Source organism: Nocardia sp. NPDC059229 (assembly GCF_042754165.1).
Taxonomy (GTDB): Bacteria; Actinomycetota; Actinomycetes; order Mycobacteriales; family Mycobacteriaceae; genus Nocardia.
The window spans coordinates 57,672-148,560 of record NZ_JBHZAK010000020.1 but is presented as its reverse complement, the minus strand read 5'-3'; the positions used below and the strand labels follow the sequence as shown (position 1 = coordinate 148,560).

Here is a 90,889-nt window from a genome sequence, read left to right as displayed (position 1 = left end):
AACCTACCCACACCGAAGGTGTCATTGTCCGGATCCGCGGTCTCCATCTCGATCGGCTTACCGTTCGACATCATCGGCTTCGCCGCACCAAGGGCCACGCCGCCATCGGCCTCACGCTTGAAATAGATATTGAAGAACGCGGCGAACCGGTGCCACGCCACACCCCAGTCGATATTGCGGCTGACCACCACGACCCACACCAGCGCCGTCATCAGCTTGCAGAACGCGAAGACCGAGACCGCCGCAGCGCTCGCGGGCAGCAGCTTGGCGATATTCATGCTGACGAAGTCGCTGGCGGCATGGTGCTCACCGGTGTAGGCCTGCACCAGTGCCTTCACACCGACCATGCTGATGCCCTCGGCGAGCACGATGAGCTCGACGAAGTAGGCCGCCAGGAAGTTGGAGCCGGAGAACCGCGAGAGCCGTGCGGGCCGCCGCGGGTGGTTGGCCTGCCGAATGATGATGAGCGCCAACGCACCGACGATGGTGCCCAGGCCCAACAGCTCGTCGAGCAGGTGGTAGACGAGGGTGTCACCGATCCACGGCCACGTGAAGGTGGGGCTGAAGATCTGCCCCTGCGCCTGGAAGACGGTGACGAACCCGAGCAGGAAGCCGACCATGACCAGCCAGTGCGCCCAGCCGACAGTCCGGAACTTCACCATGCGGGTGTGCGCCGCGAATTCCTTGATCAGGGTGGCGATTCGGGGCAGGAACGGCCCGAACCGGTCCGGTGCCGGCTGCCCCAGCCGGATGGTGCGCACGATATTGCGCACCGCCAAGACGAACCCGGCCCACGCGGGCACACCGACCAGTATGGAGATGATGCCCAGCGTTATTTGCAGGGGGCTCATGCAGTGGCCTTTCATTCACGAAGCGACGCTGTGTCGCTCGGCGCTCGTCGCATCATAACTTGCGCTAAGTTACCCACGGGTAACTTAGCGCTATCCATGTTACCCGCGGGTAGGGTATCAGCATTCTCGGCGAATCGAGGCGCCCCACGCACGCCGGATGTGGTGTGCCGCAAATTCATTCGATGCGACCGCGCTCATCTCAGCGGAACCGGCTCGTCGGCACGATGGGGCGCAGCGGATTCCGGGAGCGCCGGGCATAGGCGGCCGGGTCGATGCCGCGCAGTCGGCAGATCTCGGCGAGCCCGCCGGTCAGCAGCAGGTCGGCATCCGCCAGCGCGCGCACGGTTTCCGCGCCGAGCACCACCATGAGCTGCCGGATCTGCGTGATCCACGCGGTGATCGCCGTGATCAGCGCATCGACGCCCTCGGACTCGAGGATCGTCAGGAAGTGCCCGGATACCCCCACCGCGCGGGCGCCGAGCGCCAGGGCGCGAACGACATCGAGCGGAGTGCGCACCCCGCCGGAGGCGAGCAGCGCGACCCCGTTCGTCAAAGCCGCCTCGGCTCCGTCGACCAGGCAGGCCGGGGTGGACAGGCCCCAGTCGGCGAGCAGGTCGAAGTCGGCTCCTCGGCGCCGGGCATTCTCGATCAGCGCGAAATTCGTTCCGCCATTGCCGGATACGTCGACGATCCGCACGCCGAGCTCGGCCAGCCGCGTGACCGTGTCGGCGCTGATCCCGAACCCGACCTCCTTCACGATCACCGGTATGCCCAGCGTCTCGGTGAGGCGAGCGATATGGCGCGGCCAGGCCGAGAAGTCCCGATCGCCCTCCGGCATCACGATCTCCTGGATCGCATTGACGTGCACCTGCAGTGCGTCGGCACCCAACAGCTCCACCGCACGCATCGCCATCTCCGGTGTGGCATTGGCGTTGACGTTGGCGATGACATAGCCGTCCGGATTCTCGCCGCGCAGCACGCGGTAGGTCTCGGCCACCGAACCGTCTGCCAGGTACGCGCTCATCGAACCCGACGCGATCGCCAAACCGGTCTCCCGTGCGGCGATGGCCAGCCCACGGTTCACCTCGCCGGTGCGGGCGCTGCCGCCGGTCATCGCGTTGATGTACAGCGGCACCGGCCACGTCGTGCCGCCCACCTCGGTGGCGAGCGAGACGGCGTGCTCCGCGGTGCCCCGCAGGGCGTGGTGGACGAAGGCGACCTCATCGAACGGAGGCGGACGATGCCCGGCCATCGATTCGCGATGCTGCGCGACGGCCAGGCGGACATGATCGTCCTTGCGGCTGGCATAGCTCATCTGATGCTCTCTTTCCTCTCGGGTACCCGGAGATTCAGCGGTTCGATGCCGGCGGCTCGCCAGCGCTGCCGCAGGGTCGGCGCGCGGGCGGGATCGATCAGGGCGATTCCGCAGTCGCCGCCGCCCGCGCCGGAGCTCTTCGCCGCGGCACCGAGTTCCTCGGCCAGAGAGCGCAATCGAGACAGTTCGGGACTCTCGATGGCGGTGCCGGATACCGCGGCCAGCTCACGGAGCAAGCGACCGGCGGTGCTCAGCGCGAGCTCGGCAGCTCGATCGTCGCCGGAGCGGCACGCCGTCGCGAACTGCTCGACGCACTGATCGCTGGCGGTGACGAACCGCCGATAGGCCGAACCATGGTGCCGGACGGCCCGTTTCATGGCCGCTACCAGTACGCTCGAATCCGCCGGTCGCCCAACCCATCCCACTTCCAGCGACAGCGCGCGAGGGGGCGGCAGCGACCGTACCGTCAGGTGTTCCCACGGCCGCCGGATCAGCGCCCCGAGTTCGGTGTCCGGCCGCGCCAGCGCCGCGGTCAGGGCCGCGCGATCCGGAGTCCGGTAGTACATCCAGCCGCCATGCGCCGAGGCCGCGACATCACCTCCGGAGCAGTGCGGATCCACCGAGAACACCGACAGCAGAGCCAGTTTCGTCTCGGTGTCGGGATCCAGCGGCAACCCGTAGGCCCGGGCGACAGCCCGTACCACCGCGACGGTCACCGCTCCGGAGGACCCCAGCCCGTATTTGCGTCCGGTGGCGGAATCATCCAGCTGGGAGTCGATTTCGAGGGTGAAGCCCATCGGCTGCCGACCCGATCCGGCCGCGTAACGGTCGACGATGGCCAGGGCCGCCAGCACATGGGACAGCCCGGCCGCATCGGCTGACTTCGCCGAGACCTGCTCGAAACCCGTTTCCCGGCAGACGAATTCGACGCGACGCCTGGGGGCGCGGCTGGTCGTGACCGTCCGGAGAGCAGGACCGACCGAGCTCACCGGGGTAAGGCGCACGCGCACGTAGCGATCGATGCCGACCAGCACCGCGGCGCTGCCCGGCTCCAGGACCGCGTATTCGCCGACGATGTACAGCTTGCCCGGAACGGCAACGGTGATCATCGTTCTCCGCTGTCGGAGAGGACGGCACCGGGCCCGGCGGTGGTGACCACGATCCGCTCCACTCCCCCGGCCACCTCGGCGACGGCCGCCGCGACGACAGCGCTGTCGCGGGAATCGCACAGCACCTTCACATTCGGACCGGCGTCCATCGTGGCCCAGGCGCCGATGCCCGCGGCACGCAACTCCAGCACCAGGTCCAGCACGCGCAGGGTGCCGGGTGCGAAATACCGTACGGCCGGTCGAGCGCCAAGCATGGTGGCATGCATACCGAGGGCGTTGGCCTCGGCGATCTCCCCGACGGTGCCCAGATCGCCCTCGCGCAGCGCCGCCCGCATGCGGTCCAGGTCCCGGGCCGACTCCGCCACCCACGGCGGATAGAACGGCGACGTGGCCATGGTCCGCCGCATGGCTTCCCTACTGGGAACCGCCTTTTCGCGGGTATCGACCAGGGCCACCACCAGCGCCGGGTCCAGCAGCGGCGCGTCGATCGGCTCGGCGAAGCTGCTCAGGTCACCGGCCGCGCCGGCACCCACGCCACGCCACCACACCGCGAAGCCACCGAAGACCGAGCGCGCCGCACTGCCGGACCCGCGGCGCGCCAGCCGGGACAGCGCGGCTCGATCCAGATCCAGTCCGTAGGCGGTTGCGGCGGCCAGCGCCAGTGCGGCGAAACCCGCTGCCGAGGAGGCCAATCCGGCTCCGGTCGGCACCGTGTTCACGGTGTCCACCACCGCGTACCGCCGGTCGCCGGACCGCTCGCGCACCAGCTCGAGAAACCGCGAGACCGGCGCGGCGAACGCCTCGGGCGCCGGGGCTCCGGCGAAGGTCACCCGGTCGGCGGTCGGGTCCGGCCCCACCGTGACCCTGGTCGTGGTCGGGAATTCCCGCAGGGTCAGCGACAGGCTGGTGGTCATGGGCAGGTGCAGGACCTCGTCCCGCTTGCCCCAGTACTTGATCAGGGCGATATTCGGATGCGCGATCGCCGCAACGGAATTCATACTTCCACCGGATTCAACGGAACCTCGAGACAGCGCTGGGCACCCGCCGCGAGCAGCGCCGCGCGGACGGCGGGGGCGTCGGTGGTCAGTGCGATGACGCAGCCCCCGAGTCCGCCGCCGGAGAGTTTGGCGCCCAGAGCTCCCCCGGCCAGCGCGGCGGCCACCAGCTCGTCGACGGCCGGGCAGCTGACGCCCAATCGCACCAGAATCCGCTGTGCGCCGGTCATGGCATCGCCCAGCTCGGCGAACCGCCCGAGCCGCAGATCCTCGGCGGCACCGTGGGTGAGCTGCCCGGCCCGCTCGAGCAGATCCTCACCTGCCGCGCCGAGGGCCTGCAGTCGCCGGCGCACGGTCGCCACCGCCTCTCGGGTGCTGCCCGCCACACCGGTGTCGCCGACCACCAGGACCGCTCGATCCGCGCTGTCCGCCACCGGAAGTGGCCGCGTCATCCCGTGCTGGAACCAGAGCGGCCCGGCCGAGCCGATCACCGTGCGCGCGTCGACACCGCTGGCGTTCCCGTGCGCCAGCGCCTCCGATTCCTGAATCAGCGTGAAAAGTGTTTCGTCGGAAAGCTTTCGATCCCACAGATCGGCGACCGCCCTGATGATGGCCGCCGATATCGCCGCGCTCGAACCCAGACCCCGCTCGCTGGGGATATCGCTGTCGATGGTGATGGCCAGGCCGTCATCGGGAACCCGGAGATGGTGGCAGACCGCCGCTACCGCCAGCCGCGACACCGCGGGATCGCCCGGCCCCGCAGTCCGTCCCCGACCTGCCGCGTTCGTCGACTCCACGGTGGCCGGGCCCCTGGATCGGCGCGCGGTGGCGGTCACCCCCACGAGCGGCACCGGCAGCGAGATCGCCGGGCGACCGTAGAGCACCACATGCTCACCGAGCAGGATCAGTTTGGCGACGGCCCGGCCATGACCGAGGGTGGGATCGGCCGACCGTTCAGCACCCATCCTCATGCCTGAATCAGGTGACATGCCTCGTACATTCGCGAATGCTCGGCAACGGCCCGCAAACGGAATGGTCCGGCCCCGTCGACCGCCAATACCGTCGACGAACCGTCCTCGGGCAACTCGAAATCCCTTATCTCACGATATCTTTCGTAGGAGATCGGCTCCCGTCGTGCGATGGCGGACTGGTTGGCCGAAGTTCGCAGTCGCCGCCGATATCTCGGCACCATCGACAATCCGAAAAACTCCGCGACACAACCCGATCCGTAGCTCAGCATTCCGACGGAGCGCCCGCTGAGGTCCTCGGCGTGGTCGAGCAACGACATGAGGCCCACGTACAGCGAGGCCGTATAGCTGTTGCCGACAAGGCGATTGTAGATAGTGGTGTGTGCGAGGTCCGCGTCCAGCCGCGCGTTATCGGTGTCGATACCGTGGATTTCCAGCAACCGCGCGTGCGCCTTGTAGGCCATTCTGGTGAACGGCTGGTGATAGCAGAACGCCGCGAAATCCTGGATCGACCGGCCGCCGCGGGCTTCGTAGTCCTTCCAAACCTGTTCCACCGCTTCGAGATACAGCGAGACCGACAGCTTGCCGTCCACCATCGGTGTCGAGCGGTAGTTGGGCCGCCAGAAGTCCTGCACATTGGCGGTGTGCAGACCCGACACGGGCTCGAGGACCGCGACAGCCGGGTCCGCTGACACCAGCATGGCGACGGCGGCCGCGCCCTGCGTGGCCTCACCGGCGGAACCGAGATCGTATTTCGCGATATCGCTGGCGAGCACCAATACCTTGTGGCCGGGGTCGCGGTGCACGAGTCCGGCCGCGAAGTGCAGCGCCGACGTGCCCCCGTAACACGCTTGCTTCAATTCCACCGCCCGCGTCGAGGACGGTAATCCCAGCAGGTCCTGCACATAGATCGCAGCCGCTTTGGACTGGTCGATCCCGGTTTCGGTGGCGAGCAGGACGGTGCGGATATCCCCGGCATCGTGCTCGGCCAGGATCTGCTTCGCCGCGGCGGCGGCCATGGTGACGATGTCCTCGTCCGTCGCCGGGACGGTCTGCGTACTCTGCCCCAGGCCGATGGTGTACTTGCCGGGGTCGACACCGTGCCGCTCCGCCAACTCCTCGAGGTCCAGCGCGTAATGCCCGGTCGCCAACGCGATATCGTGAATTCCAATAGGAAACACCACGTCAATTCTCTCTATCCGATGGTGGGCGTTCGAAATTCAGATGCGTCCGCATCAGTTCACCGGCGTTCGTCTGGGCTGCCAGCAGCGACAGCTCGCCGCACAGCACCGCCGCCGCTGTCACCACGGCGAGCCGGCGGGCATTCTCCCCAGCCGCCCGGTCCGCACCGCAGCCCAACCTGGCGAGATTCGCCGCGGCGAAATCCAGTCCCTTTCCGTTTCCGACCGTTCCGACAATGATGTTCGGCAGCGTGCACGAGAAATAGAGATCACCATCGCGGTCCTCGGCGTGCGTGATGCCCTGCGAGCCCTCGACGATATTGGCCGCGTCCTGGCCGGTGGCCAGGTAGATCGCCAGCAACATGTTCGCGTAATGCGCGTTCGCGGAACGGATTCCGCCCGCCAGACTCGTTCCGATCAGGTTCTTGCGGACATTGAGAGCCGCTACCCGCCGCGCGGTCGTGTGCAGATCGTTCGCCACCACGGCACGCGGGATCAGCAGTTCGGTCACCACATTCTTGCCGCGGCCGAGAATGCCGTTCACCGCGGACGCCTTCTTGTCCGTGCAGAAGTTCCCCGACACGGATTCGTAACGCAGACCGGGGAATACGCGCACCAGGTACGCGAGGAGGGCATCGGCGGCCAGGGTCGCCATATTGTGGCCGGAAGCGTCGCCGGTAGCGAATTCGAACCGCACGAACAGCAGATTTCCGGCGATCTGGTGCCGGACATCCAGGAGTTCGGCATAGCGGCTGCAGTCGGCGACGATCCGGCGCATCTCCCCCATGGAATCCCCGAGCCGGCGGACCGCCGCCAGTGCCGTACCGGCGTCGTCGGCCTCGAGCAGGACCGACCGGGTCATCCGCTCGTCGACGAGCGTGCACACGACGCCGCGGTCGCAACGCCTGGTGACCTTGGCGCCGCGCGCCACCGACGGCCACAGCGGTGACTCGTAGGTGGCCAGCGGGACCTCGATCGGTTCGTCCACCACATTGCCAGTGATCTTGATCGGGCCCACCCAGCGCAACGGGACGACCGCCGCGTCCTTTTCACGCTCGGTACCGGTCATGGACATCGAATCTCCCCGAGCATATTTGTGTGATTGCGATTTACATATACGGAAACCGAAGTCGGCCACGGTATTACCGCACATGTCGATCTTCGGGACAAGGGCCGATCGCGCGCCGTCGATCCCACCGAGTGACGTATCCGACTGTGAGCGGGCACAGTGCACCCAACCACACCCCGCGAGGCCGTCTGCCCTGCGGCGATGGCTCGAATCATGCTGTGCAACTGCGGCTTTCACGCGGTTGCACACCCCGGGGAGGGGCGGACGACCTGTGGATCGACACACTCTCACGGCACCTGGGACGGTGGGCGATCACAACAACCATGCCGACCGGTCGAGTCCTCTTGCCGGAAGGATGAGCCTGCGGTAATTTTCGAATTCTGACCCTGTAAGACCAAGGGGCACTACATATTTGGAGCACTCCTCGAAATTGAACCGCGTCAGAACAACCTTAGAGATTGCATCGCTGGTTACTATCGGCTCCCCGAGATCCGAGGGTGAGGATCATTCGCACATCGAAAGGTTGGTCGAGGCCGAGTGGCCTTTGCCGCCCATTCTCGTTCATCGGCCCACAATGCGGGTCATCGATGGATTTCACCGCACATTCGCCGCGCGACTGAAGGGATTCACACATATTGATGCATATCTGGTGGACGGTTCCGAGGAACTCGCATTCATCGTCGGGGTACGCGAAAACACGACCCACGGCCTGCCGCTGTCCCTGAGCGATCGGCGCGCTGCCGCGGAACGCATCATGCGGACGCATCCACACTGGTCGGATCGTTCGATCGCGACCACCGCGGGCCTGTCCGCGAAGACCGTGGCAGCGATCCGCGGCCGGATCGACGACGATTCGCGATCGAGCCATCGCCTGGGAAGTGATGGCCGCCTACGACCCGTCGACACCAAATCGGCCCGGCGCACCGCCGCCGAGCTGATCCTGGCCCGCCCGGACGCGTCCCTGCGCAGCATCGCTCAAGAAGTCGGCTTGTCCCCGTCCACCGTTCGCGATGTACGCGCCCGGCTCGAACGCGGGGAGGATCCGCTCGTTCATTCGAACGAAAACAGAACTCCCCGTACCCCACCGGAGTCGGAGAGCAAACTTTCCGACACCCCCGATCGGCCGACACCCCCTTCGCCTCCCGAGAAGCCGGCGGATCTCGGCGCCCTGCTGGCCCTGCTGGCCCGGGACCCGGCGCTGCGCATGAGCGCCAGCGGCCGCGACCTCCTGCGCTGGATGCATCAGCACGCGGTGAAGAGCACCGATATCGAGAAAATAGCCGACGCCATGCTCCCGCATACCCGGGACCACATCATCGAATTCGCGTATCAATGCGCGGTCAATTGGTCGAATATCGCCCAGGATCTGCAAAATCGCTCGGGCGCGACGCAGAACAACTAATTACTGGAGTAGTCGACATGTCAAAGATTGCAGTCCTCACGAGCGGCTTGCAGTACGATATCGTCGGAAAGAATCCGGAACGCCGGGCGGCGATCGCCGCGGCGACCGCACATGTGGCGGGATTCTTGTCCGATCTGCGGAAACGCGGCTATCCCGTCTTTCACCTGCAGCTCATCAACGAACCCGACGATCCCCTCGCCGAGCGGTACGACGGCCGCGTCCCCGCGCTGCGCGGCACGGCGGGCGCCGAGGTGATCCGGGACTTCCTCGAGCCGGACGATATCGTTCAGGAGCGAAGCAAGGACAGCGGATTCTACGAGACCGATCTGCACGAGCGGCTCCAGGCAATCGGGGTCGAGACCCTGATTCTCATCGGTCTGCAAACCCAGATCTGCATTCAGACGACGGCGGCCGACGCATTCTTCCGCGGATACATTGTCGGCGTGCCGAGCGACTGCGTATTCTCCGCCGTCGAAGCCGACCGGCAGCGCGCACTCGAATGGCTCGAGGGCTACTGCGCCACGGTCGCCGATTCCGAGGAGATTCTGCGGACGATCGATGAGAACGGCGGTCTCCCCCGGAAGGAGACCAAGACACCGTGACTCTCGCAACCCAGCAGATCCAACTCGACCACGGCACCGGCGCGACACTGTCCGGCGAACTCGTGGCATTCATCGCGGAGACCTTGGGCGACGTCTATGTGGGCGAGATGGAGGACAGTGCCGTCCTCGCGGTGGAGGGCAGCCGTATCGCGATGACCACGGACAGCTTCGTGGTCGACCCGCTGTTCTTCGGCAATGGCGACATCGGAAAGATCGCGGTGTGCGGGACCGTCAATGATCTGGCGGTCTCGGGAGCGGCTCCGCGGTATCTGACGCTCGGAATGATCCTCGAGACGGGACTGCCGTTCGACCGCCTGTCCCGGGTGCTGACCTCGATCAGGGACACTGCTCGCGAAGCCGGCGTGCAGATCGTGTGCGGCGATACGAAGGTCGTGCGCGCCGGGGAAGCGGATCAGTTGTACCTCAACACAAGTGGGGTCGGTTTCTTCGCCCGGGAGCCGCTGCGGATGGACGCCGTGCGCCCCGGGGATGCGGTCATCCTGTCCGGTCCCCTCGGTAATCACACCGTGCATCTGCTGTCGATCAGGGAGGGTCTCGGCTTCGAAAGCCGGGTCCTCAGCGATTGCGCACCCCTCAACACCATGATCGACGGCGTGTTCGCCGCGGTGCCGGCCGGATCGATTCGCTCGATGCGCGATGTCACCCGCGGCGGACTCGCGGCGGTGCTGCACGAGTACGCGGGCAAGTTGGACAAGACAATCCGGATCGAGGCTCCGGCATTGCCCATTCAGCACGAGACCGCGATGGCGGCGGACATGCTGGGGATCAATCCACTGCACTGTGCCAACGAGGGCTGCGTGGCGATCTTCATCGATCCCGAGGCGACCGATCAGGTGCTCGCCGCGCTCCACGCGCACGAGTACGGCCGGCACGCCGTGGCGATCGGCGAAGTGACCGCCCTCGATGGCGCGGCGGTCGTTCTCCGGGATTCCGCCGGCCGCGAATCCACACTGCAACCTCTCCGCGGCGCCGAGCTGCCCCGGCTGTGTTGAACCGATGTCATGACCGAATTTGCGACCTGGAAAATCAGGGTTACCGGCGTTGTTCAGGGCGTGGGCTATCGCCCGTTCGTCTACAAGCTCGCCCGTGAGCGGGACTTGGCCGGATGGGTTCGCAACGATCCCGAGGGCGTGCTCATCGAGGCGAGCGGCCACGAGTCCGTGCTGCGACGCTTCAGCGAGGAATTGGCGAGCAAGGCTCCGGAGTTGGCCCGCGTCGATGGGGTGGTAGCCCTCAGCAGATCGGTGGGGCGGTCGGCGGCCACCGATTTCGAGATCGTGCACAGTGCGCACAGCGGAGCGAAAGTCGCTCTAGTGCCCGCGGATACGCATGTGTGTGCCGACTGTCTGGCCGAGTTGCGCGATCCGGCCGATCGCCGTTACCGGTACCCGTTCATCAACTGCACGAACTGCGGTCCACGATATTCGATCATTCGCGCACTTCCGTACGACCGATCGCAGACCACGATGCGCTCGTTCACCATGTGCGAGAGGTGCGACCGGGAGTATCGGGATCCGATGAGCCGGCGCTTTCACGCACAGCCCAATGCCTGTGCGGACTGCGGACCTCGTCTGTTCCTCGCCGACCGGCAGGGAGCGGTTCTCGAAGGCGAGGACGCATTGCGCCGGTGCGCACGGGAATTGACGGCGGGGCGGGTTGCGGCCGTCAAGAGTGTCGGGGGCTTCCACCTCGCCGTGGATGCGCGCCGCGCCGAGTCGGTGGCCTTGCTCCGCGGGCGCAAACGCCGGGATTCGAAACCCTTCGCCGTCATGGTTCGGGATCTGGCCACCGCCCATCGGATCGTGGAACTGTCCGCGGCGGAGGAAGCACTGCTGCGGTCGCCCGCGCGGCCGATCCTGTTGGCGCGCAAGCGTTCCGGCGCGCTCCCGGAAGGCGTCGCCCCGAGGAATCCGAATCTGGGCCTGATGCTGCCCTCGGCACCGCATCATCACCTGCTGCTGGACGAATCCGGCCTGGACGCGGTGATCATGACGAGTGGAAACATCTCGGGCTATCCGATAGTCCATCGCAACGAGGATGCGCTCCAGCAGCTTTTCGAGATCGCCGATGTGATCCTCTACCACGACCGTGAAATCGAGATCAGGGTCGACGATTCCGTGGTCCGGTTGTCCGCCCACCCCGAGTTGGACGGGCCCCTGATGACGTTCCTGCGCAGAGGACGCGGGTATGCGCCGTATCCGGTGGACGTCGGCCGTCCGCTGGCTCCGCTGGTCGCCTATGGCGCCGAACTCAAGACGACGGTGGCCCTCTCCGCTGGCTCCCGGGTCTTCCTCAGCCAGCACATCGGCGACCTGAAGAACGACGAAACCTTTGCCGCTCATCGCAAGACGGCGGCACACCTGGCGTCGCTCTATGATCTGGAGCCCGCGGCGGGTGTCTACGACATGCACCCGCAGTTCCGCTCCAGCAGTGTGCACGAGGGCATCGGCGAACCGGGCGATCCCGTGTTCGTCCAGCATCATCACGCTCATATGGCCGCGTGCATGGCGGAGAATCGGCTCACCGGACCGGCCATCGGTGTGGTGTTCGACGGAGCCGGCTACGGCACCGACGGCACCATCTGGGGCGGGGAATTCCTGGTGGGCGGCTTCGAAAGATTCGAGCGGGCAACGCATTTGCGGCGTTTGGCGCTGATCGGCGGTGACCGAGCGGTGCACGAACCGATTCGAACCGGGGTATCGGTCGCCCTGGACGCATTCGGCGATATCGACACGGCCGTCAAGGCGTTCCCGGCGATCGGCCGGCTCGAGCCGGATCGCCGGCACGTGTATTCGACGATGCGAGCGCAGGGAATCAATTCGCCCGAGGTATCGAGCATGGGCCGGCTCTTCGACGGAGTCGCCGCCCTCCTGGATATCTGCTGCTACGCCGAGTACGAGGCCCAGGGCCCGATCGAGTTGGAGGGCCTGCTCGAGCGCGACCTCGCCATGGCCGACGGATACGAGTTCGACTACACCACAACCGAAGTCGACTTCGGACCGGTGATCCGCGCGATCGCCGCGGACCTCGCCGCCGGCCTACCGCTCCCGCAGATCAGCCGTCGGTTCCATTCCGGCGTGGTCACCATGGTCCGACGGCAATGCCGCGAGATCTCCCGTGCCACCGGCATCCGGCAGGTCGTCCTCTCCGGCGGCGTATTCCTCAACGAATTCCTCCTGGTCAACTCCCTCACGATCCTCGAGCGCGACGGATTCGACGTTCACAGCCACCGCCACGTCCCCCCGAACGACGGAGGCATAGCCCTCGGCCAGCTGCTTGTCGCGGACCGCCGGCGCACCCTCGGGAACGGACGGGTCGGGTGAAGGCCGGCGCGTCGGTGGTGGACTCGCGCCGGCCGCGCTGATCGCCGCCCTGCACCGACCGCGCTGCCCTACGCTGACCGGCATGGAAGCAGCCGACGTCCTCGACCTGTACCGGGCCTGCGCCCGGGCCGGCATCACCATCTGGATCGACGGCGGCTGGTGCGTGGACGCGCTACTGGGCGAGCAGACCCGCCCGCACAGCGACCTGGATATCGCGGTGCGCCGCGGCCGGGCCGACCGAGTGCGCGAAATCCTCACGGGGATGGGCTATCTCGCCGATCGCGGGCCGGACCACACGGCGTGGAACTACGTCATGTCCAAGGGCCCGGACACCTCGGTCGACATTCACGTGTTCGACCACGACGCCGACGGTCGTGTCACCTACGGCATCGAATATCCCGCCGATTCCCTGACGGGCACCGGCACCATCGACGGCGAAAAGGTCGACTGCATCTCCGCCCCATGGATGTTCACCTTCAAAACCGCCTACCCGCCCGCCCCCGAAGACCGCGCCGATGTCCAGGCCCTCGCCGCCAAATTCGGCTTCGCCATCCCCGACTCGCACCGATAGCCGGAACTACCAGCGGACCATGGGCATCGGGCGCGTCGGATGGGTCAGCGCATAGCGAGCGGCTTGCCGGGCCAGGAATGCGTGGAAGCCGACATAGGGCAACTGTGCGACAACAGCTTTCACCTCGGCCCTGGTCACCGGTCGATGAAGCAGCCCGTGTGTCACATCGATGCGGTCGGCGATGCGGAAGGTCTCGGCCAACCGATCGTCGACGCCGCGAAGCCGATGATGCTCGAGCACCATCCGACGTGCAGCCTCGATATCGTCGATCCCGAATTCAGCAGCATGACGGCCCACCAGATCCGCCGACGCATCCAAATAGTCCCAGCTTCCCACCGTCCAGATCCCCAGATCGTGCACCGCCCACGCCAGCGCCGCACTATCCGGCACCGCCTCCCCCAGCAACAACTGCTGATAGTTCAGACAGCGCAGCACATGATTCCGGTATACCGGCAAGGAATCACCGATCTCCCGCCGATGCCGATCGAGCACGGCATCCACGATCGGATGAGAATCCCGGATCTGCATCCCATGATCATCTCGCACCGACCCACGATTCGGTGGGCATGCTCGCCAACCCAGCGGTCGGCCAGGCGATGTCGTCGACGGCGAGCCAGGAGGTTACGGCGACGGCGGTGGGGGTGATGCCGGAGAAGGCGACTATGTCGCGGTGGAGGTGGGATTGGTCGGCGTAGCCGGATTCGGCGGCGACGCGGGCCGGGTCGGTGCCGGCGGCCAGGCGGTGGACGGCGTGGTCGAAGCGGATCAGGGTGGCGGCACGTTTGGGGGGCAGGCCGAGTTGGGTCTGGAATCGGGACCACAGGCGTTTGCGGGTCCAGCCGAGTTCGTCGGCGAGGGCGTCGACCCGGACCAGGCCGTGACCGGAGCGGATGCGGCGCCAGGCCCAGACCACCTCCGGGTCGGCCGATGGCGCGTCCGCGTAGCGGCGGGCGAGCAGGGCCTCGATCAGTGCGAAACGTTGGTCCCACGACGGGGTTTCGGCCAGTTGTTCGCGGATCAGCGCGGACTCGCGACCCCACAGGGCGTCCAAAGGCACCAGGGCGTCGGACAATTCGGCGAGGGAGAGGCCCAGGAGCGGACCCGCGATCAGAGGAGACAGGCGCACCTGCACGCATTCGATCTGCGCACCGCGCACGCGCCGGGTGCCGGTACCGAGCCCGCCGACCAGGCTGCCCCCGCACCGGCCCGCGGCGTCGTCGACGGTGACCGAGCCGGGGCCGAACTCCAGCAGCAGCGTGATGTCGGGATGCGGCAGCGCCAGCTGATCAACAGGATTCACCCCAAGATCGCGGAACCCGGCCATGCGGATACCGGGGAGCCGGCCGGGCCGCGAGGGGCAGACGACATCCCAGACAGGTTCGGGTGCGGTGACGCGCACACCTTCATGGTGGAGGCCGGGGAACATTTGTTCAAGCCGGGAGGTTGCGGCGACGGCGAGAGTGAGTGCGTGAATTCTTCAGCTGTACTCACTGACCATTCGCAGGCAGCGCAGGCCCGGCGCCGCGCCCGGAAACGCGGCCCGCGCCACCCGATAGCCGCGGCTGTCGCCGGCGCGATGCTCGTGCTAGGCAGCGCAGCGGTGACGGCACCGCAGAGCGCCGCGGCCACCGGCGATTCGACACTGACCGTCGACGGCCAGGACATCCATGTCAGCCAGGACGGTCCCGCCGGTGATCCGGCCCTGGTACTGATCCACGGCCTCGGCGCCTCCGCCCACTGGTGGGACCGGCTGACTCCACTGCTGTCCGGCTATCACGTCATTCGCGTCGACCTGCTCGGCCACGGCGGATCCGCCAAACCCGTCGGTGACGAGTATTCGATTCCGCAGCAAGGACATCGGGTCGCCGGTGTGCTGGACCAGCTCGGCATCCGGCACGCGCTCGTCGTCGGCCACTCCACCGGCGGCGCGGTCGCCACCTCGGTCGCCGAACAACGCCCCGACCTGGTGACCGGCCTGGCCCTGATCGACGCCGGCCCCGCCATGAGCGACGACACCTCCGAAAGCCCGGCCTCCCAACTGCTCACCACCCCCGGCGTCGGCGACCTCCTCTGGCAGGTTCGCACCGACGACCTCCTGCGTCAGGCCCTGCACAGCGCCTTCGCCACCGACACCTACCCGATACCCCAGCAGTTCGTCGACGACCTGCGCGGCATGACCTACCACGCTCTCATCGCGACCACCGCGGCCAGCACCGACTACATCACCCGGCGCACCCTCCCGGACCGCCTCACCGACCTCGGCAAACCCCTCCTGGTGATCTTCGGTGACCAGGACCGCCGGTGGCGCCCCGACACCGCCACGGACGAATACCGCAGCGTCCCCGGTGCGACGGTGACCACCATCCCCGACGCAGGACACTCACCCTTCGTCGAAAACCCCGCGCGCACCGCCGCAATCCTGTTGCCCTTCACCAGGATTCACACCTCGTGAGCGGCGCCGAACCCGTCACGAGAGGAGCACGCGGCGCCGGGATCGAGCGCGGGCCTATGGTGGTCACAAGGAAAGGCAGGTAGCTGAGCCGACGGAGGCGGTCGTGGCAACCCAGGACAGGAAGCGAGCAGCACACCGCGCCCTGGTGGACCGGGTGCTGAACGGGACGGGCACGGCGCCGGAAGACCTGCGCGCCCGCGCCTTTCACAATGCCGATCTTCCGCCCCCGTTGCGCGAGCTCATCGACAAGGTCGCCACCAGGCCGACGCAGACCGCCGACGCGGACTTCGCCGCCGCCGAGACCGCGGGCTACAGCCAGGATCAGCTCTTCGAGCTGGTTGTCTGCGCGGCGGTCGGCCAGTCGGCCCGGCTGTACGAGGCCGGGCTCGCCGCCCTGGCAGCCGCAGAGGAGGACGCCTGATGCGCCCCGACGTTCTCAATGCCGGCTACCGCCCGGCGACCAAGCTCCTGTTCGGCCTCATCAGACTGTTCTCCCGCCAGCCCGTGCCCGATGCCGCCAAGCTGGTCTTCTACCGCCCCGACTTCTATGGCGCCCAGGCGAAAACCTTCACGCACGAGGCCATGCGCGGCCCCTCGGCCTGGTCGGTCGCCGACCGGGAACTGATGGCCGCCTATATCTCCAAGGTCAACGAATGCGACTTCTGCATCGGCGCGCACACCGCCACCGCCGCCCAGGCCTACGCGGATGACGACCGTGTCCGATCGGTGCTGGCCGATGTGGATTCGGCGCCGATCGAGGATGGTCTGCGGGCAACCCTTCGGATGCTCGGCACACTCACGCGCGAGGGCGCGGTGACCAGCGCGGACATGCGCAACGTGCTGTCGGCCGGCGTCACATCGCAACAGATCGAGGACGCCCTGGCGGTCTGCGCGGCATTCAATACGACCAACCGTCTCGCCGATGCCTTCGACTTCGCACTCCTCACCCCGGCGGCCTTCCAAGCGGGTGCCGAGTACCTGCTCAAACGTGGATACCGCTAGACGATCACCGGTCCTGGGAACGATCGCGGTGTTTGGCGGTGCGCTTGTAGCGGCGGCCGCTCGGGATCGGTTGGGACGCATTGGATCTGCGGAGTTCGTGACGCTGACGCCACGCGGTGAGGTCGGGGCGTTCCGCCGGTGCCGAGCCGGCACGATCGGCAGGTGCGGGCTTCATGGGGTCCCCCTGGGTGATTCGGATCCGTGGACGCGAACACGGTAGGGGGTACAACGCCCGCGCTCCAGCGAATATTGCCGGAGCCCGGTCAGCGGGTGGCGCCGGAATCCGGCAGCGAACCGGGAGCGTCGAAGGGCACCACGGGTTCTCGCACGCCCATGGCCTGCTGCGGGCCGCCGGGGTACGGACCGTAGGTGATGGCGGAACCGTACTGGGGCCCGGCGAGCACGGCCGGATCTGGGCGGCTGCCGCCGAACGGGAGGAATTGGCCGCTACCGAGATCGTCGGAGGTGCTGAGGGCGGTCAGCAGGAGCGCCACCACGGCCGCGGCCAGCGGCTGGGCGATCAGCGCGGCCCAACCCTCCACGGCGGGAGCGAAATCCACGATGGTGTGGAGGGCGGGATGTCGAGGGCGGGTGTGCAACTGCTCGGCGACGGCCTCCCCCACCACCTTCATCAGGAAGGCGCCGCCCAGCGAGCCGAGCAGAATGCCCGACAGCAGCACGGGCCCCCGCGCCCGGCGCCAGCGCCAGGCCGCGGCCGTGCCGAGGACACCGAGCACGATGCCGATCAGCACGAAAATGGCGAGGGCATCGAAACGATGCACGCTCTCGCCGGTGAGGGCGGTGCCGCGGTCGGGTTCGACCACCAGCAGCTGCTCGGCGGGAGCGAGGAACGCCCACACCACCCCGGCCAGGGCGCTCACCGCGACGAGGACGGTGCACACCACCGCCGCCGCGCGCACTTCCCGCATCAGTACGTCGACGCGTAGTCCGCCCGGCTCGGCGGTGAGTGTGGTTGCCACTAGCGGTGTTCCAGGCTCGTGGAGTCGAGAACACCGTGGCGGGAGCATTTCGCCCACCAGCCGTCGGGGCTGACTTGCACGATCATGCGGCGGCCGCACTGTTCGCAGAAGCGCGGGGGCTCGAGGCCCAGAGCGGCGGCCGCGGGAACCGGATCATCCAGACCCGGCACGATCCGCTTACCCGTGAAAGGGTTGTAGCGCTCCTCGATGTCCACGATCACCTCGATGGATCCTTCGTGTCTCAATAGCAGTGCACGGTAATGCGGGCCGGAGAGACCGTACCGCCACGGTACCGGTTTTCCATAGCCCGCTCGTCTCAGAGGGTTTCGTTGAGCGCCTTGATCGGCATCTTGAGCTCGCCGAGCAGATCGATGTCGGCCTCGGCGGGACGGCCCAGGGTGGTCAGGTAGTTGCCGACGATGACCGCGTTGATGCCACCGAGGATGCCCTGCTTGGCGCCCAGGTCGCCGAGGGTGATCTCACGGCCGCCCGCGAAACGCAGGATGGTGCGCGGGAGGGCCAGGCGGAAGGCCGCGACGGCGCGCAGGGCGTCGGCCGCGGGCAGCACCTCGAGGTCACCGAAGGGAGTGCCCGGGCGCGGGTTGAGGAAGTTCAGCGGAACCTCGTCGGGCTCCAGTTCGGCCAGCTGCGCGGCGAATTCGGCGCGCTGCTCAAGGGATTCACCCATGCCGAGGATGCCGCCGGAGCAGACCTCCATGCCCGCCTCGCGCACCATGCGCAGGGTGTCCCAGCGCTCGTCGTAGGTGTGGGTGGTGACCACGTTCGGGAAGTGCGAGCGCGCGGTCTCGAGGTTGTGGTTGTAGCGGTGCACGCCCATGGCGGCCAGCTGATCCACCTGCTCCTGGTTGAGCATGCCGAGCGAGCAGGCGACCTGGATGTCGACCTCGTTGCGAATGGCCTCGACGCCCGCGGCGACCTGCGCCATCAGCCGCTCGTCCGGACCGCGTACCGCGGCCACGATGCAGAACTCGGTGGCGCCGGTCTTGGCGGTCTGCTTGGCGGCCTCCACCAGCGACGGGATGTCCAGCCACGCCGCGCGCACCGGGGACTGGAAAAGTCCGGACTGCGAACAGAAGTGGCAGTCCTCCGGGCAGCCGCCGGTCTTGAGCGAGATGATGCCCTCGACCTCGACCTCGGGCCCGCACCACTTCATGCGCACGTCGTGCGCCAGGCCGAGCAGCTCCTCGAGCCGGTCGTCGCCGAGGCGCAGCACCTCGAGGGTCTGGTCCTGGGTCAGGCCGACGCCGCGCTCGAGCACCTGCTCGCGGGCGATGGCGAGAATGTCATCGCCTGCTGTGGTCACAGCATCGGTGGTGACGGCTGCCTGAGTCATGTCCGCGCGAATCCCTTCGTCCGACCGGTGTGGCCGAGCAACTTGAACGGTGTTCAGGGTAGGCTAGCAGTCCGGAACGTGAGCCGGAACACGAGAGGGTCGGGTTTTTCAGTGCAACTCCATCGCACGGACGTGGTCGACGGGGCCATCGCCATTCTCGACCAGTACGGTCTGGCGGATCTGACCATGCGCCGGCTGGCCGGCTCGCTGCACGTCCAGCCCGGTGCGCTGTACTGGCACTTCCCCAACAAGCAGGCGCTGCTCGGTGCGATCGCCGACCGGATTCTCGCGCCCATGGACGAACCGGTCCGGGCCGACGAATGGTCCAAGCAGATGACCGAATTGGCGCACCGGCTGCGCGAATGCCTGCTGGCCTATCGCGACGGCGCCGAATTGGTCTCGGCCACATACGCTTCCCGCCTCACCACCAGCAAGGGCCGGGAACGCCTGGCCAGCGCCGCGATTCGCGCGGGCATGACGCGCGAGGAAGCCGAGCTCGCCGCCTACACGCTGCTGTACTACGTGCTCGGCCAGACAGTGGACGAGCAGTCGCGCATCCAGATGGATTCCGCGGGCGCGCTGACCGAGGAGAACTCGCCGCTCTACGACATGCCCGACGCCACCGCCCGTTTCGACTTCGGCCTGCAGCTTTTCGTCAGCGGCGTCCGCCACCTGCTGGGCAGCCGTATCCGCTGATTCGCCCGGCCGCTGACGACGCGGTGCGCTGATTCGCCGATCGGGTCAGCGCCCGGCCGAGACCACCGCCGCCTCGTCGGCCTGCACCTGCCGCACGAACGGCACCACCTGCTGCTCGATGACCGTGTTGTACTCCTGGGGCCGTTCGATCGGGTTGGCGTGCCCGGTGGTTCGCGTGGTCACCACCAGCAGCGTCCCGTTCACGCCGCCCACCTGGTCGATCAGCACCTTGTGCGAGTACTCCACATCCACGATCGGATCGTCGTACGGGTTGTGCGGCCGGATGAACACGATGGCCGGACGGGGTTTGCCCGCAGCGGGTTTGGACAGCGCCCGCAGATCGTCGACCGCGCCGCCGGCCACGATGGCCTTGAACTGGGCCTCGATCAGGCCGTTGCTGGCGGCATCGGTGTTCAGGATCTTGTCGCGCAGAACGTTCCTCACCGCTGCGCGGAACTCGTCGCCACGGATCACATAGCGTCCGCCGACGAAACTCTCATGGCGCGCATACGTTTCCACGATCAGCCGCAGCAGCCGGCTCTCCCGCGCACCGGGCACCCAGCCCATCCAGCGCAGCATTTCCTCGCCCTGGTCGCGGCTCTCGGGGCGGACCGCGTTCAGATCCACCGGCGTGCAGTCCAGGATCACCGCCCGCACCCGCTTCCTGCTGTCCTGGTGCAGGTGCTTGGCGATCTCCAGCGCGATGACCCCGCCCATGCTGTGCCCGGTCAGCACCACGTTCGGCACCTTGGCCGCGTCGGTGACCTTCACGATCAGATCCGAGATGACCTTGGTGTCGATACCGGCATTGTCGTAGCGCACCGCCCACACCGATCCCAGCCGCCGCAGCGACGGCAGCGCCCGGGCGGTGTCACCGGCGTCGAGGACACCCAACCCGACCAGATCGAAGACGGCGGTATCGCCGGCCTGCGCATCCGACGGGCCCGCGATGGGCAGCACGGCGGGTTCGGTGCGCGCCAGCCGAGCCTGCTCCGGCAGCACGTCCAGGCCCATGTATTCGGCGAAGGCGCCCAGCGCCACCAGCGGCACCAGGCTCAGCCGCAAGAACAGCAGCCGGGTCCGCCGCCAGCGGACCCAGCCGACGCCCGAGCGGGTCGCGCGCCGGCGCGCGCGACGCCGCCGGTCGTCGTAGTCGGCGACGCCGGACGGATTCGGAAAACCCGGCAGCGCCATACCAATCAACTGTACGAATTTCCGGCTGGTCATCCAGGCTTGTTCTGCCGGCCATCTCCTGGTAGCGCACAGGTCATCTCGGCGGGCAGCGCTCATCGCCGCGCAATGCCGAGGAATCGACGGCGACTTCGCGGCCGGTGCCAGTGGATTTCGCGGGCGGTGTCAGTCCTCGGCGGCCTGCTCGGCATGCTCGGCGAGTTTGGCCAGGGCCGCGCGGAAGCCGATCTCGTTCTCGTCGGGCGACAGACCCGGCGGCAGGTTCTCGTGGTACGCGGTCACGCGGGTCCCGCCCGGGACGTCGTCGAGGGTGTAGGTCACCGTCATCTCGCCACGCAGATCCGGGTCGTCCGTTTCGAATTCGAGGGTCTGCACCACCTCGCGATCGGGCACCACCCGGGCGAACACACCGTGGAACGTGTCGGTGTGCGGGGCCGTCTTCCCCGCCCGGGTGTGCAGGTCGTAGGTCAGCGAGATCCGGATCCGCCCGCCGACGCGGGGATCGAACTCATGGATGCGACTGGTCATGCCGTCGGGAACCATCCAGGTGCGCACCGAATGCGCATCCAGGAGCGCCCGGAAGACATTCGGACGCGGGGCACCGACGAACTTCTCGACTCGAGTGGAAGGCACCGCGCCACCCTACGCCCGATGTGATGAAGATCACGACAACTCCGCCGAGCTGCCCGGCACGTCCTCGGGCGCGACCGGCAGCGCGAGCGTGGCCAGGGTGCCGCCGCCCGGCGCCGGAGCCAGGGTCACCGAACCGGAATGGACGGTCGCCACCCATCGCACCAGTGACAGGCCGATGCCGTGATGCCCGCGCGGCCCGACCGCGCCACGCCGGAAGGGGTCGGTGAGCGCTGGATCCAGGCCGGGCCCGTGATCGCGCACCAGCACCTGCCCCGCCGCCACCCGCACCTCCACGGGCGTGCCGCCGTGCACCAGGGCATTGTCGATGAGATTGCGGACCGCCAGGGCCAGCAGATCCGGATCCGCCCGCACCGCAGTGGGTTCCGCGGTGAGGGTGACGTCGCCGCCGCATTCCGCGACCACGCCCTCCACCAGCTGGTCCAGGTGCAGGCGCTGCCGATCCAGTTCGCCCACACCGGTTTCGGCGCGGGTACGCGCCAGCAGCCCGGCCACCATGCGGCCCATGCGGTCGGTGAGCGCGCGGGCGTCGGTGACCGCGCGCCGGGTGTCGGCCGGATCACGCAGCGCCGCATCCAGATAGAGCCGCAAAGTGGCCAGGGGCGTGCGTAATTCGTGCGAGGCCTCGGACAGGAAGCGCTCCTGCTGGTCGAGCATGCGTACCGCCGGGCGCATGCTCACCCCGGACAGCAGGTGCCCGGCCAGGGCGGCCAGCGCCACCAGGGTCAGCCCGCCGCCCCACAGGGCCACGACCAGGCTGCGGTGGTCGCTCTCCCCCGGCGCCGGGTCGCCGCCCGCGAAAACGACGGCGCCGACGGTGGAGTCGTTGTCCCAGGCCGGGGCCGCCGCCAGCCGTACCGGATTGCCGTCGCGGTCGACGCGGCTGTGCCACTGGGTGTCCTCGGCATCGGCGGCCCGCTGCGCGAGTCCGGTCAGGTCCGCAGGCAGTCCGGATCGCCTGTGCACGAACAGTTCCTGCCAGCCGCCGTTCTGGTCGCGGACCAGAATCGCGACGGCGCTGGGGCCGCTGGCCAGATCGTCGTCGCCGCGCACGGTCTCCAGATCGATGCCGCCGTCCTCGTTCCAGTACACCTCGCGCGCCAACCCGGTCACCACCCGGTCGACGCCCGCATCCAGGGCCTTCTCCCGCGAATGCCCATCGATGGAGGCCGCGAGGGACGCGAGCACAACCAGGCAGACGGCGGTCAGCGCGGTGAACAGCCCGGTCAGCAGCCACCGCGTGCGCCGCAGCCGGCCCGGCGTGGTCGGTTGCGACGTGGGCCTGCTTCGCCGCCGGCGGGCGAGCCGGCCGCGCGAATCGTGGTCGGCCGCACCAGGATCGGCGTTCGCCGGTCGCGCGCCCGCGTCACCGGGGCGGCTGTGGGCCGTCGTGCGCCGCCGGAACTTCACGGCGTGATGGTGAAACCGGCGCCGCGGACGGTTTCGATGAGGGGCGGGGCGCCCAGCTTGCGGCGCAGCTGGGCTACCACGACGTCGACCACGTTCGACGCGGGTTCCGCCATTTCGTCCCAGCAGCATTCGATGAGTTCGGCGCGGGTCACGACGGTTCCAGCGCGGACCGCGAGGAGCTCCAGGACACCGAACTCCTTGGGAGTCAAGGTGAGCAGTGTGCCCGCGCGGTGGACGCGGCGGCGCGGCCGGTCCACCACGAGGGTGCCGACAACCGTGCGGGTGGGTGCGGGCAGCTCCCGGCGGCGGCACAGCGCGCCCACGCGGGCGGCCAGTTCATCCATGGCGAACGGCTTCACGACGTAGTCGTCGGCGCCGTGAGCGAAGCCGTCGAGCCGGTCGGCGAGGGCGTCGCGGGCGGTGAGCATGACGACCGGGGTGCGCTGCCCGGAGTCCCGATGGGCACGCACCAGGTCGAGGCCGTCGCCGTCGGGCAGGCCGCGGTCGACGACCAGGCAGTCGTAGGCGTTGACGGCGATCTTCAGGTCGGCGTCGGTGCAATCGCGGGCCAGGTCCACCGCGAAACCGGCCGCGCGCAGCCCGGCCGCGACCTCGTCGCCCAGATTCCAGTCGTCCTCACACACGAGTACCCGCACCTGCGCAATTACAGCATCAGTACCGGTCACCCGGCCACGACCCCGGACAGCGGACGCGGGGAACCGGGCAGGACGTCCCCGGCCGGGACGCCGAACCAGCTCTCGGCGAGGGTGGCGTAGAACTCGGTCATATCGACCGTGGCGCGCAGATTGCCGTCCGCGTCGAGGGCGCGCAGTGACGGTGTTTCCCCGAAGACGCCGGGATTCGTCGGCCCGAGCAGCAGGGCCGTCCCGGCCGCGCCGTGGTCGAGGCCGTCCGAGTCGTTCACCGGGACGCGGCGGCCGAATTCGCTGTACGCGGCGACGAGCACGCGATCGGCGATTCCGCGGGCGGCCAGGTCCCGGCGGAAGGCGGCCAGCGCCGTGTCGAGCTCCCGCATCAGGGTCTCGTAGCGGCGCGGGTGCTTCGCATGGGTGTCGAAGTCCGCGCCCATGGGGACGTGCACGATGCGCAGGCCATGGTTGTCGTCGGCGAGCAGCCGTGCGGCCAAACGCAATTGGACACCCAGGTCACTGCCCGGATAGCCGTCCGCGGCCGCCGGGAGGGTGGCCGCCATATCCGAGAACCGCAGTGCGGACGCGCTGCCCGCCCGGGCGGTGGCGAAGAGCGGTGTGTCGGCGCGGTCGGGGTGCGCCATGGCCCGCTGGGCTGCCAGCCAGGCGGCGCGGACGTTCTCGTCCTCGAAAACCGGGAACAGGCCGTCGTTTCCGGCATCCACGGACAGAGTGGTGACCCGTTCGCAGGCGAGCGCCGGTGTGGCGCCGACACCCAGCGACACGCCCACCGCGGGTGCGGCCGGGTCGCCGAGGTGGTCGCAGAGCCGCCCGAGGAATCCGGTGTCCGGGCGGGCGGTGCCCTCGGGATCGCCGGTCTGCCAGCGGTGCAGCATCTCGAAATGCGACAGATCGGGTTTGGCGGTGCCCACGCCCGGAATCACCGAGACGCCCGCGGCGGCCAGTTCTCTCAGCTGTGGATGCAGGCCGAGCGCGCCGTCGATGGCGTGCACGTGCTCGGCGGCGATGGCGGTGCCGCGCCGCAGGTCGCGGTAGCGCGAGTCGGCGTAGGGCACGGCCATCGACAATCCGTCACTGCCCCCGGCCATTTCGATCACCACCAGCCGCCGCTTGTCGAGCGCCGCAGCCCGTATCGGCGCGGGCGGATGCCAGACCTCCGGCGCACCTGACGAGCCGAGCAGCCGATGACCCGCCACCCCGCCGACCGCGGCCACCGCCCCGGCGCCGATACCTGCTCGCAGCACGGTGCGCCGATTCAACGAGACCATGGAATGTCCTTCCGGTTCATGCCACCGTGAATTCCGGCGAGGTGATGACCAGGGCCAGCAGGGCCGTCGCAGCCTGTTCCGGGTACCGGCGCAGTTCGAACGCCAGATCGCGGGCGGCGGTGCGGGTTCCGGGGCTCGGGTCGAAGATCGAGGCGCGAGTGAACGCGGCCGCGACGGGGTCGCCGGCCCCCGCGATCTCGGTCAGAGCGGGCGCGTTCACCGCAAGCGCCGCTCGCGCGACGGCCGTACCCGGCGCAATCCACCGATTCCCCGGCGGCCAGCCCGCCACATTCGGCGGATAGAACGGCGATTGACCGAGCGCGGTCATCGTCTCGAAAGCGGTTGCCGCATTGTCGATCCCGCACACGGCCAGCGCGGCGGTGACCCATTCGACCGGATAGCGCGGGCGCGCGTACCTCGCCTCCGCGAACGACGGATCGTGCAGGATCGCCGCCACCAGGGGCCGAATCTCCAAGCGCGCCTGCGTGAATATCGCGGCCAGCTCGGTCAGCCGCTGTTCCGAGGCGACCCGACCGACCAGGAAGTGGTGCAGTTTCGCGGCGATGAACCGCGCGCTCTCGGGCCGATCGCACAGCACGTCGACGGCATCGCGGGCGGTGGTCACCAGGCATCCCAGCAGCTCCACGGTCCGCTGGTTCCCGGATTCCGGATCGAATGCCACCGACCCGTGGTCGTCGACACTCCATCCGGACAAGGCGACCGCCGCGGCCTCCACATCCCGCTGCGTGTACTTCCCCCGCCCAAGGGTGAACAACTCCATGAGCTCTCGCCCATGATTCTCATTGGGCGCCTGCGCCACCGACCCGGCCCCATCCAGCCACTGCAGCATGGCCCCGTCCACCGTCACCGCCTGCGCCAGCTCCCGGAAATTCCCCAGCGCGAATTTCCGGAACAACAAGTGCTGCCGCCACATCAGGTCCCAGGTATCGACCTTGTCGTGACTCGACGTGAAATGCCCGTGCCAGAACCACACCATCTTCTCGTGCACCCCGGCCGCCGGGTCCGCCATCGCCCGCAGCCACGAACCAACCGGCCCATTCGAAGCGGCATCGGCCTCCTCGTCGAACACCGGCGTCGCAGGCACCACCGGAGCGGCGGCCAGCACACTCTCGATGACACCCCCGGCACCACCCCGGTCTACGAGGGCCTCTACCTGCCCCGGAAACGGCCCGAAGGTGGTGCGCCGCAACACATGCGCGACCGCCGCCAACTCATCCATGCCCCCAGCATGCGGAACCGCCCGTTAGAAATTCATGAGGCAACCCACCCGCCACTTGTCATCAGCATCGGGCCTGCGGTACGTCGCGTCACCGGCGCCGGCTGGCAGACGGCGAGGATTGCGGCTCTACGAGGCACTGGCCCACCCCACCGATCGCTAGGCACGGGTGAGGAGGTGGCTCGCGGTCCAGGTCGGGTCGAACCAGGTGGGGGCGGCGGCGGTGAAATCGGGGGCGGGCCGGGAGCCGGCGCCGGAGGGGATGGAGCCGATGAGGTCGACGCCGGTTACGGCGGGGAGGTCGGTGCGGTTGCACTCGGAGGCGAGATCGGGGGTGGCGGGCCAGGATCCGATGACGAGGCCTGCGCAGGGGACGCCGGCGGCGGTCAGGGCTCGGATGGTCAGTTCGCTGTGGTTGAGGGTGCCGAGGCCGGGGGTCGCTACCAGGAGCACCGGGGCACTGAGTTTTTGGGCCAGGTCGAGGAGGGTGAAGTCGCCGATGCGGACGAGCAGGCCGCCGGCGCCCTCGACCAGGACGAGGTCCGCGTCCGCGCAGGACTCGATGCCGGCGATGGTCTCGGACAGGGTCAGCAGCGGCTGGCCGCAGCGCCGGGCGGCGGTGTCGGGAGCCAGGGGCTCCGGGTAGCGGGCCAGTTCGAGGGTGCGGGTGACCCCGCTCAACCGGGTGATTTCGGCGAGGTCGCCGGGTTCGCCGGGGGCTACGCCGGTTTGCGCGGGTTTGCAGACGGCGACGTTCAGACCTGCGGCGCGAGCGGTCGCCGCCAGGGCCGCGGTGACAATGGTCTTGCCGACGTCGGTGGAGGTGCCGGTGATGAACAGGAGGCGGCTCATGCCGGGACCACCTGCCGCCCACGGGCTTCGGCGAGGACCTCGCCGAGAACGGTTGCGATGGTGGCCAACTCGGCCTCGGTGAGATCGGCGCGGGCGGTCAGGCGCAGGCGAGAGGTGCCCTCGGGGACCGACGGCGGCCGGAAGCAGCCGACGCTGAGACCGCGGGCGCGGCAGGCCTGGGCGGCGTCATAGGCGACCTGGGCATCGCCGAGGATGACCGGGACGACGGCCGAATCCGGTTGGCCGACACCGGCGATGCGGGCCAGATCGGCGGCGCGGTCGAGCACCCGCTGGGCCATCTCGGGGTCGCGGCGCAGCAGCCGCAGGGCCGCGCGGGCCGCGCCGACGGCGGCGGGCGCCAGGCCGGTGTCGAAGATGAAGGTGCGGGCGGCGTCGATGAGGTGGGCGCGCACCCGTTCGCTGGCCAGCACCGCGCCGCCCTGGGCGGCAAAGGCTTTCGAGAGGGTCGCGGTGATCACCAGGTCGGGCTCGCCGGCCAGCCCGCACTCCTGCACCAGGCCGCGGCCGCCGTTGCCGCGCACCCCCAGGCCGTGCGCCTCGTCCACGATGAGCACCGCGCCATTGGCCCGGGTCACCCGGTGCAGTTCGGTCAGCGGCGCGAGATCCCCGTCGGCGCTGAACACCGAGTCCGTCAAGACCAGTGCACGTTCCTCGGTACGCTCGGACAGCAGGCGGTCCACGGCCGCCGGGTCGCAGTGCGGTGCGATCTCCACCCGCGCCCGCGACAGCCGGCAGGCGTCGACCAGCGAGGCGTGGCTGCCCGCGTCCGAAACCACCAGTGCGCCACGGCCGGCCAGCGCGGTGACCGCGCCCAGGTTCGCGGCATAGCCGGAGGCGAACACCAATCCGGCCTCCGCGCCGACGAATTCGGCGAGTTCGGTCTCGAGCTGTTCGTGCTCGGCGGTGGTCCCGGTGACCAGGCGCGAACCGGTCGCGCCGGCGCCCCAGTACCGCACCGAGGCGACGGCGCCCTCGATCACCTCGGGGTGGCGGACCAGCCCGAGGTAGTCGTTGGAGGCCAGGTCGATGCTCACCGTGTCGGAGGTGCGGGGGCGCAGTTCACGGCGAAGCCCGGCGTCCACGCGCTCGGCGGCGCGCGTGTCGAGCCAGCTCAGGGGATCGGCAGTCACAGCTCGGAAGCATACTTGAACACCGTTCAGGGGGCCATGGGTGTCGGTACACGGCGCTATGCTGGGAAGTCGTAAGGAGGCTGCGCGATGCCACGATGGGCAATAGTGGTCGAGCAGACGACCGGCTTCGGCGACAGCAAGACCTGGAGTCCGAAGATCCTCACAGAGGTGGTGGGAACCCGCGAACAAGCCCTCGCGAAAGTCCCGGACCTCGTCTCGAAATTCCAACCCGATCATCCGAAGTTGATCAGCCGCCGCACCATCCTGCGCGACGGCGACACCTTCATGCTGATCGCCCGTGGCTGGTCCGACGACTATCACTGCGTATTCAAGGTCTGGGAAGTCCTGTCGGACAGTGACAATTCAGACAAGGTACGCGAAAGACGGGCCAACCGTTGACGGCTCGCACCGCGCGACCCGACACGACACCACACCGGTAGCCGAGACCGCGTCGGCCTACCGGACCAACCGGCCCAGCAGGGCCGAGGCGGTGGCGACGCCGAGGGTGGCGGCCCCGGCCAGTACACCGAAGTCCAGCCAGAGGTCGGCCTGTGTGCCGATCAGCAGGCCGCGCAGCGCGTCCACCTCGTAACTGAGCGGGTTGACGTGGCTGACGACCCGCAACCACGTCGGCATGAGGTCCACGGGGTAGAGCGCGTTGGAGGCGAAGAACAGCGGCATGGTGATGGCCTGGCCGATGCCCATCAGCCGATCCCGGGCGCGCACCAGCCCGGCGATGGTCATGGACAGGCAGGCGAAGAAGGCGGTGCCGAGGAAGACCACGGGAACGGTGGCGAGCACGCGCAGCGGGTTGCCGGTGAGGGCCACGCCCATGAGCAGCGCCACGATCACGATCACCAGGATCTGGGCGATGGCGCGAACGCCTGCGGCGAAACACTTTCCGGCGATCAGCGCGGCCCGCGGGGTCGGGGTGACGAGCAGTTTGGTGAGAATGCCCGCATCCCGGTCCCAGATGATCTGGATGCCATAGAAAATCGCGATGAACAGCGCCGACTGGGCGATCACGCCGGGAGCGAGGAAGTCCAGGTACGGCACCGAACCGGTGGGCAGGGCGTGCAGGCGGGAGAAGGTGGTCCCGAAGATCACCATCCACAGCACGGGCTGGATTGCGCGGGTGAGGACTTCGCTCTGGTCGTGGCGCAGCTTCTGGATCTCCACCAGCGCGAAGGTGCCCATGCGGGAGGCCAGCCGGGGCAGGCGCGCCCAGCCGCGCGGCGCCAGGACCGGCGTGAACGCCGTATCAGCCCGCGCGCCGGGCGGTCCGGCGAGTGCTTCGGACATTGCGCATGTTCCCTTCGGTCACATCGTCGAGGCTCTCCCCCGCGTGATGCCGGAAGACATCCTCGAGGGTCGCCCCGGGGCCGATCCCGGCCTTCAGGTCGGCGGGCGAACCGGTCGCGCGCAGCACGCCCTTGTGCAGCAGCGCGATTCGATCGCAGAGCGCGTCGGCCTCGGCCATGTAGTGGGTGGTGAGCAGCACGGTGGTGCCGTAGCCGGCGCGCATCTCGGCGACCCGCTCCCAGACGCTGTCGCGCGCAATGGGATCCAGCCCCACCGTGGGCTCGTCCAGCACCAGCAGGGCGGGGCGGTTCACCAGAGCCTGGGCCAGTTCGAGGCGGCGGATCATGCCGCCGGAGTAGCCGCCCGCCGGCCGGTCGGCCACGTCCAGCAGGTTCATGGCGTCGAGCACCTCGTCCACCCGCTCGGCCCGCTCGGCGCGCGGCACGTCGAAAAGCCGGGCGAACCAGGCCACATTCTGCCGCCCGGTCAGCCCGGCCTCGATCGAGAGCTGTTGCGGCACATAGCCGAGGTTGTAGCGGACGTCCGCGGCGTGGGTCGTGACATCGAGCCCGAACACCCTGACAGTGCCGGACTGGATGGGCATGAGCGTGGTGAGCAGCTGAATGGTGCTGGACTTGCCCGCGCCATTGGGGCCGAGCAGGCCGAACACCTCGCCGCGTTCGATGGTGAGGGCGAGATCGTCGACCACGGTGCTGGTTCCGTAGCGGTGGGTCAGGCCGGCGCATTCGACGGCGGGCACGCTGGTCATCGGTCGCCTCCGCGGGAGTGCTCGCGTTCGTGCAGCAGATCGGTCAGGCGCGTCATGGCCGCCAGACCGCTGCGCAGTTGCGCGCGTTCGGTTTCGCTGAGCTGATCGAGCGCCTCGGCAACCACGGCGTGCCGCTGCCGCCGCGTCTCGTCGGCGATCCGCTGCGCGTCCGGGGTCAGCGACAGTCGCATCGTCCGCCGGTCCCGCGGATCCGGCTCACGCACCACGAGCCCCGCCTTGACCAACTCGGTCACCAGCGTCGACACGCTGTTCGCCGCCGAACCCAGCTCTCCGGCAGCCTCTTTCACCGAGATCCCCGGCCGCCGCCCCACCAGCCGCAGAAACTCCGACTGCGCCCCGGACAGCCCCGGCTCATCGAACGACCGCCCGGCCAGCCGGCCAACTTGCCGCCGCAGCCGACCCATGGAGCCGAACAGCAGCGTCATCAGCTCGGCATAGGCGTCGCTGTCGGCGTTCTCGCGGGGAGTTTCGGACACGCTCCCACAATAGCTCTGTTTCAGAGGTATTTCGACCGGAGCGCGAACCCGGTGGTCAGACGGCTGCGGCGGCGTACATGGCGGCGGTTATGCGGTGGACGTCGTCGTGGGTGCTGATGAAGGGCGGCATGCAGTAGATGAGGTTGCGGAAGGGGCGTAGCCAGACGCCGGATTCGACTGCGGCGTGGGTGGTTTTGCGCATGTCCACCGGGCGGTTCAGTTCGATGACGCCGATCGCGCCGAGGGTGCGGACGTCGGCGACGGCGGGGAGGTCGCGGGCGGGGGCCAGGCCCTCGGCGAGGCCGGTGTGGATGTCGCGGACCTCGCGCTGCCAGTCGCGCGAGAGCAGCAGTTCGATCGAGGCCACCGCGACCGCGCAGGCGAGGGGGTTGCCCATGAAGGTCGGGCCGTGCATGAGGCCGCCATGCGAGCGGCTGATGGTTTCGGCGATCTCGGTGGTGCACAGTGCGGCGGCCAGGCTCATGTAGCCGCCGGTGATGGCCTTGCCCACGCACATGACGTCGGGCCGGACACCCGCTTGCTCGGCGGCGAAAAGTGTTCCGGTGCGGCCGAATCCGGTGGCGATCTCGTCGAACACCAGCAGGACGTCGTGCTCGTCGCACAGTCGGCGCAGATCGGCCAGGTAGCGCGGATCGTGGAAGCGCATGCCGCCCGCGCCCTGCACCACGGGTTCCACGATGACCGCGGCCAATTCGTGCGCGTGCGCGGCGAGGGTTCGCTCCAGCTCCGAGACATACTGCGGCTCATAGGCTTCCGGCGGCGGGCCCGCGAAGACCTGCGGGACCAGGACATCGGTCCACAGCGAGTGCATGCCGCCCTCGGGATCGCAGACGCTCATGGGGGTGAAGGTGTCGCCGTGGTAGCCGCCGCGCCAGGTCATCAGCCGGTGCTTCTCCGGCCGCCCCAGCGCCCGCTGGTACTGCAGGCACATCTTCACCGCGACCTCCACCGACACCGAGCCGGAGTCGCAGAGGAAGACCTTGTCCAGACCCTCGGGCGTGAGCTCGACCAGCAGCCGCGACAGCCGCACCGCCGGCTCGTGGGTGAGCCCGCCGAACATGACGTGACTCATCTTCCGCGACTGGGCGAGCAGGGCGGCGTCCAGCACCGGGTGCTGATACCCGTGCACGGCGGCCCACCAGGAGCTCATGCCGTCCACCAGTTCCCGGCCGTCGGCCAGGGTGAGCCGGGTGCCGGACGCGGAGGCGACCACCAGCGGCGCGGTGGTGGCCGGGAAACCACCGTAGGGATGCCACACGTGGGCGGCGTCGATCGCGGTGATCTCGCCGGAGCGCTGCGCCCCGACGGGCTGGGTCGGTGCCACGAGAAGTCCTTCGAGGAGCGGGCTTGAACGGCGTTCAAGTTACCACGAACCCCGCCACCCACCGGCACCCCGGCGTATTCTTTGACTCGGTCAAAGGATTGGAGCCAGCATGGCCGTCGAGACGACCGATCGCCCGGTCGAGGCACAGCACATCGCCGCCGTCCGCGCCTTCAACCGGCGCTACACCCGCATCATCGGCGTCCTGCAGGGCGAGATGCTGGGCACCGAGTACTCGCTCACCGAGGGCAGAATCCTGTTCGAGCTGGCCCATTTCGGGGCCACCGAGGTGGTGGACCTGCGACTGGCCCTGGATCTGGACCCGGGATACCTGAGCCGCATCCTGGCCCGGTTCGAAGAGCGCGGCCTGGTCGCCCGCCGCCGATCCGACGCCGACGGCCGGCGGCAGGTGGTGGCGCTGACCGAGGCGGGCCGGGCGGCCTTCACAGTGCTGAACCAGCGCACCCAGGACCAGATCGGGGATCTGCTGGTCCCGCACTCTCCGATGGTGCGCACCCGGTTGGTCGGGGCCATGCGGACCATCGAGCAGATCCTCGACACCGACTCCGAGCCCGATCCCGCCGGTGTGATCCTGCGCGAACCCCGGCCCGGCGACCACGGCTGGGTGATCACCCGCAATGCCGTGCTCTACGCCGAGGAGTACGGCTGGAACGCCGAATACGAGGCGCTGGCCGCCACCATCGTCGCGAACTGGCTGAGTTCCCATGACCCGCAACGGGAACGGGCCTGGATCGCCGAATACGAGGGCAGCCCGGTCGGCTGCGTCTACTGCATGCGCGAGGACGACACCACCGCCCGGCTGCGACTGCTACTGGTGGAACCGTCCGCCCGCGGGCTCGGCGTGGGCAGCGCACTGGTCGACGAATGCCTGCGCTTCGCCACCGCGGCGGGATACACCGAGATGGTGCTGTGGACCAACAGCGTGCTGGACTCCGCGCGCCACATCTACCAGCGCGCCGGATTCGAACTGGTGGAATCGAATCCGCACCACAGCTTCGGCGTCGATCTGGTCGGGCAGACCTGGCGGCGGGGACTCGGCGGGGAGGACGATCCGGCCCGCTAGGGTCTGGATCATGCCTCCCGCGACTCCCGGCACCACCGCGCTCGGTGTCTGGCCGGGGACCGCCTATCCGCTGGGCGCGACCTACGACGGCGCCGGAACGAACTTCTCGGTGTTCTCCGAGGTGGCCCGGCGGGTGGAGCTGTGCCTGATCGACGCGGACCACCGCGAGACCCGGGTGCCGCTCGACGAGGTGGACGGCTATGTCTGGCACGCCTATCTGCCCGGCGTCGGGCCCGGGCAACGATACGGTTTCCGGGTGCACGGCGGCTTCGATCCGGAGCGGGGGCTGCGCTGCGATCCCAGCAAGCTGCTGCTGGACCCGTACGGCAAGGCGTTCGAGGGCGACTTCGGGACCGCCACCGCGCCCTACAACTTCGGGCAGAACTCGCTCGGGCACACCATGACCGGGGTGGTCATCAACCCGTATTTCGACTGGGCCCACGATCGCGCGCCGAAACGGCCGTACCACGAGACCGTCATCTACGAGGCGCACGTGAAGGGCATGACCGTCACGCATCCGGAGGTACCGCCGGAACTGCGCGGCACCTTCGCGGGCATGGCGCATCCGGCGATCCTCGAACACCTGCGGGGGCTGGGCGTGACGGCCGTGGAACTCATGCCGGTACACCAGTACCTCGACGACCGCATTCTGCTGGACCGGGGACTGCGGAATTACTGGGGCTACAACAGCTTCGGCTATTTCGCGCCGCATCGCGGCTATGCCGCGGGCTCCTCCCCCGCCGCCGCGGTCACCGAATTCAAGACCATGGTGCGCGCCTTCCACGCCGCCGGTATCGAGGTGATCCTCGACGTGGTCTACAACCACACCGCCGAGGGCAATGAATTCGGGCCGACCATCAGCTTCCGCGGCATCGACAATGCCGCGTATTACCGCCTGGTGGACGATGATCCGCAGCATTACATGGATTACACGGGCACCGGAAACAGCTTCAACATGCGCCACCCGCACGCCCTGCAGCTGATCATGGATTCGCTGCGCTATTGGATCCTCGAGATGCGCGTGGACGGATTCCGCTTCGACCTGGCGGCCACCCTGGCCCGCGAATTGCACGATGTAGACCGGCTTTCCACCTTCTTCGACCTGGTGCACCAGGATCCGGTGGTGAGCCAGGTGAAGCTCATCGCCGAACCCTGGGATGTCGGCGAGGGCGGATATCAGGTCGGCAATTTCCCGGTGGCCTGGACCGAATGGAACGGCAAATACCGTGACACCGTGCGGGATTACTGGCGCGGGCAGCCGGCAACACTGGGCGAGTTCGCCTCCCGGCTCACCGGGTCCTCGGATCTGTACGAGGCCACCGGCCGCCGGCCCAGCGCCAGCATCAATTTCGTGACCGCGCACGACGGATTCACGCTGGCGGATCTGGTGTCCTACAACGAGAAACACAACGACGCCAATGGCGAGGGCAATCACGACGGCGAGAACTACAACCGCTCCTGGAACTGCGGCGTCGAGGGCCCGACCGAGGATCCGGAGATCATGGCCCTGCGCGCGCGGCAATCCCGTAATCTGCTCGCCACCCTGCTGCTCTCCCAGGGCACCCCGATGCTGTTGCACGGCGACGAATTCGGCCGCACCCAGCGCGGCAACAACAATGTCTATTGTCAGGATTCACCGCTGTCGTGGATGGACTGGACGTTCATGGACACCAATGCCGATCTCCTCGAATTCACCAGGCGCGCGGTCGCGCTGCGCGCCGCGCACCCGGTGTTCCGGCGGCGCCGCTTCTTCGATCCGGCGCCCGATCCCGACGACCTCGGCGATATCGCCTGGTTCACCCCCGGCGGCACGGCCATGACCGACGCCGACTGGGAGACCGGCTTCGCCCGCTCGCTGGCGGTGTTCCTCAACGGCGACGGCATCAACGAGCCGGGCCCGCGCGGGGAACGCATCGCCGACGACTCGTTCCTGCTGTGCTTCAACGCTCACGACCAAGCCCTGGATTTCGCCCTCCCCGACGCCCGGCACGGTAATGCCTGGTCGGTCGCCCTGGACTGCGCCACGCCCACCGGCCGCTCCGCCGCCGACACCGTCCTCCCCGCTGCGGCAACGGTGCAAGTGCCCGCACGCTGTCTACTCGTGCTGCGCCGTACGGCATGATCGATACCGCCATGACCAGCTCGCCCGAACACCTCACCGGACCTATCGCCCGGCAGACGCCCGTGCGCAGCACCTACCGCCTGCAGCTCCGGCCCGACGCGCTCACCTTCACCGACGCGCGCGCCATCGCCGAATACCTGCAGCAACTGGGCATTTCGCATCTGTACCTGTCGCCCGTCATGACCGCGACGCGCGGCTCCACCCACGGCTACGACGTCATCGATCCGACCACGGTGTCGGCCGCGCTGGGCGGGCCGACCGGGCTCAAGGCCCTGGCCGACGAGGTGCGCAGCCGCGGTATGGGACTCATCGTCGACCTGGTGCCCAACCATGTGGCGGTGGCCGATCCGCGGCAGAACCAGTGGTGGTGGGATGTGCTGCGGCAGGGCAAGAAGTCCAAGTACGCCACCTGGTTCGATATCGACTGGACGCCGGGCAATGGCGCAGGCGGGCGCATCGCGCTGCCGGTGCTGGCCGGGGAGAACGATCCGGCGGCGCTGACCGTGGACCGGTCCGGGCCCGAACCCATGCTGGCACTGCACGATCTGCGCTTCCCCATCGCGCCCGGCACCGACGGCGAGAACGCGCTGCGCATTCACGACAAGCAGCACTACCGCCTGGTCAACTGGAAGTCGGGGCTGTGTGGATACCGCCGCTACTTCACCGTGGGCGGGCTGGCCGCCATCCGGCAGGAGGAGCCGGCGGTCTTCGAGGCCACCCATCGGGAGCTGGCCGCCTGGTGCGAGCACGACCTCATCGACGGTGTGCGCGTGGATCATCCCGACGGACTGGCCCAGCCCGCCGAGTACCTGCGGCGGCTGCGCCAGCTCATCGGACCGCAGCGGCTGCTGCTGGTCGAGAAGGTGCTCTCCAATCGTGAGCCCCTCGACGCCACCCTGCCCATCGACGGCACCACCGGCTACGACTCCCTCGCCGATATCGGCGGCGTGCTCATCGACCCGGACGGCGAGAAACAGCTCACCGACCTGTCGCGGCAGTTCACCGGGCACGGCAGCGACCGGGCCTGGTTCACCGAGCAGGAACACCGGATTCGCCGCGCCGTCGCCGAGACAATGCTGGTGCCCGAGGTGCGGCGGCTGGTGGCCGCGGTCAAGCGCGACGCCCGCGCCGACGCCTTCGACACCATGGCGCTCACCAATGCCGCCATCGAGGTGCTGTCGTTCATGCCGGTCTACCGCACCGACTACGCGCCGCTGGCGGGCATGGTCGGGGCCGTCGTCGCCGAGGTGGCGCGGCGCAATGCCGAACTGACCGCGCCGCTGCAGGTGCTGGTGACCGCGCTGGCCACCGGCGGCGAGGCCGCCACCCGCTTCCACCAGGTGGGCGGGGCGATGAGCGCGAAAGCCGTGGAGGACACCATGTTCTACCGCGCCGCGCGGCTGGTGTCGCTGCAGGAGATGGGCGCGGACCCGGCCCGCTTCGGCTGCTCGCCCATCGAGTTCCACCTCGCCAATGCCGAACGCGCGCAACGCTGGCCGGCCGGCATGACCGCGCTGTCCACCCACGACACCAAGCGCGGCGAGGACGTGCGCGCCCGCATCGGCATGCTCTCGCAGGTGCCCGACATCTGGGCGCGCTCGGTGAGCACCTGGGAGGAGATCGCACCCGGACCCGACGGCACAACCACACTGTTCCTGCTGCAGAACATGTTCGGGGTGTGGCCCGCCGACGGCCGCCCCGCCGCGGCCGTGCCCGGGCTACGCGAGCGGCTACATCAGTTCGCGGAGAAGGCGGTTCGCGAGGCCGGCACCCAATCCTCCTGGGAGGAACCGGATGTCGAGTTCGAGACGGCGGTGCACCGCTGGATCGACACCGTCATCGACGGACCGGTCGGCGCCGAACTGGGTGAGTTCGTGGCCGATCTGGCCGGCCACGCCTGGACCGACGCGCTGGCGCAGAAGCTGCTGCAACTGTGCGGCCCCGGCATCCCGGACATCTACCAGGGCTGCGAGCTGTGGGAGGACTCGCTCGTCGATCCCGACAACCGCCGCCCGGTGGACTTCACCCACCGTTCCCTGCTGCTGCAATCCCTCACCGGCACACCGGATCTCGACCCGACCGGTGCGGTCAAGATGTGGATCGTGGCCTACGCGCTGTGGCTGCGCCGCGAACGCCCCGACTGCTTCGTCGGCGGCGCCTACATCCCGCTGTTCGCGGCGGGCGACCGCGCCCAGCACCTGCTCTCCTACGCCCGCGGCCGCACCGGGGAGACCCCCGAGGTGATCGTGGCCGTCACCCGGCACAGCATCCGGCTGGACGAGGCGGGCGGCTGGGCCGACACCGTGCTGGATCTGCCACAGGGGCACTGGACCGACCGGCTCACCGGCCACACCTTCTCCGGGCGCGCGCGACTGGAGAAGCTGTTCGCCCGGCTGCCGGTCGCCCTGCTGGTCCGCTGAGCGGCCGGCCGATCAGGCGGCGGATTCTTCCGGACCGCCGCCCGCGCCGTCGCCGGCGGCGGGCCGCACCTGGTCGACGGGCTCGATGAGATCCGGCGGCACCGGACCGCCCCGATGCTCGCACCAGCGGTGAATATTGGCCGGGCGGTAGCCCTTCCGGTCCGGGACGCTGGCGGCCAGGAAGCTGTCCTGGTCCTCGGGCTGCAGCAGCTTGCGCCAGGAATCCCAGTAGAAGCGCGGGCTGCGCCAGCCGGTCGCCAGGCGGGCGTAGTTCAGCACCCGGAAGCCCGGGCTGAGCGAATCGTGCAGGTGCGTGGCGTCGAACGGGCAGCTGCTGAGCAGGGTGTCGAGGCGATCGTGATCGAAGGCCAGTCCCTCGGCCTCGGCCTCGGCGATCATCCAGCGCAGGGTGATGTCGGACAGCCCGCAGTCGGCGTAGCCGCCGCCGATATCGCTGTGCACGCCCTCGAACCAGACCTGCTTCACCCGGTCTGGACGGTCGTAGAGCTCGCGCTGATCGGCGGGAATCTCCCACAGGCAGGGCGCGAAGGCACGCCGCCGCTCGTCGATGGCCAGCGCCTGCCGCGCGCACAGCACGATGCGCGAGAGCCGCACATCATGGAAGCTGTGCAGCCATGAGGTGATACCCGGGACGCCCATCGCGCCCACGGTGTCGAAGACGCCGAGGAAATTGATGACCGGCCTCTCGGGGTGGCAGTTCGCGGCGCGGAAGGCCGTCCACTCCGGCGGATCCGGATCGTCGGGGTTCTTCTTGCGGGTCTTGTAGATCTCCAACGCCTTCGGGTACTTACCCCCGATGATGGCCTCGTAGGTCAGGATTCCGAGCCGGTTGATCATCCCCGCGAGGCTGCGGGCGGTGTACGCGCCGCGGCTGAAGCCGAAGATGTAGATCTCGTCCCCGGGCACCCAGTTCAGGGCCAGCTGCCAGTAGGCGGCCGACAGATTGGCCTCCAGGCCCAGACCGAACGCGCCGCCCAGCACCTTGTCGGACATGAAGCCGCGCGAGCCCGGACCCGAGACGTAGTTGATGCGCTGACCGACGGACTTCCCCTCCTTGTCCGTCCCGGTCAGCTTGACCGCTTCCGCGATCTTCACGATGTTCGACACCGTCGAGCTCGACTCGGCCTTCCAGGTGCCGTCACAACACACGACCAGCCTTTTCATGAACGTCAGCCTCCCGCCCTGACCGTTCGGTTTCACGCGTAGTGAACTACCCGATCATCGCGCCCGGGCCACGCGGTCGTTAACCCCGGCGCGTGCCCCCACAAGTACCCCTCCCGCGGCGTTAACGTCCCGCGCTCGCCGGGCGATCGCTCACGATTCGTTCACGATCCCTGTGGCACCGTGGCGGCATGTCCGACGATGGAGTGAGCGCCCGCAGCGTATGTGTCCTGGTGTGCGAGGACGACGAGCGGCTGGGCGAGCGGGTCGCGGACGGACTGCGGGCGGCCGGATTCATCGTCGATCTGACCCGCAATCTCACCGACGCCGCCGAGCAGTGCGGGGTGCGGATCTACGACTGCCTCATCGTGGACCGCGGGCTACCCGACGGCGACGGACTGGAACTGGTACGGCGGCAACGGGAATCGGGTGATCGCACCCCCGCACTGCTGATCACCGCCCGCGACAGCCCCGCCGATCGCCGCGAGGGCTACGCGAGCGGCGCGGACGACTATCTGGCCAAGCCGTTCTCGCTGGGCGAGCTCGCCGCGCGGGTGCGGGCCCTGTGCTCGCCCCGGCGCTCGCCGCACTCGCCCGTACTCACCATCGGGGATCTGGTGGTGGACCGAATACGCCGGCGGGTGCGCCGCAGCGGAATCCTGCTGACCATGACCACCCGCGAATTCTGCGTGCTGGAACTGCTGGCCGCGCGCGCCGGAACCCTCGTCACCCCGGCCGAGATCGCCGCCTTCTGCAGCGATTCCACCTCGACCGCGGGCGTGGACGAGGTGATCACCCGGCTGGACCGCAAGCTCGGCCGGCCGCGGATCATTCACAGCTCGGCGGCGGGATACCTCCTGCACGCCTGAAAGCCCCACCAGGGCAACCGGACCCGTGTGATCCGAACGAGGGGTCGGATCACACGGGTCACCGGTCAGGTCAGGTACCGGTAGGCGGGCGAGTTCGGATCCAGCCGCTCACACTGGATCGGCGCCTTGTCCATCCGCTCGAGCAACGGTTCCAGGCCCTCCGGGGTGCCCAGTTCGATACCGACCAGGGCGGCGCCGGTTTCGCGGTTGTTGCGCTTGACGTACTCGAACACGGTGATGTCGTCATCGGGCCCGAGTACCTCGTCCAGGAAGCGGCGCAGCGCGCCGGGCTCCTGCGGGAAGTCCACCAGGAAATAGTGCTTCAGGCCCTGATGCACCAGCGAACGCTCGATGACCTCGCCGTAGCGGGAGACATCGTTGTTGCCGCCCGAGAGCAGCACCACCACCGTCGAACCCGGCTCGATCTCGACCTCGCGCAGCACCGCTGTCGCGAGCGCGCCCGCCGGCTCGGCGACGATGCCCTCGTTCTGGTACAGCTCCAGCATGGCGGTGCAGATGGCGCCCTCGTCCACGTGCATCATGCGGAAAGAGCCTGCGCCCGAACCGGTTTCGGTGCTGGTCAGCAGGGGCAGCGAGGCGTGCGAGCGGACCTGGCCGCCGAAGCGCACCACCGCCTGGTAGCCGACCGCGCCGACCCGGCGCACGGCGGCGCCGTCCACGAACGGGTCGATCTCGGGCAGCGTCACCGGGCCGCCGGCCACCAGCGCGGCCGTCATGGACGCCGCGCCCGTCGGCTCCACCGCGAGAATCGCGGTGTTCGGCGACCGCTCCCGCAGATAGGTGGCGATACCCGCCAGGCAGCCACCGCCGCCCACCGGCACCACCACCAGATCGGGCTCGCGGCCGAGCTGTTCGAGGAATTCGGCGGCGATGGTGCCCTGCCCGGCGGCGGTGCGCGGATCGTCGAAGGGCGGGACCATGGTCGCCCCGGTGCGCTTCACATCGTCGGCGGCGGCCGCGGCGGCCGCGTCGTAGGTGTCGCCGACGGCGATGAGTTCCACGAATTCGCCGCCGTGGACGCGGATTCGGTCGCGCTTCTGCTTCGGGGTGGTGGTGGGCACGTAGATGCGGCCCGTGACGCCCATGGCCTTACAGGCGAAAGCCACGCCCTGCGCGTGGTTTCCGGCGCTGGCGGTGACCACGCCCGCGGCCTTCTCGGCAGCGGTCAGCTGCACCATGAGGTTGTAGGCGCCGCGCAGCTTGTAGGAGCGGACGGCGGTGAGGTCCTCCCGCTTGAGGTAGACCTCGGCCCCGGTCAGCGCCGACAGCCGCGGAATCCGTTGCAGCGGCGTCGGCTCGATAATGTCCGAAATTCGCTTCGCGGCCGCATCGATCTCGTCCGCTGTCAACTCGGGCAGCGAACCGGACACTCTCTCGGCGATAACAAGCGGATCAGACACCCGAACATGCTAGCTGGGAGCATGCGGCGGGCCTGCGGCAGCGCCACGAAAAGGTCCCGGTCATGTCGGACCGGGACCTTCTCTCACCGACCGCCGTGCTTCCCGGTGATACGGCGGGCGGCGCTCAGGGGCGCGGGGTGAGGACGAACAGCGGGATCTGGCGGTCGGTCTTCTTCTGGTATTCGGCGTAGTCGGGCCACACCTCGACGGCCCGCTTCCACCAGAGGGTCTTCTCGTCGCCGGTGACCTCGCGGGCGTCGTAGTCCTTGACCACGTCCCGGTCGCGCAGTTCCACATGCGGATCGGCCTTGACGTTCCAGTACCAGACCGGGTGCTTGGGCGCGCCGCCCAGGGAGGCGACCACCGCGTACTCGCCGTCGTGCTCGATCCGCATGAGCGGGGTCTTGCGGAGCTTGCCCGACTTGTTGCCGCGGGTGGTCAGCAGGATGATCGGCACACCTTGCAGGAGGTTGGCCTCCGCGCCCCCGGAGTTCTCGTACTGCTCGGCCTGCTCTCGCGACCAGTCGGACGGGCTGGGTTCGTACTCTCCGATAAGTGGCATGAACCGGGTAACCATCCACGATCATGTGTTGTTCCCGACAGAGGTTTCGGTTGCCCGAACTTTGGATCACCGTCTACCCTTACCGTATGGCAGTGGTTCACCCTACGGACACCGAGCGGCTTCGCTCGCACGCTTCCGTGGACATCGCCGGGACGGCGTGGCCGGTCTACAAGCTGGAAGCCTTGTTCGCCGGTGTGGTGGTCTGCCTGACACTCGCCCTGATCACCGGGTCGGTGCAGGCCGCGGTGCTCGGCGCGACGGTGATCGCGACGCTGCGCTGGATCATCGGCGGGGCGCGCAGCCTCCGCTGATCCGGACCTTCCGGCTCACGGACCCATCAGTCCACGTTCGGCATCTTCACCGTCGGTAATCGCCACGAGTCCGTCAATCGCATCGTCGGCGACTTCCACCTGTCTGTGACAACACGTGTGCCCTCGCCGAGGCGAGAGGCACACGGTGCGACGGGGGTATCGGAATCAGACCGCGCCCAGGCAGCCCGGGCCAAGGAGAGCCTTCAGGTCACCCATGAGCGCCGAGGAGGGTGAGACCCGCAGGTTGTCGGCCACCTTCAGCATGGTGGTGCGATCCCGGGAGCCGACGTGCTTGATGTGCACGTTCGCGGTGCCCGGATGCCGGGACAGAACCCGCTTGAGCTCGCCGATCTTATCGGGGGTGCACAGCCGGGTGGGGATGACCACCGACAGCGGCTTGTCCACGCCGATGGACGAAAGGTCCGGCACCACAAGGTCGTTGGCGATCAGGGAGACGCGGTCGTCGCGGGCGCTGACGCGGGCCTTGACCAGGACGATGGCGTCCTCGGTGACGTCCATGCCGTAGACGGAGTAGGACTGCGGGAAGAACAGCACCTCGATGCCACCGGTGAGGTCCTCGAGCTGGGCCGAGGCCCAGGGCAGGCCGTTCTTGTTCACGCGGCGCGTGACATTGGCGAAGATGCCGCCGATGGTGACCTGCGCGCCGTCCTTGATGTCGCCCTCGAGAATGGCGGGGATCTGGGTGTCGGACTGGGCCGCGAGCACGTGCTCGACGCCGTTGAGCGGGTGCCCGGACACGTAGAGGCCCAGCATCTCCCGCTCCAGGGCGAGTTTGTGCTTGGTCTCCCATTCCTCGTCGGGGACCTTCACATTGAAGACGCTGGCGATGGACTCGTCGGCGTCGTCGAGGCCGCCGAAGAGGTCGAACTGGCCGATGGCCTCGGCCTTCTTGGTCGACATGACCGCGTCGATGGCATCGGAGTGCACCAGCAGCAGGCCCTTGCGCGGATGCCCGAGCGAGTCGAAAGCGCCTGCCTTGATGAGGGATTCGGTGACCTTCTTGGTGCAGGCGATGGCGTCGATCTTGTTCAGGTAGTCGGAGAAGTCGGTGAACTTCGACTTCTCCTTGCGCGCGGCGATGATCGAGGCCACCACGTTCGCGCCGACATTGCGCACCGCGCCCATGCCGAAGCGAATGTCGTTACCCACGGAGGCGAATTCGAGTTCGGACTCGTTGACGTCGGGCGGCAGCACCTGGATGCCCAGGCGGCGGCAGTCGGCCAGATAGACGGCGGCCTTGTCCTTGTCGTCACCGACGGAGGTGAGCAGACCGGCCATGTACTCGGCGGGATAGTTGGCCTTCAGGTACGCGGTCCAGAACGACACCAGGCCGTAGCCGGCGGCGTGCGACTTGTTGAACGCGTAACCGGCGAACGGGAGAATCGTGTCCCACAGCGCCTTGATGGCCGGCTTGGTGAAACCGTTCTCCAGCATGCCCTTTTCGAAGCCCTCGAATTCGGCCTCGAGGACTTCGGCCTTCTTCTTACCCATGGCGCGGCGCAGAATGTCGGCTCGGCCGAGGGAGTACCCGGCCACCTTCTGCGCGATCTGCATGATCTGCTCCTGATACACGATCAGGCCGTAGGTATCGCGCAGGATGTCCTCGAGGGGCTCTTCGAGCTCCGGGTGGATGGGCTTGACCTCTTGCCGCCCGTTCTTGCGGTCGGCGTAGTCGTTGTGCGCGTTCATGCCCATGGGGCCGGGGCGGTACAGCGCGAGCACGGCGACGATGTCCTCGAAGCCGGTGGGGATCATGCGGCGCAGCAGATCTCGCATGGCGCCACCGTCGAGCTGGAACACGCCGAGGGTGTCACCGCGCGCGAGCAGTTCGTAGGTGGCCGGGTCTTCCAGGGGCAGCGTGTCGAGGTCGAGTTCGATGCCGCGGTTGGCCTTGATATTGACCAGCGCGTCACCGATGACGGTGAGGTTGCGCAGGCCCAGGAAGTCCATCTTCAGCAGGCCGATGGCCTCGCACGACGGGTAGTCCCAGCCGGTGATGATGGCGCCGTCCTGCGCGCGCTTCCACACCGGGATCGCGTCGGTGAGCGGTTCGCTGGACATAATCACGGCACAGGCGTGCACGCCGGCGTTGCGGATCAGGCCTTCGAGACCACGTGCGGTCTCGTAGATCTTGTTGACATCCGGGTTGGTGTTGATGAGCTCGCGGACCTCGGCGGCCTCTTTGTACCGCTCGTGCTCGGGATCCATGATGCCCGAGAGCGGAATGTCCTTGGCCATGATCGGCGGCGGCAGCGCCTTGGAGATCTGGTCGGCGATGGCGAAGCCCGGCTGACCGAACTGCACGCGGGCCGAGTCCTTCAGCGCCGCTTTGGTTTTAATCGTACCGAAGGTGATCACCTGGGCGACCCGGTCGCTGCCCCACTTGTCGGTGGCGTAGCGGACCATTTCACCGCGGCGGCGATCGTCGAAGTCGATATCGATATCGGGCATCGAGACGCGTTCGGGGTTCAGGAAGCGCTCGAACAGCAGACCGTGCGGAATCGGGTCGATGTTCGTGATGCCCATGGCGTAGGCGACCAGCGAGCCGGCCGCCGAACCACGGCCCGGGCCGACATTGATGCCGACCGAGCGGGCGTAGGTGATGAGGTCACCGACGACGAGGAAGTAAGCGGGGAAGCCCATTTCGTTGATGACGCCGAGCTCGTACTTGGCGCGCGAGATGTACTCCTCCGGCGGCCCGCTCGGGAAGCGCCGGTCCAGGCCGACCATCACCTCGTGCTCGAGCCAGGTGGCCTGGGTGTGGCCCTCGGGCACCGGGAAGATCGGCATCCGGTCGCGGTGGGCCCAGACGTCGTCGTAGGACTGGACGCGCTCGCCGATCAGCACCGTGTTGTCGCACGCGCCGGGGACTTCCGCGTCCCAGATGGCGCGCATCTCCTCGGCGGACTTCAGGTAGTAGCCGGAGCCGTCGAACTTGAAGCGGGTCGGGTCCGAGAGCGTCTTGCCGGTCTGAATACACAGCAGCGCTTCGTGATTGGACGCGTCGTGCTCGTGCACGTAGTGGCAGTCGTTGGTGGCCAGCGGCGGAATGCCCAGCTTCTTGCCGACCTCGAGCAGGCCCTCGCGCACCCGGCGTTCGATGGACAGCCCGTGGTCCATGATCTCCAGGAAGAAGTTCTCCGGCCCGAAGATCTCCTGCCACTTGGCGGCGGCTTCGAGGGCCTCGCGTTCGTGGCCCAGGCGCAGCCGGGTCTGCACCTCACCCGAGGGGCAGCCGGTGGTGGCGATGATGCCCTCGGCGTGCTCGGCGATGATGTCGGCGTCCATGCGCGCCCACTTGCCGAGCTGACCTTCGATGGAGGCCAGACTCGACAGCTTGAACAGGTTGCGCAGACCCGTCGCGTTCTCGGCGACCATGGTCATGTGGGTGTAGGAACCCGAACCCGAGACGTCATCGCTCTTCTGCGACGGGTCGCCCCACAGCACGCGCTTGGTGTTGAACCGGGACTCCGGCGCGATGTACGCCTCGATGCCGATGATCGGCTTGATGCCCTGCTTCTTGGCGGAGTTGTAGAACTCCGACGCGCCGTACATATTGCCGTGGTCGGACATGCCGACGGCGGTCATCCCGAGCCGTGTCGCCTCTTTGAACAAGGGCGTGATCTTCGCCGCGCCGTCGAGCATCGAGTACTCGGTGTGGTTGTGGAGATGGACGAATGATCCCGACGAGGCTGACACCCGGACATACTATGCGGCCCCACCGACGAGTTCCGACGGCACGCGGTGGCGATCACTCGAATCGGCGTGGCGGACTCTGCGTGTCGTGTGCGACGTCACGCGGAGCGGCCCGCGACTATGCGACCGAAGCGGCCGCGGGCAGGGCGGGGGTAGTGGTGCGGCGCGCCGCATTGGCGCCCCGCACCACCAGCGGCAGCACCCATGCCGACGCGAGTTGGTCCAGGCTCATCGACCCGATGCCGAGCCGATTGTGGACGAAGCCGACCGACAGTCCCAGGCGGGGTTCGGCCCAGCCGAACGATCCGCCCAGACCGATGTGCCCGAAGCCCGCGTGGGCTCCCGGAACGGGCAGCGAGTGATAGCCCATGTGCCACATCATCGGGATGTAGAACAGCGCACGGTCGAGCCTGTAGCTCTCCACCTGCCGCATGGCCCTGATGGTTTCGGGCGAGAGGAAGCGGCGGCCCTGGTGCATGCCCTTGTTGGCGAGCGGGTCGTACACGGTGGCCAGGCCGGTCGCCGTGCAGACGCCGTTGCCCGCACCCAGTTCGGTGCGCAGGATGGGCGGATCGTCGCCTTCCAGCAGCTGGTCCAGGCCGGGCAGGAACAGCGCGCGGGCGACCGCGCCGAGTGGACCGGGCAGCGAGTAGGCCCGGCCCAGTACCAGCGAGGCATAGTTGGTGCCGACCGCCGACAGCTTGTTGCCGTGCAGCAGTGCGGCGCTGGTGCGCGACCCGGGCGGCGGGTTGCCCAGGTGGATGCCCTCGGTGCCCAGCGGTTCGGCGACCTCGGTGCGGAACAGCTCGGCCATGCCGCGCCCGGTGACCGCACGGGCCAGGCCCGCCAGCAGCCAGCCGAAGGTGAGGGCGTGATAGGTCGGGATGCCCAGCAGATGATCGGGTTTGGCGGCGGCCAGGTGGTCTTCCATCATGCGGTGGTCGAGCACGTCGTCCAGGCCGCGGGCGATCTCGGGCAGCCCGTACAGCCCAGCCCGGTGGGACAGCACCTGCCGTACCGTGATCCGCCCCTTGCCGTTGGCGGCGAATTCCGGCCAGTAGCGGGCGACCGGGGCGTCGTAGTCGATGAGGCCGCGATCGGCGAGCCGGTGGATGACCGTGGCTGCAATGCCTTTGGTGGCGGAGAAGACGATGGCGCCGGTGTCGGCATCCCAGGGCCGGCGCGGCCCGGCCTCCCCGATCCAGATCTCGACCAGCGGTTCCCCGCGCAGGTGCACCGTGAGCGCGCCCCCGGCGCCCGGGCGACCGCCGACCATCCGCGCGAAAGTGCGCACCAACGGACCGAATTCAGCGGCCGCGTAGCCGCCCACCGTGGCCGGCAGGTCCAGGAGACCCGGCGGGGAAGCGTCATTGCTCACGAATTCCACGGTACGAGCGCCGGGTGACACCGGCAATGACGAAACGGAGAGAGTTACTCCCGTTGGCCCAGTGGTTATTCCGGGTGTCCGGGTAGTGACACCGGCGTTATCGGAGCGAGCCTTTCCGAGATCAGGGCGAGTTCCCGGGAGTGCTGGCGGGGGCTGCGTAGGCTGTCGCCATGCGAAGGGCGTGGTGGTTGGTTCCGGCGGTACTACTCGTGATCGCCCTGGCGCTGACCGGGTGTTCGTCGTCGAAGCAGGAGGTCGCGCCCGCCGGCCTGACCGGGGACTGGCACGGGAGCATCGAGATTCCCGACCATCCGCTGGCCGTCGGGATCAGCTTCACCGGCGGGGACCAGGCCACCATCGACATTCCCGCCCAGGGTGTCGAGGCCGCGCCGCTGAGCGGGGTGACGAACGATGCCGACGGCGTGGCCTGGACCATCACCAAGATTCCGGGCAATCCGTCGTTCCAGGGCAAGTACGACAAGGGCTCCGACAGCATCCAGGGGCAGTTCAGCCAATCCGGCCAGACGTTTCCGCTGAACCTGACGCGCGGCAAGGTCGAGGGCCCGCCGCGCCCGCAGGAGCCGAAGCCGCCGTTCCCGTACAAGTCCGAGGATGTCAGCTTCCCCAGCGGGGACATCACCATCGCCGGGACGCTGACCGAGCCGAACACCGGCGGGCCGTTCCCGACGGTCGTGCTGATCAATGGCAGCGGGGCCAACGATCGCAATGAGGAGCTGCTGGGTCACAAGCCGTTCCTGCTGCTGGCCGACACCCTGACCCGCGCGGGTTACGCGGTGCTGCGCACCGACAAGCGCGGCGTCGGCAAGACCGGCGGGCACCTGGACACCTCGAGCTATCAGGATCTGACCGACGACATCGGCGCCGGAATGGCCTTCCTGCACGGGCGGCCGGAGATCGACGCCAAGCGGATCGGCCTGCTCGGGCACAGCGAGGGCGGGTATCTCGCGCCGCTGTACACCATGCGGCCGGACAGCGGAGTGGCGTTCGTGATCATGATGGCGGGGCCGGCGGTGCCGGGCTCGGATGTGCTGGTGGAACAGAATCGGCTGATCCTCACCGCGCAGGGCGCCACCGCGGAGCAGATCGATCAGCAGGTGGCGTTCAACTCCACCCTGTCGACCCTGCTGCGCTCCGGGGATCTGGAGGCCGCCAAAACCTATGTGCGACAGCACAATGACAGCCTGCCCGCCGACAAGAAGCTGTCCGACGCGCAGATCGACGAGCTGGTGACGCCGTACATGGCGGCGCTGGTCGGCTACGACCCGGCCCCGGCGCTGTCGGCGCTGCGGGTGCCGGTGCTGGCCTTCTACGGCAGCAAGGATCTCCAGGTGCCCGCGGCCCAGAACGAGGGCCCGGCGCGCACGCTGCTGGCCGCCGATCCGGATGCGACCGTGCATGTCTTCGACGGGCTCGATCACCTGATGCAGCCCGCCGACAAGGGCACGCCCGACGAGTACGCCAAGATCGAGACGACCATCGATCCGCAGGTGCTGACCTTCGTGACGGATTGGCTGACGCAGCGATTCCCCACCGCGCACTGACCGACTCGTGCACATTGCCAGAAGTGGTGGCGTACGTGCGATCCGGTTGCCAGAGTGGTGTCGTGGGAATCTACGAAGACCGGGTACTGCCCAGGCTGGTCGACCTGTGCTGTGGTTCGAAGCAGATGAACTCCGAGCGGCAGCGGGTCTGCGCCGGACTGCACGGGCGCGTCGTCGAGATCGGGTTCGGATCCGGGCGCAATGTGCCGTTCTATCCCGATTCGGTGCAGTCGGTGAGCGCGGTCGAACCCGCCGACCTCGGGTGGCGCATGGCCGCCGGGCGGCTGGCCGCGGCGACGGTTCCGGTGGAACGGGCCGGCCTGGACGGGCAGGCTCTGCCGTTCGAGGACGACAGCTTCGATTCCGCGCTGTCGACGTGGACGCTGTGCACCATCCCGGATGTCGAGGCCGCGCTCGCCGAGGTGCGCCGGGTGCTGGCGCCCGGCGGCACTTTTCATTTCGTCGAGCACGGTCTCGCACCGGATGCCGGTGTCCAGAAGTGGCAGCACCGGTTCAACCCGGTGCAGAAGGCATTGGCCGGCGGCTGCCACCTCGACCGCGATATTCGCGGGTTGATCGAGGCCGCGGGATTCGAGATCCGCGACATCGATCGGTATTACCAGCAGGGGCCGAAGCCCTGGGTTGCCTTCTCGTTGGGCACCGCGGTAGCCGGGTGAGGAGTTACCGCGGTGACCCGCGTGAGAACTATTGCGGCCAGCCGCCGTACGGGACGGTGATCAACTCCATGTAGTGGCCGACGGGGTCGAGGAAATAGATCCCCCGGCCGCCGTCATTGTGGTTGATCTCGTTGACGCCCTGCTGACGCGGATCGGCCCAGTAGGTCATGCCGTACCGCTTGATCTTGTCGTAGGCGGCGTCGAATTCATCCTCGGAGACCAGGAAGGCGTAATGCTGCGGTTGCGGCTCGCCCTCGAAACCCGGTGGCAGATTGGCGAAGTCGAAGGTGACGCCATTACCGACGGTAATCGGAATGAACGGACCGTACGGCTTGCCCACCTCCAACCCGAAAATGTCCGCCCAGAATTCGGCGGAAACCCGATTGTCCGTGCACGCGACAATGGTGTGGTTGAACTGGATAGTGATAGGAATTCTCCTGCGTTCGTGACGATCCCGACCCTGGACCGGTACAAGTCGGCCGACAGGAGCATCGCCACGCCCTCGACGGTAACCACCCGCCGCCGATTCCGCCAAGCGCCCTGTGCGAACCGTCACAGCCCGCAGCGGCCCCAGAAAATGGGGCGGCTCAGGGCCGGCGGGGGGCGGAGTACTCCTGTTCCGGGCGGCCGGTGCTGCCGTAGCGCAGTTGCATGCGTAGGTCGCCGACGCCGACCAGGCTCGCGAGGTAGCGCTGGGCGGTGGCGCGGGAGATGCCGATGGCGGCCGAGACCTGGGCTGCCGACATCGGAGCGTCGGCATTGCGGACCGCTTGCAGGACAAGGTCTTTCGTCGGTGAAGCGACGGTCGGTGCCCCGGGTGCGGCGGCACCGGCAGGGGCCGCGGCCGGGCGCAGCGCCGCCAGGGCGGCGTCCACGTCGGCCGCGGTGACCTCCGGGGCGGCGAGCAGCCGCCGATATCGCGCGTACCCCGCCAGCCGGGCCGCGAGCACGGCATGGTCGAACGGCTTCACCAGGTAGCCGAGCGCCCCGGCCGACAGGGCGGCGCGCACGGTCTCCGATTCCGTTGCGGCGGTGAGCATCATGGCGTCGGACGGCATCTCGCGAACCAGGTCGATGCCGGAACCGTCGGGCAGGTAGACGTCCACCAGGGCCAGATCGACGGGGCTCTCGGCCATGGCGGCGCGCGCGGCGGCGAGCGTGTTCACGGTCGCCGACACCGCGAATCCCGGTAGTGCCGAGACGATTCCGGCATGCAGATTGGCCACCCGGAAGTCGTCGTCGACCACCAGCACGGTCAGCTCTTCTCGGCCCACGCCGCCTCCTCGTCCGTCAGCACGCCCGGCATCCGGGCAATGAACTCCGCTCCGCCCAACGGCGTCTCACCGGCGTCACAACGACCCCCGGTTACACCCACGCCTCCCGCGTCGGCCAAACGCACATCCCCGCCTCGAGCCCGTGCCACCTGTCGCGACAGCGCCAAGCCCAGCCCCCGCCCACCCGGGCCACCGCCCGATTTCGTCGAAACCCCCTCGGCGAAGACCGAATCCACCAGCCCGGGCGCGATGCCCGCTCCATTGTCGGCGACCGCGATATGCAGTGTCCTGCCCTCCTGCACCAACTCCACCTCGACCACCGGCCCCTCCCCCTCGCCGACCGTGCTGTCTCGAAACTCCACAGCACCATCCAAGTCGGCAGCTGAGGCCACGGCCCCAGCAGAATCTGCCGACACGCCGCCACCAGGGCGATCGGTGCGCCAACCGTCCGGATTCCGCTCGGACACAGCCGAACCCGCACCACCGCCGGCCGCAGCGGCGTCGATGGCATTGTCGAGAAGATTTCCGAGGACGGTGGTGACATCGACGGGGGCCGCGAGGTTCGCGTCGACCCAGGTGTTGGGGCCGAGGCGGAGGTGGACGCCCTGTTCGCGGGCGTGGGCGGCCTTGGCGGAGAGGAAAGCCTGCAGGTAGGGGTCGCGGATGGTGTCGATGCCGGGGAGGGCCGCGCCGAGAGGGCCGGAGCCGAGGAGCTCTTCGATGTAGTGGGTGGCCTCGTCGGGGCGGCCGGTGTGGAGGAGGCCACTGAGCAGGTGGAGGCGGTTGGCGAATTCGTGGCGCTGGGCGCGCAGGACGGTGCTCATGGTGGAGACGGCATCCAGTTGGCGGGTCAGGGATTCCACGTCGGTGCGGTCGCGGACGGAGAGGACCGCGCCGAGAGGGCGGGAGTCGCGGGTGACGGCGCGGGCGGTGACGACCACGATGCGATCGCCGACCGCGGCCTGGACCGGTTGGCCGTCGGCGGCGCGGAAGGCTTGCAGGACACGGGGTGTCAGGCCGATGGCGCCGATATCGCTGCCCGGTTCGGGGTCGATGCCGAGCAGGCGGCGGACCTCGTCGTTGACGACGGTGATCCGCCACCCGGCGTCGGCGGCGACCACGCCCTCGCCGATGCCGTGCAGGACCGCGTCCTGCTCACGCACCAGGTCCGCCAGATCAGAAGGTTCAAGCCCCAGGGTCAGACCGTGCCAGCGACGGGCCAGCAACACCGATCCCGCAATGCCCGCCAGGAGCGCGCCGCCGATCAGCAGCCCGGCTCGGCGCAAGTCCCGGAGCAGCTGATCGTGGACTGCGGCCGTGGAAATCCCGACGCTGACCTCCCCCACCACCCGGCTGCCTGCCGGGCTCGAGGGTGGTGCGGTATCCGGTTGCAGGACGGGAACTTTCGCGCGCACGGATTCACCGAGCGTCCCGTGTTCCCGGATCACGACCTCCCCGCCGGCCAGTGCCCGGGAGGGGTCGGTGCTGACCATTTCGCCGAGCCGGTCGTGGTCGGGGTGGGCCAGGCGGATGCCCGCGTCATCGGTGATCACCACGAAGAGCGCGCCGGTGCGCAGGCGGGCGCTGTCGGCGATCTGCTCGAGGTCGCCGCCCGCGAGCTCCGATTTCAGGGCGGGACCGGCCTGCAGTGGGCTGTCGGCGTACCGCGCGACGGCGGCACGGACCTGCGGGTCGGAGGCAACGGTGCGAGCGATGGCCAGGGCGCGCTGGCCGTACTCGCCGGAGAGGCGGTCGCCGCTGACGTAGGCGAAGACGCCGAAGGCCAGCCCGACGGTCAGGCCCACCACGGCGATCTGCAACAGCAGGATCTGGGTCCGGAGCCGGACGGAGCGGGGGCCGAGCGAAAACACGGGCGACAGTGTAGACAACCCCTCGCAACCGCCTGAGCAGAATGCGCAAAACGACCGAATCGCCGCTTGTGTGACTTGCGCGCACAACCGGATGGAGTGTGACCCGGCCCACGTAGCTTCTGTCCAACGCCGCAGCGGCGGCATCGGAAACAGGAGCACTGATGAGCACAACGACCACTGAGCCCGGGCCGGGTCCCGCGCCTTTGATCGAATTGCGGGGCGCGACCAAGCGGTTCCCCGGCAACAACGGCGGCATCCACACCGCGGTGCGCGACCTGAACTTCACCGTCGCGGCCGGCGAATTCGTCGCCGTCGTCGGCCCCACCGGCTGCGGCAAGTCCACCACGCTGTCGCTGGTGTCCGGCCTGGAACCGGCCTCGGCGGGCCGGACCCTGGTGCGCGGCAAGGATGTTCGCGGCATCCCGGACGGCGTCGGCTACATGTTCCAGCAGGACGCCGTGCTGCCGTGGAAGTCGGTCATCGACAATGTGGCGCTGGGCCCGAAGCTCCGGGGCGTGTCCAAGGCCGAAGCCCGTGAGCGCGCTGCCCGCTGGGTGCGCACGGTCGGGCTGGCCGGGTTCGAGAACTACTACCCGCATCAGCTCTCCGGCGGCATGCGCAAGCGGGTGGCGCTGGCGCAGACGCTGGTCAACGATCCCGAGATCATCCTCATGGACGAGCCGTTCAGCGCGCTCGACGTGCAGACCCGCCAGCTCATGCAGGACGAACTGCTGCGCGTATGGTCCGGCACCGACTCGGATGGCCGGGAAAAGGGCCGGGCGGCGGTCATCTTCGTGACCCACGATCTGGAAGAGGCCATCGCCCTGGCGGATCGGGTCGTCGTCATGACCGCGAGCCCCGCCACCGTGTGCGGCGACTTCGAGGTCACTCTGGACCGGCCGCGCAATGTCGAGGAGGTCCGCCTCACCGAGGAATTCCGCGACCTCTACAAGGAAATCTGGGAAACGCTGCGCGATCAGGTCGAGGCCGCCCGCACGAAGGGAGCGGCCCGTGTCGCTTGATGTCATGCCGCAGACCGCTATCGCCGCAACGGAATTCGAGGTGGAGACCGAGGAGCAGATCCTGGCGCGGGTGCGGTCGCGGGCGCGCAGGAACAAGATCCGGACGTGGGGGCTGCGCGCGCTCATCGTGGCCCTGTGGCTGGGCGCGTGGGAGCTCACCGCCACCTACTGGATCGACCCGTTCTTCTACTCCAAGCCCTCGCTGATCTGGGACCGGCTGGTCGAATGGTTCACCGAGGGAACGCAATTCGGCTCCATCTGGCTGCAGCTGTACACGACGGTGCAGGAGGCGGTGCTGGGCTTCGCCATCGGCACCATCGCGGGCGTCGTGCTGGGTGTGCTGCTGGGCCGCTCCCGCTACTGGGCCGACGTGCTGGCCCCGTTCATCAAGGCGCTCAACGCGGTGCCGCGCATCGTGCTGGCATCGCTGTTCATCATCTGGTTCGGCCTGGGCCTGCAGTCCAAGGTGGCGACGGTCGTGGTGCTGGTGTTCTTCGCGGTGTTCTTCAACGCCTTCACCGGTGCGCGTGAGGTGGACGGCAATGTCATCAACAATGCCCGCATCCTGGGCGCGAGCCGCCGTCAGGTGCTGAGCTCCATCGTGCTGCCCAGCGCGACCACCTGGATCCTGTCCTCGCTGCACACCGCCTTCGGTTTCGCGCTGATCGGCGCGGTGGTCGGTGAGTATGCCGGCGCCGGCAAGGGCCTCGGCCTGCTGATCAGCAATGCGCAGGGCACCTTCGACGCGGCGGGCATCTACGCGGGCATGATCATCATCACCGTCGTCGCGCTGGTGGCGGAGTGGCTGATCGGGCTGGCGGAGAACCGGCTGCTGAAATGGCGTCCCTCGCAGGCCGCCTCGGGCCACGGGATCTGAGCCATGAAGTACCGCAAGCACATTGCCGTGGTCCTGCTGGCGATCAGTGCGCTGCTGCTGGTGACCGGCTGCCGCGATTCGCGCCGCATTCCGACCGAGAACGGGCGGCCGCAGATCACCATCATGGTGGGCGGGCTGGAGAAGGTCATCTACCTGCCGGCCATGCTCACCGAGAAACTGGGCTTCTTCGAGGCCAATGACATCGACGTGCACCTGCTGGGCGAGCAGTCCGGCGCGACCGCCGAGACCGCGCTGCTCACCGGCGACGTCCAGGCCGTCGTCGGTTTCTACGACCACACCATCGATCTGCAGGCCAAGGACCAGTGCCTGAAGACGGTCGTGCAGTTCGCCGACGTGCCCGGCGAGGTCGAGCTGGTGTCGAAGCAGGACGCCGAGGCCATCAAGTCCCCGGCGGACTTCAAGGGCCGCAATCTGGGCGTGACGTCGCTGGGCTCGTCCACCGACTTCCTCACCCAGGCGCTGGCCGGGCAAGCCGGTCTGCGGACCTCCGACTACACCCGGGTGAAAGTCGGTGCGGGACAGACCTTCATCGCGGGCATGAACCACAACGGCATCGACGCGGGCATGACCACCGACCCGACCGTCGCCAAGATGGTCACCTCCGGTGACGCCCGGGTGCTGGTCGACATGCGCAACGAGCAGGGCACCCGCGCGGCGCTCGGCGGCCTCTACCCCGCCGCCTCGCTCTACATGCGCTGCGAGACCGTGGCCGGCCACCCGGACATCGTGCAGAAGCTGGCGAACTCGTTCGTCCAGACCCTGCAGTGGATCAAGACCCACTCCCCCGAGGAGATCGCCGCCAAGATGCCCGGCCAGTACGCGGGCGGCGATCCGAAGCTCTACGTCAAGTCCATCGCCGACTCGATCAGCATGTTCAACGGCGACGGCCTGATGAAACCCGAAGGCGCGCAGAATGTCCTGCGCATTCTCGGCCAGTACTCGCGCAATGTCGCACCGGTGTGGGAGCGCATCGACCTCGACGCGACCTACACCAACGAGTTCGTGGAGAAGGCCCAGGGCGCTCGCAAACCCTGACCGGCCCACGTGGAACCGCACATCGAATGAGGGGTGTGCGGTTTCGCGCTATTCCGGGACGGCGACCACGGCGCGGCGGGAGCGGCGCAGGGCGTCGACGGTGAAGATGGCCAGCGCCAGCCAGATCAGCGCGAACCCCGCCCAGCGGGACGCCGGCATGGGCTCGTGCCCCGCCGCCACACCCCAGGCCAGCTGCAGCCCGGGCGTGAGGTACTGCAGAATTCCCATGGTGGACAACGGCACTCGCGGGGCCGCCAGCGCGAACAACACCAGTGGCACGAGGGTGACCGGACCGGTCAGCATGAGCAATCCCGTATGCGGAAGTGAGGAACCGAAGGTCGCGTTGCCGGTCACCGCGATCACGATCACCGCGATCAGCGCGAACGGTGCGGCCGCCAATCCCTCTGCCGCCAAGCCGGGTAGCGCGTCGAGCCGAATCACCTTCTTGACCAGCCCATAGGTGGCGAAGGAACAGGCCAGGATCAACGCGATCCACGGCGGCCGGCCGTAATCGATGGTCAGCACGATCACCGCCGTGGCCCCCAGGCCCAGCGCGACCCACTGCGGAGCCCGCAGCCGCTCCCGGAAGATGATGACCCCGAATGCCACCGTCACCAGCGGATTGATGAAATACCCCAGCGCACACTCCACCACGTGATGCGAGATCACGCCGTAGACGTACACGCCCCAGTTCATCGAGATCGCCGCCGACGCCACGGCCGCCAGCCGCCAGGTCCGCGCATCGATCCGCCGCAGCTCCCCCAGCCGCCCGGCGAGCGTCATCACCAGCAGCGAGACGACCAGCGTCCAGAGAATCCGCTCGACCAGGACCTCCCCCGCGCTCGCGAAGGACAGCAGTCCGAAGAAGGCCGGGAACAGTCCCCAGATGAAATACGCCCCGATGCCGAAGGCGATGCCCGCGTCCCGGGCGCCCTCGTGTCCCGTCGGCCGATCCCGCCGAGTCGTTTCGACCGCTGCGTCTGAGTTCCCAGGTCCTTCCGCCACCCAAATACGTTAGCCCGCGCAACAAACGTCACGACAGCGAATACATAGGATGATCCTCACACGGCTATCCCGGCGCGTGACGGGCAGCTACGGGCCGGTTTCTTTGGTCGCCCTTTACTGTGGAGGGCATGTCGATGACTGCGCAGGCAGCTAGTCCACCCAGCCCACCCGCGCTGGGGCTCACCTCCGCCGAGGTGGAGCAGCGGCGGCGGGACGGGCTGACCAACGACGTGCCGGAGCGGGCCAGCCGGTCCGTCAAGGACATCGTCAGGGCGAATGTGTTCACCCGGATCAATGCGATCCTCGGTGTGCTGTTCGTCCTGGTGCTGGCCACCGGCTCGCTCATCGACGGCATGTTCGGGCTGCTGATCATCGCCAACAGCGCGGTCGGCATCATCCAGGAGGTCCGGGCCAAGAACACCCTGGACAAGCTGGCCATCGTCGGGCAGGCCAAGCCCGTGGTGCGCCGCGAGGGCATCGCCGGCGCCGTCGTGCCGCAGGAGATCGTGCTCGACGACATCATCGAGCTCGGGCCCGGCGACCAGATCGTCGTCGACGGCGAGGTGATCGAGACCGAACTGCTCGAGGTCGACGAGTCGCTACTCACCGGTGAGGCCGACCCCATCGACAAAACCCTTGGCGCGCAGATCATGTCGGGCAGCTTCGTGGTGTCCGGCAGCGGTGCCTACCGGGCCACCAAGGTCGGCAAGGACGCCTACGCCGCAAAACTCGCCGACGAGGCCAGCAAGTTCACCCTGGTCAAGTCGGAGCTGCGCAGCGGCATCGACACCATTCTGAAAGTCATTACCTACCTGCTGATTCCGGCGGGCCTGCTGTCCATCTACAACCAGCTGTTCTCCTCCAAGGAATCCTGGCGGCCCGCCGTCAACGGCATGGTGGCCGCGCTGGTGCCCATGGTGCCCGAGGGCCTGGTGCTGATGACCTCCATCGCCTTCGCGGTCGGCGTGGTCCGGCTCGGCGCGCGCAAGTGCCTGGTGCAGGAGCTGCCCGCCATCGAGGGGCTGGCCCGGGTGGACGTGGTGTGCGCGGACAAGACCGGCACCCTCACCGAGAACGGCATGCGGCTCGCGGAAGTCCGTCCGGTGAACGACATTCCGGAGGCGACGCTGCGCGAGGTACTCGCCGCGCTGGCCGCCGACGACCCGCGGCCCAATGCCAGCGTGCTGGCCATCAAGGAGGCGCTGCCGGGCGCGCCCGGCTGGGACTCCACCGGGGTCGCGCCGTTCTCCTCCGCCAAGAAGTGGAGCGGCATGTCCTACGGCGAGCACGGCAACTGGCTGATGGGTGCGCCGGACGTGCTGCTGGACCCGGCCTCCGAGATCGCCGACACCGCACAGGATATCGGGGCCAAGGGGCTGCGCGTCCTGCTGCTGGCCCGCAGCGACCGGCCGGTGGACGCGCCCGACGCGCCCGGGGAGGTCACCCCGGCGGCGCTGGTGGTGCTCGAGCAGAAAGTGCGCCCCGACGCCAAGGGGACGCTGGAATACTTCGCCTCCCAGCATGTTTCGACCAAGGTCATCTCCGGAGACAATGCGGTGTCGGTCGGCGCGGTGGCATCCTCGCTGGGGTTGCCCGGGGGCAACGACCCGGTCGATGCTCGCAAACTTCCGACCGATCAGAACGAGCTGGCGGACCTGCTGGAGCACAAGACCGTGTTCGGCCGCGTCCGCCCGGATCAGAAGCGCGCCATGGTCGGTGCGCTGCAGTCGCGCGGCCACACCGTCGCCATGACCGGCGACGGCGTCAACGACGTCCTCGCCCTCAAGGACGCCGATATCGGCGTCGCCATGGGCTCGGGCAGCCCGGCCACCCGCGCGGTGGCGCAGATCGTGCTGCTGGACAACAAGTTCGCAACCCTGCCCTATGTCGTGGGCGAGGGCCGCCGGGTGATCGGCAATATCGAGCGGGTCTCCAACCTGTTCCTCACCAAGACCGTCTACTCGGTGGTGCTGGCGTTCCTGGTCGGCATCGCGGGCATCGGGTCGCAGATCTTCAGCTACAAGGCCATCGGCTACCCGTTCCTGCCCCGCCACGTGACGATCGCCGCCTGGTTCACCATCGGCATCCCGGCCTTCATCCTCTCGCTGGCCCCCAACAACGAGCGCGCCCGCACCGGATTCGTCGACCGCGTCATGCGATTGGCGGTCCCGTCGGGTGTTGTGATCGGCGTGATGACCTTCATCTCGTACCTGATCGCCTACAAGGGGCCCGACGTCAGCGAGACCGCGAAGATCCAGGCCGGCACCACCGCCCTGATCACACTGCTGATCATCGCGGTCTGGGTGCTGGCCATCGTCGCCCGCCCGTGGAACTGGTGGAAGATCCTGCTGGTGGCGGGTTCCATCGCCGGATACCTGATCCTGTTCGCGGTGCCGTTCACCCGCCACTTCTTCAAACTGGACCCGTCCAACATCGCGCTGACGACATTGGCCATCGTGTGCGGCGGAATCGGCATCGTCCTGGTCGAGGTTGCCTGGTGGCTCAGCGCCAAGTACCTCGGCGAATCGCCCCACACGCCGGTACCGGCGGACGAAGACGCCTGATCCAGAAGCCGTTTCGAGCCGGGGCCTGTCGCGACCCCGGCTCGAATCATGTTCAGCGCGGTGTCGTTCTTCGGCAGCAGGCCGCTTCCGACGATGTGCGAGCCGAGGCCCGCCACGCAGCCCGGGAAAGCGTTGGGGCGGTTCCGGATTGCGGCGACCCGCGCGGCCTGGACCTGCGGTGACGGTCGAATTGGTCGCATGATTTGGCTCGCCGTGGGTGGTGCCGTCCTGGGCAGTAATTGAATTCGCAGGTACCTTGAGCGCCATGGAGGTCTTGCTGCATCAGCTCGACGCATTCGCCGACGCGCCGTTCTCGGGCAATCCCGCCGCGGTCATGCCGCTGCTGTCCTGGCTGCCGGACGAACTGCTGCAGCGGCTGGCCGAGGAGAACAATCTCGCCGAGACGGCCTTCTACACCTCGGCGCTGCCGGCGGAAGCGGGTGCGCCGCCGGACAACTCGCCCGCCTTCCATCTGCGGTGGTTCACGCCGACGGTGGAAGTGGACCTGTGCGGGCACGCCACCATGGCCGCGGCCGCGCAGATCCTGGACGACATGCATCCGGGGGCGGATCGGGTCCACTTCTATACGCGCAGCGGGTGGTTGCGGGTGGATCGGGACCGGGACGATCTGGTGCTCGACCTGCCGTCGGTGTCATCGGTGGAAATCGATGTGCACGACGGACTTCCGCATCAGCTGGCGCAGGCGCTGGGGGTGCGGCCGCTGCGCGCGTTCGAAGGGACCGATGTGGTGCTGGTCGTCACCGCCGAACACGAAGTGCGCGAATCCCGTCCGAACTTCTCGGCCTTTCCCGAATTGAACCGCGCCGCCATTCTCACCGCGACCGGCGACGAGGTCGACTTCGTGTCCCGGGTCTTCGCACCCGGCCAGGGCATTCCCGAGGACCCGGTCACCGGGTCGGCGCACGCCCAGCTCACCCCGCTGTGGAGTCGCGAACTCGGACGCACCAGCCTCACCGCCCGCCAGCTGTCCCGGCGCGGCGGGGCCCTGCGCTGCGTCCTCACCGGCGACCGGGTGCGGCTCACCGGCCGCTGCCGCCGCTATCTCGACGGCGTAGTCCGCCTGCCGGACTGAGCAATTCAGCGCTCGGTCACCTGCCGGGTGAGGGCGTTCAGGTCCGTGGTGCGGTAGCCCGGGTAGCCGTGCAGCAGGTCCAGCCATTCGGCGGGGACGGCCGAGGCGCCCCAGCGAGCGCCGAGCAGGCCGCCCGCGATGGCCGCCGTGGTGTCGGTGTCGCCGCCCGCGCGCACCGCGAGTTCCAGTGCGGCGGGCAGGGTTTCGGCGTGGGTGATGGCCCACCAGGCCGTCTGCAGGGCGTGCACCACCCAGCCGTTCTTGGGGAAGTCGACGGGGCTGCCGGTTTCGGCCTTGTCCAGCAACGGTTCCCAGAAGCCGGTGTCCACCTGGGACAGCGCCTCACGCAGGCCGTCGTAGGTGCCGAACAGGATGGCGTGGCGGATGGCCAGGGTCCAGAGCTTGCACGCCTGCATGGCCTGCATGTCGTAGTGGGTCAGTGAACTGACGAGTTTGGCTGCCTTGCCGCACTTCTCGGCATCGTCGAGATAGGCGAGAGCGACCGGGGCGGTACGCATGAGCGAACCATTGCCCGCCGTCAGGCCGGTCAGATCGTGGGCGCGCATCTGCATGGCGCGCCCGGTCCGGTCACGCCACTCCAGCACCTCACGGGTCTGATTGCCGATGTCCTTGGGTCCGGAATCCCACCACGCCACGAATTCGGCCGCGACCGCGTCCAGCCCCTCCGGGCTGCAGAGGTCCCCGACCCGCGCGGCCGCCCGCGCCACCGCGACCGCCATGGCCGTGTCGTCGGTCCACTCACCCGGCGCCCACCCGAACGCGCCACCGCCTCGCATTCGGATATCGGCGGCCGGACCGGGCACGGTGAACTCGTAGCCCGCCCCCAGCGCGTCTCCGGCCGCGGTCCCCAGCAGTACCCCGGCGGCCCGGTCGGCCTGCTCCGGCGTCAATTCCATGTGCGCTCGCCTCTTCCGCTCCGATGCGTCCACATCGATCTATCACGACGTTACCCACCGCGTGGGCACGCCGAACCGGGGCAGCCGCCGTCTTTACGGGTTCTGCACTAGGCTCGGGGACACTCCCGTGCAGCATCGCCGCCGCAGTTGTTCCGTGCACTCCCGCTCCGTAACTCGGATGGAAGATCCGGAGGTTCTGCCGATGAACCAGGTCGCCGACCCCACCCTGACCGCGGCACACCCGTCGGCCACGCCACTCGCCCCCGTTCCCGGCTCCGGCCACATCTTCGAGGTCACCCGCCGCCTGGGCACCGTCGACATGGACGAGAACCAGTACCTGCGCATCGACGGCACCGCCCGCCACCTGCAGGACGCCGGCGTCGATCACCTCGCGCACATCGGCGCCCTCGAATCGCATCCGCACTGGATCGTGCGCCGCACCGTCATCGACGTACTGCGCCCCGTCACCTGGCCCACCCAGCTGCGCATCCGCCGCTGGTGCTCGGGCATCTCCCCGCGCTGGTGCACCATGCGGGTCCGCATCGACTCCGACACCGGCGGCCTGATCGAGACCGAAGGCTTCTGGATCCACATGAACAAGGAGACGATGAGCCCCTCCCGGGTGGCCGACGAATTCTTCGAGCTCATGAGCACCACCACCGGCGAGCACCGGCTGCGCTGGCGGCAATGGCTCGACGAACCCCAGCCACCCACGCCCGCAACCCGTTTCCCCCTGCGCCGCACCGACACCGACCACTTCCAGCACATCACCAACACGGCCTACTGGCACGCGGTCCACGAATTCACCGCCGACGCAACGGATCTCGTTCAGGGACCGCACCGTTTCATCCTCGAATACAACAAGCCCATCCGCTACGGCGAAACCTTGGACATCCATACCGCCCGCACGCCGGACGCCCTCACCCTCTGGTTCTCCGTCGACCACGGCATCCGGGCCATCGCTCAACTCCGCCCCGTCGCATCCTGATCGCCCCGGGCCGATGATTGCGACGGTCTCGGCCCGTCTCGACTCGTATCAGCCCACCGAGGAGGAACGATGCTCGCAGATCCGGTATCGGCAGAGGACCTGAACATCTACGGCAAGGCCGAGTTGCCCTGGGACCGCGTCCAGAAGGCGATCGACGCATGGATCGGGCTGCCCGAGACCCCCCAATTCCTCGGCACCGTCAGCCCATCCGGCAAGCCGAGCTCAGCAGGGATCGGCGGCATCGAAGCCGACGGCCACATCTACTTCACCAGCGGGCCCGCCAGCAAGAAGTCACACAACCTGGCCACCAACCCGTTCTGCACACTATCCATCCGATTCCCGGACGTCGACCTCGTACTGTCCGGAGCAGCGCACCGGATCATCGACCCCACCGAACTCGATCGCGTCACCGCCGTCTACCGCGCCGGCGGTTGGCCCGCAGAACGATCCGGCGACGCGATCACCGCACCCTACAGCGCCCAGAGCGCCGGACCCGCCCCTTGGCACCTCTACCGCCTCACCATCCACACCGCAGTAGGCGTGGCCCTGACCGACCCCCACGGCGCCACCCGCTGGCACTTCGCCCACTGACCTCCATCAACCCGTCAGGGCGAGCCCAGGATTCGACAATCCGACCCATCGCATAGCCCCACCCCTTCACCCAGACCGCCGGTCCCGGCCGCAGGCCAACATTGAATTCGGACGGTTTGACGCTCAGCAGTGGCGTCCGACTCCTCCGAACGTGACCGCCGCAGCCACAAGCCCGAAAGACAAAGAGCCAAAAGACAAAAGACGCAGTAATGATGGGGGTGAACCCCGCGACGGTCGTCCTGACTCGAAAAAATGCAGGAAAAGGGAGGGGTCCTATGTTCGTTGTCAAGTCGCGGGTCGGGCGTTCTGGCTGGTGAGGGTGTTGGACGAAGCTGGTTGCCGGTAGCGTGATTTGGGTGTCGACGAAGGCTGAACGGCAGGCTGCCCGCGGCGTGGTGGCTGCGTATCACGAGGCGCAGCTCGGTGTGCTGATCGAGCATGTCGGCCGGGCGGTGGACCGTTTTCGGACTGGTGAGCGGGATGCGTTCGAGGTCGACGCGGTGATCCATCAGTTCCATCGGGCGGCCCGGCAGTTGTGGTCGTTCTGCGCCCTGTCCGGCAGGCAGATGGAATCGACCGCGCACTTGATTCAGTGCATGGCTGATGACGACGACCCCATCGATTGGTGGCAGCGCGGCGCGTCGGCCAACGCCCGCAGTGCAGAGGATCCGGACGCCTGATCCGGCCGGTGGCGTGGCAGTTCAGGCGGCTGCGGGGTTGCGGTAGGGCTGTTGGGTTTTCAGTACGGCGCAGAGAACGTCGCAGCGGCGACGGGCCAGGCAGATGAGGGCGGCGTTGTGCCATTTGCCTTCGGGGCAGAGTGCGGGCGCGGGTCCTGACTCCGACGCCGGACATCGAGGTCGGGACCTTGGCGAGAGGGTGCGCATCGAGCGTCCTCTCGATGTCGGTCGCGATGATTTGTCGTTGCAGCAGAACCGATTTCAGTGGATCGGCAAGTTTCGGGAGCACGACCTCGGCAGCCTTGCTGCCCGGGCAGCGCGGCCAGGATCACCCCGACCAGGCGGGCGCCCATGCGGGGTGCATGCTTGATTGCGATGGCGGCAAGTTTGCGTTTTCCTGCAGCGCGGATGTCCTTCGGGGCGCACTTCCCCGTCCCTGCGCACGCCAGCAGAACACGAGCAGCCGGGAATCACGCCACCCGTGCACCCCACCTCCGGCAACTGGAATCGATGGCAGTGGCGACCCATTGCCCGACGTGATGCCGATCGTTCACCCGCGCCGTGCCGGTCGGGTCAAGACGTTTCGGGGCAATCCAACCGGTACGGCCCCGATACGGGGAATCCTTGCCCATGACAACGGTTTTCCAACCCTCGGGACTGTCGTTGACGAGCGCGTGGCAGTGATCGCACACCAAGGTCAGATTGGTCAGATCCGTGGGGCCGCCCTTGGCCCAGTCGGTGATGTGGTGCACCGCGCACATCGACGCTGGCGCATCGCATCCCGGGCGAGTACAGCCCCTGTCGCGGGCGATCAACGCCAACCGCTGGGCCGGGGTGGCCAGGCGTTCGCAGCGACCCAGGTACAACGGCAACCCGTCGGCGTCGAGGACCGCCAGCACCGGCCGGGTACCCTCGGCCAGCTTGAGGGCCTCGTTGATGCTCACGTGGCCACCGGAAGCGGTGGTCGCGACCCCGGAACCACGCTCGAGATCGGCGACGGACATGGTCAGGATGGCCTGCACCGGCAAACCCCGGTGCGAACCGAGCTTGGCGGGGTCGACACCGGGCTGCAGCAGCGCGAACAGCGCGTCGTGGGTGCGCTGCCCGGCATCACGGCGGTCGCGGCGGGCGGCGGCCTCGAGGACCTTCGAATCGATGACACCGGCGGTGGCGGTGGGGCTTTCGGGGTCTTCGAGGTTGCACATGCCCGGACGCGCCAGCTTCGCGAACACCACATCGAGCAGGGCCCGCAGTTCGGGGGTGATCCAGCCTTCGATCCAGGACATGCCATCGATGCCGGGGCGGCACAGCATGATTCCGCGCTTGCGGCGGCGGTCGGCGTCGGAGACGACCTTGCCATCGGGGTCGACACGGGCGAGGATGTCGCGACCGATCTTGGGCAGGTCATCGGGCCAACCAGTGCGGGAATGGCCGACCAGGATGTGTTCGGCCTCCGTACGAGCCTCGGCCGGGATGTCGGCGGGCAGGTGGTTCATGACGTCGATGATGTTGCGGACATGATCACGCGAGATACCGCCCGCCTCAAAAGCTTCGGCGGTTTCAGCGAGGGCAGCTGGGCGCAGGTGTCCGGTGGGTTCGAAGAATTCTCCGCACTGGCGGGTGATCTTCGCCCGCACCGATGCGTCGTACCTCGACAATCCCAACGTCTGCCGCAGGAACGGCACCACGTCCTTCGCCCCGCTGCCTTCGGGCAGTGAGCGGTTGCAGGCCTCGATGATCAGGCGTGAATCCAGCGCCGACAGTTGACGTTTGCAGGTTTCCAGGCGCTGCATCAACTCCACGACATCACTGTCGGAGAACGGGTTCAGGTTTCCGTGCAGGACGGAATTCGACAGGGTTTCGACGGCGGCTGCCAGGTCGGCGATGCCGCACGTGTCGAGTGTTTCTCCCTTCGAATCCATGTGCTAATTCTACCGCTCGCATGATCGCGAGTGAAGCCGAATTTCAGTGTGATACAACAGTTTTCATACATTGAACCATTTCAAATTCGAGCCCAGCAGGGTACGAGGCATGGAGGAATTCGATGTCGCCCTTGCCGTTCGAGCTGCGGAAGCCGCGTCCAGAGTAATCCGGGATCAGTTCCGTGGCCCTGTCACCCGCTATGACAAAGGACGATAACTTCGCCACCCAGGCCGATCTCGCCGCCGAGCTGACCATTCTCGACATTCTTCGGGCCGCCCGTCCCGGCGACCGTTTCCTCGCCGGGGAGTCAGGCACCACCGGGGACCCCTCGGACCGCACCTGGTTGATCGATCCGCTGTGCGGCACACGGAATTTCGCTGCGGGAACACCGCTTGTCGCGGTGAATAGCGCGCTCCGCGCTGCTCCCCGATCCGCGAGCGGCCTGGTCGAAATCGACGCCGACAACCCGTCGCCCTACACGGACTGGTTCTCACCGGCCGGCTCATGGCCGACGAAACCTTCATGGCCGCCTGCTATCCCCGCGTTCTGTCCACCTCACCGGCCCTGGTCCGGGTGGCAGCGGAAGCGGATCAACGACCGCGGCCCGGTCACCCTGGCCGAGCTGCCCGGAGGAGTTCAGGCCTGGTCGGTCACCAGCCAGGAGATACTACGGACACTGCTGCTCGATCCATGCATATCCAAGGATGCCCGCCAACACTTGCCTGCTTTCATCAAGGCGGCTGACGTTCGGCAAAGAGAGTGTCGATTCATGCTGATACGCAGCAACTTTGCCGAAAATGGTTGATACACAACGGTATTGACAGCTACGTTTGTCAGGGCCTGACAGGTCAATGGGGGCTCAACGCAAGCCCCGGCCTGCCGGTCTACGGTCAGAATGGAGTTCGCCATGGACAACCACACCGACCCCATCGTCATCGATCCCGAAGGTCCCGATATTCAGGGTGAGATCGCCCGCATCCGCGAGCGGGGACCGATCACCAAGGTCGTGCTCCCGGGTGGAGTGCCCGCCTGGTCGGTGACCGACGCGGCCATGCTCAAGGAGATTCTCTCCAGCTCAGAGGTTTCCAAGGACCCACGCCAGCACTGGCCGGCGTTCCGGAACGGCGAGATCGGCAAGGATTTCCCGCTCCTCAACTGGGTGAATACGCGTTCAATGTTCACCGCTTACGGCGCGGAACACCGTCGGCTCCGCAAGTTCGTGGCACCGGCGTTCACCGACAGGCGCACCGCAGCGCTGAAGCCCCGCATCCAGGCGATCGCCGATGAACTGGTGACGGGTCTGGATGCCGCGCCGCAGAGCGACCCTGTCGACATTCGCGAGCATTTCGCTTACCCGCTGCCTCTGCGTGTGATCAACGAGCTGGTGGGAGTTCCCGAGCGCCTGATCGGGCCACTACGGAAATGCGTGGACGGCATCTTCGACATCGCTTTGAGCGAAGAGGAAGCCGTAGCCAACTACAAGGCAATGATCGGGCTCCTGCACGAACTCGTCGCGTATCGTCGCGAGAATCCCGCTGAGGACATGACCAGCACCCTCATCGCCTACGCGGACGATCCCGCAAAGGATTTCAGCGTCGAGGAACTCGTCGGGACGCTCTATCTGACGATCAACGCCGGGCACGAGACGACGGTGGACCTGATCGACCAGTCGATATACCTGTTGCTCACCAACCCGGACCACCTGGCTGCTGCGCTCGCCGGCAGTCTGCCCTGGGCGGATGTGATCGAGGAAGCGCTGCGGTTCGAGCCATCGATCGCGCACGCCCCGCTGCGCTATGCGGTGAGGGATTTCGTCCTCGGCGACGTGACGATCACCGAAGGCGATCCGATACTCTCGTGCCCCGCCGGCGCCAACCGGGACCCCAAGATCTACGGCGACAGCGCGGACAAGTTCGACCCGAACCGGACGAACAAAGACCACATGGCGTTCGGATACGGCGCCCACCGCTGCCCGGGCGCACCGCTGGCACGGCTCGAGGCACAGGTGGCCCTTCCCACGCTCTTCCAGCGGTTCCCGCACATGAAACTCGCCGTCTCCCCCTGCGAACTCGGCACGGTACCCGGTTTCATCGCCAACGGGCACAACCACCTGCCGGTATTCCTCAAATAGGCAACGGTATTCGGGGAGGAATCAAGACGGCATAGGCCGCGGCGTGGGGCGGGTGCAGACGCTCCGGGTAACTCTGGAGGTCTCCGGTCGCAGCACCGGCCCTCGCCGCGACGAACTGCTACTGATCGGCCGCGGATACCCCTGGACGCACCGCTTGGACTCGAGCCTCTCTCGCAGAGGCGCCTCGCGAAACCTTGTGGGTCGCGCGCCGGCCGCGTTCCACAACCAATCAGCAGACCTCGACCGCGCTCCTCGGCAAGTCGGCCTTCGCGCATCGGCAGGATCCTGCGTTCGTAGGGGACGCCCATGATCGAAGTAGCGTCTGAACTGCGGGCCCTACACCGCGACGCGCCGAGGATGTGCGGCCGATCTTGGGCCGGTCATCGGGCCAGCCGACCCGGGAGTGGCCGACCAGGATGTCCTCGACCTTCATACGAGTCTCGGCGGGGACATCGGTGGGCAGGTGGTTCATGACATCGATGATGTTGCGGACATGATCGCGCGAGATCTGGCCTGTCACACAGCCTTCGGCGGTTTTCTCCAACGCGGCCGGACGCAGGTGTCCGGTGGGCTCGAAGAACTCCCCGCACTGGCGGGTGATCTTCGCTCGCACCGACGCGTCATACTTCGATACTCCCAATGTCTGGCGCACCGCAGTAGAAGTCTAATTTGGTTGTGATACAACAGTTTTCAGAGTCGAACCATTTCCAACTCAGCCCCAGTAAGGTGCCAAGTATGGAGGAATCCGATGTCGCCCTTGCCATTCGAGCGGCGGAAGCCGCGTCCGGTGTAATCCGGGATCAGTTCCGTGGCCCGGTCACCCGCTATGACAAAGAGGATGATGACTTCGCCACCCAGGCTGATCTTGCCGCCGAGCGGACCATTCTCGATATCCTCCGGGCCGCCTGTCCCGGCGATCGTTTCCTCGCCGAGGAGTCCGGTACCATCGGGGACCGTTCGGACCGCACCTGGTTGATCGATCCGCTGTGCGGCACGCGGAATTTCGCTGCGGGGACACCGCTTGTCGCGGTGAATATCGCGCTGCGCGCCGGGGATACCGTTACAGCGGCCGCGGTGGCGGATCCCTTCTCCGGGGAGATCTTCTGGACCGACGGGACCACTGCCGCCGTTCGCCGCGACGGAAACGACCACCCTCTGCTCCCTCAATCCGCGAGCCGGCTGGTCGAAATCGACGCCGACAACCCGTCGCCCTACACGGACTGGTTCTCCTGTGGCCGACTCATGGCCGACGAGTCCTTCACTGCCGCGTTCTATCCCCGCGTTCTGTCCACCTCACTGGCCCTGGTCTGGGTGGCAGCGGGCCGTCGCGCCGCCTACCTGGTGGACCGCGATCTCCGCGACGACGTCCATTTCACCGCCGCATCGCTGTGTGCCGGGCAGCCGGTTGCACGGTCACCGGCCTTACCGGGCAAGCCCTCCACACTCCACCGCACGGCCTGCTGGCCGCCGCCGACCCCGTCACCCACGGCCGGTTGCTCGACATCATCGCCGGGACCCGCTAGAGCGAGGCATGGTGCACGAGAGCGTCGGCGACCAGCGCCGCACCGGCCAGCAGCAGCAGAATGCGAACCGACCGGGGGCCGAAGCGTTTCAGCCCGCGGACCAATCCGCGATAGAAGCGCCGGGCCCGGGTCGATTCAAAGGTCGAGGTGACCAGAACCAGTAGCGGCGGCAGGAGCGCGATCAGGCAGTATCCGATGATGATCAGCGGCCACATCGGCGGATGCGGATCCCGCGCCGAGATCATGGCCAGTGCCGCCAGGTACGGAACCGCGGTGGGCGCCTGCCCCAGTCCGATGGCGACGCCCACGAAACCCAGCAGCAAGGGTCTGCGCCGCGCCTCCAACGCCCACGCGGGCACTGCCGCCCCACCCTCCTTGGACATGCGCAGGCTGCCGAGCACCAGCAGCACCAGGCCGACACCCAACTCGGCCCAGTAGCGAACCGTCGGGGTGATGTCGAAACTGACCAGGTCGGTGAGGAATCGAAGACCGAGCACGAAGGTGATGCCGAAAGCGGTTGTGACGGCGAACACTCCGGCGAGGAAGCTCAGCGCACCGGGCAGCGGCGAGCGACGGCTCAACCGACTGTCATAGACCACTGCGGTTGTGACGCCGACCAGCAGCACATCGAGCGAGTCCAGGAAGGCGAAGCCCGCGAGCGCCAGCAGAAAGATCACCATAACCCCACCGAACATACGGGACTCATTCCCCGGCACCCCGTCACGAGCGGCGGGATGTCACCGCCCTTTGCGACAACTTGCCGCGCGCCGATCATGCCGCCCTCGGATGACCCTTCGGCCCGCCTCGAGAAGGTCCAAACGGAGCTCCTCGGCTTGGGCTGGTCGTCGAGGACCGGGCGCTGACTGAGGTCAGTTGTCGGGAACCGGCCCATCGTCGAGGGGCGGACTGGCGGATTCGAGTTGTTCGGGCAGGAGCGGGGATACCGCGAAGACGGCGGCGGATGCGTCGGCGGGGAGTGCCTCGACGGCGCGAACTCCCGGGTGCGCGGCCAGGGTGCCGAGTTGCGCCAGCGTGCCGTGCAAGACGATGGCGACGACGCACGGGCAGTCGGCACCCAAGCGGCTCGCCACGAGGTTCTTCACCCGGGTGGAGCGGTCGTCGTAGGTGGGCGTCGACTCTATCTGGGCGGCAGCGGATTTCACCGACGCCACGGCCACGTCATCACCCGCGGGGACACCGATGGAGATGATCGGCGTCGCCACCCGGTCGACGGCCACGTGATAGTCGATCTCCGAGATCCGCAGGCCGCCACTGAATTCCGGGATGCGGTCGGCGGTGACGCCCTCGGTGAACGACAGCAACGCCCAGTGCCCCTCGGAGTCGGTGCCCTGCAACGACTTCTGGGCCCGCTCCAGGTAGTGCGTCACCGGCTCACCGCTCTCCGGCCCCAGCCGGTCGGTGGAGATGATCGCCGACCGGGGCGGGATCGCCCAGCCCAGCGCCACGATCAGGATCGCGAAAAGCGCCGCGGCCGCAGCGATCCCGGCGCGGCGCGGCGTCAGCGCATCCACTCGAGACCCCGGATCAGTGCGCGCGCAGGACGTCGAGGGCGTGTTCCAGATCGGCGGGGTACTCGCTGGTGATCTCGATCCAGCGGCCGTCAGCGGGATGGTTGAAGCCCAGCTGGCGCGCATGCAGCCACTGCCGTTCCAGCCCCAGCCGCTCGGCCAGACGCGGGTCCGCGCCGTAGGTGAGGTCGCCGCAGCAGGGATGCCGCACCGCCGAGAAGTGCACGCGAATCTGGTGGGTTCGACCGGTTTCCAGGTGGATGTCGAGCAGGCTCGCCGACTGGAAGGCCTCGACGGTGTCGTAATGGGTGATCGACGGGCGGCCGTCCGCGGTGACCGCGAACTTCCAGTCGTTGCCACGCGCGCGTCCGATGGGCGCGTCGATGGTGCCGCTGCTCGGATCCGGATGACCCTGCACCAGCGCGTGATACCGCTTCTCCACGGTCCGGTACTTGAACGCCCGCTTGAGCTGGGTGTAGGCGTGCTCGGACTGTGCGACCACCATCACACCCGAGGTGCCGACATCCAGCCGGTGCACGATGCCCTGCCGCTCATGGGCTCCCGAGGTCGAGATGCGGTAGCCCATGGCCGCCAGGCCACCCACCACGGTCGGGCCGGTCCAGCCGACACCCGTGTGCGCCGCCACCCCAACGGGTTTGTCGACGGCCACGATGTCGTCATCGGCGTAGAGGATCTTCATCCCCTCCACCGGGGTCGCCTCCACCGTGAGTTCCCGCTTGGGCTCTGGGAATTCGACCTCCAGCCAGGCCCCGGCGGTCAGCCGGTCCGACTTGCCGGCCGCGATGCCGTCCAGCTGGACGCCGCCGTCCTCGGCCATCGAGGCCACCGCGGTGCGCGACAGCCCGAGCAGGCGCGACAGCCCGGCATCGACTCTCATACCGTCCAGCCCGTCGGGCACCGGCATGCTGCGGGTCTCCCTCATGCTGCCTTCCCCTCCGCGCTCGACGCCGCCTGCTGCCGATGCATGCGGGTGCCGTCGGGTTCGAAACCGAACACCGTCAGCGCCACGAGCAGAATGGCCCCGCACACGATCGACGAATCGGCCACATTGAACACCGGCCACCAGCCGACCGCCACGAAATCCACCACATGACCCTGCAGCGGGCCGGGCGCGCGGAACAGACGGTCGATGAGATTGCCGAGCGCGCCGCCCAGCACCATGCCCAGGCCGATGGCCCACGGCAGCGAGCGCAGGGTCCGGCCGATGCGTATGACACCGATCACCACGGCCGCGGCGACCAGGGTCAGCAGCCAGGTCATACCGGTGGCCATGGAGAAGGCGGCGCCCGGATTGCGGACCAGGGTCAGGCGCACGCTGTCGCCGATGAGATAGATCGGCTTACCGGGCGTCATGGTCGCGACCACGATGGTCTTGGTCAGCAGATCCAGGCCCAGCAGCACCACCGCGATGAGCAGGAGCACCGGCAGACGCAACGGCTGCGCGGGGGAAGTCCCGGCATCGGCCGCGGGGCTGATCTCCCCTGGCGATGTGTCTGGTTCCTCTGCGCCGGATTCGCGCGGCCGATCGGTACTCACCCTGACATCATTCCCTATTCATGCCGGGCGCCTCTGAACGCCCCGAAACCACGGCCCCACGGGATCCCAGCTGTTTTTCAGGAACGCGCCGTAACCTGTTCGACGTGACGGTGTTGTCTTCCTCCCCCAGCTCGGCGAAAGCCACCGCACGCTGTTCCGGCACCCCGCGCCCGCCGCGGCGAGGCGCGGGCACGCGCACCACGCGCTCGGGGGTCCTGCTCCTGGTTCTCGCGGTGACCCTGACCGCCTTCGGCGTCGGCTGCAGCGATCGTACGGAGACCACGGCCGAGGCCGACGGCACCGAACCGGTGGGCATCAACAAAGAGGTCACCATGCCCATCGAGGCCGTGACCGCCACCGTCGTCGAACCGGGCGCCGAGCCCCGCTCGCCGCTGCGCCGCACTCTCGAGGCGGGCGCCACCCAGCAGGTCACGCTGAGTACCGAACATCACATCGAGCAGCAGATCAATCAGCAGGCGCTGCGCGACATCTCCCCGCCCGCGATGACCATTCCGCTCACCGCGGAGTCCGGCACCGATGGGGTGGAACTGACCGTCGGCAATGTCACCTCCCCCGACCCGACCCTGGCCAAGGCGCTGCTGCCCGCGGACGGTTCCCACGTCGGCTTCGACGTCAGTGAACTGGGGGCGATCACCGCACTCAAGCTGGCGCCCAACCCCGCCACCTCCGACTCCGCGCGGGCCGCGCTGGAGCAGGCGTTCTATCAGGCCGTGTACCAGTCCATCGCGTTCCCGCCCGACGCCGTCGGCGTGGGCGCGGTGTGGACGGTGCGGCAACAGGTTTCCGGCAGCGTGCCGCTGGAGCAGGTGACCACCTGCACCCTCACCTCGCGGGACGGTAACCAGCTCACCATCGAACTGAATGTGGTGCAGACGCCGAAATCCACTGTGTGGCATCTGCCCAACGAGGCGGGCCAGCTGGAGATCGTCGACTACCTCATGCACGGCACCGGCACCATCGCGGTGGATCTCGGTCTGCCGCTACCGGTTTCCGGTTCGGTCGAGGTGGGCGGCAACCAGACCTACCGCGACCCGCGCAGCTCGGTGACGCTGCGGCAGACCCTGCGCACGGAGGTGCAGTGGGGCGCCTGACGCGGCTCACGCTGCTGGCGGGGGTCCTGGCGCTGGCCGCCACCGCCTGCGGCAGCCACAAGGATTCCGCGCCCGGGCTGCCGAGTCTGGGGCCGGCCGTGCAACCGTCCGGAACGCCCGGGGGCGCACCGGTTCTCGACCAGTTCACGCTGCGTTCGGAGCTGCTGGACGTGTCAGTGATGCCCGCGGGGTTCACCGCGCTCGACGATCCGCCGCCGGGGAGTTCCGGTGGGGCGGGCGCCAAGACCGATCCGGCGCCGTGCGCGAATGTGCTGGCGGCCATGGCCGTTCAGGCTCCGGGGTCGGCGGCGCAGGCCGCGGCCCAGTTCGGCGGGCCGAATTTCGCCAGTGTGGATATCGATGCGGCGTCGTATGCGAATGGCGGAGCGGCGCAGGCTTTTTCCACCGTCCAGTCCATTCTGCCGGGCTGCACCAAGTATTCCGGTAAGGATGCCGACAATACGAAAGTGGAATTCCGGCTGGGCGGTTTGAATCAGCCGCAGGCCGGTGACGGCTCGACCGCATTCCAGGTGCGCACCACCAGCGATGGGCTCACGCTGTACACCGATGTGAGCATCACGCTGGTCGGTTCGACGGTGGTGCAGATCGCCTACTCGGATGCGAAGGAACCCGATCCACAGCAGCTCAGCGCCATGACCGCAGCGCAGGTGCGCAAGCTGCAGGGGGCTGCGGGTCCGTAGTCACGGAACTTTTCCCGCATATGCGGCAATTCGGGTGATCATTCGGAAATTCGAGTAATTCTTGTCGGCACCGGGGCATAAGCTCGACGCGTCCGGCAACAACCTCGAACGGAGGTTTTCGATGTCCGATGTCAAACCCATTCCCGAGGGCTACCCGACCGTCTGCCCCTCGCTCGCCTGCAATGGCGCCGCGCAGGCGATCGACTTCTACAAACGTGTTTTCGGCGCCGACGAACGTTTCCGCATGCCCGGGCCCGACGGCACGGTCGCACACTGCGAAATGCAGTTCGGCACTTCGGTGATCATGCTCAGCGACCCGGCGCCGTCCATGGGGTTCCTGGATCCCAAGGCGATCGGCGGCACGCCGGTCAATCTGTACGTCTATGTCGACGATGTCGACGCCGCCCACGCCGCGGCCCTGTCGGGCGGGGCGCAGGAGCTACAGCCGCCCGCCGACCAGTTCTACGGTGACCGCACCTCGGGCATCGAGGATCCGTGGGGTCACCGCTGGACCCTCGCCCTGCACGTCGAGGACGTCGAGCCGGAGGAGATGGCCAAGCGCATGGCCGATATGCAGGGCTGAGGCCCGGTACCACGGTCTGAAAACGCCGCCGCACCCGTTTCGGCAAGGAAACGGGTGCGGGTCGCGGTCGCCGACTGGGCGGCTATTGCCGCCCGGCCACGGTGATCACTGCCAGCCGGTCACTTTGATCGGGCCGGGATTCCAGAGACCACTGTGCGGGTCCGTGGTCACCACGGGCTTGGCGGTCTGTGCGGAACCGTCGATCCGCTCGAGCCGCTGCAGCTCACCCCAATCCATGCGCGGGTCGTGGTCGAGGTACGTCGCCAGGGTGACCGGGCGCAGCAGCATCGAGCTCCAGCCCAGGGCGCCGCCACCGTCATGGCTCTGCCACAGCGTGGTCATGGCCGCGCCGCCGCGGTCGGGCATGATGCGGTAGTCGGGCACCTCGGCGACACCGTCGAGGTGATCGAACGGCCGCTGGCACGGGAACTGCAGGCCCACTTCCCAATCCAGCAGCACCGGCTTGTCCCGGCCGACGTAGTCCTCCAGCGTCACCGTCTGCGGAATGCGCGGCGGGGTGAGCGCCACCCACTGCTTGGGATCGCTGTCACGGTCCTCGGCCACCACGCGAATCGCGGTGGCCTGCGCCGGAATATCGCTCAGCGGTACTCGCAGATTGCGCCACGTCGGCGCGGGGCCGATATCGATGGGCGTGACGCGGCCCTGCGGTTCGACCGAACCGTCAGCGCCCGGCACACCGTACTCGATCTCGACCGATTGGCCCGGCGTCACGATGCCGTCCTTGCTCACCGAGCGGATCCGCCCGGCGGCCGTCATCGCGATGATGCCGGAGCGGTCCTGCTGCCCGGGCAGGGCGTACCAGCCGGTGGTCAGGGTGGAGACCGCCTCGGAGCTGTTGTAACTGCCCAGCACCGGGGTATCGGCGGCGAGCCCGAAAGGCAGTGGCGCGGTGGTTGTTCCGTCCACGGTAGTGCTGCCGCGGTTGCTGACCGCACTGGAGACGCTGCCGCCGGTATCGACGTCATCGTCGGGGCGTAGGTCGGTGGACACGCCCTTGGGCGAGAAGCCGACCGCGTCTACGGTGAAGGTGCTGAGCGCATCGCCGTTGAGCGGCTTCAGCATGCCCTGGTTCGGGTCCGTCTCGACCAGCACGTCGCGGGCCAGGCCGCACGGCTTGCCCAGCACCGCATCCACGTTCGAGCGCGCCAGCGAGTAGGCGGGGTACTGCGCGACCGCGCCCTTGGCGAGCGAGCCCACCTCGAACAGCACCATGAACGCAGCTGCCACGGTCAGCGGCGGAATCGCCACGAAGCGCCAGCCCAGCTTCGAGATCCGGTGCGGGCCGGGCTGTTCCGGCGCGCGCACATGGAACCAGCCGGCCAGGGCGAGCAGCGCCACCGTGAGCGCCAGGAAGATCTTGTCGACCTCGATCCCGGCCAGCACCGCCGACTTGTCGTGCCAGGGCACATTCCAGTTCGAGACGTACCACCAGCCGTTGATACTGGAGAAGGCGACCGCGAGCGCGAACGCGACCACCGCCGCGAACAGCGCGCGGTTACGTGGGGAGCGCATCACCCGCGGACCGACCGCCACCGCGGTCAAAACCGCGATGACTCCGGCCAATCCGGCGTAGATGCCGTTGTGGTGGGTCCACTTGGTGGGGGTGAACATCATCAGCGCGATGACGCCCACACCGGTGCCGAGCACCCGGCGTACCGGGCCCGGCGCGGTGAACGGTATCCGGCCGCCCTTGCGCAGCAACACGAACGCGCACACCAGCAGGCCGATCCAGAACGCGAACATGCCGAAGCGCCGCGCCAGCGAACCATCGATGGTGGGCATGAAAAGGTATTGGTAGCGAATGTATTCGCCGTCCCAGTGCACATCCGGGCCGACCGCGGTGTGCACCCGGCTCATCTCGAACATCGACGACAGCGGCTGATCGCAGAACATGATCGCCAGCACCACCGCACCGGCCGCCGCCAGCGGGGCGGCGAGGGTGAGGTACGCGCCGAAGCGGGCCTTCAGGATCGTGAAGGCGCTCGCGCCGGGGGCGGTCGGCTTGCCGAGCACGGTCGCGTGCTTGTTGAGGATCCGCCAGGCCGGCCGGATACCGGCCAGCAGCGGCGCGAAACAGATGATGCCGGACGGGCCGACGGTGCAGGTGAACGCGCCGATCATGATGGCCACGCCGTAGGGCAGCAGCCGGCCCGTCGCGATGGCCCGCTCCACCGAGACCCAGGTGAGCAGGACGCCCAGCGCCACCAGCGGTTCCGGGCGCAGGCCGTTGTTGTACGGCAGCCAGACGGCGAGGAAACCCAGCGCGCCGGTCCACACCGCGACACGGTCGCGGCGGATCCGCGCGCCCAGGCGGGGAATCACCTCGCGGCTGAGCACCAGCCAGATCACGATGCCGGCCAGCAGGGCGGGCAGGCGCATCCACACGCTGGCCGGGCTGACCTGTGCCATGTGGCCGATGAGGTCGTAATACGGAGTACCGACCGGGGTTTCGGGGACACCGAAGTAGCCGAAGTAGTTGGCCATGTACCCGGCGTGGATCGAGGCCCGGCCCATGCCGTACTGGTAGCCGTCGTCGGAGGTGGTCGCACCGATGAAATGCCAGAGGATCAGGGTGCCCAGCACCACGGCGTCGACGGGCTTGAAGGTCCACCAGTGCTGCGGCAGGAAGCGGCGCGCGCGACGGCCGTCGAGACGGTCCAGGCGGAACAGCGCGAACAGGGCGACGAGGGTGCCGAGGATGGCGGTCCAGATGGCGATCCGCTTGATCGTGCTCGGCGTCGAGGTGAAGCGGCTGTCCACCTGCGCGCTGACCTTGGCGCCGTCGGAGACGGTCAGGTCGCTGAAGATGCCGACCAGCTGCGGCCGGTAGTCACCGTTCAGGGTGACCGGGGCGGCCGTGGATCCGCTCAGGATCGCGGTGGAGGAGGTGAAGTCCGAGTGCACGGTGAGCGCGCAACCAGCGCCGAGCTGGTCGACGGGCACGCTCACCAGCGTCTTGTGATGCAGGATCACTTCCAGTTTGCCCGGCGTGGTCACACCATCGGTGGTGGATGCCGCTGTGACCCGGGCCACGAAGCCGTACTTCTCGAGGTCCGGCGCACCATTGGGCGCGGTGGCGGCGAGCGTGCCGCCCTTCGAACCCAGCTGCGTCACAGCCGAACATGGAATGGTGGCGTCGAAGTTCAACGGCGCGTAGGTCACCAGCGGAGCCTCGATGCTCTGCGCCGAATTCCCCTGCGGCCAAGTCAAAGTCGTGTGGTCCACCCGGACCGGCAGGAACGGCACCGCCAGCGCCGCCAGCACCGCGATCACACCGGCGATCAGAGCGGTCGGCCGCGCCCAGCCCCCTCGAATCCTTCTCTCGGGTTCAGCACCAGCACTCCCGGCGGCATCCTGCCCCGCCTTCTCCAACACGTCGGTCACGACCGCCGATCCTAAGCGGAACTCATCTTCCCCCGCTCCCCCCTCTCCACGATCGACCCCCCAACCCCCCGGGACACCAGCCCACCCGGTCGAATATCCATGCTCCCGCACCATTTACTGTGCGCCACCTCACATTTCCAGGCCCGATCCAGACCGCGCTACCGCCCCCACCCGCAGTCCCAGCACAATCACCTACCCAGGATCCACACCGAGCCGCTACCTGCCACCAGAGCAGAGTTGAGGCCCCGGTCCGGGCCGGAGCCGAGGTATAGCCCGCATCCGAGGCACAGTCCGGCCCCCGGAGCCGAGACACAGTCCGGTGCCCAGGGCCCACGCCGAGGCCCAGGGGCAGGATCGTGACCTTGCGCTCGGCTCTCGGGTCTATTGAGCATGACCGCGGCCCGACCCATGACTCCCCTCCGGCCCACCCCTGGCCCCGGCCCTCGCGGTGGCTTATGACCGTGTCCTGGGCCACCACCATCACCAGGCCCTTGCCTTGGCCGAGATCGTCTCCGTGTCCTTGCCCACGCCCGGGTTTTTTCCATGCCCGCTGTTCCGGGCCTATGGCCATTTCCAGGTCTGTGGCCATGCCGTTACTCCGGCTCGTGGCTGTACCCATGTCCCGGCCTATGCGGAGGGTGCGGCGGGACCGGGGTCGGCGGGTGGGGATGCACTGGCTTCGGCTCGGGCCCGGGGTGCGGCGGCGGGGCCGACTTCGGCGGTTGCTCGGGTTCCCACACGCTCTCGGGCGGAGGCGCGGGCGCGGTGTACTCCGGAATCGGCGGAATCGAGAAGTACCGCGGCGTATAAGGAATCAGTGACGTCGTATCCGGCACATCGTCATCGTGAGGCGGCCGCGGCAGCTCAACCGTCGGATCCTGCCCCGGGGCACGAGCGCCCGACTCCGGCGTCGAACCCTCACCTTCCTCGGACAACCTCCATGTCAGTCTCGGATCCTGTCCCCGCACAGGATTGCTCGGCGCTGGGACCGAGCCCTCGCCTTCCGCAGTCAGACGCCATGCCAAGCGCGGATCCTGACCCCGCACAGGACCGCCCGACTCCGGAGCCGAGCCCTCACCCTCCACCGGCAGACGCCAAGTCAACCTGGGGTCCTCAACCGGCCTCTGCTGCTGCGGCTCCGGCATCGAGCCTTCACCTTCCTGAGGCAACCTCCATGTCAGTCTCGGATCCTGTCCCGGCGCAGGATTGCTCGGCGCCGGGGCTGAATCGTCGCCTTCAGCAGGCAGACGCCACGCCAAGCGCGGATCCTGACCCCGCACAGGACCGCCGGACTCCGGAGCCGAGCCCGCATCTTCGGCCGGCAAGCGCCACGCCAAGCGCGGGTCCTGGGCTTCGCCAGGTCGGGGGGATTCGGGGTTTCCGCCTTTCGCGGGCTGTTTCGCAGGGGCGGATTCCTCGCCGTGCGGGGGTTGGGCCGGGCCCGGCTCGGTGTCGCCGGACGGCTTCGGCTCGGGCGCCGCATGCGCTGGGTCGTCGCCGACCTCACCTCCGAATTTCTCGGTGAAATGCCCGAAGTCGTCAATGAGCCGCCCGTAATCGCCATCCAACTCCGACAGCCGACGCACAACGGCCTCCAGCCCGGCCCGCCGCAGCTGCTCCGGGCTCAACCCGTGGGGGTCCACGCCGAGCGAACGCACCTGCTCCCGAAGCGATTCCAGCGCCGACTCGGATGCGGTCTTCGGCTCAGGCCCGGCCGACCCGTCGGACTCCGGCTTCACGCCAGATTCGGGTTCCGGCTTCACGCCAGACCTCGGCTCGGGTTGCTGTCCCGGCTCGGCTTCGGGCGTGGGCTTGGTCCCTGTGTCGGGCTTGGGCCCGGCTTCCGGTGCCGGGGTCTGCCGAGGCTCGGTGGCCGAGCGGGGATCCGGAGCGGGACGGGCTGGGGTGGCGGGGTTTTCGGCCTGGCCGGCTCGACGGTAGTCGTCGAGGTCGGCGCGTAGTTGCCTGCGGATGTCTCCCAGATCGCGCATGCGCTGCTGGATGCCTTCGCGCTCCTCGAAGTACTTGTCCGGGCGCAGGTTCGCCTCGTCGAGGCGGGCCTGCGCATCCGACAGCTCGGCCGTGCGGCGCATGACCGCGTCCATACCGGCCCGGCCCATGTGCTCCGGGCTCATTCCTTCCGGATCGATGCCCAGCGAACGCAGCAGTGCGCGAGCCGAATCCAGCGCTTCGGCGGCCGTGCGCGGCCGCTCGGACTGCGGCTCCGGGCCTGCTTTCTCCCCAGACTCCGACGCCGACTCCGGTCCACGACTGGTTTGCGGGTGCGGCTTGGGCTCGCCGCCCGAGACCGGTTCCCGTTCGTGCGGGCGCGGTTCCGGCCCACCCGTGCCGGCGGACTCGGTCCGGGCTTCCGTTGCGGACCCGCCCTTCGGCTCGGTCCCGGACTCGTGCACGGCCACCGGTTCGGACCGGGTCGGGACCGGTGCGGAGCCGTCGCCATGGGCCGGCGTACCCGTGCGCGACTCGGCGGCAGGCCCGCCGGTTGCCGGGCGCGACGGGTTGGCGGGATCGTTACCCGCCCGGGTACCGGGTTCGGTCGTCGAGGGAGAGCCCGCGCGCGAACCAGGTTCGCTGGTCGCGGGATTCGCGCCGCGCCCGGTCGTATCGCCGCCCGAGGGGTTTCCGGCACGCGGGTTCGGCTCCGACGCGGCCGGATTCCCGGCACGCGAGTTGGGCTCGGGCGCAGTCGAACCGCCAGGACGCGAATTGAACTCGGCCGCGGGTGAAGTGCCGGTGCGCGGGCCGGACTCGCCGCTGGGCGTGGTCCCGCGAGTGCCGGACTCCGAGGCGGGCGGGGTGCCGCCACGCGAACCCGGCTCGGCGACAGGCGAACTCGTTCCGCGCGTACCCGGGTCCGGAGCGGACGAGGGTTCGGTGCGTGTGCCGGGGTCGCCGAACAGATTGGTGAGGGGTCGGGGCGATTCCGTGGTGAAACTGGTTGCGGACGTGTGGGTTTGCGCGCCGGGGTCGCCGGCGGACAGGCCCGCGGCCGTGGATTGGGGGTGCGGGGTCCCCGAGGGCGCGCCCGACGGATCGGGCGTGGCCGTCGGGTGGGAAGTCGTCGCCGGTTCCGGATGGGGGGCCGGGGCGCTGCCGTCGCCCCCGGTAGGGATGTTCATGCGCGCGCCGGAGGGCGCCTCGAAGGAACCCGGGTGGACGCCGCCCCCGGTCGGCAGGCGGAAGCCCTTGGTGCCGCCGGTCAGGACGCCGTAGGAGGTGGCGCTGGTGAGCAGCCGGGGGTCCCAGGTCCAGCCGTCCGTGGTGCCCTTGGTGATGAGGGTGGGGAGGCCGCCCACGCCCCACGAGGCAAAGGCTCCGGCGATGCCCGCGCCGGTGCCGACGAGAGCGCCGCGAACCGCATTGCCGAAGGGATTGCCCGTGAACGGAAGTCGGGTGACGGCCTTGCCGAAGATCTCACCGGCGGGTCCGCCGACCGCGCCCGCGGCGGCCGCCGTGAGGGCGGTCATGCCGACCCGTTCCCAGTCCATGCCCTTGCGGTGGCCCTCGGCGATCTGGAGGCCCTGGATGGCGACGTCCTGACCAGCGCCCAGAACGGTGCTGATGACGACATGTTTCGCGAGGAAGCGGGCCAGCGCGGCGACGCCCAGTTTCTCCGCGTAGCGGGCGATGGCGGAGACCGCGCGTTCGCCCAGCAGCCGCACGGCGGTGCGCGTGATCAGGGTGGCCGCGGCCTCCTCCGCGGGCGCGGTGGGCGGGAAGCACCACGCCAGTGCGATCTCCACGGCGAGCATGCCGAGGGAGGAGAGGATCATGATCTTCGTGTACTCGATCTCGGTGCCGAGGCCGTCGGCCGCCTCGGACACCTGATCGAGGATATCGGCCAGCGCCTGGAAGGACTGCGGGCCCGAATCGAGGTTGTTCAGGGCCGTGACCATGGCCTCGAGACCGTCGCCCCACGGGTAGGCCGCGATGGTGGCCTTCTTGGCGGCCTCCAGTTCGGGTATCAGGTCACGCAAATGGCGCGCGGCGGTGCTCCAGTCGGAGGCGATGTCCCACATCGCGTCTTCGTCGCCCTGCGGCCAGGCCGAACCGGCGACCCAGCCCAGCCACTGCAGTTCGCCCGGAATATCGATGGACAATGGCGGCCGGTCTACCGGTAGTGGACAGCGTTGCCGTGGTCCATCCGCTCCAGAGTGTCCGCGGCCTCGTTCTGCCCGGACGCGTACGACCCCAGGGTCGTTGCCATCTTGCGGAGTCCGTCCCGCAGATTGGCGTGGGCCGCGGTGTACCCCTGTCCGCCGGCGGCGAAGGTGCTGCCGTAGCTGTCGTCGCCCCAGGCCGCGCCCTTGGCGGACAGCGCCTGTTCCAGGGTGGCGAGAATGCTGTTGACGCGGCTTTCGAGGTCCTGCATCTGCCCTGCGGCACCACGCAACTGACCAGGAGTAACGCCGACTTTCGTTGCCACTGTTGCCCTTTCGCCGATGGACGGAAGATCAACGATGGCAACGGGTGCGGGCCGCGCAACAGGCCGGCGACCCCGAATTAACGCCGCCCTGACAGGTTTCGCGGTCTTCTTGACGAAACTCCGTGTGGGACAGGCAAAACCCGGTCCGGCATCCGCCGTTCGATGCCGGACCGGTCACACGGGACTAGCTGCAGGCCGGAGAGGTCTGGTTGGCCAGCGAGAGTGCGTTGCAGATCCATTCCTTCTGGACCTTCCACTTGCCGTCCTCGGCCACGAAGGGCACGACGGCCTGCTGCGGCGCGCCGCCGTTGATCGCGACCTGGGCGTCGGCGGTGATGGTGCCGTTGCCGAGATCGGTCACGTTGGTGACGGTGATGGTGGCGTTGTTCTGCTTGTAGGCCTCCGCCAGCCGGGTGGGCAGGCTCGGGTCGGCCGAGACGCCCTGCAACATGTCGAGCTTCTCCGAGTCGGGGATGCTCGGGTCCAGTGCTTTCTGCAGTTCGGTGTTCAGGTCCGCCGCGGTCGGGGCCGGCGGGTAGTTCGTCTGCGCCGCGGTGGTCTTGGAGGTGGTGACCTTGGCGGGCTTGCTCTCCTTCTTGTCACCGCTCCCACACGCCGACAGCCCGAGTACGGTCACGACAGCCAGTGCGGCGACCGCGATGCGTCCAGTCTTCTGAAGCTTCAACTGCTCGTCCTTTGCGTTCGAGTAGGTCCGTTCGACAACGTGCCAGCTACACCCGACCGGCGGCGCTGCACGACACGCGACACTACCAACGCGGCGTCTCAGAAGCCGCTTTCGCGGCGGACGGCGCGGCATTTTCAGGCTGAATCCTCATAATTCACGCATTCGGGCCTTAACGGTCGGACAAGCCCCGAGACCCCCGAAAAGTAAGGAAGACGGGCCAGCTCCCAGACCCCCGGGTGGCGCCGGAACCGGCTCAGCGCAGGCTGCCCAGTGGGTCGGCACGGGTGAGGTCGGGGTCCTCGGCGGGGAACGTACGGGCAGGACCCGGCCCCGTGGAACGGGTTTCGAACCTGATGGTCACGACCCCGTGGCCCGCGCCCTGTACCCAGCCGTGCCCGAATTCGGGGTGTTCGACATCGAGTCCCGGGTACCAGGTTCCGACGGCAAAGGAGCGAGTCGCGGGCGGCACCACCGGATCCGGGCCCTCGGGCACCGCAAAGGTGGGTTCCTCGGAGACCGCGCCATCGGTGTCGACCGTCTGATCCAACTCGGGGAACAGCGATTCCTGCCGGATCTCCGAGAGTCCGGCGAAACCCACTCCCACCAGGCGAATCGGCCCGATCTCGGCCGGGTCCAGGGCGGACCGCTGCGCGGCGGCGGTGAGGGTGGCGAGATCCTCGGTGGCGTACGGCAGGGTGGAGGAGCGGGTCACGATGCTCATGTCGGTCTTCTTGAGCTTGAGCACCACGGTGCGCGCCGCGCGGCCGTCGGTGGTGAGCCGCCGATGGGCGGAGGCGGCCATGGCGTCGATGGCCGGGCGCAGCTGGGCAAGGGTGAGAATGTCGGTCTCATAGGTGGTTTCGGCGCTGATCTGCTTGGCCTCGGCACGCTCGGCCACCGGCCGGTCGTCGATACCGCGGGCCAGCCGGTGCAGCGCCACCCCGATGCTGCCGCCGAGAATCGAGGACGCCTCCGACTCCGGCAGCGCCGCCAGCGCCCCCACGGTCTCGATTCCCAGTGAGCGCAACCGGCTTTCGGCCACCGGCCCGATCCCCCACAGTTTGCGCACCGGCAGCGCGGAGAGGAACCCGTCCTGCTCGGCCGCCGGAATCACCCGTACCCCATCGGGTTTGGCCAGCCCGGAGGCGATCTTGGCGAGCTGCTTGCCGCTGCCCGCCCCGACCGAGGCCACCAGGCCGGTGCGTTCCCGCACCGCCGCCCGCAACTCCTCGCAGAATTCGAGCACCCGCGCCGGAGTGGCCCCGGACAGTTCCGCGGGTTCCCCGAACGCCTCGTCGAACGACAGCGTCTCCAGCACCGGGATCCGGGTCCGCAGGGTGTCGAAGACCTGCCCGCTGAGTTCGCCGTACACCGCCCCGCGCGGCGGGATCACCACCGCCGCCCCGCCGACCAGCCGCCGCGCCTGATGCATGGGCATGGCCGAGCGCGCTCCGAACACCCGCGCCTCGTAGCTGGCGCCCGCCACCACGCCGCGCCCGCCCATGCCGCCCACGAGCACCGGCCGCCCGCGCAGGGTCGGGCGGGTCAGTTGCTCGACCGAGGCGAAGAACGCGTCCATATCTATATGAAGCACCCACCGCCGCTGTCCCGTACCTCGGGACCCGCTGTCGATTTGCTGTGTGTCCGCGCCCGCCCCGGCCGGCCCGCGGCCCCTGCCCTCCGGCCCTGCACAACCGACTCCACCAGGCACGATGTCCCGGTTCGCGGGGTCGGCAGACGTGTTCACACCGGGAAATCTACAAGCGACTACCGACAGGTACGACCCGCCGGATGTGTGATGATTCGTCCATGACGATTCGCAAGGCCGTGATTCCCGCAGCGGGTATCGGCTCGCGCCTGCTGCCGCTGACCAAGGCGATCCCGAAGGAAATGCTCGCGGTGGGTGACAAGCCCGTCATCGAACACACCGTCCGCGAGCTCGTGGCCTCCGGCATCACCGACATCACCATCGTGGTCAGCGGCGGAAAGTCTCTGATCCAGGATCACTTCCGGCCCAACCCCGCCCTGGTCGCCCAGCTGCGCGCCGACGGCAAGACCGCCTTCGCCGACGCGGTCGAGGAGGTCGGTGAGCTGAGCCGGCAGGGCCACATCACCTACCTGGACCAGCACGGCCCCTACGGCAACGGCACCCCGGTGCTGAACGCGGCCCGCCACCTGGGCAACGAGCCCATGCTGGTGCTGTGGCCCGACGACGTCTTCGTCGCCGAGGTGCCGCGCGCCCAGCAGCTCATCGACGCCTACGAGAAGACCAACGCGCCGGTGCTGGCGCTCATGCCGATGGATCCGTCCGAGTCGCAGCGCTACGGCGTCCCGGTGGTCGAGGAGACGGTCGGTGAGGGTCTGATGCGGATCAGCGGCCTGAAGGAGAAGCCCAAGCCGGAAGACGCCCCGTCCTCCTTCGCTGCCATCGGCGGCTACGTGGTCACCCCGGGCATCATCGCCGAACTCCGCAAGCAGGTCGACAACTGGTACACCCACCGCACCGGCGAGGTGTATCTGACCGATGCCATCAATGTCTTCGCCGCCGAGAATCCGGTGTACGGCCAGGTGATCCGCGGGCGCTGGTACGACACCGGCAACCCGGCCGACTATCTGACCGCGCAATTCGCCTCGGCGCTGGCGCATCCGGAGTACGGTCCGCTGTTGCGGCAGCTCGTCGCCGAGTAGTCCGCCGCCGCCCCACAGGCCGCCAGGTTCGGCCCCCGTGCATCCGACCACGCCAGACCGAATTTGTCGAAACCCGAAACATGGGGGCATGTTTCGACGATCATGCCGGTGGGTCGGGATACCCCTCTGGATCGAAGGTCGGTTTTGCTAGGCGGATTGGGCACCCGGGCGGCACTGCTCGCGGCGGCAAGTTGTTCTCTTGTCACTACGTTCACCATGGTCGTACCCGCTGGTCCGGCCGTCGGTGCCCCACCCGACCCGATAACCAGCACGGCGAGCCTCGGGGGCACCGCGGTGTCCGACGACGGGTCCGCCATCACCTCCTTCGAGGTGCACGATTCCCGCAACCTGACGCTGCATGTGCACTCAGCGGTCATGAACTCCGATATCGCGGTCGAGGTGCAGCGTCCCGCCGACACCTCCGAGCCGCGCCCGGTGCTGTATCTGCTCAATGGCGCGGGCGGCGGCCAGGACACGGCGACCTGGAAGCGCAATACCGATTCCACCCAGTTCTTCATGGACAAGGACGTGAACGTGGTGATGCCGATCGGCGGCGCGTTCACCTACTACACCGACTGGCGCAGCCCCGATCCCCGGCTGGGCCAGCCCATGTGGAAGACCTTCCTCACCGAGGAGCTACCCCCGCTGGTCGACGCGGCCCTGGCCACCAATGGGATTCAAGCCATCGCGGGCATGTCCATGTCGGGCACCTCGGTATTGCAGCTTCCGATCGCCGCGCCCGGCCTGTACCGGGCCGTCGCCGCCTACAGCGGGTGCGCCCAGATCAGTGATCCGGTCGGCCAGAAGTTCACCGACCTGGTGGTCTCCATCGGCGGCGGCAATCCGGTGAACATGTACGGGCCGATGGACGATCCGGAGTGGGCCGCCAACGACCCCTACGTGCACGCCGAGGCGCTGCGCGGCCTGGGGATCTATGTCTCCAACGGCTCCGGCCTGCCCGGCCGCCACGACAATGTGGCTGATGTGCGCAGCCTCGGTCCGGCGGACGGCGGTCTGCCGCAGCAGATCCTGGTCGGCGGCATCCTGGAGGCGGCCAGCGACTGGTGCGCCCGCAATCTCAAGACCCGCCTGCACCAGTTGGACATTCCCGCGACCTTCGATATCGCCAAGCCGGGCACGCACTCGTGGGGCTACTGGCAGGACGCGCTGCGCGCCTCGTGGCCGGTGCTGGCCAAGGGCCTGGAGCTGCCCGAAACGAACTGAGCCGCGGCCGGTTCCGGCCCTCGGTGTCCGTCCGGCGACGCCGCTAGCCCTCGTCGGCGGCGTTGTAGCGCACGAGATAGGCCGCGAGCCGCTCGACATCCGCGTCGTCCCAGTCGGCGAACCGTTCGGTGAACGCCGCGCTGCGGTTGCGCGCCGCGGCGCGGGCCACCCGTCTGCCCTCGGCGGTGGCGTGCAGCACCAGGTTGCGGCGGTTGGCCGGGTCGACCTCGCGGGCCAGGTAGCCGTCGCGTTCCAGCGCGGCCACCTGGCGGCTGACCGTGGACTTGTCGAGGTGGAAGTGCCCGGCCAGATCCGAGGCCAGGCACCCGTTCCGCTCGATCACCAGGTCGAGAATGCTGGAGGCCACCAGCGACAGCTCCGGATGCAGTTCGGCGGCGCGCCCGCGGGCGCGCCGGGCGAAGGCGGTGAGCTCGCGCTGTATGACCTCGATCGCATCGGATCGGCCGGGGAATGCGTCAGCACTCTTCATAGTTGTAGACTACAACCTCAATTGGTTGTATTTACCAACTATTGGAGAAGAACCCATGGCCCCGCATCAGATCCGGCATGTCGCCGTGCACCTGCTCACCCCGCTGCTCATGTGCCTCGGCATGGGGCTGGCGTACCTGGGCGCGTTCCATCAGCCCGAGCCCAACCACCTGGCGGTGGCCATCGTCGGCGACAGCCCGCAGGTCAAGGTGCTCGCGCAGACCCTGAAGGACAAGGGCGGCAATGCGCTCGACGTGATCACCGTGCCCACCCGCGACGACGCGGTGAGCCAGCTGCGCCACCGTGACCTGGCCGGCGCGTACGTCCCCGACACCGAGAAGCCCGAACTGCTGGTCGCGAAGGCCGGATCCGACACCACCGCCATGGCCGCCGAGGCCGTCTTCGGCCAGGTTGCCGGGCTGCAGAACGCGCCGCTGACCGTCACCGACGTCACCACCCCCAGCTCCGGCGACCCCACCGCGCAGGGCATCTTCTTCCTCCTGGTCGCCCTGAGCATCGGCTCCTACGGCAGCGTCGCCGCCATCGGCGCGGCGGGCGCGGGCCTGTCCATGTGGCTGCGCGGCGCGATCGGCCTGGTCACCTCGCTGCTGGTGAGCCTGATCGGCCTGGCCCTCGCCGGCCCGGCCTTCCACGTGGTCGACCACGACCTGGGCGCGATCTGGGGCATGTCGTGGCTGTACTCCGCGGGCATCCTGACCATCGGCATCGGCCTGCACACCTTCCTGAAGCGCTGGACCACGCTGGCCCTGATGGTGCTGTTCGTCATGCTGAACTTCACCAGCTCCGGCGGCGTCTACAGCCCGTGGCTGCAGAACGATTTCTTCGGCACGCTGCACCACTTCTGGAACGGCGCGGGCTTCGTCGAGGGCGCACGCAGCCTGCTCTACTTCGACAGCACCGGACTGGGTGGCCGGATGGCGAGCCTCGCGCTCTGGTTCGCGGCGGGCGTGCTGATCATGATCGTGGGGGGCCTGACCGAAAAGCGGCAGGCCGCAGCGCAATCGGCGCCGCGCCACGCCGCCCCCGAGCCTGCCGGGCAGGCCCCGTCCGCCGAGACCGCGGTGGCGGCCGAGGAGGAGATGGAGGAGGTGGTCGGCGTCTGAGGCCGGTCTACCGAATACCCAACTGCGACAAGGCGGTCCGGATGCCCACCCGGACCGTCTCGTCGTCTCCCATGCCCCCGCTGACGGCCACGCCGTCGCGGGTCAGCAGCAACGCCCGGGCGGCATCGTCGATGTCGGTGTGCCCCGCCGCGCGTAGCCGGTCGGCCATCAGATCCCGGAACCAGCCGCGATAGTCGTCGACGACCTTGCGCACGGCATGCTCCGGATTCGGGAACTCCACGGCCGCATTGAGAAACGGGCAGCCCCGGAAGCCCGGTCCGCAGCTGAGCTCGCCCAGCCGCTCGAAGATGCCGACGATGGAGTCGGTGCCGGCGCCGGGGATGGCCTCCAATACCTCGCGCTGACGGCCGTATTCGCGCACCAGGTAGGCGACGACCAGGTCTTCCTTGGTCTTGAAGTGCCGGTAGAAGGTGGCCTTCGCGATGCCCGCCTCGGCGATGATGCGGTCGATGCCGACGGTGTGGATGCCCTCGGCGTAGAACAGCCGGGTCGCGGTGTCCAGCAGGCGATCACGGGCTTCGCTCATAGCTGACCTGCACTCCTTCCCCTCATCGGGCTTCGGTATTGACGATAGCAGACAGGTCTGTCTACTCTGAGTCGCGTCTGAACAGACAAGTCTGTCTAGGGAGATTCGAAATGGCTAAGCTCTTCACCTCGTCCGCTACCTCCGTCGGCCGCGAGGGCCGCTCGGTCAGCTCCGACGGTTACCTCGACCTGAAGCTGGCCCAACCCAAGGAGGCCGGCGGCAGCGGTGACGGCACCAACCCGGAGCAGCTGTTCGCGGTGGGCTACTCGGCCTGCTTCGCCGGCGCGCTGCAGGTGGTCGCCCGCAACCAGGGCATCGAGCTGGGCGACACCTCGGTGACCGCCGACGTCAGCCTGAACAAGGACGAGGAGACCGGATTCGGCATCTCCGTCGTGCTGCGCGTCGAGCTGCCGGAGGAGCTGCAGAACGACAAGGGCCGCGAGCTGGTCGAGGCCGCCCACCAGGTGTGCCCCTACTCCAAGGCCACCCGCGGCAACATCCCCGTGGAACTGGTTGTCGAGTAAGACGATTCAGTAGAAGCGGCGAATGGTGTAGATGTCGAACTGGCTCAGCGGAGTCAGGCCGACGGGCACACCCCAGTCGTACGCGTTCAGCACATTGCCGCCTCCCGCGTAGATGCCTACGTGGGAGGCGTCGTCGTTGAGGACGACGACGTCACCGACCTCCATGGAGCCGATCGGCACCTCGAGTCCGGCGCCGGCCTGCTGCCAGGTGGTGCGCGGCATATCGATGCCGACGCTGCGAAAGGCCCACTGCACCAGGCCCGAGCAGTCCCAGGCGTCCGGGCCGGTGCCGCCCCAGCGATAGGGCTTGCCGGTCTGAGTGGTCGCGAGCGCGAGCGCGACCATGGCCCGCGGACTGGCCACCGGCAGCTGCGCGGAACCGCTCGCGCTGCCCGAGGCCGACCCGCTGGCGCTGCCGGAGGCGGACCCCGACGCCGAGCCGGTATCCGCGTGCGCCAGACCTGCCCAGAGCGCGGCGCTCAGCACCAGCGCCGAGGCCGTCGTGACGAATGATGCGAAACGGTGAACCTGCCTTCGAGCCATATGCGTGCCCCTTCATCGGCGATACCGCAGCAACATCTCGACCAAGACAATTAGCTAACTGATAGCTGTTCTATCGCACGTGCAACATGCGTCACAAGAGAACCCGGGTCGGCGTGTCTCCAACCTCCGTCGCTCACACCAAAAAACGCCTGTTCAAGCGATTTGAACCAGAAAAGCCGAGAGCGCCCGCCCGGACTCCGGGAGGGCGCTCAACGTTTGCCGAAGGCCAGTGACGCAGCGTTCGCCGGCGATCAGCGGCGCAGCCGCAGGGTCAGGTGGTGGTTGGCCTTCATCAGCATCGGGATCAAGACGTAGGCCGAAGTGGGCACCACGATCGCGGTCAGGACAAGGGTCCGCACGAACACCGGCAGGCTCGCCATCTCGGGGCCGAGCAGGGCCAGAGCGATGGTGATGGTCGGGTACACGGCCAGCCAGGTGATGAGCGCGCGCCGATGCACCGACGGAACCACCATGGGCGCAGCGGCATTCGCGGCAGCGACAGTGGCGGGGGTGATGGTGAGGGTGGTCATTGTGCGCTCCTAGCGACAGTGTTCCCGTTTTCGGCGAGACGGTCCGTCTCGTCTCATGGGTAAGTTAACCCCTGCCGTGACACCTGTCAAGACGAGACGTTCCGTCTCGTTCAACGGTATGATGAGCCCATGCCCCAGCC

General features: G+C 68.3%; 83 protein-coding genes and 3 pseudogenes (1 of these 86 running past the window's edge). 36 read left to right on the top strand and 50 right to left on the bottom strand.

Annotated features, from left to right (window positions below; translation table 11 throughout):
- From ACFXHE_RS35010 to ACFXHE_RS34980, 7 genes and pseudogenes are all read right to left on the bottom strand, one after another.
- A pseudogene (locus ACFXHE_RS35010) lies at positions 1–851 on the bottom strand (Fe-S oxidoreductase); the annotation flags it as partial.
- A gap of 199 nt (positions 852–1,050) precedes the next feature.
- Positions 1,051–2,166 carry a type 2 isopentenyl-diphosphate Delta-isomerase gene (fni, locus tag ACFXHE_RS35005; protein WP_379388934.1) on the bottom strand — a complete coding sequence of 372 codons (1,116 nt, stop codon included), beginning with the start codon at positions 2,164–2,166 and terminating at the stop codon, positions 1,051–1,053.
- Positions 2,163–3,275: a phosphomevalonate kinase gene (locus ACFXHE_RS35000; protein WP_379388933.1), complete on the bottom strand. Its 1,113-nt coding sequence runs from the start codon at positions 3,273–3,275 to the stop codon at positions 2,163–2,165. Before ACFXHE_RS35000 ends, fni begins: the two co-directional genes overlap by 4 nt.
- On the bottom strand, positions 3,272–4,273 hold the full coding sequence (gene mvaD, locus ACFXHE_RS34995) for a diphosphomevalonate decarboxylase (RefSeq protein WP_379388932.1): 1,002 nt from the start codon (positions 4,271–4,273) through the stop codon (positions 3,272–3,274). Before mvaD ends, ACFXHE_RS35000 begins: the two co-directional genes overlap by 4 nt.
- Positions 4,270–5,235 (bottom strand): mevalonate kinase, encoded by a 966-nt coding sequence (gene mvk, locus ACFXHE_RS34990; RefSeq protein ID WP_379388931.1) that lies wholly within the window; start codon positions 5,233–5,235, stop codon positions 4,270–4,272. The genes mvaD and mvk overlap by 4 nt, the downstream gene beginning before the upstream one ends.
- 2 nt (positions 5,236–5,237) lie before the next feature.
- Entirely contained in the window at positions 5,238–6,419 is a 1,182-nt protein-coding gene (locus ACFXHE_RS34985) for a hydroxymethylglutaryl-CoA synthase (RefSeq protein WP_379388947.1), read from the bottom strand.
- Between the two features lie 4 nt (positions 6,420–6,423).
- Positions 6,424–7,494, bottom strand: a complete 1,071-nt coding sequence (locus ACFXHE_RS34980; RefSeq protein ID WP_379388930.1) for a hydroxymethylglutaryl-CoA reductase — start codon at positions 7,492–7,494, stop codon at positions 6,424–6,426.
- Positions 7,495–8,011: 517 nt separating this feature from the next.
- Here ACFXHE_RS34980 and ACFXHE_RS34975 point away from each other — a divergent pair.
- The 5 genes from ACFXHE_RS34975 (at position 8,012) to ACFXHE_RS34955 (ending at position 13,407) form a co-directional block, all read left to right on the top strand.
- Positions 8,012–8,890, top strand: coding sequence for a hypothetical protein (locus ACFXHE_RS34975; RefSeq protein WP_379388929.1), 879 nt, complete (start codon positions 8,012–8,014; stop codon positions 8,888–8,890).
- Complete coding sequence (locus ACFXHE_RS34970; RefSeq protein ID WP_379388928.1) at positions 8,833–9,492, top strand: cysteine hydrolase; 660 nt, start codon at positions 8,833–8,835, stop codon at positions 9,490–9,492. The genes ACFXHE_RS34975 and ACFXHE_RS34970 overlap by 58 nt, the downstream gene beginning before the upstream one ends.
- The gene (gene hypE, locus ACFXHE_RS34965) at positions 9,489–10,505 is read left to right on the top strand and encodes a hydrogenase expression/formation protein HypE (RefSeq protein WP_379388927.1); all 1,017 of its coding nucleotides are present in this window, start codon (positions 9,489–9,491) and stop codon (positions 10,503–10,505) included. Before ACFXHE_RS34970 ends, hypE begins: the two co-directional genes overlap by 4 nt.
- A gap of 9 nt (positions 10,506–10,514) precedes the next feature.
- Positions 10,515–12,836 (top strand): carbamoyltransferase HypF, encoded by a 2,322-nt coding sequence (hypF, locus tag ACFXHE_RS34960; RefSeq protein ID WP_379388926.1) that lies wholly within the window; start codon positions 10,515–10,517, stop codon positions 12,834–12,836.
- 82 nt (positions 12,837–12,918) lie between these two features.
- A complete protein-coding gene (locus ACFXHE_RS34955) occupies positions 12,919–13,407 on the top strand; it encodes a nucleotidyltransferase domain-containing protein (RefSeq protein ID WP_379388925.1) in 489 nt (162 codons plus the stop codon).
- A gap of 6 nt (positions 13,408–13,413) precedes the next feature.
- Here the strand turns inward: ACFXHE_RS34955 and ACFXHE_RS34950 are convergent, their stop codons facing one another.
- Both ACFXHE_RS34950 and ACFXHE_RS34945 read right to left on the bottom strand, forming a co-directional pair.
- Complete coding sequence (locus tag ACFXHE_RS34950; RefSeq protein WP_379388924.1) at positions 13,414–13,935, bottom strand: hypothetical protein; 522 nt, start codon at positions 13,933–13,935, stop codon at positions 13,414–13,416.
- 7 nt (positions 13,936–13,942) lie between these two features.
- Positions 13,943–14,806, bottom strand: a complete 864-nt coding sequence (locus tag ACFXHE_RS34945; protein ID WP_379388923.1) for a helix-turn-helix domain-containing protein — start codon at positions 14,804–14,806, stop codon at positions 13,943–13,945.
- Positions 14,807–15,007: 201 nt separating this feature from the next.
- On the opposite strand from ACFXHE_RS34945, the gene ACFXHE_RS34940 reads away from it, so the two are divergent.
- From ACFXHE_RS34940 to ACFXHE_RS34930, 3 genes are all read left to right on the top strand, one after another.
- Entirely contained in the window at positions 15,008–15,859 is an 852-nt protein-coding gene (locus ACFXHE_RS34940) for an alpha/beta fold hydrolase (RefSeq protein ID WP_379388922.1), read from the top strand.
- A 103-nt stretch (positions 15,860–15,962) separates the two neighbouring features.
- The gene (locus ACFXHE_RS34935; protein WP_379388921.1) at positions 15,963–16,280 is read left to right on the top strand and encodes a hypothetical protein; all 318 of its coding nucleotides are present in this window, start codon (positions 15,963–15,965) and stop codon (positions 16,278–16,280) included.
- On the top strand, positions 16,280–16,861 hold the full coding sequence (locus ACFXHE_RS34930) for a carboxymuconolactone decarboxylase family protein (RefSeq protein WP_379388920.1): 582 nt from the start codon (positions 16,280–16,282) through the stop codon (positions 16,859–16,861). The genes ACFXHE_RS34935 and ACFXHE_RS34930 overlap by 1 nt, the downstream gene beginning before the upstream one ends.
- 263 nt (positions 16,862–17,124) lie before the next feature.
- Here ACFXHE_RS34930 and ACFXHE_RS34925 read toward each other — a convergent pair whose 3' ends face one another.
- From ACFXHE_RS34925 to bioB, 3 genes are all read right to left on the bottom strand, one after another.
- The gene (locus ACFXHE_RS34925) at positions 17,125–17,841 is read right to left on the bottom strand and encodes a DUF2567 domain-containing protein (protein WP_379388919.1); all 717 of its coding nucleotides are present in this window, start codon (positions 17,839–17,841) and stop codon (positions 17,125–17,127) included.
- Complete coding sequence (locus ACFXHE_RS34920) at positions 17,841–18,056, bottom strand: hypothetical protein (RefSeq protein WP_354843205.1); 216 nt, start codon at positions 18,054–18,056, stop codon at positions 17,841–17,843. Before ACFXHE_RS34920 ends, ACFXHE_RS34925 begins: the two co-directional genes overlap by 1 nt.
- A gap of 101 nt (positions 18,057–18,157) precedes the next feature.
- Positions 18,158–19,195 carry a biotin synthase BioB gene (gene bioB, locus ACFXHE_RS34915; protein ID WP_354842846.1) on the bottom strand — a complete coding sequence of 346 codons (1,038 nt, stop codon included), beginning with the start codon at positions 19,193–19,195 and terminating at the stop codon, positions 18,158–18,160.
- 111 nt (positions 19,196–19,306) lie between these two features.
- Between bioB and ACFXHE_RS34910 the strand changes: the two genes are divergently transcribed.
- The gene (locus ACFXHE_RS34910; protein ID WP_379388918.1) at positions 19,307–19,891 is read left to right on the top strand and encodes a TetR/AcrR family transcriptional regulator C-terminal domain-containing protein; all 585 of its coding nucleotides are present in this window, start codon (positions 19,307–19,309) and stop codon (positions 19,889–19,891) included.
- A 45-nt stretch (positions 19,892–19,936) separates the two neighbouring features.
- Here ACFXHE_RS34910 and ACFXHE_RS34905 read toward each other — a convergent pair whose 3' ends face one another.
- From ACFXHE_RS34905 to ACFXHE_RS34870, 8 genes are all read right to left on the bottom strand, one after another.
- Positions 19,937–21,085 carry an alpha/beta fold hydrolase gene (locus ACFXHE_RS34905; RefSeq protein WP_379388917.1) on the bottom strand — a complete coding sequence of 383 codons (1,149 nt, stop codon included), beginning with the start codon at positions 21,083–21,085 and terminating at the stop codon, positions 19,937–19,939.
- 162 nt (positions 21,086–21,247) lie between these two features.
- Entirely contained in the window at positions 21,248–21,715 is a 468-nt protein-coding gene (locus ACFXHE_RS34900) for an SRPBCC domain-containing protein (protein WP_379388916.1), read from the bottom strand.
- A 30-nt stretch (positions 21,716–21,745) separates the two neighbouring features.
- Positions 21,746–23,143, bottom strand: coding sequence for a sensor histidine kinase (locus ACFXHE_RS34895; protein WP_379388915.1), 1,398 nt, complete (start codon positions 23,141–23,143; stop codon positions 21,746–21,748).
- Positions 23,140–23,799 carry a response regulator transcription factor gene (locus ACFXHE_RS34890; RefSeq protein WP_379388914.1) on the bottom strand — a complete coding sequence of 220 codons (660 nt, stop codon included), beginning with the start codon at positions 23,797–23,799 and terminating at the stop codon, positions 23,140–23,142. Before ACFXHE_RS34890 ends, ACFXHE_RS34895 begins: the two co-directional genes overlap by 4 nt.
- Before the next feature lie 26 nt (positions 23,800–23,825).
- Positions 23,826–25,082, bottom strand: a complete 1,257-nt coding sequence (locus ACFXHE_RS34885) for a DUF1501 domain-containing protein (RefSeq protein WP_379388913.1) — start codon at positions 25,080–25,082, stop codon at positions 23,826–23,828.
- Positions 25,083–25,098: 16 nt separating this feature from the next.
- A complete protein-coding gene (locus ACFXHE_RS34880) occupies positions 25,099–26,322 on the bottom strand; it encodes a DUF1800 family protein (RefSeq protein WP_379388912.1) in 1,224 nt (407 codons plus the stop codon).
- 156 nt (positions 26,323–26,478) lie between these two features.
- Complete coding sequence (gene bioD / locus ACFXHE_RS34875; protein ID WP_379388911.1) at positions 26,479–27,171, bottom strand: dethiobiotin synthase; 693 nt, start codon at positions 27,169–27,171, stop codon at positions 26,479–26,481.
- Complete coding sequence (locus ACFXHE_RS34870) at positions 27,168–28,322, bottom strand: 8-amino-7-oxononanoate synthase (RefSeq protein ID WP_379388910.1); 1,155 nt, start codon at positions 28,320–28,322, stop codon at positions 27,168–27,170. The genes bioD and ACFXHE_RS34870 overlap by 4 nt, the downstream gene beginning before the upstream one ends.
- A 105-nt stretch (positions 28,323–28,427) precedes the next feature.
- Between ACFXHE_RS34870 and ACFXHE_RS34865 the strand changes: the two genes are divergently transcribed.
- The gene (locus ACFXHE_RS34865) at positions 28,428–28,721 is read left to right on the top strand and encodes a hypothetical protein (protein WP_354842875.1); all 294 of its coding nucleotides are present in this window, start codon (positions 28,428–28,430) and stop codon (positions 28,719–28,721) included.
- 57 nt (positions 28,722–28,778) lie between these two features.
- Here the strand turns inward: ACFXHE_RS34865 and ACFXHE_RS34860 are convergent, their stop codons facing one another.
- The 4 genes from ACFXHE_RS34860 to ACFXHE_RS34845 all read right to left on the bottom strand — a co-directional run bounded on the left by ACFXHE_RS34860 (position 28,779) and on the right by ACFXHE_RS34845 (position 32,235).
- Complete coding sequence (locus tag ACFXHE_RS34860; RefSeq protein WP_379388946.1) at positions 28,779–29,519, bottom strand: ABC transporter permease; 741 nt, start codon at positions 29,517–29,519, stop codon at positions 28,779–28,781.
- Between the two features lie 64 nt (positions 29,520–29,583).
- Entirely contained in the window at positions 29,584–30,393 is an 810-nt protein-coding gene (locus tag ACFXHE_RS34855) for an ABC transporter ATP-binding protein (protein WP_379388909.1), read from the bottom strand.
- Positions 30,390–30,890 (bottom strand): MarR family winged helix-turn-helix transcriptional regulator, encoded by a 501-nt coding sequence (locus ACFXHE_RS34850; protein ID WP_379388908.1) that lies wholly within the window; start codon positions 30,888–30,890, stop codon positions 30,390–30,392. Before ACFXHE_RS34850 ends, ACFXHE_RS34855 begins: the two co-directional genes overlap by 4 nt.
- A 55-nt stretch (positions 30,891–30,945) precedes the next feature.
- Positions 30,946–32,235 carry an adenosylmethionine--8-amino-7-oxononanoate transaminase gene (locus ACFXHE_RS34845; protein WP_379388907.1) on the bottom strand — a complete coding sequence of 430 codons (1,290 nt, stop codon included), beginning with the start codon at positions 32,233–32,235 and terminating at the stop codon, positions 30,946–30,948.
- Positions 32,236–32,344: 109 nt separating this feature from the next.
- On the opposite strand from ACFXHE_RS34845, the gene ACFXHE_RS34840 reads away from it, so the two are divergent.
- The 3 genes from ACFXHE_RS34840 to treY are packed head-to-tail and all read left to right on the top strand — an operon-like array spanning position 32,345 to position 37,858.
- A complete protein-coding gene (locus ACFXHE_RS34840; RefSeq protein ID WP_379388906.1) occupies positions 32,345–33,316 on the top strand; it encodes a GNAT family N-acetyltransferase in 972 nt (323 codons plus the stop codon).
- 10 nt (positions 33,317–33,326) lie between these two features.
- Positions 33,327–35,438, top strand: a complete 2,112-nt coding sequence (gene glgX / locus ACFXHE_RS34835) for a glycogen debranching protein GlgX (RefSeq protein ID WP_379388905.1) — start codon at positions 33,327–33,329, stop codon at positions 35,436–35,438.
- 11 nt (positions 35,439–35,449) lie between these two features.
- Positions 35,450–37,858 (top strand): malto-oligosyltrehalose synthase, encoded by a 2,409-nt coding sequence (treY, locus tag ACFXHE_RS34830; protein ID WP_379388904.1) that lies wholly within the window; start codon positions 35,450–35,452, stop codon positions 37,856–37,858.
- A 12-nt stretch (positions 37,859–37,870) separates the two neighbouring features.
- Here treY and ACFXHE_RS34825 read toward each other — a convergent pair whose 3' ends face one another.
- Positions 37,871–39,043 carry a DUF2235 domain-containing protein gene (locus tag ACFXHE_RS34825; protein WP_379388903.1) on the bottom strand — a complete coding sequence of 391 codons (1,173 nt, stop codon included), beginning with the start codon at positions 39,041–39,043 and terminating at the stop codon, positions 37,871–37,873.
- Positions 39,044–39,231: 188 nt separating this feature from the next.
- Here ACFXHE_RS34825 and ACFXHE_RS34820 point away from each other — a divergent pair, with 188 nt between their 5' ends.
- Positions 39,232–39,909 carry a response regulator transcription factor gene (locus ACFXHE_RS34820; RefSeq protein WP_379388902.1) on the top strand — a complete coding sequence of 226 codons (678 nt, stop codon included), beginning with the start codon at positions 39,232–39,234 and terminating at the stop codon, positions 39,907–39,909.
- Between the two features lie 65 nt (positions 39,910–39,974).
- Here ACFXHE_RS34820 and ilvA read toward each other — a convergent pair whose 3' ends face one another.
- Positions 39,975–41,330 carry a threonine ammonia-lyase IlvA gene (gene ilvA / locus ACFXHE_RS34815; protein WP_379388901.1) on the bottom strand — a complete coding sequence of 452 codons (1,356 nt, stop codon included), beginning with the start codon at positions 41,328–41,330 and terminating at the stop codon, positions 39,975–39,977.
- Between the two features lie 124 nt (positions 41,331–41,454).
- Entirely contained in the window at positions 41,455–41,892 is a 438-nt protein-coding gene (locus ACFXHE_RS34810; RefSeq protein WP_379388900.1) for a nitroreductase family deazaflavin-dependent oxidoreductase, read from the bottom strand.
- 86 nt (positions 41,893–41,978) lie between these two features.
- Here ACFXHE_RS34810 and ACFXHE_RS34805 point away from each other — a divergent pair, with 86 nt between their 5' ends.
- Positions 41,979–42,203, top strand: a complete 225-nt coding sequence (locus tag ACFXHE_RS34805) for a hypothetical protein (RefSeq protein ID WP_379388899.1) — start codon at positions 41,979–41,981, stop codon at positions 42,201–42,203.
- 165 nt (positions 42,204–42,368) lie between these two features.
- On the opposite strand, the gene dnaE is transcribed toward ACFXHE_RS34805, so the two are convergent.
- On the bottom strand, positions 42,369–45,923 hold the full coding sequence (dnaE, locus tag ACFXHE_RS34800; RefSeq protein WP_379388898.1) for a DNA polymerase III subunit alpha: 3,555 nt from the start codon (positions 45,921–45,923) through the stop codon (positions 42,369–42,371).
- Positions 45,924–46,038: 115 nt separating this feature from the next.
- Complete coding sequence (locus ACFXHE_RS34795; protein ID WP_379388897.1) at positions 46,039–47,298, bottom strand: serine hydrolase domain-containing protein; 1,260 nt, start codon at positions 47,296–47,298, stop codon at positions 46,039–46,041.
- Positions 47,299–47,477: 179 nt separating this feature from the next.
- Here ACFXHE_RS34795 and ACFXHE_RS34790 point away from each other — a divergent pair, with 179 nt between their 5' ends.
- On the top strand, positions 47,478–48,869 hold the full coding sequence (locus ACFXHE_RS34790; RefSeq protein WP_379388896.1) for an alpha/beta hydrolase family protein: 1,392 nt from the start codon (positions 47,478–47,480) through the stop codon (positions 48,867–48,869).
- Positions 48,870–48,931: 62 nt separating this feature from the next.
- On the top strand, positions 48,932–49,546 hold the full coding sequence (locus ACFXHE_RS34785; RefSeq protein WP_379388895.1) for a class I SAM-dependent methyltransferase: 615 nt from the start codon (positions 48,932–48,934) through the stop codon (positions 49,544–49,546).
- A gap of 28 nt (positions 49,547–49,574) precedes the next feature.
- Here ACFXHE_RS34785 and ACFXHE_RS34780 read toward each other — a convergent pair whose 3' ends face one another.
- From ACFXHE_RS34780 to ACFXHE_RS34770, 3 genes are all read right to left on the bottom strand, one after another.
- A complete protein-coding gene (locus tag ACFXHE_RS34780; protein ID WP_379388945.1) occupies positions 49,575–49,973 on the bottom strand; it encodes a VOC family protein in 399 nt (132 codons plus the stop codon).
- A gap of 160 nt (positions 49,974–50,133) precedes the next feature.
- Positions 50,134–50,820, bottom strand: coding sequence for a response regulator (locus ACFXHE_RS34775; RefSeq protein WP_379388894.1), 687 nt, complete (start codon positions 50,818–50,820; stop codon positions 50,134–50,136).
- A complete protein-coding gene (locus ACFXHE_RS34770; RefSeq protein ID WP_379388893.1) occupies positions 50,802–52,691 on the bottom strand; it encodes an ATP-binding protein in 1,890 nt (629 codons plus the stop codon). The genes ACFXHE_RS34775 and ACFXHE_RS34770 overlap by 19 nt, the downstream gene beginning before the upstream one ends.
- Positions 52,692–52,852: 161 nt before the next feature.
- Here ACFXHE_RS34770 and ACFXHE_RS34765 point away from each other — a divergent pair, with 161 nt between their 5' ends.
- Genes ACFXHE_RS34765 through ACFXHE_RS34755 form a run of 3 tightly spaced genes read left to right on the top strand, consistent with a single transcriptional unit; the run spans position 52,853 to position 55,646 of the window.
- A complete protein-coding gene (locus ACFXHE_RS34765; protein ID WP_379388892.1) occupies positions 52,853–53,713 on the top strand; it encodes an ABC transporter ATP-binding protein in 861 nt (286 codons plus the stop codon).
- Positions 53,703–54,590: an ABC transporter permease gene (locus ACFXHE_RS34760; RefSeq protein ID WP_379388891.1), complete on the top strand. Its 888-nt coding sequence runs from the start codon at positions 53,703–53,705 to the stop codon at positions 54,588–54,590. The genes ACFXHE_RS34765 and ACFXHE_RS34760 overlap by 11 nt, the downstream gene beginning before the upstream one ends.
- 3 nt (positions 54,591–54,593) lie before the next feature.
- On the top strand, positions 54,594–55,646 hold the full coding sequence (locus ACFXHE_RS34755; protein ID WP_379388890.1) for an ABC transporter substrate-binding protein: 1,053 nt from the start codon (positions 54,594–54,596) through the stop codon (positions 55,644–55,646).
- A 48-nt stretch (positions 55,647–55,694) separates the two neighbouring features.
- Here the strand turns inward: ACFXHE_RS34755 and rarD are convergent, their stop codons facing one another.
- Positions 55,695–56,561, bottom strand: a complete 867-nt coding sequence (gene rarD / locus ACFXHE_RS34750) for an EamA family transporter RarD (protein WP_379388944.1) — start codon at positions 56,559–56,561, stop codon at positions 55,695–55,697.
- A 218-nt stretch (positions 56,562–56,779) separates the two neighbouring features.
- Here rarD and ACFXHE_RS34745 point away from each other — a divergent pair, with 218 nt between their 5' ends.
- Together ACFXHE_RS34745 and ACFXHE_RS34740 are read left to right on the top strand one after the other, a co-directional pair.
- A complete protein-coding gene (locus ACFXHE_RS34745; RefSeq protein ID WP_379388889.1) occupies positions 56,780–59,215 on the top strand; it encodes an HAD-IC family P-type ATPase in 2,436 nt (811 codons plus the stop codon).
- Positions 59,216–59,480: 265 nt separating this feature from the next.
- Positions 59,481–60,308 carry a PhzF family phenazine biosynthesis protein gene (locus ACFXHE_RS34740; RefSeq protein ID WP_379388888.1) on the top strand — a complete coding sequence of 276 codons (828 nt, stop codon included), beginning with the start codon at positions 59,481–59,483 and terminating at the stop codon, positions 60,306–60,308.
- Positions 60,309–60,313: 5 nt separating this feature from the next.
- Here ACFXHE_RS34740 and ACFXHE_RS34735 read toward each other — a convergent pair whose 3' ends face one another.
- Complete coding sequence (locus ACFXHE_RS34735; RefSeq protein ID WP_379388887.1) at positions 60,314–61,225, bottom strand: ADP-ribosylglycohydrolase family protein; 912 nt, start codon at positions 61,223–61,225, stop codon at positions 60,314–60,316.
- A 202-nt stretch (positions 61,226–61,427) separates the two neighbouring features.
- On the opposite strand from ACFXHE_RS34735, the gene ACFXHE_RS34730 reads away from it, so the two are divergent.
- From ACFXHE_RS34730 to ACFXHE_RS34720, 3 genes are all read left to right on the top strand, one after another.
- On the top strand, positions 61,428–62,213 hold the full coding sequence (locus tag ACFXHE_RS34730; protein ID WP_379388886.1) for an acyl-[acyl-carrier-protein] thioesterase: 786 nt from the start codon (positions 61,428–61,430) through the stop codon (positions 62,211–62,213).
- Between the two features lie 69 nt (positions 62,214–62,282).
- Complete coding sequence (locus ACFXHE_RS34725) at positions 62,283–62,804, top strand: pyridoxamine 5'-phosphate oxidase family protein (RefSeq protein ID WP_379388885.1); 522 nt, start codon at positions 62,283–62,285, stop codon at positions 62,802–62,804.
- Between the two features lie 347 nt (positions 62,805–63,151).
- Positions 63,152–63,484, top strand: a complete 333-nt coding sequence (locus tag ACFXHE_RS34720) for a hypothetical protein (protein ID WP_379388884.1) — start codon at positions 63,152–63,154, stop codon at positions 63,482–63,484.
- A 21-nt stretch (positions 63,485–63,505) separates the two neighbouring features.
- On the opposite strand, the pseudogene ACFXHE_RS34715 reads toward ACFXHE_RS34720, so the two are convergent.
- Positions 63,506–63,939: pseudogene (locus tag ACFXHE_RS34715) on the bottom strand (IS110 family transposase); the annotation flags it as partial.
- Positions 63,940–63,954: 15 nt separating this feature from the next.
- Complete coding sequence (locus ACFXHE_RS34710; protein ID WP_379388883.1) at positions 63,955–65,406, bottom strand: DUF222 domain-containing protein; 1,452 nt, start codon at positions 65,404–65,406, stop codon at positions 63,955–63,957.
- Between the two features lie 200 nt (positions 65,407–65,606).
- Between ACFXHE_RS34710 and ACFXHE_RS34705 the strand changes: the two genes are divergently transcribed.
- Entirely contained in the window at positions 65,607–66,212 is a 606-nt protein-coding gene (locus tag ACFXHE_RS34705; protein WP_379388882.1) for an inositol monophosphatase family protein, read from the top strand.
- A 231-nt stretch (positions 66,213–66,443) separates the two neighbouring features.
- Positions 66,444–67,538: a cytochrome P450 gene (locus ACFXHE_RS34700; RefSeq protein WP_379388881.1), complete on the top strand. Its 1,095-nt coding sequence runs from the start codon at positions 66,444–66,446 to the stop codon at positions 67,536–67,538.
- 229 nt (positions 67,539–67,767) lie between these two features.
- Here ACFXHE_RS34700 and ACFXHE_RS34695 read toward each other — a convergent pair whose 3' ends face one another.
- Entirely contained in the window at positions 67,768–68,151 is a 384-nt protein-coding gene (locus ACFXHE_RS34695; RefSeq protein WP_379388880.1) for a hypothetical protein, read from the bottom strand.
- A gap of 122 nt (positions 68,152–68,273) precedes the next feature.
- On the opposite strand from ACFXHE_RS34695, the pseudogene ACFXHE_RS34690 reads away from it, so the two are divergent.
- Positions 68,274–68,822: pseudogene (locus ACFXHE_RS34690) on the top strand (inositol monophosphatase family protein); the annotation flags it as partial.
- Between the two features lie 235 nt (positions 68,823–69,057).
- On the opposite strand, the gene ACFXHE_RS34685 reads toward ACFXHE_RS34690, so the two are convergent.
- The 4 genes from ACFXHE_RS34685 to lspA all read right to left on the bottom strand — a co-directional run bounded on the left by ACFXHE_RS34685 (position 69,058) and on the right by lspA (position 72,147).
- Positions 69,058–69,741, bottom strand: a complete 684-nt coding sequence (locus tag ACFXHE_RS34685; RefSeq protein ID WP_379388943.1) for a GAP family protein — start codon at positions 69,739–69,741, stop codon at positions 69,058–69,060.
- 189 nt (positions 69,742–69,930) lie between these two features.
- The gene (locus tag ACFXHE_RS34680) at positions 69,931–70,593 is read right to left on the bottom strand and encodes a hypothetical protein (protein WP_379388879.1); all 663 of its coding nucleotides are present in this window, start codon (positions 70,591–70,593) and stop codon (positions 69,931–69,933) included.
- Between the two features lie 13 nt (positions 70,594–70,606).
- Positions 70,607–71,533: an RluA family pseudouridine synthase gene (locus tag ACFXHE_RS34675; protein ID WP_379388878.1), complete on the bottom strand. Its 927-nt coding sequence runs from the start codon at positions 71,531–71,533 to the stop codon at positions 70,607–70,609.
- Positions 71,530–72,147 carry a signal peptidase II gene (lspA, locus tag ACFXHE_RS34670; protein ID WP_379388877.1) on the bottom strand — a complete coding sequence of 206 codons (618 nt, stop codon included), beginning with the start codon at positions 72,145–72,147 and terminating at the stop codon, positions 71,530–71,532. Before lspA ends, ACFXHE_RS34675 begins: the two co-directional genes overlap by 4 nt.
- A 215-nt stretch (positions 72,148–72,362) precedes the next feature.
- On the opposite strand from lspA, the gene ACFXHE_RS34665 reads away from it, so the two are divergent.
- From ACFXHE_RS34665 to ACFXHE_RS34655, 3 genes are all read left to right on the top strand, one after another.
- Positions 72,363–73,259, top strand: a complete 897-nt coding sequence (locus ACFXHE_RS34665; RefSeq protein ID WP_379388942.1) for a hypothetical protein — start codon at positions 72,363–72,365, stop codon at positions 73,257–73,259.
- On the top strand, positions 73,247–73,960 hold the full coding sequence (locus ACFXHE_RS34660) for a hypothetical protein (protein WP_379388876.1): 714 nt from the start codon (positions 73,247–73,249) through the stop codon (positions 73,958–73,960). Before ACFXHE_RS34665 ends, ACFXHE_RS34660 begins: the two co-directional genes overlap by 13 nt.
- 121 nt (positions 73,961–74,081) lie before the next feature.
- Entirely contained in the window at positions 74,082–74,543 is a 462-nt protein-coding gene (locus ACFXHE_RS34655; RefSeq protein WP_379388875.1) for a VOC family protein, read from the top strand.
- Positions 74,544–74,648: 105 nt separating this feature from the next.
- Here ACFXHE_RS34655 and ACFXHE_RS34650 read toward each other — a convergent pair whose 3' ends face one another.
- The 5 genes from ACFXHE_RS34650 to ACFXHE_RS34630 all read right to left on the bottom strand — a co-directional run bounded on the left by ACFXHE_RS34650 (position 74,649) and on the right by ACFXHE_RS34630 (position 84,659).
- Positions 74,649–77,948: an arabinosyltransferase domain-containing protein gene (locus tag ACFXHE_RS34650; RefSeq protein ID WP_379388874.1), complete on the bottom strand. Its 3,300-nt coding sequence runs from the start codon at positions 77,946–77,948 to the stop codon at positions 74,649–74,651.
- A 593-nt stretch (positions 77,949–78,541) separates the two neighbouring features.
- A complete protein-coding gene (locus ACFXHE_RS34645) occupies positions 78,542–82,069 on the bottom strand; it encodes a hypothetical protein (protein WP_379388873.1) in 3,528 nt (1,175 codons plus the stop codon).
- 11 nt (positions 82,070–82,080) lie between these two features.
- Positions 82,081–82,395 (bottom strand): WXG100 family type VII secretion target, encoded by a 315-nt coding sequence (locus tag ACFXHE_RS34640; protein WP_379388872.1) that lies wholly within the window; start codon positions 82,393–82,395, stop codon positions 82,081–82,083.
- Between the two features lie 184 nt (positions 82,396–82,579).
- On the bottom strand, positions 82,580–83,080 hold the full coding sequence (locus ACFXHE_RS34635) for a hypothetical protein (protein WP_379388871.1): 501 nt from the start codon (positions 83,078–83,080) through the stop codon (positions 82,580–82,582).
- 253 nt (positions 83,081–83,333) lie between these two features.
- On the bottom strand, positions 83,334–84,659 hold the full coding sequence (locus ACFXHE_RS34630; protein ID WP_379388870.1) for a DNA polymerase IV: 1,326 nt from the start codon (positions 84,657–84,659) through the stop codon (positions 83,334–83,336).
- Positions 84,660–84,889: 230 nt separating this feature from the next.
- On the opposite strand from ACFXHE_RS34630, the gene ACFXHE_RS34625 reads away from it, so the two are divergent.
- Together ACFXHE_RS34625 and ACFXHE_RS34620 are read left to right on the top strand one after the other, a co-directional pair.
- Positions 84,890–85,768 carry a UTP--glucose-1-phosphate uridylyltransferase gene (locus ACFXHE_RS34625; RefSeq protein WP_354842978.1) on the top strand — a complete coding sequence of 293 codons (879 nt, stop codon included), beginning with the start codon at positions 84,890–84,892 and terminating at the stop codon, positions 85,766–85,768.
- A gap of 216 nt (positions 85,769–85,984) precedes the next feature.
- On the top strand, positions 85,985–86,992 hold the full coding sequence (locus ACFXHE_RS34620) for an alpha/beta hydrolase (protein WP_379388869.1): 1,008 nt from the start codon (positions 85,985–85,987) through the stop codon (positions 86,990–86,992).
- A 43-nt stretch (positions 86,993–87,035) separates the two neighbouring features.
- On the opposite strand, the gene ACFXHE_RS34615 is transcribed toward ACFXHE_RS34620, so the two are convergent.
- Positions 87,036–87,482 carry a MarR family winged helix-turn-helix transcriptional regulator gene (locus ACFXHE_RS34615; protein WP_379388868.1) on the bottom strand — a complete coding sequence of 149 codons (447 nt, stop codon included), beginning with the start codon at positions 87,480–87,482 and terminating at the stop codon, positions 87,036–87,038.
- Positions 87,483–87,537: 55 nt separating this feature from the next.
- Here ACFXHE_RS34615 and ACFXHE_RS34610 point away from each other — a divergent pair, with 55 nt between their 5' ends.
- Entirely contained in the window at positions 87,538–88,605 is a 1,068-nt protein-coding gene (locus ACFXHE_RS34610; protein ID WP_379388867.1) for a hypothetical protein, read from the top strand.
- 7 nt (positions 88,606–88,612) lie between these two features.
- Here ACFXHE_RS34610 and ACFXHE_RS34605 read toward each other — a convergent pair whose 3' ends face one another.
- Positions 88,613–89,152 (bottom strand): TetR/AcrR family transcriptional regulator, encoded by a 540-nt coding sequence (locus tag ACFXHE_RS34605; protein ID WP_379388866.1) that lies wholly within the window; start codon positions 89,150–89,152, stop codon positions 88,613–88,615.
- A 110-nt stretch (positions 89,153–89,262) separates the two neighbouring features.
- Between ACFXHE_RS34605 and ACFXHE_RS34600 the strand changes: the two genes are divergently transcribed.
- Positions 89,263–89,676: an organic hydroperoxide resistance protein gene (locus ACFXHE_RS34600; RefSeq protein ID WP_354842991.1), complete on the top strand. Its 414-nt coding sequence runs from the start codon at positions 89,263–89,265 to the stop codon at positions 89,674–89,676.
- Between the two features lie 6 nt (positions 89,677–89,682).
- Here the strand turns inward: ACFXHE_RS34600 and ACFXHE_RS34595 are convergent, their stop codons facing one another.
- Positions 89,683–90,219 (bottom strand): NlpC/P60 family protein, encoded by a 537-nt coding sequence (locus ACFXHE_RS34595; RefSeq protein WP_379388865.1) that lies wholly within the window; start codon positions 90,217–90,219, stop codon positions 89,683–89,685.
- Positions 90,220–90,470: 251 nt separating this feature from the next.
- Positions 90,471–90,749: a hypothetical protein gene (locus ACFXHE_RS34590; protein WP_379388864.1), complete on the bottom strand. Its 279-nt coding sequence runs from the start codon at positions 90,747–90,749 to the stop codon at positions 90,471–90,473.
- Positions 90,750–90,878: 129 nt separating this feature from the next.
- On the opposite strand from ACFXHE_RS34590, the gene ACFXHE_RS34585 reads away from it, so the two are divergent.
- Positions 90,879–90,889: the 5' end (the start) of a TetR/AcrR family transcriptional regulator gene (locus tag ACFXHE_RS34585; RefSeq protein WP_379388863.1), read on the top strand. 568 nt of this gene lie beyond the right edge of the window; only the first 11 of its 579 coding nucleotides appear in the window; the start codon lies at positions 90,879–90,881; its stop codon lies off the right edge, out of view.

What these genes read in the sequence shown, in the direction of transcription:
- fni (WP_379388934.1), bottom strand. Translation starts at nt 2,166, where the DNA reads ATGAGCTATGCCAGCCGCAAGGACGATCATGTCCGCCTGGCCGTCGCG.
- ACFXHE_RS35000 (WP_379388933.1), bottom strand. Translation starts at nt 3,275, where the DNA reads ATGATCACCGTTGCCGTTCCGGGCAAGCTGTACATCGTCGGCGAATAC.
- mvaD (WP_379388932.1), bottom strand. Translation starts at nt 4,273, where the DNA reads ATGAATTCCGTTGCGGCGATCGCGCATCCGAATATCGCCCTGATCAAG.
- mvk (WP_379388931.1), bottom strand. Translation starts at nt 5,235, where the DNA reads ATGGGTGCTGAACGGTCGGCCGATCCCACCCTCGGTCATGGCCGGGCC.
- ACFXHE_RS34980 (WP_379388930.1), bottom strand. Translation starts at nt 7,494, where the DNA reads ATGTCCATGACCGGTACCGAGCGTGAAAAGGACGCGGCGGTCGTCCCG.
- hypF (WP_379388926.1), top strand. Translation starts at nt 10,515, where the DNA reads ATGACCGAATTTGCGACCTGGAAAATCAGGGTTACCGGCGTTGTTCAG.
- ACFXHE_RS34955 (WP_379388925.1), top strand. Translation starts at nt 12,919, where the DNA reads ATGGAAGCAGCCGACGTCCTCGACCTGTACCGGGCCTGCGCCCGGGCC.
- ACFXHE_RS34950 (WP_379388924.1), bottom strand. Translation starts at nt 13,935, where the DNA reads ATGCAGATCCGGGATTCTCATCCGATCGTGGATGCCGTGCTCGATCGG.
- ACFXHE_RS34930 (WP_379388920.1), top strand. Translation starts at nt 16,280, where the DNA reads ATGCGCCCCGACGTTCTCAATGCCGGCTACCGCCCGGCGACCAAGCTC.
- bioB (WP_354842846.1), bottom strand. Translation starts at nt 19,195, where the DNA reads ATGACTCAGGCAGCCGTCACCACCGATGCTGTGACCACAGCAGGCGAT.
- ACFXHE_RS34905 (WP_379388917.1), bottom strand. Translation starts at nt 21,085, where the DNA reads ATGGCGCTGCCGGGTTTTCCGAATCCGTCCGGCGTCGCCGACTACGAC.
- ACFXHE_RS34885 (WP_379388913.1), bottom strand. Translation starts at nt 25,082, where the DNA reads ATGGTCTCGTTGAATCGGCGCACCGTGCTGCGAGCAGGTATCGGCGCC.
- ACFXHE_RS34880 (WP_379388912.1), bottom strand. Translation starts at nt 26,322, where the DNA reads ATGGATGAGTTGGCGGCGGTCGCGCATGTGTTGCGGCGCACCACCTTC.
- bioD (WP_379388911.1), bottom strand. Translation starts at nt 27,171, where the DNA reads ATGAGCCGCCTCCTGTTCATCACCGGCACCTCCACCGACGTCGGCAAG.
- ACFXHE_RS34860 (WP_379388946.1), bottom strand. Translation starts at nt 29,519, where the DNA reads ATGGGCACCTTCGCGCTGGTGGAGATCCAGAAGCTGCGCCACGACCAG.
- ACFXHE_RS34855 (WP_379388909.1), bottom strand. Translation starts at nt 30,393, where the DNA reads ATGACCAGCGTGCCCGCCGTCGAATGCGCCGGCCTGACCCACCGCTAC.
- ACFXHE_RS34840 (WP_379388906.1), top strand. Translation starts at nt 32,345, where the DNA reads ATGGCCGTCGAGACGACCGATCGCCCGGTCGAGGCACAGCACATCGCC.
- glgX (WP_379388905.1), top strand. Translation starts at nt 33,327, where the DNA reads ATGCCTCCCGCGACTCCCGGCACCACCGCGCTCGGTGTCTGGCCGGGG.
- treY (WP_379388904.1), top strand. Translation starts at nt 35,450, where the DNA reads ATGACCAGCTCGCCCGAACACCTCACCGGACCTATCGCCCGGCAGACG.
- ACFXHE_RS34825 (WP_379388903.1), bottom strand. Translation starts at nt 39,043, where the DNA reads ATGAAAAGGCTGGTCGTGTGTTGTGACGGCACCTGGAAGGCCGAGTCG.
- ACFXHE_RS34820 (WP_379388902.1), top strand. Translation starts at nt 39,232, where the DNA reads ATGTCCGACGATGGAGTGAGCGCCCGCAGCGTATGTGTCCTGGTGTGC.
- ACFXHE_RS34810 (WP_379388900.1), bottom strand. Translation starts at nt 41,892, where the DNA reads ATGCCACTTATCGGAGAGTACGAACCCAGCCCGTCCGACTGGTCGCGA.
- ACFXHE_RS34805 (WP_379388899.1), top strand. Translation starts at nt 41,979, where the DNA reads ATGGCAGTGGTTCACCCTACGGACACCGAGCGGCTTCGCTCGCACGCT.
- ACFXHE_RS34790 (WP_379388896.1), top strand. Translation starts at nt 47,478, where the DNA reads ATGCGAAGGGCGTGGTGGTTGGTTCCGGCGGTACTACTCGTGATCGCC.
- ACFXHE_RS34765 (WP_379388892.1), top strand. Translation starts at nt 52,853, where the DNA reads ATGAGCACAACGACCACTGAGCCCGGGCCGGGTCCCGCGCCTTTGATC.
- ACFXHE_RS34755 (WP_379388890.1), top strand. Translation starts at nt 54,594, where the DNA reads ATGAAGTACCGCAAGCACATTGCCGTGGTCCTGCTGGCGATCAGTGCG.
- ACFXHE_RS34745 (WP_379388889.1), top strand. Translation starts at nt 56,780, where the DNA reads ATGTCGATGACTGCGCAGGCAGCTAGTCCACCCAGCCCACCCGCGCTG.
- ACFXHE_RS34740 (WP_379388888.1), top strand. Translation starts at nt 59,481, where the DNA reads ATGGAGGTCTTGCTGCATCAGCTCGACGCATTCGCCGACGCGCCGTTC.
- ACFXHE_RS34735 (WP_379388887.1), bottom strand. Translation starts at nt 61,225, where the DNA reads ATGGAATTGACGCCGGAGCAGGCCGACCGGGCCGCCGGGGTACTGCTG.
- ACFXHE_RS34730 (WP_379388886.1), top strand. Translation starts at nt 61,428, where the DNA reads ATGAACCAGGTCGCCGACCCCACCCTGACCGCGGCACACCCGTCGGCC.
- ACFXHE_RS34725 (WP_379388885.1), top strand. Translation starts at nt 62,283, where the DNA reads ATGCTCGCAGATCCGGTATCGGCAGAGGACCTGAACATCTACGGCAAG.
- ACFXHE_RS34710 (WP_379388883.1), bottom strand. Translation starts at nt 65,406, where the DNA reads ATGGATTCGAAGGGAGAAACACTCGACACGTGCGGCATCGCCGACCTG.
- ACFXHE_RS34705 (WP_379388882.1), top strand. Translation starts at nt 65,607, where the DNA reads ATGACAAAGGACGATAACTTCGCCACCCAGGCCGATCTCGCCGCCGAG.
- ACFXHE_RS34685 (WP_379388943.1), bottom strand. Translation starts at nt 69,741, where the DNA reads ATGGTGATCTTTCTGCTGGCGCTCGCGGGCTTCGCCTTCCTGGACTCG.
- ACFXHE_RS34675 (WP_379388878.1), bottom strand. Translation starts at nt 71,533, where the DNA reads ATGAGGGAGACCCGCAGCATGCCGGTGCCCGACGGGCTGGACGGTATG.
- ACFXHE_RS34655 (WP_379388875.1), top strand. Translation starts at nt 74,082, where the DNA reads ATGTCCGATGTCAAACCCATTCCCGAGGGCTACCCGACCGTCTGCCCC.
- ACFXHE_RS34630 (WP_379388870.1), bottom strand. Translation starts at nt 84,659, where the DNA reads ATGGACGCGTTCTTCGCCTCGGTCGAGCAACTGACCCGCCCGACCCTG.
- ACFXHE_RS34625 (WP_354842978.1), top strand. Translation starts at nt 84,890, where the DNA reads ATGACGATTCGCAAGGCCGTGATTCCCGCAGCGGGTATCGGCTCGCGC.
- ACFXHE_RS34620 (WP_379388869.1), top strand. Translation starts at nt 85,985, where the DNA reads ATGGTCGTACCCGCTGGTCCGGCCGTCGGTGCCCCACCCGACCCGATA.
- ACFXHE_RS34615 (WP_379388868.1), bottom strand. Translation starts at nt 87,482, where the DNA reads ATGAAGAGTGCTGACGCATTCCCCGGCCGATCCGATGCGATCGAGGTC.
- ACFXHE_RS34610 (WP_379388867.1), top strand. Translation starts at nt 87,538, where the DNA reads ATGGCCCCGCATCAGATCCGGCATGTCGCCGTGCACCTGCTCACCCCG.
- ACFXHE_RS34605 (WP_379388866.1), bottom strand. Translation starts at nt 89,152, where the DNA reads ATGAGCGAAGCCCGTGATCGCCTGCTGGACACCGCGACCCGGCTGTTC.
- ACFXHE_RS34600 (WP_354842991.1), top strand. Translation starts at nt 89,263, where the DNA reads ATGGCTAAGCTCTTCACCTCGTCCGCTACCTCCGTCGGCCGCGAGGGC.
- ACFXHE_RS34595 (WP_379388865.1), bottom strand. Translation starts at nt 90,219, where the DNA reads ATGGCTCGAAGGCAGGTTCACCGTTTCGCATCATTCGTCACGACGGCC.
- ACFXHE_RS34590 (WP_379388864.1), bottom strand. Translation starts at nt 90,749, where the DNA reads ATGACCACCCTCACCATCACCCCCGCCACTGTCGCTGCCGCGAATGCC.